This window comes from Echinicola shivajiensis (assembly GCF_018642165.1).
GTDB classification, from domain to species: Bacteria; Bacteroidota; Bacteroidia; order Cytophagales; family Cyclobacteriaceae; genus Echinicola; species Echinicola shivajiensis.
Window position 1 is genome coordinate 1 of the sequence record NZ_JAHHZM010000014.1, and the last position, 115,343, is coordinate 115,343.

The 115,343-nt window shown below is 38.7% G+C and carries 102 protein-coding genes and 1 tRNA gene (1 of these 103 running past the window's edge); 42 read left to right on the plus strand and 61 right to left on the minus strand.

The window, feature by feature from the left end:
- Window positions 1-360 precede the first annotated feature (360 nt).
- The 4 genes from KMW37_RS17585 to KMW37_RS17600 form a co-directional block, all read right to left on the minus strand.
- On the minus strand, window positions 361-1,632 hold the full coding sequence (locus KMW37_RS17585; RefSeq protein ID WP_215225971.1) for an adenylosuccinate synthase: 1,272 nt from the start codon (window positions 1,630-1,632) through the stop codon (window positions 361-363).
- Between the two features lie 126 nt (window positions 1,633-1,758).
- Window positions 1,759-2,103, minus strand: coding sequence for an STAS domain-containing protein (locus KMW37_RS17590; RefSeq protein ID WP_215225972.1), 345 nt, complete (start codon window positions 2,101-2,103; stop codon window positions 1,759-1,761).
- Window positions 2,100-2,567, minus strand: a complete 468-nt coding sequence (locus KMW37_RS17595) for a Fur family transcriptional regulator (RefSeq protein WP_186758361.1) — start codon at window positions 2,565-2,567, stop codon at window positions 2,100-2,102. Before KMW37_RS17595 ends, KMW37_RS17590 begins: the two co-directional genes overlap by 4 nt.
- A gap of 68 nt (window positions 2,568-2,635) precedes the next feature.
- On the minus strand, window positions 2,636-4,858 hold the full coding sequence (locus KMW37_RS17600; RefSeq protein WP_215225973.1) for a RelA/SpoT family protein: 2,223 nt from the start codon (window positions 4,856-4,858) through the stop codon (window positions 2,636-2,638).
- 302 nt (window positions 4,859-5,160) lie between these two features.
- On the opposite strand from KMW37_RS17600, the gene KMW37_RS17605 reads away from it, so the two are divergent.
- The 4 genes from KMW37_RS17605 to clpX all read left to right on the plus strand — a co-directional run bounded on the left by KMW37_RS17605 (window position 5,161) and on the right by clpX (window position 8,663).
- A tRNA-Leu gene (locus tag KMW37_RS17605) sits at window positions 5,161-5,242 on the plus strand.
- Window positions 5,243-5,357: 115 nt separating this feature from the next.
- Window positions 5,358-6,686 (plus strand): trigger factor, encoded by a 1,329-nt coding sequence (gene tig / locus KMW37_RS17610; protein ID WP_215225974.1) that lies wholly within the window; start codon window positions 5,358-5,360, stop codon window positions 6,684-6,686.
- A 79-nt stretch (window positions 6,687-6,765) separates the two neighbouring features.
- Complete coding sequence (locus KMW37_RS17615) at window positions 6,766-7,437, plus strand: ATP-dependent Clp protease proteolytic subunit (RefSeq protein ID WP_186758372.1); 672 nt, start codon at window positions 6,766-6,768, stop codon at window positions 7,435-7,437.
- A gap of 2 nt (window positions 7,438-7,439) precedes the next feature.
- The gene (gene clpX, locus KMW37_RS17620; protein ID WP_215225975.1) at window positions 7,440-8,663 is read left to right on the plus strand and encodes an ATP-dependent Clp protease ATP-binding subunit ClpX; all 1,224 of its coding nucleotides are present in this window, start codon (window positions 7,440-7,442) and stop codon (window positions 8,661-8,663) included.
- A 49-nt stretch (window positions 8,664-8,712) separates the two neighbouring features.
- Here the strand turns inward: clpX and lpxB are convergent, their stop codons facing one another.
- The 12 genes from lpxB to lepA all read right to left on the minus strand — a co-directional run bounded on the left by lpxB (window position 8,713) and on the right by lepA (window position 26,430).
- Window positions 8,713-9,819 (minus strand): lipid-A-disaccharide synthase, encoded by a 1,107-nt coding sequence (gene lpxB / locus KMW37_RS17625; protein WP_215225976.1) that lies wholly within the window; start codon window positions 9,817-9,819, stop codon window positions 8,713-8,715.
- A 143-nt stretch (window positions 9,820-9,962) separates the two neighbouring features.
- On the minus strand, window positions 9,963-10,382 hold the full coding sequence (locus KMW37_RS17630; protein WP_215225977.1) for a 6-pyruvoyl trahydropterin synthase family protein: 420 nt from the start codon (window positions 10,380-10,382) through the stop codon (window positions 9,963-9,965).
- Window positions 10,383-10,464: 82 nt separating this feature from the next.
- Complete coding sequence (locus KMW37_RS17635; RefSeq protein WP_215225978.1) at window positions 10,465-11,169, minus strand: hypothetical protein; 705 nt, start codon at window positions 11,167-11,169, stop codon at window positions 10,465-10,467.
- A gap of 2 nt (window positions 11,170-11,171) precedes the next feature.
- On the minus strand, window positions 11,172-14,633 hold the full coding sequence (locus KMW37_RS17640; RefSeq protein ID WP_215225979.1) for a S8 family serine peptidase: 3,462 nt from the start codon (window positions 14,631-14,633) through the stop codon (window positions 11,172-11,174).
- A 103-nt stretch (window positions 14,634-14,736) separates the two neighbouring features.
- Window positions 14,737-15,594 (minus strand): DUF4843 domain-containing protein, encoded by an 858-nt coding sequence (locus KMW37_RS17645; protein ID WP_215225980.1) that lies wholly within the window; start codon window positions 15,592-15,594, stop codon window positions 14,737-14,739.
- Between the two features lie 11 nt (window positions 15,595-15,605).
- The gene (locus KMW37_RS17650; protein WP_215225981.1) at window positions 15,606-17,069 is read right to left on the minus strand and encodes a RagB/SusD family nutrient uptake outer membrane protein; all 1,464 of its coding nucleotides are present in this window, start codon (window positions 17,067-17,069) and stop codon (window positions 15,606-15,608) included.
- 12 nt (window positions 17,070-17,081) lie between these two features.
- Window positions 17,082-20,060 carry a SusC/RagA family TonB-linked outer membrane protein gene (locus KMW37_RS17655; protein ID WP_215225982.1) on the minus strand — a complete coding sequence of 993 codons (2,979 nt, stop codon included), beginning with the start codon at window positions 20,058-20,060 and terminating at the stop codon, window positions 17,082-17,084.
- A gap of 481 nt (window positions 20,061-20,541) precedes the next feature.
- Window positions 20,542-22,452, minus strand: a complete 1,911-nt coding sequence (locus KMW37_RS17660) for an OmpA family protein (RefSeq protein ID WP_215225983.1) — start codon at window positions 22,450-22,452, stop codon at window positions 20,542-20,544.
- A gap of 4 nt (window positions 22,453-22,456) precedes the next feature.
- Window positions 22,457-23,083, minus strand: coding sequence for a 7-carboxy-7-deazaguanine synthase QueE (locus KMW37_RS17665; RefSeq protein WP_215225984.1), 627 nt, complete (start codon window positions 23,081-23,083; stop codon window positions 22,457-22,459).
- A 131-nt stretch (window positions 23,084-23,214) separates the two neighbouring features.
- Window positions 23,215-24,099 (minus strand): bifunctional 5,10-methylenetetrahydrofolate dehydrogenase/5,10-methenyltetrahydrofolate cyclohydrolase, encoded by an 885-nt coding sequence (locus tag KMW37_RS17670; RefSeq protein WP_215225985.1) that lies wholly within the window; start codon window positions 24,097-24,099, stop codon window positions 23,215-23,217.
- 75 nt (window positions 24,100-24,174) lie between these two features.
- The gene (locus tag KMW37_RS17675; protein WP_215225986.1) at window positions 24,175-24,531 is read right to left on the minus strand and encodes a four helix bundle protein; all 357 of its coding nucleotides are present in this window, start codon (window positions 24,529-24,531) and stop codon (window positions 24,175-24,177) included.
- A gap of 105 nt (window positions 24,532-24,636) precedes the next feature.
- Window positions 24,637-26,430 (minus strand): translation elongation factor 4, encoded by a 1,794-nt coding sequence (gene lepA / locus KMW37_RS17680; protein WP_215225987.1) that lies wholly within the window; start codon window positions 26,428-26,430, stop codon window positions 24,637-24,639.
- 178 nt (window positions 26,431-26,608) lie between these two features.
- Between lepA and KMW37_RS17685 the strand changes: the two genes are divergently transcribed.
- Window positions 26,609-27,142, plus strand: coding sequence for a DUF4924 family protein (locus tag KMW37_RS17685; RefSeq protein ID WP_215225988.1), 534 nt, complete (start codon window positions 26,609-26,611; stop codon window positions 27,140-27,142).
- 54 nt (window positions 27,143-27,196) lie between these two features.
- Here the strand turns inward: KMW37_RS17685 and KMW37_RS17690 are convergent, their stop codons facing one another.
- The gene (locus KMW37_RS17690; RefSeq protein WP_215225989.1) at window positions 27,197-29,125 is read right to left on the minus strand and encodes an AAA domain-containing protein; all 1,929 of its coding nucleotides are present in this window, start codon (window positions 29,123-29,125) and stop codon (window positions 27,197-27,199) included.
- A 72-nt stretch (window positions 29,126-29,197) separates the two neighbouring features.
- Here KMW37_RS17690 and KMW37_RS17695 point away from each other — a divergent pair, with 72 nt between their 5' ends.
- Both KMW37_RS17695 and KMW37_RS17700 read left to right on the plus strand, forming a co-directional pair.
- Window positions 29,198-29,803, plus strand: a complete 606-nt coding sequence (locus KMW37_RS17695; RefSeq protein ID WP_215225990.1) for an acyl carrier protein phosphodiesterase — start codon at window positions 29,198-29,200, stop codon at window positions 29,801-29,803.
- Complete coding sequence (locus KMW37_RS17700) at window positions 29,790-30,239, plus strand: hypothetical protein (protein WP_215225991.1); 450 nt, start codon at window positions 29,790-29,792, stop codon at window positions 30,237-30,239. The genes KMW37_RS17695 and KMW37_RS17700 overlap by 14 nt, the downstream gene beginning before the upstream one ends.
- A gap of 49 nt (window positions 30,240-30,288) precedes the next feature.
- Here KMW37_RS17700 and KMW37_RS17705 read toward each other — a convergent pair whose 3' ends face one another.
- The 3 genes from KMW37_RS17705 to murI form a co-directional block, all read right to left on the minus strand.
- Entirely contained in the window at window positions 30,289-31,341 is a 1,053-nt protein-coding gene (locus KMW37_RS17705) for a M42 family metallopeptidase (protein ID WP_215225992.1), read from the minus strand.
- Window positions 31,342-31,443: 102 nt separating this feature from the next.
- Window positions 31,444-33,327: an amidophosphoribosyltransferase gene (locus KMW37_RS17710; RefSeq protein WP_215225993.1), complete on the minus strand. Its 1,884-nt coding sequence runs from the start codon at window positions 33,325-33,327 to the stop codon at window positions 31,444-31,446.
- Between the two features lie 279 nt (window positions 33,328-33,606).
- Entirely contained in the window at window positions 33,607-34,413 is an 807-nt protein-coding gene (gene murI / locus KMW37_RS17715) for a glutamate racemase (RefSeq protein WP_215225994.1), read from the minus strand.
- 388 nt (window positions 34,414-34,801) lie between these two features.
- On the opposite strand from murI, the gene KMW37_RS17720 reads away from it, so the two are divergent.
- Both KMW37_RS17720 and KMW37_RS17725 read left to right on the plus strand, forming a co-directional pair.
- On the plus strand, window positions 34,802-35,131 hold the full coding sequence (locus KMW37_RS17720) for a hypothetical protein (protein ID WP_215225995.1): 330 nt from the start codon (window positions 34,802-34,804) through the stop codon (window positions 35,129-35,131).
- A 331-nt stretch (window positions 35,132-35,462) separates the two neighbouring features.
- Window positions 35,463-36,848 (plus strand): sigma-54-dependent transcriptional regulator, encoded by a 1,386-nt coding sequence (locus KMW37_RS17725; RefSeq protein WP_215225996.1) that lies wholly within the window; start codon window positions 35,463-35,465, stop codon window positions 36,846-36,848.
- A 15-nt stretch (window positions 36,849-36,863) separates the two neighbouring features.
- Here the strand turns inward: KMW37_RS17725 and KMW37_RS17730 are convergent, their stop codons facing one another.
- The 6 genes from KMW37_RS17730 to KMW37_RS17755 all read right to left on the minus strand — a co-directional run bounded on the left by KMW37_RS17730 (window position 36,864) and on the right by KMW37_RS17755 (window position 44,972).
- Window positions 36,864-39,416, minus strand: coding sequence for an ATP-binding protein (locus tag KMW37_RS17730; protein ID WP_215225997.1), 2,553 nt, complete (start codon window positions 39,414-39,416; stop codon window positions 36,864-36,866).
- A 56-nt stretch (window positions 39,417-39,472) separates the two neighbouring features.
- Window positions 39,473-40,102, minus strand: a complete 630-nt coding sequence (locus KMW37_RS17735; protein ID WP_215225998.1) for a hypothetical protein — start codon at window positions 40,100-40,102, stop codon at window positions 39,473-39,475.
- A gap of 89 nt (window positions 40,103-40,191) precedes the next feature.
- Entirely contained in the window at window positions 40,192-41,559 is a 1,368-nt protein-coding gene (locus tag KMW37_RS17740; RefSeq protein ID WP_215225999.1) for a cystathionine beta-synthase, read from the minus strand.
- A 168-nt stretch (window positions 41,560-41,727) separates the two neighbouring features.
- On the minus strand, window positions 41,728-42,651 hold the full coding sequence (locus KMW37_RS17745; protein ID WP_215226000.1) for an aspartate carbamoyltransferase catalytic subunit: 924 nt from the start codon (window positions 42,649-42,651) through the stop codon (window positions 41,728-41,730).
- Window positions 42,652-42,653: 2 nt separating this feature from the next.
- Window positions 42,654-43,205 carry a bifunctional pyr operon transcriptional regulator/uracil phosphoribosyltransferase PyrR gene (gene pyrR, locus KMW37_RS17750; protein WP_215226001.1) on the minus strand — a complete coding sequence of 184 codons (552 nt, stop codon included), beginning with the start codon at window positions 43,203-43,205 and terminating at the stop codon, window positions 42,654-42,656.
- Between the two features lie 147 nt (window positions 43,206-43,352).
- On the minus strand, window positions 43,353-44,972 hold the full coding sequence (locus tag KMW37_RS17755) for a transcriptional regulator (RefSeq protein ID WP_215226002.1): 1,620 nt from the start codon (window positions 44,970-44,972) through the stop codon (window positions 43,353-43,355).
- A gap of 102 nt (window positions 44,973-45,074) precedes the next feature.
- On the opposite strand from KMW37_RS17755, the gene polX reads away from it, so the two are divergent.
- On the plus strand, window positions 45,075-46,778 hold the full coding sequence (gene polX, locus KMW37_RS17760; RefSeq protein ID WP_215226003.1) for a DNA polymerase/3'-5' exonuclease PolX: 1,704 nt from the start codon (window positions 45,075-45,077) through the stop codon (window positions 46,776-46,778).
- Window positions 46,779-46,787: 9 nt separating this feature from the next.
- Window positions 46,788-47,078 (plus strand): hypothetical protein, encoded by a 291-nt coding sequence (locus KMW37_RS17765; RefSeq protein ID WP_215226004.1) that lies wholly within the window; start codon window positions 46,788-46,790, stop codon window positions 47,076-47,078.
- Window positions 47,079-47,133: 55 nt separating this feature from the next.
- Here the strand turns inward: KMW37_RS17765 and KMW37_RS17770 are convergent, their stop codons facing one another.
- Window positions 47,134-47,328, minus strand: a complete 195-nt coding sequence (locus KMW37_RS17770) for a cold-shock protein (protein ID WP_215226005.1) — start codon at window positions 47,326-47,328, stop codon at window positions 47,134-47,136.
- Window positions 47,329-47,419: 91 nt separating this feature from the next.
- Here KMW37_RS17770 and KMW37_RS17775 point away from each other — a divergent pair, with 91 nt between their 5' ends.
- Window positions 47,420-47,917 carry a SixA phosphatase family protein gene (locus tag KMW37_RS17775; protein ID WP_215226006.1) on the plus strand — a complete coding sequence of 166 codons (498 nt, stop codon included), beginning with the start codon at window positions 47,420-47,422 and terminating at the stop codon, window positions 47,915-47,917.
- On the opposite strand, the gene KMW37_RS17780 is transcribed toward KMW37_RS17775, so the two are convergent.
- From KMW37_RS17780 to KMW37_RS17800, 5 genes are all read right to left on the minus strand, one after another.
- On the minus strand, window positions 47,914-48,639 hold the full coding sequence (locus tag KMW37_RS17780; RefSeq protein WP_215226007.1) for an SDR family NAD(P)-dependent oxidoreductase: 726 nt from the start codon (window positions 48,637-48,639) through the stop codon (window positions 47,914-47,916). The two genes, KMW37_RS17775 and KMW37_RS17780, sit on opposite strands and share 4 nt — an antisense overlap.
- 48 nt (window positions 48,640-48,687) lie before the next feature.
- Window positions 48,688-50,088, minus strand: coding sequence for an ATP-dependent protease ATPase subunit HslU (hslU, locus tag KMW37_RS17785; RefSeq protein WP_215226008.1), 1,401 nt, complete (start codon window positions 50,086-50,088; stop codon window positions 48,688-48,690).
- Window positions 50,089-50,366: 278 nt separating this feature from the next.
- Complete coding sequence (gene lon / locus KMW37_RS17790; protein WP_215226009.1) at window positions 50,367-52,850, minus strand: endopeptidase La; 2,484 nt, start codon at window positions 52,848-52,850, stop codon at window positions 50,367-50,369.
- A 137-nt stretch (window positions 52,851-52,987) separates the two neighbouring features.
- Window positions 52,988-54,307 carry an RIP metalloprotease RseP gene (gene rseP, locus KMW37_RS17795; protein ID WP_215226010.1) on the minus strand — a complete coding sequence of 440 codons (1,320 nt, stop codon included), beginning with the start codon at window positions 54,305-54,307 and terminating at the stop codon, window positions 52,988-52,990.
- Window positions 54,308-54,313: 6 nt separating this feature from the next.
- Window positions 54,314-55,477, minus strand: coding sequence for a 1-deoxy-D-xylulose-5-phosphate reductoisomerase (locus KMW37_RS17800; RefSeq protein ID WP_215226011.1), 1,164 nt, complete (start codon window positions 55,475-55,477; stop codon window positions 54,314-54,316).
- Window positions 55,478-55,855: 378 nt separating this feature from the next.
- Between KMW37_RS17800 and KMW37_RS17805 the strand changes: the two genes are divergently transcribed.
- The 10 genes from KMW37_RS17805 to KMW37_RS17850 all read left to right on the plus strand — a co-directional run bounded on the left by KMW37_RS17805 (window position 55,856) and on the right by KMW37_RS17850 (window position 65,103).
- A complete protein-coding gene (locus tag KMW37_RS17805) occupies window positions 55,856-57,310 on the plus strand; it encodes a S1C family serine protease (RefSeq protein ID WP_215226012.1) in 1,455 nt (484 codons plus the stop codon).
- A gap of 93 nt (window positions 57,311-57,403) precedes the next feature.
- A complete protein-coding gene (locus tag KMW37_RS17810; protein ID WP_215226013.1) occupies window positions 57,404-57,817 on the plus strand; it encodes a nucleotidyltransferase substrate binding protein in 414 nt (137 codons plus the stop codon).
- A 105-nt stretch (window positions 57,818-57,922) separates the two neighbouring features.
- Complete coding sequence (locus KMW37_RS17815) at window positions 57,923-59,182, plus strand: LVIVD repeat-containing protein (RefSeq protein WP_215226014.1); 1,260 nt, start codon at window positions 57,923-57,925, stop codon at window positions 59,180-59,182.
- A 14-nt stretch (window positions 59,183-59,196) separates the two neighbouring features.
- Window positions 59,197-59,790, plus strand: coding sequence for a hypothetical protein (locus KMW37_RS17820; RefSeq protein WP_215226015.1), 594 nt, complete (start codon window positions 59,197-59,199; stop codon window positions 59,788-59,790).
- A gap of 114 nt (window positions 59,791-59,904) precedes the next feature.
- Complete coding sequence (locus tag KMW37_RS17825) at window positions 59,905-61,041, plus strand: ABC transporter substrate-binding protein (RefSeq protein ID WP_215226016.1); 1,137 nt, start codon at window positions 59,905-59,907, stop codon at window positions 61,039-61,041.
- A gap of 9 nt (window positions 61,042-61,050) precedes the next feature.
- The gene (locus KMW37_RS17830; RefSeq protein ID WP_215226017.1) at window positions 61,051-62,103 is read left to right on the plus strand and encodes an iron chelate uptake ABC transporter family permease subunit; all 1,053 of its coding nucleotides are present in this window, start codon (window positions 61,051-61,053) and stop codon (window positions 62,101-62,103) included.
- Window positions 62,103-63,101 carry an ABC transporter ATP-binding protein gene (locus KMW37_RS17835; RefSeq protein ID WP_215226018.1) on the plus strand — a complete coding sequence of 333 codons (999 nt, stop codon included), beginning with the start codon at window positions 62,103-62,105 and terminating at the stop codon, window positions 63,099-63,101. Before KMW37_RS17830 ends, KMW37_RS17835 begins: the two co-directional genes overlap by 1 nt.
- 131 nt (window positions 63,102-63,232) lie before the next feature.
- Window positions 63,233-63,670, plus strand: coding sequence for a MarR family winged helix-turn-helix transcriptional regulator (locus tag KMW37_RS17840; RefSeq protein WP_215226019.1), 438 nt, complete (start codon window positions 63,233-63,235; stop codon window positions 63,668-63,670).
- 92 nt (window positions 63,671-63,762) lie between these two features.
- Window positions 63,763-64,767 carry an NAD(P)/FAD-dependent oxidoreductase gene (locus tag KMW37_RS17845; protein WP_215226020.1) on the plus strand — a complete coding sequence of 335 codons (1,005 nt, stop codon included), beginning with the start codon at window positions 63,763-63,765 and terminating at the stop codon, window positions 64,765-64,767.
- Window positions 64,768-64,782: 15 nt separating this feature from the next.
- Window positions 64,783-65,103: a 2Fe-2S iron-sulfur cluster-binding protein gene (locus KMW37_RS17850; protein WP_215226021.1), complete on the plus strand. Its 321-nt coding sequence runs from the start codon at window positions 64,783-64,785 to the stop codon at window positions 65,101-65,103.
- A gap of 54 nt (window positions 65,104-65,157) precedes the next feature.
- On the opposite strand, the gene KMW37_RS17855 is transcribed toward KMW37_RS17850, so the two are convergent.
- Genes KMW37_RS17855 through KMW37_RS17865 form a run of 3 tightly spaced genes read right to left on the minus strand, consistent with a single transcriptional unit; the run spans window position 65,158 to window position 70,532 of the window.
- Window positions 65,158-67,065 carry a DUF389 domain-containing protein gene (locus tag KMW37_RS17855; protein ID WP_215226022.1) on the minus strand — a complete coding sequence of 636 codons (1,908 nt, stop codon included), beginning with the start codon at window positions 67,063-67,065 and terminating at the stop codon, window positions 65,158-65,160.
- An 18-nt stretch (window positions 67,066-67,083) separates the two neighbouring features.
- Window positions 67,084-69,150, minus strand: a complete 2,067-nt coding sequence (gene scpA / locus KMW37_RS17860; RefSeq protein WP_215226023.1) for a methylmalonyl-CoA mutase — start codon at window positions 69,148-69,150, stop codon at window positions 67,084-67,086.
- Window positions 69,147-70,532 carry a methylmalonyl-CoA mutase family protein gene (locus KMW37_RS17865; protein WP_215226024.1) on the minus strand — a complete coding sequence of 462 codons (1,386 nt, stop codon included), beginning with the start codon at window positions 70,530-70,532 and terminating at the stop codon, window positions 69,147-69,149. Before KMW37_RS17865 ends, scpA begins: the two co-directional genes overlap by 4 nt.
- 524 nt (window positions 70,533-71,056) lie before the next feature.
- Here KMW37_RS17865 and dnaA point away from each other — a divergent pair.
- Window positions 71,057-72,487, plus strand: a complete 1,431-nt coding sequence (dnaA, locus tag KMW37_RS17870) for a chromosomal replication initiator protein DnaA (protein WP_186758422.1) — start codon at window positions 71,057-71,059, stop codon at window positions 72,485-72,487.
- A 21-nt stretch (window positions 72,488-72,508) separates the two neighbouring features.
- Here the strand turns inward: dnaA and KMW37_RS17875 are convergent, their stop codons facing one another.
- Genes KMW37_RS17875 through KMW37_RS17885 form a run of 3 tightly spaced genes read right to left on the minus strand, consistent with a single transcriptional unit; the run spans window position 72,509 to window position 74,739 of the window.
- Window positions 72,509-73,288, minus strand: a complete 780-nt coding sequence (locus tag KMW37_RS17875; RefSeq protein ID WP_215226025.1) for a DUF3298 and DUF4163 domain-containing protein — start codon at window positions 73,286-73,288, stop codon at window positions 72,509-72,511.
- 5 nt (window positions 73,289-73,293) lie between these two features.
- Window positions 73,294-74,304, minus strand: coding sequence for a methylmalonyl Co-A mutase-associated GTPase MeaB (meaB, locus tag KMW37_RS17880; RefSeq protein WP_215226026.1), 1,011 nt, complete (start codon window positions 74,302-74,304; stop codon window positions 73,294-73,296).
- A gap of 30 nt (window positions 74,305-74,334) precedes the next feature.
- Entirely contained in the window at window positions 74,335-74,739 is a 405-nt protein-coding gene (locus KMW37_RS17885) for a hypothetical protein (RefSeq protein WP_215226027.1), read from the minus strand.
- 54 nt (window positions 74,740-74,793) lie between these two features.
- Between KMW37_RS17885 and KMW37_RS17890 the strand changes: the two genes are divergently transcribed.
- The 3 genes from KMW37_RS17890 to KMW37_RS17900 are packed head-to-tail and all read left to right on the plus strand — an operon-like array spanning window position 74,794 to window position 76,470.
- On the plus strand, window positions 74,794-75,330 hold the full coding sequence (locus tag KMW37_RS17890; RefSeq protein WP_215226028.1) for a CopD family protein: 537 nt from the start codon (window positions 74,794-74,796) through the stop codon (window positions 75,328-75,330).
- Between the two features lie 32 nt (window positions 75,331-75,362).
- Window positions 75,363-76,031, plus strand: coding sequence for an SCO family protein (locus KMW37_RS17895; protein WP_215226029.1), 669 nt, complete (start codon window positions 75,363-75,365; stop codon window positions 76,029-76,031).
- The gene (locus KMW37_RS17900) at window positions 76,015-76,470 is read left to right on the plus strand and encodes a c-type cytochrome (protein ID WP_215226030.1); all 456 of its coding nucleotides are present in this window, start codon (window positions 76,015-76,017) and stop codon (window positions 76,468-76,470) included. The genes KMW37_RS17895 and KMW37_RS17900 overlap by 17 nt, the downstream gene beginning before the upstream one ends.
- A gap of 2 nt (window positions 76,471-76,472) precedes the next feature.
- Here KMW37_RS17900 and KMW37_RS17905 read toward each other — a convergent pair whose 3' ends face one another.
- Window positions 76,473-76,913, minus strand: a complete 441-nt coding sequence (locus tag KMW37_RS17905; protein ID WP_246581555.1) for a hypothetical protein — start codon at window positions 76,911-76,913, stop codon at window positions 76,473-76,475.
- A gap of 260 nt (window positions 76,914-77,173) precedes the next feature.
- Here KMW37_RS17905 and KMW37_RS17910 point away from each other — a divergent pair, with 260 nt between their 5' ends.
- The gene (locus KMW37_RS17910) at window positions 77,174-77,995 is read left to right on the plus strand and encodes an aminotransferase class IV (protein WP_215226031.1); all 822 of its coding nucleotides are present in this window, start codon (window positions 77,174-77,176) and stop codon (window positions 77,993-77,995) included.
- A 21-nt stretch (window positions 77,996-78,016) separates the two neighbouring features.
- Here KMW37_RS17910 and KMW37_RS17915 read toward each other — a convergent pair whose 3' ends face one another.
- The 5 genes from KMW37_RS17915 to KMW37_RS17935 form a co-directional block, all read right to left on the minus strand.
- On the minus strand, window positions 78,017-78,454 hold the full coding sequence (locus KMW37_RS17915) for a hypothetical protein (protein WP_215226032.1): 438 nt from the start codon (window positions 78,452-78,454) through the stop codon (window positions 78,017-78,019).
- A gap of 15 nt (window positions 78,455-78,469) precedes the next feature.
- Window positions 78,470-79,696 carry an ABC transporter permease gene (locus KMW37_RS17920; RefSeq protein WP_215226033.1) on the minus strand — a complete coding sequence of 409 codons (1,227 nt, stop codon included), beginning with the start codon at window positions 79,694-79,696 and terminating at the stop codon, window positions 78,470-78,472.
- The gene (locus KMW37_RS17925) at window positions 79,693-80,328 is read right to left on the minus strand and encodes an ABC transporter ATP-binding protein (protein WP_215226034.1); all 636 of its coding nucleotides are present in this window, start codon (window positions 80,326-80,328) and stop codon (window positions 79,693-79,695) included. The genes KMW37_RS17920 and KMW37_RS17925 overlap by 4 nt, the downstream gene beginning before the upstream one ends.
- Window positions 80,329-80,332: 4 nt before the next feature.
- Entirely contained in the window at window positions 80,333-81,508 is a 1,176-nt protein-coding gene (locus KMW37_RS17930) for a hybrid sensor histidine kinase/response regulator (protein WP_215226035.1), read from the minus strand.
- Window positions 81,509-81,573: 65 nt separating this feature from the next.
- Entirely contained in the window at window positions 81,574-85,017 is a 3,444-nt protein-coding gene (locus KMW37_RS17935; protein WP_246581556.1) for a sensor histidine kinase, read from the minus strand.
- 125 nt (window positions 85,018-85,142) lie between these two features.
- Here KMW37_RS17935 and sucD point away from each other — a divergent pair, with 125 nt between their 5' ends.
- On the plus strand, window positions 85,143-86,024 hold the full coding sequence (gene sucD / locus KMW37_RS17940; protein ID WP_215226036.1) for a succinate--CoA ligase subunit alpha: 882 nt from the start codon (window positions 85,143-85,145) through the stop codon (window positions 86,022-86,024).
- Between the two features lie 60 nt (window positions 86,025-86,084).
- On the opposite strand, the gene KMW37_RS17945 is transcribed toward sucD, so the two are convergent.
- Window positions 86,085-86,699: a 2OG-Fe(II) oxygenase gene (locus KMW37_RS17945; RefSeq protein ID WP_215226037.1), complete on the minus strand. Its 615-nt coding sequence runs from the start codon at window positions 86,697-86,699 to the stop codon at window positions 86,085-86,087.
- Between the two features lie 116 nt (window positions 86,700-86,815).
- On the opposite strand from KMW37_RS17945, the gene KMW37_RS17950 reads away from it, so the two are divergent.
- Both KMW37_RS17950 and KMW37_RS17955 read left to right on the plus strand, forming a co-directional pair.
- Window positions 86,816-87,583, plus strand: a complete 768-nt coding sequence (locus KMW37_RS17950; protein WP_215226038.1) for a hypothetical protein — start codon at window positions 86,816-86,818, stop codon at window positions 87,581-87,583.
- An 8-nt stretch (window positions 87,584-87,591) separates the two neighbouring features.
- Window positions 87,592-88,263 carry an OmpA family protein gene (locus tag KMW37_RS17955; protein ID WP_215226039.1) on the plus strand — a complete coding sequence of 224 codons (672 nt, stop codon included), beginning with the start codon at window positions 87,592-87,594 and terminating at the stop codon, window positions 88,261-88,263.
- Between the two features lie 64 nt (window positions 88,264-88,327).
- On the opposite strand, the gene KMW37_RS17960 is transcribed toward KMW37_RS17955, so the two are convergent.
- From KMW37_RS17960 to rpsT, 8 genes are all read right to left on the minus strand, one after another.
- The gene (locus KMW37_RS17960) at window positions 88,328-88,993 is read right to left on the minus strand and encodes a hypothetical protein (RefSeq protein WP_215226040.1); all 666 of its coding nucleotides are present in this window, start codon (window positions 88,991-88,993) and stop codon (window positions 88,328-88,330) included.
- 346 nt (window positions 88,994-89,339) lie between these two features.
- Window positions 89,340-90,905 (minus strand): ribonuclease Y, encoded by a 1,566-nt coding sequence (gene rny / locus KMW37_RS17965; RefSeq protein WP_215226041.1) that lies wholly within the window; start codon window positions 90,903-90,905, stop codon window positions 89,340-89,342.
- A gap of 69 nt (window positions 90,906-90,974) precedes the next feature.
- Window positions 90,975-91,259, minus strand: a complete 285-nt coding sequence (locus KMW37_RS17970; protein WP_215226042.1) for a cell division protein ZapA — start codon at window positions 91,257-91,259, stop codon at window positions 90,975-90,977.
- 1 nt (window position 91,260) lies between these two features.
- Complete coding sequence (locus tag KMW37_RS17975) at window positions 91,261-91,545, minus strand: hypothetical protein (protein WP_215226043.1); 285 nt, start codon at window positions 91,543-91,545, stop codon at window positions 91,261-91,263.
- 4 nt (window positions 91,546-91,549) lie between these two features.
- On the minus strand, window positions 91,550-93,961 hold the full coding sequence (pheT, locus tag KMW37_RS17980; protein ID WP_215226044.1) for a phenylalanine--tRNA ligase subunit beta: 2,412 nt from the start codon (window positions 93,959-93,961) through the stop codon (window positions 91,550-91,552).
- A gap of 63 nt (window positions 93,962-94,024) precedes the next feature.
- Window positions 94,025-94,642, minus strand: coding sequence for a DUF1684 domain-containing protein (locus tag KMW37_RS17985; protein ID WP_215226045.1), 618 nt, complete (start codon window positions 94,640-94,642; stop codon window positions 94,025-94,027).
- Window positions 94,643-94,648: 6 nt separating this feature from the next.
- Window positions 94,649-95,344, minus strand: coding sequence for a RadC family protein (gene radC, locus KMW37_RS17990; RefSeq protein ID WP_215226046.1), 696 nt, complete (start codon window positions 95,342-95,344; stop codon window positions 94,649-94,651).
- A 125-nt stretch (window positions 95,345-95,469) separates the two neighbouring features.
- Entirely contained in the window at window positions 95,470-95,724 is a 255-nt protein-coding gene (gene rpsT, locus KMW37_RS17995) for a 30S ribosomal protein S20 (RefSeq protein WP_215226047.1), read from the minus strand.
- A 215-nt stretch (window positions 95,725-95,939) separates the two neighbouring features.
- Here rpsT and KMW37_RS18000 point away from each other — a divergent pair, with 215 nt between their 5' ends.
- Window positions 95,940-96,893, plus strand: a complete 954-nt coding sequence (locus KMW37_RS18000; protein WP_246581557.1) for a zinc dependent phospholipase C family protein — start codon at window positions 95,940-95,942, stop codon at window positions 96,891-96,893.
- 65 nt (window positions 96,894-96,958) lie between these two features.
- Here KMW37_RS18000 and KMW37_RS18005 read toward each other — a convergent pair whose 3' ends face one another.
- Together KMW37_RS18005 and ettA are read right to left on the minus strand one after the other, a co-directional pair.
- Window positions 96,959-98,266, minus strand: a complete 1,308-nt coding sequence (locus KMW37_RS18005; RefSeq protein WP_215226078.1) for a pyridoxal phosphate-dependent aminotransferase — start codon at window positions 98,264-98,266, stop codon at window positions 96,959-96,961.
- Between the two features lie 126 nt (window positions 98,267-98,392).
- Window positions 98,393-100,072: an energy-dependent translational throttle protein EttA gene (gene ettA / locus KMW37_RS18010; RefSeq protein ID WP_215226048.1), complete on the minus strand. Its 1,680-nt coding sequence runs from the start codon at window positions 100,070-100,072 to the stop codon at window positions 98,393-98,395.
- Window positions 100,073-100,215: 143 nt separating this feature from the next.
- Between ettA and KMW37_RS18015 the strand changes: the two genes are divergently transcribed.
- On the plus strand, window positions 100,216-101,472 hold the full coding sequence (locus tag KMW37_RS18015) for a DUF349 domain-containing protein (RefSeq protein ID WP_215226049.1): 1,257 nt from the start codon (window positions 100,216-100,218) through the stop codon (window positions 101,470-101,472).
- Between the two features lie 76 nt (window positions 101,473-101,548).
- Window positions 101,549-101,770, plus strand: a complete 222-nt coding sequence (locus tag KMW37_RS18020; protein WP_008625540.1) for a DUF2795 domain-containing protein — start codon at window positions 101,549-101,551, stop codon at window positions 101,768-101,770.
- A gap of 53 nt (window positions 101,771-101,823) precedes the next feature.
- On the opposite strand, the gene KMW37_RS18025 is transcribed toward KMW37_RS18020, so the two are convergent.
- From KMW37_RS18025 to queA, 5 genes are all read right to left on the minus strand, one after another.
- The gene (locus KMW37_RS18025) at window positions 101,824-102,552 is read right to left on the minus strand and encodes a LytR/AlgR family response regulator transcription factor (protein WP_215226050.1); all 729 of its coding nucleotides are present in this window, start codon (window positions 102,550-102,552) and stop codon (window positions 101,824-101,826) included.
- Window positions 102,545-103,576, minus strand: a complete 1,032-nt coding sequence (locus KMW37_RS18030; RefSeq protein WP_215226051.1) for a sensor histidine kinase — start codon at window positions 103,574-103,576, stop codon at window positions 102,545-102,547. Before KMW37_RS18030 ends, KMW37_RS18025 begins: the two co-directional genes overlap by 8 nt.
- Before the next feature lie 132 nt (window positions 103,577-103,708).
- On the minus strand, window positions 103,709-104,515 hold the full coding sequence (locus tag KMW37_RS18035) for a LiaF transmembrane domain-containing protein (RefSeq protein ID WP_215226052.1): 807 nt from the start codon (window positions 104,513-104,515) through the stop codon (window positions 103,709-103,711).
- A 126-nt stretch (window positions 104,516-104,641) separates the two neighbouring features.
- On the minus strand, window positions 104,642-105,322 hold the full coding sequence (locus KMW37_RS18040) for a 2-C-methyl-D-erythritol 4-phosphate cytidylyltransferase (RefSeq protein WP_215226053.1): 681 nt from the start codon (window positions 105,320-105,322) through the stop codon (window positions 104,642-104,644).
- A gap of 122 nt (window positions 105,323-105,444) precedes the next feature.
- The gene (queA, locus tag KMW37_RS18045; protein WP_215226054.1) at window positions 105,445-106,494 is read right to left on the minus strand and encodes a tRNA preQ1(34) S-adenosylmethionine ribosyltransferase-isomerase QueA; all 1,050 of its coding nucleotides are present in this window, start codon (window positions 106,492-106,494) and stop codon (window positions 105,445-105,447) included.
- 126 nt (window positions 106,495-106,620) lie between these two features.
- On the opposite strand from queA, the gene KMW37_RS18050 reads away from it, so the two are divergent.
- Window positions 106,621-107,868: an ABC transporter permease gene (locus KMW37_RS18050; RefSeq protein ID WP_215226055.1), complete on the plus strand. Its 1,248-nt coding sequence runs from the start codon at window positions 106,621-106,623 to the stop codon at window positions 107,866-107,868.
- Between the two features lie 59 nt (window positions 107,869-107,927).
- On the opposite strand, the gene recA is transcribed toward KMW37_RS18050, so the two are convergent.
- Window positions 107,928-108,956, minus strand: coding sequence for a recombinase RecA (recA, locus tag KMW37_RS18055; protein WP_215226056.1), 1,029 nt, complete (start codon window positions 108,954-108,956; stop codon window positions 107,928-107,930).
- A 243-nt stretch (window positions 108,957-109,199) separates the two neighbouring features.
- Here recA and KMW37_RS18060 point away from each other — a divergent pair, with 243 nt between their 5' ends.
- The 8 genes from KMW37_RS18060 to tsf all read left to right on the plus strand — a co-directional run.
- Window positions 109,200-109,943 (plus strand): DUF3108 domain-containing protein, encoded by a 744-nt coding sequence (locus KMW37_RS18060; protein ID WP_246581559.1) that lies wholly within the window; start codon window positions 109,200-109,202, stop codon window positions 109,941-109,943.
- A gap of 150 nt (window positions 109,944-110,093) precedes the next feature.
- Window positions 110,094-110,783, plus strand: a complete 690-nt coding sequence (locus KMW37_RS18065; protein WP_215226058.1) for a response regulator transcription factor — start codon at window positions 110,094-110,096, stop codon at window positions 110,781-110,783.
- A gap of 3 nt (window positions 110,784-110,786) precedes the next feature.
- Window positions 110,787-111,845 carry a sensor histidine kinase gene (locus KMW37_RS18070; RefSeq protein WP_215226059.1) on the plus strand — a complete coding sequence of 353 codons (1,059 nt, stop codon included), beginning with the start codon at window positions 110,787-110,789 and terminating at the stop codon, window positions 111,843-111,845.
- Between the two features lie 99 nt (window positions 111,846-111,944).
- Window positions 111,945-112,655 (plus strand): RluA family pseudouridine synthase, encoded by a 711-nt coding sequence (locus tag KMW37_RS18075; RefSeq protein ID WP_215226060.1) that lies wholly within the window; start codon window positions 111,945-111,947, stop codon window positions 112,653-112,655.
- Between the two features lie 204 nt (window positions 112,656-112,859).
- Window positions 112,860-113,303: a 50S ribosomal protein L13 gene (gene rplM / locus KMW37_RS18080; RefSeq protein ID WP_215226061.1), complete on the plus strand. Its 444-nt coding sequence runs from the start codon at window positions 112,860-112,862 to the stop codon at window positions 113,301-113,303.
- Between the two features lie 12 nt (window positions 113,304-113,315).
- Window positions 113,316-113,702, plus strand: a complete 387-nt coding sequence (gene rpsI / locus KMW37_RS18085; RefSeq protein WP_215226062.1) for a 30S ribosomal protein S9 — start codon at window positions 113,316-113,318, stop codon at window positions 113,700-113,702.
- Window positions 113,703-113,744: 42 nt separating this feature from the next.
- Complete coding sequence (gene rpsB / locus KMW37_RS18090; RefSeq protein ID WP_215226063.1) at window positions 113,745-114,509, plus strand: 30S ribosomal protein S2; 765 nt, start codon at window positions 113,745-113,747, stop codon at window positions 114,507-114,509.
- A 145-nt stretch (window positions 114,510-114,654) separates the two neighbouring features.
- Window positions 114,655-115,343, plus strand: partial view of a translation elongation factor Ts gene (gene tsf, locus KMW37_RS18095; RefSeq protein ID WP_215226064.1) — the 5' portion only. It continues 142 nt past the right edge of the window; only the first 689 of its 831 coding nucleotides appear in the window; its start codon is at window positions 114,655-114,657; its stop codon lies off the right edge, out of view.

Below are 115,343 nucleotides of genomic sequence, written 5' to 3' on the forward strand. Positions count from 1 at the left end.
CAACCTTTTTAATTGGCCGGATATACTTCCCTTCCCTCTTTTGGGTCTGCAAATTTAATGGCTTTTTCATTCTTAAAAAACATTTATTTTAAAATATTTCTTAAGCCCTGTAAACCAAAAACTTGCACAGCTAAACACCTCAAAACACCCCGGTAAACCGGCCCTGTCCGTCCAACAGGATGACAAAGGTAAGAAAGGTTTTCTCTGTGGCAAGAAGCAAGACATTTAAGTTACAAAAATTAACCAAAAACACCTGTAAACCAGCAAGAAAAATTTCACAAATACAATTAAACCAAAAAAAAGCCCCTTTAAATCAGAATCATTCAAAGGGGCCATCTTATTATTAATAATATTTCACTATTATTTCATAATGGTCTGTTCACGGTCCGGACCAACCGAAACCATTTTAATAGGCACATTAAGTTCAGCTTCTAACAAGGCTACATAGTCTTTCAACTCTTGCGGGAAACCTTCATAAGAAGTCACGTCACTCAAATCCTTATTCCAACCTTTGCAGACTTTATATACAGGTTCAACTTTCACATCATTGATTTCAAATGGCAGCTGATCAATCACTGTTCCATCTTCCAACTTATAATGAGTACAAACCTTGATCTCTTCGAATATATTCAAAACATCCGCCTTCATCATGAACAATTGAGTTACACCATTGATCATAATAGAATATTTCAAAGCAGGTAAATCTATCCACCCACATCTTCTAGGTCGTCCTGTGGTAGAACCAAATTCATTACCTTCTTTTCTCATACGGTCACCATCTTCATCAAATAGTTCAGTAGGGAATGGACCGCTACCAACACGGGTACAGTAGGCTTTGAATATTCCAAAAACTTCACCAATTCGAGAAGGAGAAACACCCAGACCTGTACAAGCTCCAGCCGTCATAGTACTACTGCTGGTGACAAATGGATAGCTACCAAAATCAATATCCAATAAAGACCCTTGGGCTCCTTCAGCCAAAACTTGCTTACCTGAAGAAAGCTCTGTATTCACTTCATATTCGCTATTGATTAGATTAAGCGTTCTGAAGAATTCAATCGCCTCAAAGAAAGCAGCCTCCAATTGTGGTAATTCTGAAATATCATAGTTATAGAAGCCTAAAGTATTCTTATGCTTTTCAACAAGCGCATTATATTTATCCTGAAAGTCTGGACTAAGAATATCCCCCACCCTCAATGCAACTCTTCCTATTTTATCTTGATAAGTTGGACCAATACCTTTTAAAGTGGATCCAATTTTCTTATCTCCTTTCGATTTTTCATAAGCAGCATCTAGCAACTTATGGGTAGGTATGATAATCGTAGCTTTTTTGGAAATAAAAAGGTTTTGCTGATACGCAATATTAAACTTTTTGAGCCCTTCAATCTCTTTTCTCAATACCACAGGATCCAAAACCACCCCATTACCAATGACATTTTTAAGGTTCTCCCTGAAAATACCGCTTGGAATCTGGTGAAGGACATGTTTAATCCCATCAAATTCCAAGGTATGACCTGCATTCGGACCTCCTTGAAACCTGGCAACCATATCGTACTTAGGTGCGAGGAAGTCAACTACTTTACCTTTGCCTTCATCCCCCCACTGTAGGCCTAAAAGAACGTCCATTTTCATTTTATATATTTAATGTCTAATTTTTGTATTTGTCAAATTCCGCGTGAAGTTTGCAATAACAAAAAAAAATAGCAACTCAATGCTACTTTTTTTATATCCAAAGCTTTAAATTTTAGTAAAAACCAATCATTTTACTTTTTCCCTGGCATCTTCCAAAGATTCGTATACGGTAAATATATTATTAAGCTTGGTGATGATCAATAATTTCTTCACATGCTCTGAAGGCGAGGCCAAAAACACTTCCCCTCCGGCATTTCTCATTTTAGTAAGCATCGTTATCAACACACCAATACCGCTAGAGCTAATATACCTCACTTCTTCTAAGTCAATTATACAACTTTTAACTCCTGCCTGTAGAGCGTCAGAAATCACCTCGACCAATTTAGGTCCTGACTCATCCCCTATTAAATCTCCTTTTATTGACAGTATTAGGTTTTGACCTTCTCTTTTAGAGTTATATGTTAATTTCATACGGCTAGCTTGTTTTCACAATCCTTCTTATTGCAATTTCCGTACAAAATTAAGGAATGATGCAGAATATTAAAATTTAAAATTTCACCCACCGTGTTTTGGATATTCTGGATTCTAGGATCACAAAACTCAACCACCTTATGACACTCAGTACAAATCAAATGATCATGCTGCTTATAACCATATGATTTCTCATATTGGGCTAAGTTTTGACCAAATTGATGCTTGGTAACCAAATCACATTCCACCAGCAAATCCAAGGTATTATACACAGTAGCCCTACTGACCCTGTAATTCTTGTTTTTCATACTGATATAAAGTGATTCTACATCAAAATGCCCGTCTCTCCCATAAATCTCCTCCAAAATCGCGTAACGCTCGGGAGTTTTCCTTAGCTTTTTGTTCTCAAGGTAGGCGGTAAATATTTTCTTTACTTCTTCAAATAGCGTTTCATTCAATGCCATTTTCTCGTGTTTTATTTTTACAAATATACACTTCTTATTTAGAAAAGATTCAAATAAGACCTGACTTATTAATCAAATCGGGTAACTTTAATCACACCAGGAACTTGGGACAGATTTGTAATCAGGTTTTCGAGATGATTGGTACTATGTACATACAGTTTAATGGAGCCCTCAAAAAGTCCACTTTCAGAGTCTACTGTTATTGACCTCATATTTACCTTAAGCTCATCAGAAATCACCCTGGTCAAATCATTAATCAAACCTACCCTATCTGTTCCCACTATTTTTAAACCAGCAAGAAAGGCAATCTCCTGCTGACTGGTCCATCGTGCCTTTATCACCCTATTGCCGTGATTGGACAATAATTCCAAAGCATTTGGACAGCTGGTCCTATGGATCTTTATCCCTTCATTCACTGTCACAAAACCAAAAACATCATCTCCAGGAATTGGATTGCAGCATTTGGCCAAAATATAATCCACCACATCCATATCCTCACCTATTAACAACTGATCATGATCCGGCCCCTTAAGGTTTTTGATTTCTTTTGTAAAGGTCGACTCATCCACCACATTTTGTAACGGGCTTTTGACTTTTTTCTTTTTCGTCTGCTTAAAATCCTTGAAACTTTTAATAGACGTAGGGTCAATAATCCCTTTCCCTACCTTAAAGTAAAACTCATTTGCAGTTTTCGTTTCAAAAAATGCCCTAAGCTGCTCTACCACTACCGAGGTGAAATCCATCTTCATCTGACGAAGCTTGCGCTGCACAATCTCCTTCCCATCCATAATAAGGGACTTCTTCTCTTCCTTCAGGGCGTCCTTAATTTTGGCTTTGGCCCTTGTAGTAATAACAGACCTCAACCAATCTTCAGAAGGCTTTTGTTTATTAGAAGTAAGGATTTCAACCTGGTCACCATTTTTTAATTTATGATTGATAGGCACTAAGCGCTGGTTAATTTTCGCGCCAATACATTTAGCCCCTACCTCCGAATGTATCTCAAAGGCAAAATCCAAAGCTGTAGCTCCAAAAGGCAATACTTTCAAGTCTCCTTTTGGGGTAAAAACAAACACCTCATCTTGAAAAAGGTTACCTCGAAAATCGTCCATAAACTCTATCGCCGATCCATCATTGGATTCCAATAGCGTCCTTACCTGTGTAATCCAGTCATCCAAACCAGCACCCCCTTTGGATGAACTCACTTCCTTCTCTTTATATTTCCAATGGGCTGCATAACCTCTCTCCGCAATATCATCCATCCTTTTGGTTCTGATCTGAACTTCCACCCATTGACCTGTATTACTCATTACAGTAGTATGAAGGGACTCATAACCATTGGCCCTAGGAGTACTTATCCAATCTCTCAACCTGTCAGGGTTAGGACGGTAAAAATCTGTTACAATGGAATAAACTTGCCAACAATCTGCTTTTTCAGATTCATCATTGGAATCAATAATGATCCTGATAGCAAACAAATCATAGACTTCCTCAAAAGGAATATTCTGTTTCTTCATCTTATTGTAGATAGAATAAACAGACTTTGGCCTTCCTTTAATATTAAAATTAAAGCCCTGCGTTTCAAGTTCTCGTTCCACTGGAGCAACAAAGCTCTTGATGAATTTATTCCTAGAAAGCCTGGTCTCTTTGATCTTTCCTACAATAAACTGATAGGTCTCTGTATCTGTATATTTTAGGTATAAATCCTCAAGCTCTGATTTGATGCTGTAAAGCCCTAAGCGATGGGCCAATGGAGCATATAGATACATGGTCTCCGAGGCTATCTTCAACTGCTTATGCCTAGGCATGCTTTGCAGGGTTCTCATATTGTTTAACCTATCTGCCAGCTTGATCAAAATCACCCTCACATCATCAGAAAGAGTCAAGAGCATTTTCCGGAAATTCTCTGCTTGCTGAGAACTTCCATACTCGAAAACACCAGAAATTTTTGTAAGTCCATCAATGATTTTGGTGACTCTGGGCCCAAACTCTCTTTCAATATCCTCTAGTTCCCATTCAGTATCTTCTACCACATCATGGAGTAATGCTGCCACAATACTGGTTGTACCCAAACCGATCTCTTCAACACAAACTAAGGCAACCTCTAGTGGATGATATATATAGGGTTCTCCAGATTTCCGCCGCATCTCTTTATGGGCTTCACTGGAAACATTAAAAGCCTTCTTAATAATTTTAGCATCTCCACTTTTCAATAAAGGCTTGGCCAACCTTAGTAGCTTTCTGTATCTCTTAAGTATTTCTTTTCTTTCGACCTCTGGATCTATGTTAATCATATTCTTATAATCGTAGTTTTAGCTGATCTGCAGCTATCAGGTTACCAACTCACCAAATTACACACTAATTTCAGTCTTTTTTCTCCAAAAGCCCAGAAGGCAAAGAAAGATTCTCGGGGGCATTTTTAGCTCAAAAATTCTTCTCATTGATTTTCAACTACTTAATATTTTACCTTGAAATTTATTTAACTTTTTTTCGACCTAACTATTGCAAGTTAGAATTTCATTATTACCTTTGCATCCACATTAGAGAAGCAAATGTAAGCAAAACCAAAAGGGTAGCACTTACATTGACTAAACAAGCGGATGTGGCGAAATTGGTAGACGCACTAGACTTAGGATCTAGCGCCGCGAGGCATGGGGGTTCGAGTCCCTCCATCCGCACTAATCAACCAGCCCTCAATCACGAACCACCAACCCAACCCCGATTCGTCGGATAGGAGAATGGCGTCGAGGTTGAGGGTTTTTAGTTTATAGCAAAATTTAATCAATTACAGCCTTGGAAATCAAACTAGACAAGCAATCTACTAATCAAGCTTCTATTAAAATTAGTTTAAATGAAGCAGATTATCAACCTAAAGTTGATGCCAAACTAAAAGACTATGCCAAGAAAGCCAATATCAAAGGTTTTCGCCCTGGTAAAGCTCCTATTGGTATGGTTAAAAAACTATACGGAACGTCTGCTTTGGTTGAAGAAATCAATGAGATACTTTCTTCATCTTTGAATAACTACATCAAAGAACAAAGCTTCAAAATTCTAGGCGAACCACTTCCAGTTGTTGAAGACGCAGATGCTATCGACTGGAACAAGCAAACTGAATTCGATTTTGAATACAAAATAGGATTTGTAGAGAATGTTGAGGTTGCTTTAGATAAATCTATCAAAGCCACAGATTATAAGCTAAAGGTTGACAAAAAGGCTGTCGATGATGCTATCGAAAACTTAAGACGTCAGTATGGTAAAATGACCAACCCTGAAGTAAGTCAGGAAAATGACTTCCTTTATGGAGACCTTAAGTCTGCCGATGGTTCTTTCGAGCAAACACTATCCCTACCGCTTTCTAAAATAGACGGAAGATCTGTGAAGAAATTCATCGGAGTGGAAAAAGGCGCTGTGATTGAATTCGATCCATCTAAAGCTATTAAATCTGATCTTGCTGAAGTATTGAACGTAAGCGAAGAAGAAGCTGCCAACATTGCTGGCACCTATACTTTCACTGTTCAAAACATCAACAGAACTGAAGATGCTGCTTTGGACCAAGAATTCTTCGACAAGGTTTTCGGCCCTGACCAAGTAAAAACTGAAGAAGAATTTGTAGCCAAGGTAGAAGAAATCCTTAGCGACAACTATAACAAAGAAACAAAGGTTTTCAACGAGGAGAAAATCAAAGAACTTCTTGTAGAGAAAGCCAATATTGAACTTCCTGAAGCGTTCCTTAAAGAGTGGTTATTAAAAGCCAATGATGGAAAAGTAACAGAAGCTGATGTGGAAAAAGAATTTCCTATCTATGCTAAACAATTAACCTGGTCGCTAATCTCTAACAAAATTGCTGAAGAGAATGAAATCAAGGCCGAGCACGAAGATGTAATTGCCAAGACCCAAGACATGGTTCGTGAGCAATTAGCTGCTTCAGGTCTAGGAGCACAGATGGAAGACAATATGGACATGTTTGTTAACAACTACCTTCAAGGTAACGAAGGGCAGAATTACATGCAGATGTTAACAGCTGTTCAAAACGACAAAGTTCTGGATCTTGTCAAGGACAAAATCACTATTAAGGAAGAAAAGATAGATGTAGATAAGTTTAAAGAGCTAATCGAAAACTAATTCCAATAATTAATCGTTAATAAAAAGTCCTTTTCTAAGGGCTTTTTTTATTTTTGTACTAATTCATAAAAAAGACGATATGATTAACAAAGAAGAATTTAGAAAATATGCCATTCACAGCCAAGGTGTGAGCGGTACTGCTTTTGATCAATATACCCAACAAATCGAAAACATGACCAGATCGGTTATTGAAGAAAGACCTACCAATTTCCGTGAAATTGACGTGTTTTCAAGATTGATCATGGACCGCATTATTTTTCTAGGCACCCAAGTTGATGACCATATTGCTAATATTATCACTGCACAGTTACTTTTCTTGGAATCTGTAGACTCCAAAAAAGACATCTTACTATACATCAACAGTCCGGGAGGATCTGTTTATGCTGGTTTGGGCATCTATGATACTATGCAGTATATCAATCCGGATGTAGGGACTATCTGTACTGGTTTGGCCGCCTCTATGGGCGCAGTATTATTGGCCGGTGGAGCAGCTAACAAAAGAGCAGCCCTACCCCATTCAAGGGTCATGATTCACCAACCGTTGGGCGGTGCTCAAGGACAGGCTTCTGATATTGAAATCACTGCCAAACAAATCTTGATTTTGAAGCAAGAACTATATGAAATTTTAGCGCATCACTCTGGTAAAGACATTGAGCAAATTGAGAAAAACTCAGATCGTGATTACTGGATGAGAGCCCCTGAAGCCAAAGAATATGGCTTGATAGATGAAGTATTGACTAGAAAAAAATAATAATGGCTCAAGTTACTTGTTCCTTTTGTGGGAGAAATAAGAAAGATGTAGACCTGATGGTTTCAGGAATTTCAGCACATATCTGTAATTTCTGTATTGATCAGGCCTTCCAAATCTTAGGTGAGGAAGAAAAGACAAAAAAGCAGGATAAAAAACCGAAGTTTAAATTAAAAAAGCCGAAGGAACTTACCCAGTACCTTAATCAATATGTAATTGGTCAAAACGAAGCCAAGAAGGTACTTTCTGTGGCTGTTTATAATCACTACAAACGGCTGCTTCAAAAAACCAGCGATGATGAAATCAAGATAGAAAAATCAAACATCATCATGGTTGGGGATACAGGAACAGGTAAAACATATTTGGCCAAAACATTGGCTAAAATTCTTGAAGTTCCTTTCTGTATTGCTGACGCTACGGTTTTGACAGAAGCAGGCTATGTAGGCGAGGATGTAGAGAGTATCCTTACCAGATTATTACAGTCTGCCGATTATAATGTTGAAGCTGCAGAAAGGGGTATCGTGTATATTGATGAGATCGATAAGATTGCCCGTAAATCTGACAATCCATCGATTACCAGGGACGTAAGCGGTGAAGGTGTTCAACAGGCTATGCTTAAATTATTGGAAGGTACCACGGTCAATGTTCCACCTCAGGGAGGCAGGAAACACCCTGATCAAAAAATGATTGCTGTCAACACTGAAAATATTCTTTTCATTTGTGGCGGTGCTTTTGATGGCATTGCAAGACATATTGCCAATAGACTCAATACACAACCATTAGGTTTCAGTAAAAAAACTGAGCAGGAGATTATTGACAGGAATAATCTTTTACAATATGTAACAGCTCCCGATCTAAAGTCTTTTGGCCTAATCCCTGAATTGATTGGTCGTCTCCCTGTGTTAACTCACTTGGACCCTCTTGATAAGGAAACACTTAAAAGCATCCTTACTGAGCCTAAAAATGCCCTTACCAAACAATACATTAAATTGATGGAAATGGAAGGCATCAGTCTTGAATTTGAAGAGAGCGGTATTGATTACATAGTTGAAAAAGCAGTAGAATATAACCTTGGAGCAAGAGGGCTTAGGTCTATCTGTGAGGCCATAATCACTGATGCCATGTATGAACTACCTTCAGAAACTGACATCAAAGAATTGATAATAAACAGAAAATATGCGCAAGAGCAATTTGACAAATCAAAGTTCAAAAAGCTTCAAGTAGCATAATCTGCTTAAACCAATCATAAGCTATAACCTGCTGACAGTTGTTGGCAGGTTATTTTTTTATACTATCCACAATCATCTTCGCAGTTTCCTTAGAAGCACTTTTCTCTCCCAACAGCTTTCTTACCAAATTATAGCCCTCAAGGATTTCTGCTTTTCGCTGAACATTACCTAAAACAGCTCTGAGTTCTTTTAGCAAAGCATTTCTATTATACTCACTCTGGATTAATTCCCTTACCACCTCCTTATCTGCTATTAAATTCACCAAAGAGATATAAGGCACTTTAATCAATTTCTTGGCAATGGCATAGCTGATGCCCGAAGTCTTATATACCACCACCTGAGGAACTCTAAACAAGGCCGTCTCTAAGGTTGCCGTTCCTGAAGTAACTATGGCTGCATTGGCATGATAAAGCAAATCATAAGTTTGGTCAAAAATCACCTTCACTCCCATTTCCCTGGCTTTTTGATAAACCGCCTCTGGAAGATTTCTAACCCCGGCTATGATAAATTGGGCGTTTGAAAATTCCGGAATAATATCCACCATAGTCTGTATCATTTTCTCCACCTCCTGTCTCCTGCTTCCAGGCAACAAGGCTATTATAGGCTTATAGCTCAACTCATTTCTTTGATGAAAAAAATCATGTGGCTTAAACTTTGCGATCTCATCCAAGAGCGGGTTGCCCACATAATTCACATCCCAATCAAATCGCTTAAAAAATTCCGGCTCAAATGGTAATATGGAATACAAATGATCTACATACTTTTTCAACTTAAAAGCACGTTTTTGGTTCCAAGCCCACACCTTCGGTGAAATATAATAATGTACAGGGATGCCTTCTTCATGACAAAACTTGGCAATTTTCATATTGAATCCGCCATAATCTACCAAAATCACAGCGTCTGGTTGAAACTCCAGTATATCTTCCTTTACCAATTTGAGGTATTTGAGCACTTTCCTGAAGCCAAATAAAACCTCAACAAATCCCATCAATGCCACTTCATCATAATGAGCCACCAAAGAAAGATGAGCTTGTTCACTATAATCTCCACCCATCCCCCTCAAATTGGCCTGAGAGTCCAGTTCCCGGATAGTAGTAATCAAGTTGGACGCATGCAAGTCGCCGGATCTTTCACCGGAAATAATATAGTATTTCATATAAAAATTGATCAAAGAAAATCCACAAATCTAATAGGCATCACTGGTTTCAATAATAAAGGAAAATGATAACTAGCTTTTGAGCCTAATCATTTAACAAAGTAATCATAGAAAAAGAAAAAGCCCTTTTAAAAGGGCTAATTTTATTCTCCGTAGTATTCCACAAAATTCCGTGGTGTTTCGTACAGTTTCAGTTTATACAATCCACCATGTGGCGTAATCTTGTCTATTGCAGGTTCCAAAATTTTCCAGAACTCCATCACCAAATTTTCACAACTGGCCATTTTTCCTGACATAAAATCAACATCCACATTGAGATTTTTGTGATCTACCTTTTCTATCACTAAAGTTCTAATTAAAGTACTCAGGGCCTTTAAGTCCACCACAAAGCCCGTTTCTTCGTCAGGCAGTCCTTTAACTGTCACTATTAAATCAAAATTATGTCCATGCCAATTAGCATTGGCACATGGTCCAAATACTTCAATATTCTTCTCCTCAGTCCATTTGGGATTCCATAATTTATGAGCTGCATTGAAGTGTTCTTTTCTAGAGACTTGTATCATGACTGGTATTACGATTTGAGACTGCAAAGATAAAAAAAAAGTAACACCCTGATATCATGAACTTGGTAATCCATTTAAAGACTTAACTTATTTCATTCATTTTGACCAAAAATTGGATAAGATGATCCTCTCTATTAAGGTTTAGCTTATTTTCTTTTAAATACTGCTTCCCTATACTTTGATCATTTGAATCTAAACTTTTCACCAAACTTCTACTATTCAGTCTTACTGACTGTGCTTTACCACTAGAATTAATCAAATAGTAAGATTCTGATGGAATAAACCTTTTGCCAGGGCTTGGTGAGTAAGAATTCTTTGGAGGTGTTTCCAACTTATTCTCAAAAACCCTCACCAAAGTATAATTTGATCCTTCTATCAGCACGTTAATAAAATCACTTTCAGTAATCCCTGAAATCTGACCAAATCCCTTTCTAAAAACCATTTTCACCATAGCTCCTTCTTGATCTCTAAGATTATCCTGTGGACGGTTCAAAACAAATGAATAAATCTGTTCTTTATCCAAGACAATCTGATTTCCATTATCGGTTACAGCTAAAATTTCCTTTTCGTAAACATTGATTTTAGTCGGTACATTTTCTTTGGTCCAGCCCTTCTCCATGGTATAACTTGCATTTGACCAATCATCAAATAGAAATGGACTTCCCTGAATTCCATCATAAGATGAAAGTCTCAAGGGAACACCGTTCATCTCGACATTGGCTATTTGACCAAAACTATTAAAGCTAATGAAACCGAGTATTAATATTAACCTCAATGAAATCTTCATGACTATTTCTTTATCACTTTGCTTCTAAGCACCAAATCCCCCATTTTGATCGTAAATAAATAAACTCCAGAGGGCTGCGACAAATGATACTCATAAAGCTCATCTTTTTGTTGTTTATAAACAGATTTTGAAGAAACTTTTCTGCCACCAATGGAATAAACTGCCAATTCGAGTTCTCCTTGATAATCGTTATTAATCCTTAAATTAACTTTCCCTGTTGTTGGATTAGGACCAATGAATATACCAAAATTGCCCAGAGAGGGCTGTTCATCCTCTAAAGCAGTAACCAATACTGGTTCAGAAAGCCTATTACAAGTTTCGTCAAAAATTGCGACCTGATACATACCATCATTATCAGCTGAATAAGATCGGTTGGTTGCCCCAGGAATTTTCACTCCGTCATAATACCACTGATAAGCAGTAGCCAAAGTCTGACTTGTCATCATATTTCCGTTTACCACAATGACTGGGATCTTCAAATCATTATTAATAATGGTAAGCGTGCTTGAAAATGACTCACTAAAACCATTATCTCCAATGGTCAAATCCACCTCATATTCACCTGTCTCTGTGAAAGTAAAAGTTGGGTTTTCCAAATCCGATTCACCCACATTTCCAAAACTCCAAGAGTAGGAACTGATACTTCCTTCGCTGAGATTTGTAAATTCAGTTGAGCCACCAACGCAATTAAATGCTGAGGTGAAATTGGCAAACAGTACATCTTCACAATTTTGGGCCAACCAATTTGCGGCATTATTCACATCAGCTCCTAAGCCTAAATTGATGATGGCATCACCAGAAAGGTCGACTCCATTAATGTTCAAATACTCAAAACAGTACTTCTTGTAAACATCGTGCACAAAGACTCCTTTTTGTGAAGCAAATATGCTTGCCTCATTATTACTGCTAGATTCTACGGTGAAATTTTCAAGCAAATCAAATTGCTTGTTTGGAGATAAATCAAGAAGAGCACCCTGCCCTAGGATCAAGTTGTTGGCTGTAAGGCCTGTAACATTTCCCAAAATCAAACTTCCATCATGAATATTTATATCATTGATTGAATTAGAACTACCATTATAAACCAAATCTCCAGATTGAATTTCGAGAGAATTAATATTGCCATTATTGTTTGTTAATGATCCATTTTGACCTTCAAAAACAAAATCACCTTCAAAAGTAAAACTGGCATTATTCGCAATACTTATGGTTTCATGAAATTCCAATACATCTATACTTCCTTTTAAAACAGCATCTTGCTCTAAAAACAAGCTGTTCAATTCCAAATTTTCGGACTCTACCAAAAGTTCTCCGCCCACAATCTCCAATCTATCCAATAGCTCCGCATTCGTTAGATTCCATTTACCCGAAGTGATTCTTATAACCAAGTCATCAAAAACAACACTGGCAAATTCCATGAACTTATCTTGTTCGTCAGCGGTATTAAAAATCACTTCACCATTGCTAATCGTTGTCAGCTGATTACTTACCCTAAAGCCTCCTCCAACAGTCAAGTTGAAGGTATTCATGTCCAATGCAACTACACCCTCACCAAATATATTTACGCTAAAGACTGATGAGTTTTCTGATAGATTTACCTGAGCTGTCTGAGCTGATGATAGTTCAAAAAGAACCCTTGAATTCGCATCAGGAATTTTGTTTGCCGGGGCTCCCCCTTGAGTTTCTGACCAATTTGAAGCATCGCTCCAGCCCCCTGTTTCTCCTCCAATCCAATACAAAGTCTCATCAGCACCATCAATGGTTCCAGCCTTTAACACCAAAGAGAACTCTTGAGCATCATTGGCCAGTTCGCCTTTGTGGCTAATTCTTACTGTATACTTTTTGGGAGTCGGTGAGGTAATGATCACCTGTTCAACGTTGTCCCTAAAATTATCAGCAGTATTTATGGCTTTACTATTGGCTCCTTTGCTTGGATCCAGCGTCCAAGGAAAATATTCCTGGCCAGACTCATCTATAATTCGCATATCCAAGTCATTCACCAAGTTCAAGTTTGTTGGGTTCAAAACAGTAGGACTTGGACTTCCTGATGGATCGGTCCACGCAATAGTGGCTTTTATTGGGGTAATCCCATCTGACACAATCTCATATTCAAAAACTTCCCCTTCTTCCAATATAAGTTCTCGAATCAAGTCTGAAGATCCATTTTCATTAATGATCATTTCTGCCGCAGCCTTAGCATTCAAAATACCCCAACCATAAACATAATCAGGCCCCTCATAAAGTCCTCCATCAAGTGCTGTATTAATGGCCAAAGCTTTTAGTGTTGCTGCCCGCATATACTCCCCACTATTTCTTTGGGCATATAATTGCTGCAATAATAACAGTGAACCGGCAACATTGGGTGAAGCCATGGAAGTGCCATTCAAAGTAGTGTATGCATCACTTCCAGTATCTGAAATTGCTGTACTAAAAACACCTACACCTACACCTACCAAATCAGGTTTGATCCTCCCATCATCAGTTGGTCCCCAACTTGAAAAATCGCTTATCGCCAAGGAAGATCTATCATTATATTCTTCAAAGGGAGAAACAGCCCCTACGGTAATTACATTTTTTGCTACCCCTTCTGGACCTATGGTATCATCTGGACCATCAGGGTCCCTGCTACCATCACCTCTATCTGTCCTATCATTTCCTGCCGCCCAGACCATGGTATAATAGGGTTTTGAAAAAGCTAAATCATCCAAGGATTTACTTTTTGTGGTATATAAACCAAACCTGTAGTCCTTATTAGGATCAACAGAAGGGTTTCCTGCCCATTTCCAAGTTCCACTTTGATCTCGATACCAGCCCAAAACAATCCCGTAGGAATGGTTTGAAACCAAATGTCCATCTGGCTTTGTCTCACCATCATAAGCATTGGTACCCATTTTAGAAATATCCCCCTCCCAGTTAAAGGCCCAACCATTTGATTCGTAAGCCATACCTTTTGCGTTGGGATTCAAGCCTCGAGCCAAAAGTGTTCCAGTCACGTGTGTAGCGTGATTACTGATCACCTCACTTGACCCATCGACTTGCCTTACTCTACCACCGAATTCAGCATGATCAGCTTTAGGCCTGGTTTGGTCGTAAACACCTATCATTAGCCCCTTACCTGTTAAGCTTAATCCCAGTTCACCTTCGGGCTGAAGGGCATCTGTTTGGGTGGTTTCTGCAGCCCTAACATTATACGTAATATAATAAACGGGAGCCCCCTTTTCATCAAAATATCGTAGTTCTCCTATTTTCCCTTCTTCCAAAAACAGCTTCACAGGAACTCCTTTTGAAGCCGCCATTACCTTAAGAGCATCATTGCCCATTAGGTATTGCTTATAATTAGAATTGAAGTTCTCCTGAATCTCCTTTCTCACGCGCTCAATTTTTTGGGGACTATCAGAAGAGCCCTGTCCCCACACACTGGTGAGGACAAAAATCAAAAAGCCACTTATCAGTATTAATTTTCTCATATATAATCCACTTATGCCCAGTAGTTAACTTTACCAAGTTATAAAAAGTTTGGAATAAAAAAGGGAGACCTAACATCTCCCTTTAAAAAATCACTAACTAAAATTATTCTTTTGTAAGTACTACAGTACCTCCATCACCATAGGTATTTGACCATACGATCCGAATAGTTTTGCTATCAGGATCCGAGACACCATTGATTGTAAATGGATCACTGTATTGATCTGCATTGCTCGCATCACCTGTAATCACATTACAATTATCACTTATCCTACCTTTGGGTGCAGTATCATTATAACCATTTGGATATAATCCAAAGGTCATATCACTTAATTGATAAACACCAGTTCCTATTTTAGAAATATCAATTGTATTTCCAAAAGAATAGTTATTTAAGGTTTGGTTTGCTCCACCATTACTATCTCCATAAATCAGTGTTTCCCAAAACACCGAATAAGTCCCCTCCAATTTAGAAGCGCAAACCATTCTCATTTTATAGGTCAACTCTCCATAATTAGCACTTATTTTTGCACCACTGGCATCTGTAATTTTCAATACCAAATCTGGGGTTTCATCCAGTCCAATATTACCAATCAATACTTCCACCATTAATGTCCCCGATACCTCGCCGGCTGGGATGGTCACGGTATTGGAAGGCAAATTGTAATGGACACTTTGAATAGCCGTAGAACTAGGGTCCACTGCTACTTCTATAGTAAGATCACTAGTAGCAGGCGCTCCCACCAAATTGACTTGGATCATGCCCATATCAGTCTGAGTGTCATTACCATCTTCCTTCTCAAAGTTCTCTGTATAACCATTAGGTAGGTTAGCTGCATTAAACTCAATTTCTGAACCATTCCATGTAGTCTCTAAACCTGGATCATCGAAACAGGATGTTGCCACAAAGGATACTAGAGCTACTAATAAGTATATATATTTTGATTTATGCTGTCTCATCATTTCTCCTTTGTTTAGTTATACTGTGGATTATTTTCCAACAATTCATTCAGAATGATTTCATCCTGAGGAATAGGGGATAAAATTCTATAATCGGTATAAGGAACAGGTTCGAAACTTCCAGATTTGGTAATTGTCATACCATTTCTTTTCAAATCAAACCATCTATGCCCTTCAGTTGCAAATTCCACTCTATTTTCATGCATGATAAGCTCCATCAAAGCCGTTCCGCTGGCTGCGGTATTGCCCAACCCTCTTTTGCTTCTCAATGCATTAAGATCTGCTCTGGCACCAACTTCATTGGAAGTTTTATATCTAGCTTCGGCCCGGATCAAATACAATTCAGAGGCCCGCATAATTGGAAGGTTTTCAAGAAAATCCCCCTTATGTCCTAACCACTTGTTGGATCGGTAAAAGGTGCCTGCAGTACCCTCTCTCACTGTAGCTGCCCAAGTGTCCAACCGGACATCTCCTGCTTCATAGGAAGCAAGCAAATCATCAGACACAGTCAGAATAAACTGAGCACCCGTGTATACATTGGAGAGAAGTGAACACATTGAATTATTCAAGCCATCAGTACTCAACCAATCCTGAGATCGAATTTCAACTTCAAATAAAGATTCAGGATTAGGTGCAGTAGAAAAGCCAGCGACATAATCTTCTGCCTCCATTAGACCACTACCATTGTTGGTCAAACCAAAACTCACCATGGCATTTGAAGCCATAGTTTCAGCCTCTGAATAATTGGCCATATAGAGATAAACCCTAGCCAATAATGCTTGCGCTGCTCCCTTTGAAGCCCTATAGACCCCAGTAGTTCCCAAACTTGCACTCGGCAATAAATCAATGGCGTCATTCAAATCCGAAACTATCTGAGCATACACTTCATCATTAGTGGACCTGGCCCTGAAATCAGCAGATGACAAACCCAAAGTGGGCGTGGTTCTTAAAATCACACTTAAATCAAAACCATTTACTTCTTGTCCTGGCTCATAACCATAAACCCTGGCCAAATCAAAGTAATTTAGGGCCCTGATAAAATAAGCTTCCCCTTTTACTCTGTTCCTTAAATTATCATCTCCCTCGACATCATCTATCCCTGCAATAATAATATTGGCATCATTGATGGAAGCATATACTCCGGGGTTATTATCAGAAGCATCATCGATTTCTGTGAACTCCCACAAGTTTATATGCTTACGATCTGCATTTGCTTCCTCTCCAATATATCTACCCGTATTGGCTATAACTTTTAAATTGTCTGCCAATACATCAGGGGCCACAAGCATAACCTGACCGTAATAATCAAATCCCCTAGTTCTTCCATACATGGAATATGCCAGTGATTGATAGCCTTCCACATCTGCCAATGCAGTATCGGGTGTTAAGCTTTGGCGAGGCTCTGTATCCAATAAATCTGAACATGCCCCCATTGCTAAAGCTGAACCAACAAATAGTATTTTTATAATGTTTTTCATTTTGCCTTAGTCTTAGAATGTTAGATTGATTCCCGCGGAAAATTGCTTAGAATTTGGATAAGCACCATAGGTGCTGGATCCCACACTTAGTACTTCAGGATCAATACCATTAAACTTGGTGAAAGTTGCTAGATTGATTCCCTGAGCATAAATCCTTGCCCTCTTCATTCCTATTTTATTGGCAATGGCCACAGGTAATGAGTAATTCAGGGTTACTTGCTTTAACCTGATATATCCGCCATCATTGACCAACCTGGTCGATTGAGTCCCAATGCTTGAAGTACCAGGTTCTTGGCCTCCTTCATATGGCTTAGGAGTCTTGGTAATATCCCCCGGTTCCTTCCAATAATCCAACTGAGAAACTACCTGATTATCAGGACTTGCTCCCGCGTAGGCTATATTATATAAATCCTGGTTGAAAACTTTGTTTCCAAATTGGTATTGGAAAAAGACCTCCAAGGATACAGGACCATAACTGAATGAATTGGATAAACCACCATAGCTGTTTGGCAAGGCACTTCCAATATACCTTAATGAAGATTCACCCGCTATATAGGTATATTCCCCATTTTCATCCTCATACATGACCCTACCATTAGCTGGGTTAACTCCCAAAAACTCATTGGAATATATGAAGCTAATCGGTTTTCCAACTATATAATCGTTACCAATTCTATCCAATCCGTCATACAGCTCCATCAATTCATTCTCCAAGAAGGTAATATTGAAAGCAGTATTCCACTGGAAGTCCCCCGAAACAATATTTACAGTTTGTAGATCGATATCAATTCCTTGATTTCTCACTTTCCCTGTATTTCTAGTAATTGTTCTAAAGCCGGCATCAATAGGAAGAGGAGTATCCAAAAGCAATGCATTTGAATTCTTTCTCCAAAAATCTACTGTACCAATTAACCTTCCATTGAACAAGGTCCAGTCCAAACCTATATTAAATGTTTCCGCTTCTTCCCAAGTCAATAAATCATTGCCTAATTGCGACACTCTTAAAGCTGCATTTCCTAAATATTGCCCTGCACTTCCTACCAAAGTCCTTGAAGCAAAATTGGAAATTTCAGAATTACCAGTAACACCATAGGATGCCCTCATCCTTAAATTATCTATCCAGTCCATGTCCTGGAGGAATTCCTCTGAGGAAATTCTCCATCCAGCAGAAAATGCATAGAATGTACCCCATTTATATTCTGAACCGAAACGGGAATTACCGTCCCTTCTAACAATTACTTCGGCATTGTATCGGTCATCGTAATCATACTTCGCTTGACCAAAAATACCCGCTCGCTTATATTCAGTATAGTTACCGTTAACGTCATAAGGAGTAGCGGCATTTTGCAAGTACCTTAAAGTTGGGTTTGCAAATCCTCTACCAGTTGCTGCGCTCAACTCATCCTGAGCCCCCTTATATTCAAAACCTAGGATCCCTGAAATATTATGAACATCCTCGAAAGACTTATTGAAATTGAAGTTATGGTTGGTATTGAAGTTATTATACCTTCTGTCCGTGTATGTTGCAGACCCTCCATAGGATGAGAAAGCAGGAATAGTAGAAGGCCTGTTGTTTTCATCACGATTATCAGTAAAATCAATACCAGCATATGATGTAAAGCTTAACCATGGCGTAAACTGATAATTCAATGATAAATTAGACACTGACTGTACAGTAGTGGCCCTCCTCAATTCTTCATAAACACCTTGGACGATATTGTAACCAAATAAGTGATCTGATGGGTACATAGCAAATCCACCATCTTCATCATAGATAGGAACATTTGGTCTCGCTGAGTATCCTGCCACAAAGGGTCCATTCACAAAATTACCTCTGTCTATAGTCCCATTGGTTCTCTGATAAGCTAGAGACAAATTAGCCGTTACAGTAAACTTATCATTTGGACGGTGGGTCAGGTTCAACCTACCTGTTCCTCGCTTATAATCCGATTGAACAATTTGTCCTTCTTGGGACGTATAAGAGCCAGAAAGATAAAAAGTGGTTTTTTCATCACCTCCGGTAATAGAAAGATCATATATGCTCAATCTTGCATTATCTCTGTAAAGTTCATCCACCCAGTCAATGGACTCAAGATCTGGGTCTTCAGGATTTCCATAAATAGCCGCTGCATCATTAGGGTTTAATCCTGCATTGATATAAGCAGCTCTTTTGATGGTTGCAAGCTCAGTGGCATTCATCATATCGTATAAGCCCAAGGGCTGCACTATACCTTCTTGTACAGAAAGGGATATATCCGTTTTTCCCTCACGACCTCTTTTAGTAGTGATCAGTACTACCCCATTTGCAGCTTGGGCCCCATAAATGGCAGCTGCGGCAGCATCTTTCAATACTTCAATGGATTCAATATCATTAGGGTTAATCGCTGCAAGACCATTTTGGTCACCCTGAGTAGAAACACTTCCTGGAGTTAGCTGCACTCCATCCACGATGTAAAGAGGAGAATTACCAGCATTAATGGATCCTGTCCCTCTTACCCTTACATTCAAAGTTCCTCCTGGCTGCCCGCTTCCAGAGGTTACCTGCACACCAGCGATTCTTCCCTGCATGGCACGATCAAATGACTGCATTGGAAGGTTCGCGAAAACTTCGCCTTTTACCGAAGCTATGGCCCCTGTAATCTCTCTTTTGGATTGATCACCATATGAGGTAATCACAAACTCAGACAAAGTTTGTACATCGGGTTCCAATTCAACATTAATTATTGATTTGTTCCCAATTGGAACTTCAATCCCCTTCATCCCCACGAAACTAAAAATAAGAACTGAGCTACCTGTAGGTACATTAATGGAATACTCTCCATCAAGGTCTGTAGCTACTCCTACTGTAGTCCCTTTAACGAGAACCGTAGCCCCTGGAATGACCTCTCCATCTGAAGCGGAGGACACTACCCCAGTGACAGTACGGCTTTGACCGTACACCATGGCACAGGCCATTAGGAATACCAGTCCTAGCAGTAAAATTTTCTTCATGATAAATAATTTTATTTTGGTTTAACATCTATAAGATAGTCTATTATCCTCTAATAATCCAATATCAAATCCCAATTTCAATTAGCTATAATAATTGATGATTTCATGACAGATTACTAATATCATTATTTACGAAATTTTATTCCGAAAGGATTACACAAACCAAAACATATCTCATTATCAAAAAAACCAATCCTATTACTTCAAAAAACATTAATACCAAATAATATTTCAACCACAAATATCAACTAAACACCATTTAGAACATTATTAATATCAAAGTGTAATAAATTGACCACGCTATTATTAAGGTAGCCGATATATACCTTTACGAACTTACACCTTAGAAGAAACAAGAGTTAACACATTGAAATACAATAAATTAATGCGAAAAAATTAAATAAATCATAAAAATAAAAGGTTAAAAAACGACAATAAAACGACTCAATATAGAAACCAACGAAATTTTTTTTCCGGAAAATTAATTTATAACTATTTCAATTCTTCTATTTTTTGCCCGATTAGACTGATTTGAATTGGGCACTAGAGGTTTTTTATCTCCCCAGCCCATTACATCCAATCTGGATGCTGGAATTCCATTTTCTATCAAGTAAGCCTCCACACTTTTGGCTCTGCGCATGCTTAAGTCTTGATTATAACTTTCTTCTCCAATATTATCAGTATGACCCTCGATAACAATATTCACTTGATCATTTTCCAAAAGGAATTTCTTAAGCCTTAATAAAGAGCTTTTAGATTCAGGCCTTAATTCAGATTTATCAAAATCAAAAAACACATTTTCAAATAGAAACTGTTCACCTTTGGCTACTGGCTTAAGGCCAATTTCCATATTTTTTATATCCTTCAAGCTATCTTTTTCAACGTTATAAATCTTCGGCAAAAAACCTTTCTTTTCAACATACAGTCCAGAAAAAGCCTTGTCAGGGTATATCATCATGAATTTCCCTGAATCTCCACTTGACCTAAACTCATAAAGGGTACTATCATTTTCCAGATTCACTAAAGCCAAGGAAGCCACTATAGGCTTGCCTGTCTTTTCGTTCATCACCTTTCCTCCTGTAACTATTAATCTTTCGCCTAAATCTATTTCCTTTGGAAAGTTAAAACGGTATAAATACGATCTATCCAAAACACCATTCCTAATAGAGTTTTCAGTGTAATAAGCATAATCTCTTTGGGCTGTAATGAACAAAGCCAATTGATCCCTTTGATCATTTATAGGATAACCTAGATTATCAGGGATTTCAAAATCTCCTTTATTGATCTTACTGCTAAACAGGTCCATTCCTCCAAAGCCCAAATGCCCATCCGATGCAAAAAACAACAGCTCATTATTGAAATATAGGAATGGAGACACCTCATCAAACTTAGTATTCACCACTTCCCCCACATTGACTGGCACAGACCAAAGTCCATCTTTTGTCCTCATAGAATAATAAATATCATTCCCTCCAAATCCACCTCTTCTATTGGATGAAAAGAAAAGAATGCTGCCATCTGCTGATAATGATGGCTGCGAATCCCAGTACCTGGAATTCACCTTCTCTCCCATATTTTTTGGTTTCTGCCATTGGCCATCTACCCTGTAGGCAATATATAAATCACAAGAACCATAGGAATCCGGTGCATCACAGCTGGTATAAATCAATATATTCCCATCAGCGGAAATGGTACAAGTCCCCTCATTGTACATTGTATTAATGTTTCTCCCCAAAGCCTCAGGACTGGACCAGCTCATCCCATCCCAAGAAGAGGTAAAGATGTCCTCGTGATCTGTTCGGGCGACACCATCTCTTTTGGTGAATAAGATCTGTTTGCTATCTGCTGTTAAAACGGGGAAATATTGTTGATGAAACTCATTGAGAGGAACAGGTAGCTTTTCTTTATCAATTTCCTTGGCCTTTTTCATCTCTTCCTTGATAAAGGCAAGTTGTTCCTCCATTTCTTTATAGGCATAAGAAGTCTTTAGACTACTGGAGAAATATTGCTGCGATTCTTCGAACTTTTGAATAGCTTGGTTAAAGTCCCCAGACTTCAAATAAATATTGGTGATCAACCAAGCAAAATTGGCCTTATGTTCAATATTCCCTTCACTTTTAATATCTCCGTTTATAGACACCTGAAGTGCTTCAGAATAATCCCCTCTATTTAGTAATAACTGAGACCATTTTTTATAGGCCTCTAAAAAGTGGTCATTTCTTTTTACCGCTAACTCAAATTTTTCAATAGCCTGATCATATCTTCTCCTCAAAGTCAAGTCTTCCCCCTCTTGGTAAAGCTTAATGGCTCTCCTATCATCAACGGAATACTCTTGCCCGTAAAGATTAAAACTGATAAATATAAAAAAGAGGACTATTTGGGTTGTTCGCATTTATTTATGGTATATCCATAAATTTATGAGTTTGGAGCGAAATATTCCAATCTGGATGACTTTTTACGTAATTAATTATTTCGTTGGTATACTTTTTGGACTTGCTCCATTCAGGCTGAAGGAGTTTTTTGCAGTTTTTTGACACCTTGGCAGCATGTTTTTCTGCAAAATCAAAATCACTCTTATGAAAAACAATCACTTTGAGCTCATTTGCCCGTTCAAAAATACTCTCGTGGGGCTCCTTGAATTTCTTGGGTGAAAAACATACCCAATCAAAATCACCAGAAAATGGATGTGTTCCACTGGTTTCAATATTGGTAGTAAAACCCTTCTCTTTTAACAAAGAGGTAAGAGGGTTTAAATCATACATCAAAGGCTCCCCTCCTGTAATCACCACCAATCTCCCTGGATGCTCCAATGCTCCTTGTACAATTTCTTCAACAGAAAGTATTGGCCACTTTCCTGCTTCCCATGATTCTTTAACATCACACCAAACACAACCTACATCACAGCCCCCCAAACGAATAAAATAGGCAGGATGGCCCGTAAAAGTCCCCTCACCTTGAATGGTGTAAAACGCCTCCATTACCGGAAGCTTCAATCCTTTTTCCACTAACACTTTCTCTTCCATAATAATTTTTGATTGAGCGGGTAATTGAACCGCTAATTATTTAGGTCTTTGCCCTTTTATATAAAAAAGCAGGCTTCATGACTGGAAGGTTCCTCCCAATTACAAAGCCTGCCATAAATAGCATAAATTAATTAAGAATAAACCTTTCTTTCAGCTGACTGTAATGTATTATACAATAATGAAGCAATGGTCATCGGACCAACACCTCCTGGAACGGGAGTAATTGCTGAAACTTTATCAGCAACCTCATCAAACTTAACATCGCCAATCAAACGGAAACCGCTTTTCTTGCTAGCATCTTCAATTCTATGAATCCCCACATCCACTACTACAGCTCCTTCTTTGACCATATCTGCTGTTACAAACTCAGGCTTGCCAATTGCCACAATAAGGATATCTGCTGTTTTGGTAATCTCCTTTAAGTTTTGCGTTCTACTGTGAGTAAGGGTAACGGTACAGTTTCCTGGATTTCCATTTCTGGCCATCAAGATGCTCATTGGAGAGCCTACTATATGGCTTCTACCAATAACCACACAGTGTTTACCGGAAGTTTCCACATTATATCTCTTAAGTAATTCCACAATTCCATAAGGCGTTGCAGCAACATATGTTGGCCAGTTCAAAGCCATTCTGCCAACGTTTGCTGGAGTAAATCCATCCACATCTTTTTCAGGCTTGATCTTAGCAGTTACTTTCTCCACGGAGATATGATCTGGCAATGGAAGCTGAACAATCAACCCATCGATAGCGGGGTTCTCATTGATATCTTCTACTGTCTTCAATAGCTCCTCCTCAGAGACACTATCCTCTAGCCTTACCAATGTGGAATCAAACCCCACAAACTCACAAGCTTTTACTTTGGCACCTACATAAGTCTGACTGGCTCCATCATTACCCACCAAGATAGCAGCCAAATGAGGGATTTTACCTCCTTCTTTTTTGATTTCCTTAACTCGGTCAGCAATTTCATTTTTAATTTCTGCTGATGTTTTTTTACCGTCTATTATTGTAGGCATAATTTATTTTTTAAGTGAGAAGGTCGAAGTGGGAAGTACGAAGTTTTATAAAAAGCTTCTTGTCCCTCTCTTCACCTATTTACTATTATTAAGCTTAACTTTCTTAATTGAAGCTACCATTATTGACAATATTTCATTGCCTTCTTGATGTAATACTTCAATATCTTTTGACAAGTCAGGCTTTATCTCTTTTAATATTTCCAGGAAGTAAAGACTTTCGTCAGCCTCTTCCTCAACTATTTTTAATTTATTTAGAAAATCAGCTGTTGATTTAGCCCTTTGGGATGCTCTATAATTAGCACCTACCGAGCTGGAACATCTTATCAACTGATTAACATAAGCATTATACTCTCTGGATTTGGGAAGTTTGGAACAAAAGAACCATGTTTTCACAGCATATTCCTTTGTTCTTTGAATCAGGTTATTTTTCATAGTAAAAAGTAATTCAGTGTTAAAACAATAATGATCGTTTAGAAAATTAATAAATTAATTTAACTGAATACTTCCTACTTCAAACCTCCCTCTTCGTATTTTCTTTTAATCTAATTTCAATACTGCCATAAATGCTTCTTGAGGCACTTCCACATTACCTACCTGCCTCATACGCTTCTTACCTTTCTTCTGCTTTTCAAGTAGTTTACGCTTACGGGAAATATCACCACCATAACACTTGGCCAATACGTTTTTACGCATGGCTTTTACAGTTTCCCTAGCAATAATCTTCGTACCAATTGCAGCTTGAATAGCAATTTCAAACATTTGACGTGGCACTAATTCCTTCAATTTCTCACAAAGTCGCTTACCCCACTCGTAAGCCTTGTCCCTGTGTACTACAGCAGACAAAGCATCCACTACCTCACCATTCAACATCACATCCAAACGAACCATGTTGGATGGTTTATTATCTCTTAGTTCATAATCCAAAGAAGCATAGCCCCTGGAAATGGTCTTAAGCTTATCGAAGAAATCAAATACAATTTCAGCAAGTGGCATATCAAAAGACAACTCTACCCTATCTGCAGTAAGGTAAACCTGGTTTTTGATTTGCCCCCTTTTTTCCATACATAACTGGATTACCGGACCAACATAATCTGACTTTGTAATAATGGATGCATGTACGAATGGTTCCTCAATTTGCTTGAAAAGATTTGGATCAGGCATATCAGATGGTGCATTGATCAGTTTGTATTCTCCGTTATTCATCAAAGCTTTGAACTGAACTGAAGGCACCGTAGTGATAACCGTCATATCAAACTCCCGCTCCAATCGCTCCTGAATAATCTCCATATGAAGCATCCCCAAGAACCCGCAACGGAAGCCAAAGCCCAATGCAGCCGAGGTCTCTGGTTCCCATACCAAAGAAGCATCATTCAGCTGAAGTTTTTCCATGGAAGCTCTCAACTCCTCAAACTCAGTAGTATCAACAGGGTAAATCCCAGCAAATACCATAGGCTTCACATTTTCGAACCCTTGGATAGCTTTGGTACAAGGTCTTTTTATATGGGTAATGGTATCCCCCACCTTTACTTCTTTAGCTACCTTGATACCAGAAATCAAATAACCTACATTACCAGCACTTATCGTGTCCTGCGGCTTTTGTTGTATACCTAAAATACCGATTTCATCAGCATCATATTCTTTTCCGGTATTGACAAACTTAATTTTGTCACCTTTCTTGATGGTTCCATTGAACACTCGGAAAAGAACCTCAACTCCACGGAAAGGGTTATATACTGAGTCAAAAATCATGGCCTGCAATGGCTCATCCACGTCTCCTTTAGGAGCAGGTACTTTTTCGACTACTGCATTCAATATATCTTCTATACCCAAGCCTTCTTTTCCAGACGCATGAATAATATCCTCCTTCTCACATCCAATCAAATCGATCACCTCATCGGCCACAACCTCTGGGTCTGCACCTGGAAGGTCTATTTTATTCAATACAGGAATGATCTCAAGATCATGTTCCATCGCCAAATAAAGATTGGAAATTGTTTGGGCTTCCACACCTTGCGAGGCATCCACAATCAATAATGCACCTTCACAGGCAGCAATTGAACGAGAAACCTCGTATGAGAAATCCACGTGACCTGGTGTATCAATCAGGTTCAGGGTAAACTCCTCTCCCTTGTAATTATATTTCATCTGGATGGCATGAGACTTAATGGTAATCCCCCTCTCACGCTCAAGATCCATATTATCCAATAATTGATTTTGCATCTCCCTTTCAGTCACCGTATTGGTAAACTGTAGCAGACGATCCGCCAATGTACTCTTCCCATGATCAATATGGGCTATGATACAGAAATTTCTTATTTTTTGCATATCCATTCTGAGGGCAAAAATAGTAAATAGTTAGTGTTTTAACAGTATAGCCTTGACATATTTATCATTAAGTACCTTAATACCTGACATTCCCATACCTCCTTTGGACTTTCTATTCTCATTTTGGACTTGTTGAACCTTTTTAAGCTCCTTATCTTTGCAGCTCCAATATCATAATCGAATCATGAAACAGCTGGCGGAAAAGAAAAAAGAGAAAAACATAGGTGAGTATATTGTCTATATGTACCAAATGGAAGACCTGATAAGGTCATTCCAGTTCAACATGGACGAAATCCGCCAATATGTTATTTCCCACTATCCAGTATCAGAAGAGGAAAAAGCTGAAATTACAGATTGGTTCCGCCATTTGTTACGGGAAATGCAGAATGAAAAAATCCAGGAAACCGGCCATCTTTCTGCTACTCAAAAAGAGGTCGACCGCTTGGCTAATATCCATTGGAGCCTACTCAAGAATGACCAAGAATACTTTAAAATCTACAATGAAGCCAAGCCCCATATAATCGAAGCTATCATGGCTGCAGATGGACAGGATTTAGGTCATGAAATCCAAATTTGTATAAACGGGGTTTACGGACTCCTGTTATGCCGCCTCACTGGTAAAAAACTAAGCCCAGAACAGGAAAGATCCGCACAGGCTTTTGGAAGCGTCTTGAGTTATCTTAATCTTGCTTATATGGAAGAAAAGAAAGATCAATAACAAAAAATCTTTCAAAGTTAATAAAGCCTGAACATCAGTTGACGTTCAGGCTTTTTAAAATTCCATCACTTCGTAAATGCTCTTGTAAAAACCATTTTCTGTCACAAAATCCAAATACTGCTGATAAAATGGATGGGCACTCAAAGTAGCACTATCTCCCACAACGATCAACTTCCGCTTGGCTCGGGTCAGCGCCACATTCATTCTTCTAGTATCAGCGAGGAAGCCAATTTCACCTTGTTCATTGGACCGTACCAAACTGATCAAAACAATATCCCTTTCCTGGCCTTGAAAACCATCGATAGTCCCTATGCTAATATTATCTCTTAATTCCCTTAATTGGTCAAACCCTTCTCCTTCCTCCAATAATTCGGCAAGCTTCTTAACCTGGGCTTTATAGGGAGAAATAATCCCAAAAGTATAGGTACTGGTTTTAAAAATATCTATCCCTAGCCTTTCAATTATTTTTTCTAACAAACCTAGAGAAAATCTACCCTCTTCTGTATTGAGTTTACTCAAGGAATCTTTCTCTAAGTGTTCATTAAAGCCGCTTCCTGCAGTATCTATAAACTCAATAACCGGCTCTTCCTCAGCCAAACGGTGGCTCAATGTATTTTCGGCAGCCTGCAATGCTTCATGATAAAAGTACTTGCTTGAAAATTTCATGATCATTTCAGGCATTCTGTACTGGAGATTTAGCATTGAACTGGCCTCAACCTGTCTTTTGATCACCTTTTCAAATAAGGTTTCACTTAAGCCTTCTTGACTGGCTTGATAAGATTTGATTGTTGGAGGAAGTTGACAGTGATCTCCTGCCATAATAATCTTCTCAGCTTTCATTACAGGTATCCAAGTGGCAGGCTCCAACCCTTGACCTGCTTCATCGATAAAAGCTACGGGAAATTTCATCCCCTTTAGTACTGGATTATTCGCACCTACCAAGGTAGTTGCAATCACTTGGCTTTGCTGAAAAACATCAAATAATATATAATCTTCTAAATGGGAAGCCGCATCCTTGGCCTTACTTGCCTCTGCCATTAAACGCTTTCTCTGCTCACGTTCAGCATGTCCAAAATTCCGTTTGTACTTCCTGCCCATTCTTCTATACTCCTCCACTGCTTTCCGCAATTTTTTGAGGTCTTTGTAACTATTATGCGCAGCAATCTTAGCATCCAAGGTCTGTTCTAAAATCTGATCGTCCACTCTTGCTGGATGCCCAATTCTCAGTGTGGACACGCCATTAAACGTTAATTTCTCAACCAAAAGATCTACAGCTGCATTGCTTGGGGCGCAAACCAATACCTGTGAGCTCTCTTTTAAAACCTCCTTGATGGCAGCCACAATAGTAGTAGTCTTTCCTGTACCTGGAGGACCATGAATTATTGCCACATCTTGGGCACTTAAAACCTTTCCTACCGCAGCATTCTGACTGTCATTTAAGGTTTCAATATTCTCAAGACTTATGTCATTATTAAAAGCAGCTTGGTTTTCGCCTAATAGGACCTCCCTCAATTGGCCCAACCTTCCACTCTCTGCTTTTATGACACTATTCATAGCAAAGTCCATTTCCCGGTAACTGGCCTCGTCAAAATGAAGGTCTACTCCCAACTTACCGTCATGGAGCCAATCTGGCCATTCATTGCCCATAAGCGTAATGGTCATGGTATTCTTACGGACAAAATTCACAACACCATTGGCTCTAAGGGCTTTCCCCTCTGAGAAATTGGAAAATAAAGAAATGGATTTACCCGACTGGAAACTATGGGACCGGCCACTTTCTGCTCTCTCCACTTCCAATATCAACCTTTCGCCCATACCAACTTTAGTTTTGATCACTTGCACGGGATACCAGCAGATACCTTCCTTTTTCTTATCCGCAAGCGAAGCACTAAGTGTTTTTAAGCGGTATTGCTCCAAATCCTCTGCCCACTCTTTTTTTAAAAGTTGTAAAGTAAATTTTAATTCTTCCTGTATTTTCGACATCAATGGTTATTTTTAATAATCAAAGCTAATGTATTTGATAATGTTGAGAACCATTTAACCCTTTTTTCTGCCTTGAATTTTTTAGCGCACGCATATCTTTCATTTGACCATCCAAAGGTGCTTTTAGGTAACTTTATTGGAGACTTTGTCCGTGGCAATTTAGAGGAACAATTCGAACCTAGGATAGTAGCGGGAATCAAACTTCATAGAGAAATTGATAATTTCACTGATAGCCACCCTATCGTAAAAGAGGCTCAGGAATTATTAAAACCGCATTACAAAAGATACTCCCTAGTCATTACCGATGTTTACTTTGATTATTTCCTTAGCAAATACTGGGAAGATTACGACAACAGAAGTATTGAAGAATTTGCGGACAATGTTTATAAGACTATAAAAAAAAACGATTATTTACTACCGCAAAGCTTCATGTATCTATTTCATTATATGAAAAAAGACAATTGGCTGGTGGCTTATGGCACTATTGAAGGAATGAAAGCTTCCTTAACGGGTATTTCCAAACACACGAAATTTGACTCTAAAATGGAAACCGCACACCTATTTTTAAAAGAAAACGAAGCAAAGCTTAAGACTTATTTTGATGCTTTCTTTCCTGATTTGGTTAAATTTGCCAAAGGAAAACTAGAAGAGCTATTAAAAGATTATGATTCAATGTAAACCAAAAAGAGCTACTTATATTTCACTAACAGCCATAGTGATTATCCTTATTTCTGGGCTCAGCTATATTCTCAATGACTTTAGCACTTCCAGGTCCTATGGGTTATTTTTCTACTTGATCAGTGCCGCATTGCTTACGGTGGTTATTTTATTGATCCTCGTAAAAATGATGGCAGGCTATCGTTTTATAAGTGCAGGAAAGAGCGAAATTGAAGTGCGATTACCTTTAAAAGGATTTAAAAAAACTTATAATCTTAGCCAAATACTAGCCTGGCAAGAAGAAATTGTCATTACCAATAAAAAAGAATTCCGACAGTTGACCATTGCTTTTGAAGATAAAACCTCAATTAGCCTTAGCAATCACGAACACACTTCTTATCAGGAACTCTATAAATATCTTATGAAAAAGATTCCTAAGAAAAAGGTAAAATCCTAAAAAAAGCCTTCTGATTTAATCTCAGAAGGCTTTTTTGTTACAGGCATTTTTAATGTTGCCAATCATATTTATCAAGGTTTTCCAAGCAAGCATTGAGCAATTCTATACTTGCGGCAATATCATCCTTATTGGCCATCTCAATCACCTGATGTAAATGCCTTGTCGGAATAGATATAGCTCCAGCTATAGCTCCCTGCTTGCCCATCCGTTGCACACCTGCAGTATCAGTACCTCCAGCTGTTAATATTTCAGGCTGCCATTTAATATTTTTCTCAGACGCGGTTTTCTTCATAAAGTCCACCATTCTATAATCACAGATGGTCATGGCATCCATTACTTTTATCGCAGTTCCTTTTCCGAGTTCAGTGATTTTTTCATGAGGGGAAGCTCCTGGGACATCATAGGCAATGGTTGTATCTAGAGCAATTCCAAAATCCGGATCAACGCCATGCGCAGCTACATTTGCCCCTCTTAATCCTACTTCTTCCTGAACGGTAAATGTTGCATAAACATCATAAGGGGGATTTTTGATGGACTTCAAAGCTTCTAATAAAATAAATACCGCTACCCTATTATCAATTGACTTACAGTTAACGCAGTTTCCCATCTCCACCAATTCTCTATCCCTGGTTACTGGATCTCCAATTGAAACGTACTGCTCCACTTCCTCCTTGCTCATTCCAAGATCAATAAAGTAATCGGTTGTTTTAGGCAACTTATTCCTTTCCTCAGGCGTCATCACATGTATAGGCTTACTTCCCATCACGCCTACCAAATCCTTTCCCCCATGAACGATCACACGTTGCGCGGTCAAGGTTTTCGGATCAAAACCACCCAAAGTATGGAACCTTAGAAAACCACTGTCATCTATATGGGTTACGATGAAGCCAATCTCATCCATATGGGCAGCCACCATGACCTTCTTCCCTTCCGGATTATTGACACCTTTTTTTACAGCAATCACATTTCCCAAATTATCCACTTTAACTTCGTCAACCAGTGGAGTCACTTGTTCAATTACCAAATCCCTTATTCTTTTTTCGAAGCCGGGTGCACCGGCGATTTCGCAAACTTGCTTTAAAAGTCCTGTATTTATACTCATGTTGCTATTATGATTAATATGAGAAACTTAGGTTTTCTGGCCATAAAGCCAAAAAAGGCCATCAGTTAAAATGGCCTTTTCTAAAATTCAATCATGTATTTCTTAATATGCTCTTACGGCTTTTCCTTCCATAAAGTTAACAAAGGATTTGTTTACCACTCGCATACCTCCTGCAGTAGGGAAATTACCAGTAAAATACCAATCACCAAGGTGCTCAGGGCAAGACTTGTTCAGGTTTTCTACGGTCTGATAAATCACTTTAACTTCAGCTTTGATCTGATCTGCAGTAATAATATCAGCGATCTTATCTGATATTTCTTGAGGAGTAAATTGATTATAAACTTCCTTCACAAAATTCTCTCCTGCATTCGGATGGGCGATACATTTTTCATAAACCTCATCCAAAATATATTGCTGTCCTGTTTCCTCCAACAATTTCAAAGCCGCTCTAAAGGCAATGAACTCCTTCATCTTTGACATGTCGATGCCGTAACAATCAGGAAATCTAATTTGCGGAGCTGAAGAGACTACTATAATTCGCTTAGGGTTTAACTTATCCAAAGTGGTCAAAATGCTCTTTTCCAGAGTCGTACCGCGAACAATACTGTCATCCAATACTACAATCGTATCCACTTCTGGTCTGATCACCTCATAAGTAGTATCATAGACATTGGCCACCATCACATCCCTGTCATTATCATTAGTAATAAAGGTTCTTAGTTTCACATCCTTATTGACCAACTTTTCCACTCTAGGGCGGAAATTGAGCAGCTCCTCCACATCACCCAAATGGGGCTTACCATCTAGTAGAATCTCTCTTCTTTTAACACTCAAATAATCTTCCAAGCCTTCAATTAGGCCTAAAAAGGCTGTTTCAGCAGTATTAGGAATATAGGAAAATACCGTGTTTTTCAGATCAAAATCTATGGTTTTTAAAATTTGGGGGATGAGGGCCCTGCCTAGCTGCTTACGCTCTCTGTAAATGTCTGGATCTGTACCTCTGGAAAAATATATTCTTTCGAAACTACACGATTTCTTTTCTAAAGCTGGAATGATCTCATGTTCACCATAAGAACCATCTTTGTTTACGATCAAGGCATTACCAGGCTGGATTTCCTTGATGGCATTATAATCGATATTGAAAGCTGATTTGATAGCAGGCTTCTCTGAAGCAATCACCACTATTTCATCATCAGCGTAATAGTATGCAGGTCTGATTCCTGAAGGATCTCTTACCACGAAGCTGGCACCGTTTCCGATGATCCCTGCCATCGCATAGCCACCATCAAAGTCCCTACATGATCTTCTTAATATTCTGGCTACATCCAACTCTCTTTCGATCACCTCAGTGATTTCATTATTGGAGTACTCTTCCTTATACTTATTAAAAATCCTTTGATTTTCTTCATCCACAAAGTGGCCGATTTTCTCCATGACCGTCACAGTATCTGTTTTTTCCTTAGGGTGCTGCCCTAATTCAACCAGCTTACCGAACAATTCCTCCACATTGGTCATATTGAAGTTCCCTGCCATGACCAAATTTCTACTCCTCCAATTATTCTGCCTTAGAAATGGATGACAGGTTTCTATACTATTTTCACCGTGTGTACCATACCTAAGGTGACCTAACCACACTTCTCCGGAAAAAGCAACATTGTCTTTTATCCACTGTGCATCCTTTAGGCCTTCTTCACCTCCAAGCTTCTTCGCCTTTTTATATTTCTTAGATACTTTGGCGAAAATGGAGTTAACTGCTTGCGGGTCAATTGACCGATACCTACTAATGTATCGGGTTCCTGGTTTGCTGTTGATCTTGATATTCGCAATACCTGCACCATCTTGCCCCCTGTTGATCTGCTTTTGCATAAGGACATAAAGTCGGTTTGCAGCATACAAGGGAGTTCCGTACTTATCAATATAATATTGAAGAGGTTTGCGGAGCCTGATCATGGCAATCCCGCATTCGTGTTTGATTTGATCGCTCATCGAGTATTAGCAAGTAATATTTTAAGAAGCAAAGTTACATCTTTTTTATAACTTTCCCCCACATTAATATGGGCTTTGATAACCTTATTCTGAAAAGAAAAATTCATTTTTTCAAAATATTAATAAGTAATAAAAAATTCAGGTGAACAATATTTCGCAATAAAGCCAAATAACCACAGCATTATTTCCCCAAGTCTAACTATACCTAGTTATAATTACTTAAAAAACCTCCATTATAAAACCCGACAAATCACAGATATAATTCAGTTCCAAAAACAATCATTCCCAAAGAGGATATTTTTCCAAATTTACTTCCTTGCCAAAAAAAAGTTTGGTGGTATTCTCAAATGATGGAGTATAGTCAGAAACCAAAAATCTGTCTTTTTGTTTTTCTCCTTTATTTAATAGCCCAAGTGATTCTAAAGAAGTATATGTGGCTTGGGCAACCATTTCTGAACTATCAATCACCTCCACTTTGCCATTATAAATACTTTCTATTTGGGATTTAATCAAAGGATAATGAGTACAACCTAAAATCAAAGCATCCACATCTTTTAACTCAGCCTCTTCCAAATAGTTCCGAACGATCACCTGACTGATCTGATTATTATGAAAGCCCTCCTCAATCATAGGCGCCAATAATGGAGTGGCCAAGGAAGAAAATTGCACACCTTTATTGAGGGCCTCTATCTTCTGTCTATAAACACCTGAATTTACCGTTTGCTTGGTACCGATCAATCCCACTTTTTTACCTTCATGATGTAAGGACACATAATCAACAACAGGCTCAATCACATCAAAAACTTTTGCCCTCGAAGCCACATAAGCCTTCACCAACTCAAATGCTGCAGTAGATGCTGAATTGCAAGCAATTAAGATTGCTTTACACCTCGCTTTCAGCAATACATCAGCAATTTTCACAGAATAAGCCTGTATAGAAGCAGTGCTTTTATCTCCGTATGGTAAATGAGCTGTATCCCCAAAATAAATCAGCTGCTCATTGGGCATAATGTTCTTTACTGCTCTAGCCACTGTCAAGCCACCAATTCCACTATCAAAAATTCCAATTGGAGAGGATGAGTCCATAATTAATCGATCAGGTTTAATTGCCAAATATAGTCATTCGCTGTGCAAAAAATAAGCCCTCAAGTGCACGTACTTGAGGGCATTTTGCAAGCAAAGAGTTAATAATATATTATTTAGCTCAAATATAATTATTTAAGACAATTGTAAAAAATATTATCCCCTTCCATAAATTTTTTCATTGCAGCAAAAAAACTCAAAGCATACTCTACATATTGTAGAAGATTCTCCACATGAGCAATTCCACAACATGTTATACAATTACAAATAAGTTACTTTTATACCATTTTTTGCCATTGGTCTGATATTAGCCTTCCAAAAATTATCGTAAACATCACCTAAATCAGTATTAAGTACGCTTGACCGAAACAAACCCTAACGAGTACCTGAAATGAAAACTTTAAGAATACTTATAATTCCATTATTCCTGTTTATCCTTGAAGGATGTACCAAGCCTACAAAACTTCACCCTTCAAATGATACTATTGCTTTCACAAATTCAGATTTGACACTGAAATTAGAGCCAATTTCAACAAATGAAATCCCAGTATTATTGGCAAAAAATATAGAAGCAGATTTAATCTTTTCAAACTTAAAATTAGTAGAAGCAAACATGCTTAAACTAAGCAGCAAAGTTTACTACGATCTAAAATTTGTTGACGAAGAGCAATTTGCCATAATCGCTACCTTCGACGAACAAGGAAACATCATAAGCAACTAACACATAAACACTTACAGAAAACTCACCGTAATTAACACAAGGAAAAACGTATATAAAACACGATTTAACCACTTTAAAACACATTTTAAACCATTGGTAATAAAACACTTAGGAAACCCGTAAAAATCTTCCATTATTATTGATAATGGCAAATATTTTATGGTTACTTTTGCAAGAACCCCTAATCACAACACCCTACAAATCAAGTAGTAACAGACCATTTAAACCCTAAAAAAAGGGACTAGGGATTAATTATTAATAAATAATCATTGAGTCCGAGCTTTATGGCATAGTTTCGGCTTGTACCTGATTACTGATATAAAAGAAACCTATGGCTAAAGAAAAAATACTTCTCATTGAAGATGATTTAACCTATTCCAAAATCATAAAAAACTTCTTGGAGAAGCATCAGTTTACGGTTCATACCACTACTAGGATAAAAGATGCTTCCTCTGACATGGAAAAGGAAGATTATGACCTGGTTATCACTGACTACAGACTTCCTGATGGTACGGGAATGGAAGTTTTGGAGAATATTATTCATTCAGAAAAGGACACAAAAGTTATTCTAATCACCAATTATTCTGATATCCGCACAGCAGTAAAATCCATGAAACTGGGCGCTTTTGAGTACATCACCAAACCAGTTAATCCTGACGAGTTACTTTCAACAGTTCAAGAAGCCCTTAAGGCTGCCCCAAAAAACCAAACTGTCAAAGAAAGTCCCACTCCTAGTCCTTCAACTGCAAAAAGCACCACACAAAAACAAGCCACCAATACCCAATATGTGGTTGGAAAAAGCCCCGAAGCCCTACAGCTAGAACAATATATTTCACTAGTAGCTCCCACAGAGATGAGCGTAATGGTATTGGGAGAAAGCGGTACTGGTAAAGAATTTATTTCTAAAAGAATACATGAAAAATCATCCAGAAAAGATGGCCCCTTTGTAGCTATTGACTGTGGATCACTGTCTAAAGAACTTGCAGGGAGTGAACTATTTGGACATGTGAAAGGATCCTTTACAGGTGCCTTGGACAATAAAACTGGCCATTTCGAAACAGCCAATGGAGGTACCATATTCCTAGATGAAATCGGGAACTTAAGCTATGAAGTTCAGATAAAGCTCCTCAGAGCTATTCAGGAGCGAAAAATCAAAAAAATTGGTAGCACCAAAGATATCCCAATAGATGTAAGGATAATAGTTGCAACCAATGAAGACCTTTCCCAAGCTTCAAAAACTGGAGAATTCAGAGAAGACTTATACCACAGACTTAATGAGTTCAGCCTAAAATCAACCCCATTGAGAGAAAGAACTGAAGATTTGTTTCATTATGCAGACATCTTTCTTGACGAAGCAAATGAGGACTTGGGCAGGAACATTGAAGGCTTCTCACCTGAAGTAATCACAATATTCCAAAACTACAGCTGGCCTGGAAACCTAAGAGAGCTTAAAAACATCATCAAAAGAGCTGTGTTATTAACACCAGAAGGTAAAATCCAGAAAGAAGCATTACCCGTTGACCTTTTGGTACCTGAAAGCTCTAGCAGGCAAACCAGCGAAACAAAAGATCTAAAGTCTTCATTTGAAACGCAGGAGAAAGCCATGATTATTAAGACCTTAAGTGAGGTTAAATACAACAAATCAAGAGCTGCTAAGATCCTGAATATTGATAGAAAGACACTTTATAATAAAATAGAAAAATACGGAATTGATTAAATCTTCGTTGAATTATCAATCAATCTTACTCATAAGTTGATATTCTTTAAGTATTCTATCTATGACTTGAAGAGTATCAACTTTTATTTTTTCAATCATTTCATGCGCTTTTGAATGGTCCCCCTCTTTAAGATCATGTTCTAATCCCCTAGCCAAGGTAGCTGTCTTTATCTTCAGCTGCCCTAATCGGCTTCCCAGCTTATGCGCTACTTCCAACACTTCAGACCAATTATTAGCCTCGCCAAACATATTCAGATCCACCAGGTCATTGCTGGTACTTATACAAAAATCCGTCAATACTTCTTTCAGCATTTCTTCATCATCCATACAGAATTTTCTCAAATCAGAAGTATCATAGCTTGAATCCTCGGAAACACTAGGTTCAGAGGAAGATTTGTCCCCCCCCTTTGCCAGTGGTACAATCTCTAAATTTAGGATTTCGCCTATTTTATTCAACAAATCCTCCTCTTTAAAAGGTTTCAACACGATGGCGTCAAAGCCCACATTTGAGATTTCATCCTTCTCTTTGGCAAACACATTGGCGGTCATCGCAATAGCAGGAATATCCTTGTACTTTTTATTTTCCCTAAGCAATCTTAAAACATCATAACCACTGACTTCTGGCATTTGAATATCGATCAAAAAGACATCATAATCCTCATCAATGACACCATCTCTAATCTTTGTTCCACCCTGCATGGCTTTCACGGTCGCACCATTACTTTCCAATAACAATTTGGCAAATTTAAGCCCTACGGAATCATCATCGACCAGTAAAATATTAAGCTGACTGATATCAAAGGAAGTCTCATTATCAGCAGCATTTTTCACTTCTGCTTCAACTAATTTAGACGGTATCTTCAAATGAATAGAAGTTCCTTCTCCTACTTCACTAGTAAGTTCCATTTCTCCTTTTTGCAGTTCCAACATACGTTTCACTATGGTCAAGCCTAAACCTGTACCACCATATCTTCGGTTAATAGAACCATCCCCCTGATTGAACTCCTTGAAGATATTCTCTTTGAACTCCTCAGTCATACCTATACCCGTATCTTCCACTTTCATGCACAGAAAGCCTTTCTTTTCGAAATCAATACTAACTTCCACTTTGCCATGCTCGGTAAACTTAAGGGCATTACTGATCAGATTATTTAAAATCTGACTGACTCTCAATTCATCCCCCACTATCCATTTATCCTTTGGCAAATTCACATTCCACTTAAAATCAATTTGTTTTTCATTGGCTTTCAACTCAAAACTGTTTTTAATAGAATTGAAAAGTTTATGGGGATCAAATGGTGATTTCTCTATGGAAATCTTACCCGCTTCCAACTTAGAAAGGTCAAGAATATCATTAACTATACCTGATAAGGTTTCGGCAGCAAAACCCACCATATTCACATAATCCTCCTGGTCAGGGCTCATTGCTGTCTTTTTAATGGCAGCATTATATCCTTGGATGGTGTGAAGAGGATTCCTTATTTCATGGCTCATATTGGCCAAAAAGTTCTGCTTGGCCTTGGCCAGCTTATCGGATCTTTCCTTAGCCACCTCTAAGTCTTCCCGATAACTTTCGTCTTTTCTGATCTCTGTTAGTATACTATATATGAATGCTGAAGTCCCTAGCACCCCGACTAATATCAATACTCCTAAAAGAATGGATACATCAAAGGCCAGTTCATATAAGGAATCATTTTTCTGTTGGCTTTCTTTAATAGCATCCTCCTGAAGATTGGAAATAAGGGATTGTATTTCCTCGATCAGCTCTTTATTTTTCAAGGTAAGCTCCCCTTCCAAATTGGCCAGACTGGACCTTAAATGCTGCTCTTGATAGTTGATATCCAACAAAAAACGTTTAACGGCATATAAAATAGAATCGGTTGTATTGTTTCCCTCAAAATCTACTGAATCATCCTCTCCGGCTTGTGGCCGAAACTGCTGAAACATACTTCGAAGATTTTCTATTTCCTCAGAAGATATCAAACTCCCATTTCCAGAATCAGCAGCGCTTTTCTTGCTACTATTAAGATCAAATTCTACAGGTTTGGTCCTTCTGATTTTATGGTCAAATCGGATACGTCCCAAACTTTGCAATCTATTGATCTCTTCCTGCCGCTTTATTTTTGTTTCCAGGCTTTTCAAGGCCTGCTGACTGAAATTTCTATTAATCAGGTTTTTCTTTACATCTTTCAGGCCATTGTATACCACTACCAGTTCATTGATATTAAAGTTGATCTTTTTAAGGTGATTCAATTCAGCACTATCATTAGCACTTTTCTCCAGGTACTCTAACCTCCCCTCAATAAGATCAAGATAGGTTTCTGTCACTGTGGAATCACCCTGTGCTTTAAAATCTCCCTTTACCTTGTCCAGTTGGTACACATCTGCCAGCAAGGCATTCAGCTGTTGCACCCTGTCATTAGGCTCTGACAGGTTTTGGGCTGTATTCAATAACTTATCAATACTAAAGTAGGTAATAGCACAAACACTTAATACCAAAAAAATGGCCAACAAAAAGCCCAACACTACTTTTTTTCTGGCTTTATGGGTAGTTTCTTTCCTCTTCACAATTCTCTGATTTTCAACAAATTTCGCAACAAATTTGACACTACCAAAATCGTGCCTTATTGTTGATGCAGCGCCTCTTGAGTAACTTCCTCAAAAGCACAATAAGCGACATAAAAAGATACAGGAATGGTAATAAATAGGCCTACAATTAAAAACAATCCAATTGCATTGATAACAATAAAAATAAGTACAAGTGTGAAAAACTTCCACCAATTCACCGTTACCAGCTTCCTGCTATACTCTAATGAGTCCCAAAAGTCCAAACCGGCAAAAATATGAAGGAGTATGGCAAACATATAAGCCACCATAAGATAAACTCCTGGAACAACAAAAATTATCAATCCGATAGAAACCAAAACTTGGCCTATCAGCCAGATCAAAATGATGGGAATATAGTATTGAAAGCCCTTAAAAAAATCTGGATAAATGATTTCCTCACCCGACTTCATCTTATTTGCAGCCAAATAGAACCCTGAAAAAAGAGGTCCCGAAAGAAAAACACTGTACAGTATTGCATACTCTTTTAGATATAAAACGAAAAGCAATTGCAACGACAATATAAAACCTGTAAAACCTATTGAAAACAGCGGCTTCATGGTAAATAGCTCCCAACCTTTTTGGAACACTTGTTTTACATCAAAATCATAACCGGTCTCGATCAGGTGGTTTAAACTGTTTTTATCCATTTTTTCATTTAAAATAAAATACACGGCAAATTACCGTGTATTTTTTATTTTATCGAATCTTAATTCAAGTAAAAGGGAGCGAATTAAAACTATTTAGTAATCGCCCCTAAAATATCATGCTTGGTAATGATATGAATCTGATGTAAATCATCCCTTACCAGCACTGCTTTATCCTTATCTACCATCGAAGAAAGCACATCCAAAGTACTGTCCATGGCTACAAACTTCATGGATTCTTCCATCACCTCCTCCACATTCGCATCCTTCAACTCTGGTTTTACAATAATTTTACTTAGCAATTTATTATCGGTTATACTTCCTATCACCTGTCCATTATCCATTACAGGAATTTGGGAAACACTTTTCTCATTCATTACCTCTATGGCATTTTTGACTTTCTCTCCTTTCCTTGCCACGACCAATTCATAATTACCATTTCTCCCTGCGATAATATCCCTAGCAGTCCCAAAGGTAATATCTTCCAAAAAGCCATGATTACGCATCCAGTCATCATTATATACTTTTCCAAGGTATCTCGTTCCATGATCAGGCAGAATGATGACCATCACATCGTTTTCCTTTAAGTTGTCTTTGGCATACTCAAGAGCCCCATGAACTGCCGATCCACATGACCAACCAACAAACAGCCCCTCTTCTTTAGACAACCTTCTGGTCATAATAGCCGCATCCTTATCGGTTACTTTCACGAAATGGTCAATTACAGAGAAATCCACATTTTCCGGAATGATATCTTCCCCTATACCTTCTGTTAAATAGGGGTAAATTTCATTTTCGTCAAACTGTCCGGTCTCCTTATATTTTTTAAAGACAGACCCATAAGTATCAATTCCTATAGAAACCATATCAGGATTTTGCTCTTTCAAATACTTCGCAGTCCCGCTCATAGTACCACCAGTACCTACACCAGCAGCAAAGTGAGTAACTCTCCCTTCAGTCTGCTCCCATATTTCCGGCCCTGTAGTTTCATAGTGCGCTTTCCAGTTGGAGAGATTATCATATTGATTAGGATAAAAAGAATTAGGGATATCCGCATTTAATTTTTTAGCGACTGAGTAATATGACCTTGGGTCATTTGGCGAAACATTGGTAGGGCAAACGATTACCTCAGCCCCCATGGCCTTAAGTACATCAATTTTCTCTTTGGACTGTTTGTCAGCCATAGTAAAAATACATTTGTATCCTTTTGCAATAGCAGCCAAAGCAAGCCCCATACCTGTATTTCCGCTAGTTCCCTCGATAATAGTTCCTCCTGGCTTCAATATCCCTTCTTTCTCAGCATCCTCCACCATTTTTATGGCCATTCGATCTTTAACGGAGTTACCTGGGTTAAAATATTCCACCTTCACCAATACCTGGCCTTTTATTCCGCTGTTCAGTTTGTTCAGCTTTACTAAAGGAGTATTGCCTATGGTCTCTATAATGGAATTATATATCATGACTAATAGATTATTTTTACAGCAATTTACAAATATTTCCCACTTCTGCGAAGTGAACTTTACACCTACTTAATTAAACAAAAACGGTCAAAAAATCCTTCCCTAGTAAACAAAAAAAGGAACAGCCTGCCATTGCCGACTGTTCCTTTTGTCTATCTTTTATATGTCTTATTTAACGCCTGCCAGAAGATAAAGCACTGCCATCCTAATAGCTACACCATTTTCCACTTGGTTAAGGATAATCGAATGCTCACTATCTGCCACATCTGAATTTAATTCGACCCCTCTGTTGATAGGTCCTGGGTGCATAATGACGATTTCCTTATCCAGTTGATCCAACAATTTCTTGTCAACACCATAATATAGCGAATACTCCCGCAAAGAAGGGAAATATTTAATTTGCTGCCTTTCTAATTGGATCCTCAAAACATTGGCTACATCGCACCATTGTAGGGCTTTCTTCACATCATATTCCACCTTCACACCCAGACTGCTGATATACATAGGCAAAAGAGTAACGGGGCCACAAACCATCACCTCAGCACCCAATTTCTGAAGGCAAAATATATTTGAAAGTGCCACCCTAGAATGCAGCACATCCCCGATTATGGCTACTTTTTTCCCTGCTACATCACCTAGTTTTTCCCTTATCGAAAATGCATCAAGCAAGGCTTGGGTAGGATGTTCATGAGTTCCATCTCCTGCATTCACAATATTGGCATTAATATTCTGGGAAAGGAAATGAGGAGCACCTGGGCTACTATGCCTCATCACAACCATATCCACTTTCATGGACAGGATATTGTTCACCGTATCGATGAGGGTTTCTCCTTTTTTAACAGAGCTATTACTTGATGAGAAGTTAATTACATCAGCTGAAAGCCGCTTTTCTGCCAATTCAAAGGATAAACGCGTCCTAGTCGAATTTTCAAAGAATACATTGGCAATGGTAATATCCCTTAGGGAAGGCACCTTTTTAATAGGGCGATTGATAACATCCTTAAAATTATCAGCAGTTTCGAAAATTAACTGGATATCTTCTGCTGTCAGTCCTTTGATACCCAATAAATGTTTGGTACTTAGCTGTTGCATTATTAGCTTTTAACTTCTTTTTCCGTGATCCAAATCGCATCTTGGGCAAAACCTTGGGAAGCCCACTCTACACTTACATATTGACTTTCTAGGGTATTTACCTTTCTACCACAGTAGTCAGGCATTATGGGATAATCTCTGGTATATTTCCTATCAATCAACACCATTAATTCCACCTTCTTAGGCCGGCCAAAAGCAATCATTGCATCCATGGCTGCCCTGACAGAACGCCCTTTAAAAAGGACATCATCCACCAACACTACCTTCTTGTTTTCAATCAAAAAATTAATTTTAGTCTCGTTTGCCTTCAAGGGAATATCTCTCCTCCTAAAGTCATCTCGGTGAAAGGTGGCATCCAGGTACCCTGAAGGGACTTCTACTCCACTGATTTCTTTTAGCCTCTTGACTATTTTATCCAATACCAAGGTTCCTCTGGGCTGAAGCCCCAAAAGTACCGTATTTTCAAAATCATCATGATTTTCAATCAACTGATGACAAAACCGATCCAAGGTAATGGCTATTTGCTTTTGGTCTAAGACGAGTCTTTTTTGCATAGCTGTGATTTGAGCACAAATATAAAAATAAATTACTTTCAGCCTTTGAATAAACTGATTATAAAACATGAATCTAAGCCCGATTTCATATCAGGCTGAATAGAAACACTTTTCATTCCCTGCTCCATCTCATTTTAGTATCCCCTATTATTCCATTTCTGGCATTATTGATGCCAAAACCTTAATTTTTGACATAAAGAAAATTTCCCGATTGTTTTCTTTACCCTCTTGGTCCAAAAAGCGGATTTTTTGCTTGCCTGTCAACAAAAAGTAATCCTCATACCACCAAAACAGTGATAAGCTCTCATCCAGGGTATCTCGGATTCGCTCATTATCATCCATCAGCTCCAATTCAAACTCCACATTTTGATAAACTACTTCTCCATCTTCCAATAAACTTAGTCTGAGTTTGTCTTCATCTAAATACATATAAAACAGGTTATGACCATCATAACTCACTTCCCCAAATTTACCAGGGCTTACTCTCGTTTCATCGTCAAGACTTAGTGAATTATCCCAAATCATCCTTCCCTGCTCATCCAAAAGCACAAATTGGGCAGCCATAAATTTGTATTCATTATTAATGGTTCGATTAGGGTAACCAGAATAATACCATGGGTACGCTCCGGAGGATAAAACCCTGTTTCGCATCCCCATGGGAGCATAACGATAAAAATCACCCGAATACATTAAATCCCTTGGAGAATACCTCCCTGAACTGGTGAGGTAGTAATCGTTATAAATCAAATAATTACCTTGGTCTGTAATAACCTCTCTAGTTACCAAACTATTGGGAATGGTGATTTTCTTTTCTTTTTCAATGGCTTTCTCCAAGGATTTCTCCCTTCGTTCTTGTTGATTTTCCGGCAGGTAATTGTAGAATTTTTCAAAATCCTCCAGGTTGTAATATTGGTTTTCATACTCCCCAAACTCATTGATCCTTGCCATATAAAGCCCTATATTCGGTTCCCTTTTTCGCTCTCCATAAGGACCGATCAACACCTGTTTATAATCCAAAATGGGAGTGAGCACCCCTTCTACAATTTCCATATCTGGCTTTTCGTTGGGCTCTACTTTTACCTCCCTAAGCTTATCTCCTTCCAAATTAAATGTCATCAAAGAAAGAGACCGTTTTTTATACCTGTCCCTTTTGCTCACCAAAACATCAAAGACCCTTAGTTCAGGATCTTTCCTTAACTGTAGTATACTGGCTTCGTTTTGATAAACCCCCTGTATAGTAATGACATCTTCACTATTGGTATCAAAAACCTGGATGGCCGGCCTATAATCCATCATGCCCATTAAAATGGCCTTCTCTTCCATCACCAGGAACTCCTGCAACTCCATGTCCAGCACATTTTCCAATGTCACAGAAGTCATAACCTGGTCTTCAAGGCTTACTGTATAGATAATCCTGTCTCCAGAAAAGGACTCTCCCTCTTGAAACAACAAATACAAATGTTCATCGTCTAGATCAAAGCCCAGAAGGTTATAAAAGTCTTCTACAGGAAATTCGTAAACCGGGGAGGTATTCAACTGCCGATCTGTGGTAAAGTATTGTAACTTTTGGCGGGAGTTCAAGCCTCTTTCTGCTTTGGCTCTAAAGGCAATGGTCCCATCACCTGTAGGCATCACAATATAATCATAATCATCCCATTCTGTTGGCACCTCCGTTCTCTGCACAAATTGGACTTGTGCCATCCCCTCCGTTCGAACAAAGAATATCAATAAAAATAATAACAGTACTTTATTTGTTTCTAAGCGCATATTTATAACTTGATTATTCCTTAAGATAAGGCATATGATTTTATTTTAAAACAATTATTCCGGACATTTGTACCATTCAAAATCCGAAAACAACAGATCGCTTTGGACAATAAAAAAATCACCAAAATACTGAAACTAACTTCCCAGTTAATGGAGCTCCATGAAGTAAACGCTTTCAAAATCCGAAGCTATACTTCAGCGATTTACTCTATAGACCAGGGGAATATTAGCCTGGAAAACCTCACAAAAGAAGAGCTGCAAAAAATCAATGGCATTGGTAAAAGCATTGCTGAAGTAATTGTACAACTTCAGGAAACGGGCACCCATAAATACCTTGATGAGCTTTTAGCGGAAACACCTAAAGGACTTTTGGAGGTATTGGAAATAAAAGGTCTTGGTCCCAAAAAGATCAAAGTTCTCTGGAAAGAGCTTAACATCACCTCTGTACATGAACTTCTTGAAGCCTGCCAAGCAGGAGAAGTGGCCAAAATAAAAGGCTTTGGTGCTAAAACACAGGAAAGCATCATTCAATCTCTGGAATTCATCGCTTCCAATAAGGGGAAATGGCACTATGCTGATGTGGAGTCCGATGTAGAAACACTTCAGAGCGAATTCGAACAGCTTTTTGGAAAAGACAATATTGCCATTACAGGTGAATACGCAAGAAAATCTGAAATTATAGAAAAGGCAGAATGGATCATTTGCACAGATAACCGAAATACAGTCTTTCAAAAGATAAACGCAATAGATTCTTTAGAGCAATGCAAAAAAAATTCCAGCCCCTTTACTTGGAGAGGAAAGCTCAAGGAAAAAGAACTAGAAATCACCATCTTTGCGACTGAGCAAAGCTCATTCGTAAAGGAGCAGTTATTGCGAACGCCAAGCAATGCCCATCTAATGGCACCTGTAGATGCCGAGCAAAGACTGGGCAGTTTTTTCAAATCCAAGACTTTTAGTTCACAGCAAGAAGCTTATAAAGAGGCGGGGTTTGCCTATATTTTGCCTGAATTGAGAGAAGGGCAATTTGAAATAGAGCTGGCCAAGGCAAATAAGCTTCCGACCTTATTGGAGGAAACTGACTTGAAAGGAATCCTCCATAATCACTCTACCTACAGTGACGGTAAACATAGTCTTAGAGAAATGGCCGAATACTGCAAAGAACTTGGCTACGAATACCTAGGTATCTCTGACCATAGTAGAACGGCTTCTTATGCAGGAGGACTTTCCATTGAGCAGGTGGAAGAGCAACAAAAAGAAATTAAAAAGCTCAATGAGGAATTGGCACCCTTTAAAATTTTCAGTGGCATAGAAAGTGACATCCTTCTAGATGGAAGTTTAGATTATCCTGACGACATACTTGCTTCCTTTGATTTTATCGTATCCTCCATTCATAGTAGTTTGAATATGAATCGAAAAAAGGCTACTGACAGATTGATAAAAGCCATAGAAAACCCATACACTACCATTTTGGGTCACCCAACGGGAAGGCTTTTGCTCAGAAGGGAAGGCTATCCTATAGACCATAAAGCCATCATAGATGCCTGTGCAGAAAATCAAGTGGTCATTGAGATAAATGCCAATCCATGGAGGTTAGACTTGGATTGGAGGTGGGTTCATTATGCATTGGAGCAGGGAGTCAAACTCTCTATCAATCCTGATGCTCACGAAAAGGCAGGCTATGCGCATATGAAATATGGTGTATTGGTAGGTAGAAAAGGAGGGTTGAGTAAAGAAATGACCTTTAACGCACTGAGTTTAGAAGAAATCGATCGTTATTTCAAAGAAAGAAAATCAAAAATCAAATAAGGCTCCACAATGAATTTAACCAATAAAGACCCTAAGCAATTATTGCAAAGGTCTTTTACCATAGGCATAGTAGGGATTGCCCTCTGCTTTATTCCCTTAATCAACAATGTCATATCCTTCGCTGATCCTGAGAAAATATTCTTTCTAAATGGTTTTGGCTTAGGGGCACAATTTATGGCTTTGAGTTTGGCCATATTGGTAATCCGAAAAAGAAAATTACCACAAGAAATTCTCGATAAATCAAAAAGAATGATCATAGTTTTGGCTGTTTCCATCCTATTCTTTTTTCTTAACACATAAAAAAAAGCGCATTTTTGATGCGCTTTTCTTTTTGCAAAAAATGGCTTAAAAAACACTATTCTTCTTTTTTCACATTAATAGCATTCAATCCTTTTTTTCCTTCTTTGACATCAAAAGACACTTTGTCATTTTGCTCGACTTTGTCCACAAGCCCAGTTGCGTGAACAAAGACATCATTTTGGGTTTCATCGTCTATGATGAAACCAAACCCCTTTGCTTCATTGTAAAATTTGACAGTTCCGGTAAGCATAATAAATAAAATTGTTAGTGGTTAAAAACGAATTATTAAAGTAAAAATATTCATTCAAAAAACAAATATGTTTTTTTAGTATCTTATGATTATGAAAAAATTAGTAATATACCGTCACGCCAAATCTTCTTGGGCGGAACCTTTTTTGGAGGACCATCAAAGGCCCCTAGCAGAACGAGGTTTGAGGGATGCTCCTAGAATGGCGCAAAGATTAAAAAAGAAAAATATCCAGCCAGATTATATACTTTCTTCTGATGCTGAAAGGGCCAAAACAACAGCTCTGATAACTGCTGAAAACTTAGAATATTCACCTGACAAGATCAATTTTACTGGGGAGCTGTACCATGCTTCCTCTAGTCATATTTTAAAAACCATTAGGCATATTCCAAATAGTAAAAATATCGCTTTTGTTTTTGGACATAATCCTGGCCTCAATGATTTGGTTGAACGACTGGGAGGGGAAATTGACAATCTCCCTACTTGCGGACAGTTTGGTTTTATCTTTGAAACAGATTCTTGGGAAAAAATAAGTCCCAGCAATGCTAAAGTTTGGTTCTTTGATTTCCCCAAAAACCAAACTGGAAATTAAAATTTCCTAACATCATGAATTACCCCATTGAACTTATCAGTATGCTCAATTAGGTAAACCACTTTTTTGGCAACCTGTTCGGGCGAACTCAGTTCATTATTGGACTTAAAGGACTTAAAAGTTTCCAGCCCACTAAAATCCTCCAATTTTGCCGACCTAATATCCTCTTGCATGGGCGTGTCAACAATCCCCGGAGCCAATGCAAAATACCTTATCCCATACCCCTTTAATTCACTCTCGACTTGGGCAACGCTGGAAATACGATTCAATGCTGACTTTGAACTGCTATAACCTGACCAACCGTCTATATCCTTTACTGCAGCTCCTGAAGAAATATTCACTACCAACTTTTCAACTTTTCGCTTAGCATATTTCCTGACAAACTCATTAATCAATATCGCAGGAGCCACTACATTAATTGCATGGATCTTGGCTATACCTTCAGCTTCTAGCTTTCCCAAAGGAGCGATCTCTCCTATCCAACCGGCATTATTTATCAAAACAATCTTATCAAAATCACCGTCAGGGAAAATATCAGACAGGGATTTAATCAATGCCAAAGTATTGCCCAAATCCAATTGCAAATGAACAAACCTTTCTCTAACTTCCATGGCAGACCTAGCTATTCCTACAACCCTATTCTCCTCGTCTTCCAGCAAAGTATCTAAAAGAGCCTTTCCCAAACCTTTACTACAGCCAGTTAAAATATACAGATTCTTCATACTGATTTTCTTTAACAAAGAAGGAGGCCAATGCGCCTCCTTCTTGAATTATAGTATATACTGGGATAGGTCTCTGTTTTGAACCAATGAACTCAGCCTTTCATCCACCATATCCTTGGTGATCATTATTCGTGAATTAGCCTGAATAGTATCCGGCACCTCAAATAGAAAATCATTCAACAAATGACTCATCACTGTATGCAGCCTTCTTGCTCCAATATTTTCTACTTCTTCATTGATCTTAAAAGCAATCCTGGCAATTTCCTCTATCGCCTCATCTGTGTATTCCAGTACTACCTCTTCTGCTCCAAACAAAGCCTGATATTGCTTGGTCAAAGCATTTTTTGGTTCTTTAAGAATTCTCGTAAAATCTTCTTGACTAAGACTATCCAACTCTACACGAATAGGGAATCTGCCCTGCAACTCAGGGATCAAATCTGAAGGTTTGCTCACATGGAACGCTCCAGCTGCGATAAACAACACATGGTCCGTATGAACGAGACCATACTTCGTATTCACAGAACTTCCTTCTACGATTGGGAGTAAATCTCTTTGAACACCTTCTCGGCTTACATCGGGTCCTCCACCATTTTTTCCACTTTTTGAAGCAATTTTATCTACCTCATCTATAAAAATGATTCCATTATTTTCAGCTAGGAAAATGGCCTCCTCTTTTACTTCATCAAAATCAATCAACTTAGAAGTTTCCTCTTCCATTAATATTTTACGCGCTTCGGAAATGGTTACCTTTCTCTTTTTGGTCTTTTTAGGCATCATCCCACTGATCATATCCTGTAAGCCTGCCATGCTTGCATCATCCATCATGCCATTCCCAATCATCCCTACACCCACTGGTGAAGATTGTTTCACATTGATTTCGATCTTCCTTTCTTCAAGCTCTCCATTTTTTAACTTCTCACGGAAACGCTCTCGGGTCTTTTCGTTCAATTCCTGCTCGGAAGCCTTTTCAGGATCAAAATCACCATTACTGATAGATCTCGAAGTACTGAAACCCGCTGTCTTCACCGGCGGGATAAGAATATCCAGTAAAATATCCTCTACATTCTCCGCTGCCTTTTCCTTTACCTCCTCATTTTTGTTTTCCTTCACCAAATTGATTGCTTGTTCTACCAAGTCTCTTACCATGCTCTCCACATCACGGCCAACATACCCCACTTCAGTGAATTTTGAAGCCTCCACCTTGGTAAAAGGTGCATTGGCCACACTTGCTAGCCTTCTCGCTATTTCAGTTTTACCCACACCTGTAGACCCAATCATCAAGATATTATTGGGAACAATATCTTTCTGCAAATCACTTTTAACCATCATTCGCCTGATCCTATTTCTAAGGGCAATGGCCACATTTCTTTTTGCATCCCTTTGTCCAATTATATATTTATCCAATTCATGGACAATTTGCTTTGGGGTCAAATTATTAATTTCTTTCATATTTTCTGTATATCAAGAAACCAGACAAAGCTGATTCCAATTTTTATCCTTTTTGATTTGCCGTACTAACACATAAAACATACCGACAAAACTTTAGTTCAAATTAAAAATGCTTTCACCCAATATATACTCAAGCATTTTTCACCATTCCTAATTGAACGTAAATCATTTAATATTAGTGGACCTAAGGAGGTCAAAATCAAATGAACAACCAATGACCTTTGCTCAAAAAATAACCGGCAGCAATTCGATTGCTGCCGGTCATGGTACTATATTTCTTAAGCCTCAACAGATTTTGAGGCTTCCTCGAAGGAAAATTTCAAAGGCTCATCCACCTTGGTATTCAACAGGGAAATCCTAAGGACCTCGTCTACATTATCCACAAAATGGAAATTCACTCCTTTTATGTATTGATCGTCGATTTCTTCGATATCCTTTTGGTTTCTTTTACAAAGAATAATTTCCTTGATTCCCGCCCTTTTGGCAGCAAGGATCTTTTCTTTTATTCCTCCTACTGGCATCACCTTACCTCTAAGAGTGATTTCTCCAGTCATTGCCAGCTTGGCCTTAACCTTTCTTTGAGTATAGACAGAAGCCAGGGCAGTCAACATGGTAATACCAGCTGAAGGGCCATCCTTTGGTACCGCGCCCGCAGGCACGTGAATATGAAGATCATAATTATCAAAAACCCTATTATCGATCCCATACTTCTCAGCTTTTGACTTCAGATAGGAGATAGCAGTCATGGCTGATTCTTTCATTACATCTCCCAACTGTCCAGAAAGGGTAAGCTTTCCTTTTCCCTTGCTCAAAGACGATTCAATAAATAAAATCTCACCGCCCACTGATGTCCAGGCAAGCCCGGTAACCACGCCTGCTACACTATTATCTTGGTACATTTCCTTATCAAAAATTTCACCTCCCAAGATTTTCCGAACCATATCTGGGCTGATCTTTTTCTGATAATCCTCTTCCATGGCAATCGACTTGGCAACATTTCTAATTACCGTACCGATCTGCCTTTCCAGACTCCTCACCCCTGATTCACGGGTATAATCTTCTATAATCTTTACGATGGCAGCTTTATCAAAATTGATATCCTTTGCCTTTAATCCATGTTCTTTTCTTTGCTTCGGAACTAAGTGCTTTTTAGCAATCTCCACTTTTTCCTCCATAGTATAGCCCGTCACTTCGATAATTTCCATCCTATCTCTCAAAGCCGGCTGGATACTCTCAAGTGAATTGGCTGTAGCAATGAATAACACCTTAGACAAATCGTAATCCACTTCAAGGTAATTGTCCACAAAAGCACTGTTCTGCTCAGGGTCCAACACCTCAAGGAAAGCAGAAGAAGGATCTCCCCTAAAGTCTGAGCTTAGCTTATCAATTTCATCCAAAACATATACAGGATTAGAAGTTTTCACCTTCTTCATGTTTTGAATAATCTTACCCGGCATAGCGCCTACATAAGTTTTCCTATGTCCCCTGATCTCTGCTTCATCATGCAGTCCACCAAGTGACATACGAACATACTTTCTGCCCAAGGCCTTGGCGATTGATTTACCTAACGAAGTTTTACCTACACCAGGAGGGCCGTAAAGGCACAATATCGGACCTTTCAGATCTTTCTTAAGTTTCAATACGGCCAGATATTCTATAATTCTTTCTTTGACCTTATCCAGACCATGATGGTCCTTATCCAAGATTTCCTTGGCCCTTTTAAGGTCAAAATTGTCTTCCGTGAATTCATTCCAAGGCAGTTCCACCATTACCTCCGCATAATTCAAAGCAATAGGATACTCAGCAGCGGAAGGATTAATCCGTAACACCTTATCCAATTCCTTTTCAAAGTGCTTGGCTACCTCTTCAGGCCATTTCTTCAATTTACCCTTTAAACGAAGTTCCTCCACTTCCTTTTCCGGCCCTTCTTCTCCAAGCTCCGTTTGAAGCACCTTCATTTGCTGACGCAAGAAATAATCCCTTTGCTGTTGGTCAATATCCGTATGGACTTTTTTGTGAATCTCACTCTTCAACTCCAGCATCTGGATATCCTTCATCATGAACTCCAAAAGCAAGGTAGCCCTATCCAACCCATCATTGATTTCAAGCAATTTTTGCTTGGACTCTACAGGTGCATTAATGTTTGAGGACAAGAAATGAGTCAAAAAAGCAGTATTATCGATATTATCCAATGCAACTTGGGCTTCTCTAGGAATATCAGGATTCAATTGCAAAATCTTAACAGCCGCTTCCTTCAAGGACTCTTCCAAAGCTTGGATTTCCTTATTGCCTTCAGGAAAGTTCTCTGACAAGTAATCTACCTTTGCCTGAAAATAAGGATCCTCAGAAACCTGCTCCTTGATTTTGAACCTTTTCTTTCCTTGAATGATAATAGTCGTGTTTCCATCGGGAAGCACGATCATCTTCACTATCTTAGCAATGGTACCTACTTGATAAATATCATCCCAGGAAGGGTCGTCATTATTAGGATTGATCTGGGCACATACCCCGATCATCTTATCTCCCTTCTGGGCCTTTTTAACCAATTTGATAGACCTTTCCCTACCAACAGTTATTGGTATAACCACTCCAGGGAAAAGCACAGTATTTCTTACGGAAAGAATAGGAATCTCTTCTGCATAATCCTCATTTTGCGACTGATCATCGTCCTCATCATCAGTGATCAACTGGATCAGATCTCCCTCACCTGCAAAATCTCCTACGATCAATGATTGAAATAATGGACTATTGTTTTTATTCATATAGAGAATGACTGTTATTTTGTCATATTTAAATTTAAAATAAAAGAAGAACCTTTAAATTCAAAGGTTCTTCTACTAAACTCAATGGATATGCCAATGTTTTAAATGGTACAAAATGGCAGTATCTATTTCATTCCTTAACCTCCGGTGAACAATTTCAATATATCATTACCAATCGCGAACACCATCAAGGCTAGTAGCAAAACCATACCTACTTTCTGAGCATTCTCTAGGAATTTTTCTGAAGGGCTCCTACCTGAAACCATCTCATATAGCAAGAATACAACATGGCCACCATCCAAAGCAGGAATAGGCAGTAAATTCATAAAGGCCAGAATCATGGAAATCAATCCTGTGATACTCCAAAACTTCACCCAGTCCCATTGACTGCCATATATCTTGGCCATTCCGATAGGTCCACTAACATTTTTAGTTGAAACCTCTCCGGTGAACATTTTCCCTAATGCTTTTGCATTCACGATCACAACACTAAATGCTTTCTCCGTTCCTTTCCCTATAGATTCATTGAAGGTGAAATCTTTTCTTACCGGCTGGATAAGTGGATTGACCAAAACACCAATGGTGCCATCATCATAAACCTCCATGCTCCCAGATTTTGCCTGGCCGTCTCTTTCAAAGGACAGTTCAATCGTCTTACCTGCATTTTCCTCCAACACACGCTGAAAGTCTGAAAAGTACCTTATTTTTTGATCATTAACAGCTAATACCTTATCTCCATCTTTCAATCCCAAACTAGCTGCACGCTTACCTTTGGTGGCTTCCTTAATGGTAAAAGGCACCCCAATGTCTATGAAATTAGAAAGACTTTCTTTATTGGAGAAAGAGTTGATGAAACCTCTCGGTATTTCAATTTTCAGGATTTCACCATCCCTATCAACAGTGTAATACCCGTTTTCACTTAAAAGCACATCACCACTGGACAGATCAGCCAAACTTTCATAAGTATGACCATTTACATCAAGCACCTTATCTCCATCTTGAAATCCTATCTGTTGCCCTATATCATAAGCAACAATACCATGCTCTATAATCTGGTCCCTTGAAAAATAAGTTTCGCCTCGGTTATAAACTAGGGCAATAAAAATAATGATACCGGTAATTACATTGACAATAATACCTCCCAGCATCACGATCAATCGCTGCCAGGCTGGTTTAGCCCTAAATTCCCAAGGCTGAGGCTCAGAACTCAACTGTTCTGTATCCATGGATTCATCCACCATGCCTGAAATCTTCACAAAACCGCCCAGGGGAATCGCCCCTAGGGAATACTCAGTCTCTCCATATTTAAAGCTTACTATCTTTGGCGGAAAACCAATAGAAAACTTCTCCACTCTCATCCCAAACAGCTTTGCTGCAAGCATATGACCTCCTTCATGCAGGCCCACCAAAATTGACAGTCCTAGCAGGAGTTGGCCCACCATTATTAAAGTATCCATGTTTTATTATTTATTCTTAATTATTTCTTCCGTTATTATTCTTGCCTTTTTGTCAGTCTCTATAAAGTCTTCCAAAGCAGGCTTGGACACAAAGTCCACCCGGTCAATTGTTTCAGCGATTACATCTGACATTTCCAAGAACCCCACTTCGTCCCTCAAAAATGCGGCCACAGCAATTTCGTTGGCAGCATTTAATACACATGGAGTATTCCCCCCTTTTTCAAGTGCATCAAAGGCCAGCTGTAAATTCCTAAAGGTCTTCAAATCTGGCGCCTCAAAATCCAGCGAAGCATACTGACTAAAGTCAAATCTTGGAAAATCCGATTCGAACCTATCCGGATAACTCAATGCAAATTGAATAGGAATACGCATATCTGGCAGTCCAAGTTGTGCTTTCATACTCCCATCCCTAAACTGGACTAAGGAGTGAATGATAGATTGTGGATGTACGACCACCTCAATTTGCTCAGCACTGACGCCAAACAGCCACTTCGCCTCAATCACCTCCAATCCCTTATTCATCAGAGAAGCGGAATCTATTGTGATCTTTGCCCCCATATCCCAGTTGGGATGTTTCAATGCCTGCTCTTTGGTAACATTGGCCAGATAGGCACTATCCTTCCCCCTAAAAGGGCCTCCCGAAGCTGTCAAAATAAGCTTTTCAATGGGATTGTGGAACTCACCGACTAAACACTGGAAAATAGCTGAATGTTCTGAATCCACAGGATAAATATTCACTGCTTTTTCCTGGGCTATTTTAGTTATCAACTCCCCAGCGACCACCAGAGTTTCCTTATTGGCAAGCGCTATCTGCTTCCCTGCATTGATCGCACTGATGGTTGGCAACAAACCAGAATATCCTACCAAAGCAGTAAGGACAATATCAATGCTGTCCATTTCCACCACTTGAGCCAATGCTGCTTCACCAGCATATACCTTTATAAAATGCGGATCCAATGCCGCTTTTAATTTCAGATAATGGTCCTCATTGGCAATTACAACTGCATTGGGCATAAAAGCCAAAGATTGCTCAATGAGTAAATCAACATTATTTTGGGCGGTTAAAACCTCGACCTCAAATCTATCCTCATGCTTCGCAATAACCTCCAAGGTCTGCTTTCCTATACTTCCTGTTGACCCCAAAAGGGCCACTCTTTTCTTATTTGACATTGATGTCTAATTTCTCTTTAAGGAGACTTTTTGTCTCTTTGGCAATTCTAAAGGCTTCTCAATAAGCTGACAAATTTACAAGCTTCAAAGACTTTTCCTTTGTTTTTTGCCACTTTTTCACCCTTAGGCAATTTGGCATTTACTTAGCCATATTTTTATTGGACAAATTGGTGATGCGTTCAGCATCGGATATCCATTTGCCCATGCATATGTCCTGTTCTTAACATATACGAGTTTTAGTTAATAATCAGTACAAAGAAAATTCTAAACATTGATAATTAGACAGAAACTCAGCCTATAGAAATATTAAAAAATGTTAAAGAGTTTATCTTAAATTTAAAAAGACCGTTTATTCAATGATTCAAAAATAATAGTCTCATGCAAAAAAATTTAAAAACTATTGCTATTGCTTTTTCTGCAGGCATTTTGGGTGCATGGTCTCATCAGGAGTTTTTAATGGACGATGCAAATGCAGATTCAAATGAATTTACAAGAAAAGAAAACATATCTCATCAAGTAAACTACACAGAAGAAAGTCCCAGAAGAGCAAGTGCTGCCCTGAATGTACCCATATCTTTCGTGGAAGCTTCCGAAAAAAGCACAGAATCGGTGGTGTTCATCAAGAATTTCTCGGGTTCGGACTACCGCCGCTACAGTATGTTTGACTTTTTCTTTGGCCCCCAGGGAAGCCAAGCTCCCAGTGTAAGCACCGGGTCTGGGGTTATTTTCTCAGAGGACGGTTATATCATCACCAATAATCACGTAGTAGAAAATGCAGAAACCTTAGAAGTGGTGCATCATAAAAAAACCTATCAAGCCAAACTTATAGGTACGGACCTGAATACAGATATTGCTGTTCTGAAAATTGAAGCAAAGGGATTACCCGCCATAAAAAAGGGCAGTAGTAAAGACCTCAAAATCGGGGAATGGGTAATTGCAGTAGGCAACCCTTTTAACCTTACTTCCACCGTTACTGCAGGAATTGTATCTGCAAAGGAAAGGCAAATCAATATCCTAGGTGGTGACTTCCCTTTGGAATCATTTATACAGACTGATGCTGCCATTAACCCTGGCAACTCTGGCGGAGCCCTAGTGAATATCAAGGGAGAACTGGTAGGTATCAATACCGCTATCCTCTCAAGAACAGGATCCTATACCGGCTATGGATTTGCTGTGCCGGCAGATATTGCCTCTAAAATAGCCAATGATTTGATTAAATACGGAGAAGTCCAAAAAGCAATCCCAGGTATTGAAGCGGTGGAAATCACCCCTGAACTTGCTGAGGACATGAATCTGGAGTCCTTAGACGGTGTAGTGGTGAGCCATATCATTCGAAATGGAGCTGCCGAAAAATCAGGATTACAAGTCAATGACGTCATTACGGGAATTGACGGAACAAAAATAACTGGAAAAGGCAGCTTTGAGGAAGTGCTCTCTTATTACTACCCAGGAGACAAAATCAACATTTCCTATTTCAGAGACAAAAAACCAAAGACAGCGCAGCTTACACTTGAAAATCTTGAAGGAAGCACGGGCATTATAAAAAGGGCCTTCTATTCCTCAGCTCTTTTAGGAGCTAGGCTGGAGGCAGTAAATACTGTTGAGAAGGACAAAATGCAAATAGAATATGGCATAAAAATCACCTCACTCACCAGAGGCTATCTAAATGAACTGGGCTTAGGAAATGGATTTATTCTTACAAAGATAAATGGCGAGCCAGCTAAGGATCCCGAGGAAATAGGCCAATTCTTGGAGGAATATAGCGGAAGATTGGTCATCGAAGGATTGACCCCAAGAGGTAGGGCTTTCAGACAATCTTATAGTGTCCGTTAGACCATTATTTAGAGCAAAATTAAATTATGAGCACCGATTATTTTTCGGTGCTTTTTTGCTGGAATTTTGTATTTTTAGAAAAATGACAACAATATGAAGACCCAGCCAATAACCTGTGAAAAGTGCTTTGAGGACTTTTCAATCTCACTTAGAGAATTGCAAGAAGTAATCGAGGAAATTAATACCAGAGGTATTAATCCCAAATCAGAACAACATCTTCATCGTTCCTTTGAACTCACGCATGAACTTGCTCTAAATACGATGACAGAATTTTTCAGGGACCAAGGTAGGCCTCCCTATTCTGGATCAAGGGATGTAACTTTGGATGCTTTTAATGAGGAATTAATTGATGATGGCAAAGGCTGGCTCGACATGATCATTCAAAGAATCAAAGCTACTGATTTGTATACCGAGAACACAAATGACACCCTCACCCAAAACATCCTAAAAAACTACATCCATCTATTTGAAAATTTTGAAAACCATATGAAGAACATCCTCTTTTAAAACACCTTCATTATTTTTTCAAAATTTTTATTCAAAAAACTGTAGCACTTCTGTTAGATTCTGCGTCTATAGGTTAAAAGCATTTTTAACTAAAAAAAATTGGCTATGAATCGATCCTTACTAGCTCATCGCTTTTTACCCGACTGGCTCTTGATACTAACAGTAGTGCTATGTTTTTCTGCCTGCCAAGACCAAGTAGAAAGCACCTACACTTATGAAACAACATACCCTGTCTCTATCAAGACGAGCACTTTTCGAGAGATGAGTGTTGGACAAACTGAACCGCGAACCATCAATAAAACAGGTAAGATTTATATTTTTGGTGATTATCTATTTATCAGCGAACCTGACGAGGGAATACACGTCATAGATAATACTGATCCATCAGCCCCCAAGAACCTTGTCTTTATTGAAATCCCCGGCACTGCTGACTTGGCCATAAACGATAATATTTTATATGCCGACAGTTATATTGACCTCTTATCATTCGATGTCAGCAATCCATTCAAAATAAAACTTTTGGACAGGGAAGAAGATGTTTTTAGAAATCATTATAGCGCCGTTGAAACTGGAGAATTCACCATTTGGAAAGATACAGTACTGACTTCAGAGCGACCCTTTAGGCCTTGGGAAGGCCCTTTCTTTTTTGAATCGGACATGCTTGCATTTGCCAATGGTGATGGGGGGAATTTCGGCCAAGGCGGCTCTATGGCCAGATTTACTTTAGCCAAAGGTCATTTGTATGCTGTCGATGAGCAGGACTTGAGATTATTTGATATTAGCCAAAAAGAAAATCCTGAATTTGTAAAACAAATAGGTTTAGGATGGGGAATCGAAACAATTTACCCATTCAAGGACAAACTATTTATTGGCTCCACCACGGGTATGCACATTTATGACATATCCTCTCCTGCTTCCCCAGAACAATTATCAGTATATTCCCACTTGACCAGTTGCGATCCAGTTGTAGCAAATGATGATTACGCTTTTGTCACTTTAAGGAGTGGGAATTTCTGTCAACAGGGAGTGGACCTTCTAGAAGTGCTGGACATTTCTGATCCCTCTCAGCCTAATTTATTGAAATCATACCCCATGGAAAACCCTCATGGACTTGGATTATCCGGTGAAAACCTTTTTGTCTGTGAAGGGCAATTCGGTTTAAAAAGCTTTAAGGTAAATGACGTCATGAAAATTGACGAGAACCAAATGGAGCACCTGAAAAACCTTAACGCTATTGATCTAATCCCTGGCCCAAAGTCCCTTATCGTCATCGGAAACAATGTGATTTGCCAATATGACTACAGTACACCAAGCAAACTAATCAAACTAAGCTGCATGGAAATCGAAAAACAGGAATTGTACTAAACTATATGGCATACATGAATAAAACATTTAGTTGGATTGTTTTAGCTCTGGTGATAATTCTTTTTTCAAGAGGAAGTGTCTTGGCTCAGACGCTTCCTTTCACCAATCATACGGAAATAGGCATCTTACAAAACAATCAATCCGTGGGTCCTCATACATCCTTCACTCTTCAAACCTTCAATGGAGTAAAGGCCAATAATTGGTTAAGCATAGGCTTCACTACTGGGCTAGACAATTATAACCAAACCATCATCATTCCTTTTGCTTTAGGAGCTAGGGCCATACTACCATCCGAGGGAAAAATTTCATTTTTGGCAGGCTTGGATACTGGAGTAGGGTCTGTACCATTTGAAAAAGACAGTCGAACCAGTTGGACAGAAGGCGGATTCTTGCTTAACCCAATCGTCGGTATGCTAATAAAAACCAAAGGCAAAGGTCAATTTAGTTTAAGTTTAGGATATAAAAGACAGGTCATTTCCAAGTCAGAAGGCACTTTGGATCCTGGAAACACAAATGGGGCCAATGGGCTTCCTCCAGGTTACCGCTCCATCTTTAGAGAAACATTCATCTATAATCGGGCATCTATTCGATTGGGAGTATTTTTCTGATAAGTTGGTAGATAAAAACCCTAGATGTATTTTTGATTTCAGTTTTCTAAGGCCAAACGCCTTATTTAATATTTAATCAATAATCATTAATAATTTAAAGGGTTCCAATACGTGATGAGAATAATTTCACCCTTAATTTTTATCCTATTACTTGTTTTTGCCTGTTCACCAAAAAAAAGTAAAATTCAAGCAGCTTCCTTAGAAGAAATTAAACTGGACTATGCCGTAGGTTTTAAGATTTACCAAGGCGAAGGGTTCAAGCTGATCAAGGTTCAAAACGGCTTCCCCGGCGAGCATAAACCATTCAGTTACTTGGTCAAAGATGCAGAAGACATCCAATTCCCCAAGGGCCAATACGATGCTATCATCGATCCCAATGTTCAAAAAATCACACTTACTTCAACGACCCAAATTCCTCATTTGGACAGACTGGGCATAAGCGATAAACTCATTGCGTTTCCCAATCTTGATTTAATTTCTTCAAAAGAAATCAGACAGCAGATCACAGATGGCAAAGTAGAAGAATTGGGCGGTGGTGCAAAATTCAATATTGAAAAGATTTTGGATATCAATCCAGATTTAGTAATCATATCCACCTTAGGAGACAACCTCAAAGATCTGCAATTACTCAACAAGGCCCATATCCCCAATGTTATAAATGGTGACTATCTGGAGCAACATCCTCTTGGTAGGGCTGAATGGATAAAGTTCACCGGAGCCCTTACTGGCAAGTTGGAAAAAGCCACTGAATTATATAATGAAGTAAAAAACAATTACGAAAGCCTCCGCGAAAGCATTGTGAATGCCGACCTTGACTCCTTACCTAGCGTATTAAGTGGCAATATGTACAAGGACATTTGGTATGCACCCGCAGGAAATAATTGGGGAGCTATTTTCCTTGAGGATGCCGGCAGTGACTATATATTCGATGAAGACATCAATTCAGGAAGCCTTCAACTCAGTTATGAATATGTATTGGACAAAGGCATGAATGCAGATGTCTGGATCAGTACTGGGGAATTTACCAATCTCGAAAACATGAAAAACGCTGACCAACGTTACACCCAGTTCCGTTCTTTTCAGAAAGGTCAGGTATATACATTTTCTCTCACCCGCGGAGCTACAGGTGGGTTGGAGTACTTTGAACTTGGATACTCAAGGCCTGACATTATTTTAAAGGATTTGATAAAAATCTTCCACCCTGAGCAATTACCGGACTACAAACCTTATTTTTACCAAAAATTAAACTAGCCTTCAAGCTTGCAATCTGCAAAAAAACATACCAGTCTGTTACTTTTCTCTGGATCAACTCTGGTCCTTTGTCTATTTCTAATCAATATAGCAGTTGGTTCTGTTTATATTCCATTCGGAGAATTATTAGGGGGACTTTTCGGTAGCCCAATGACTAAACCAAGTTGGAGCACTATACTCTTTGATTATAGAGTCCCAAAAGCCCTAACAGCCATCATTGTAGGCATTTCGCTATCTCTTAGTGGTCTACAAATGCAAACTTTTTTTCGAAATCCATTGGCAGGCCCATATGTTTTAGGCATTAGTTCCGGCGCAGGCTTAGGAGTCGCCATCTTAATTTTGGGAGGCAGCGCCTTCGGTTGGAGCCTGGCCAGTAATGCAGGAAATTATCTCACTTGGGGCATTTGGGGGATTATTATTTCTGGAAGCTTAGGGGCAATTGCGATACTGTTGTTAATGAGCCTGACAGCTTGGAAAATTAAGGACAGTATGACCTTGCTCATCATTGGGCTGATGTTTGGTAGTGCCTCTGGAGCCATAGTAAGTGTCCTGTCCTATTTTGGAAATGCAGAAGACCTAAAACTCTTCACCATTTGGTCCATGGGAAGTCTTGGAGGAATAAGTGGAAGCCAACTATATATATTATGTTTGGTTTGTCTATTAGGAATCATTCCTGCTTTAATCATGGTAAAATCTTACAATGCCATGCTTATGGGGGAAAGGTATGCTACAAGTATGGGTGTAAATATTAAGGCACTGAGATGGACCATGATCATCAGTACTGGACTATTAGCAGGAAGCGCCACTGCTTTCTGTGGCCCTATTGCATTTATTGGAATTGCCGTTCCTCATTTGGCAAGGATGGTTTTTAGAACAGGTGATCACAAAATATTATTTCCTGCATCTGCTTTGATAGGAGCCGCCTTTTTACTGGCCAGTGATGCCATTAGTCAATTACCAGGATCCGCTGAAACCTTACCAATTAACGTGATTACTTCACTTTTTGGGGCCCCTTTGGTTATTTGGTTAATTTTGAAGAGAAACTTTAGCAATGAATTTTAATGAAAGCTGAACCCACCATATTGGAAGGAAAACAAGTCAGCATTGGTTATGCAAAAAGAAAAAGCACCAATGTTCTTGCAGAATCCTTGTCCTTTCAGCTGAAAAAAGGAAAGCTCACATGTCTACTTGGACCAAATGGGGTGGGTAAATCCACCCTGATCAAGACCATCATGGGGCAAATCCCCTGCCTCAGTGGTCAAATTCTCTTCTTGAACAAGGACATCCATGAGCATCCAGCCAAATCACTGGCCCAAAATATCAGCGTAGTGCTTACGGACAGAATCATGGGAGGAAACCTTACAGTCCAACAATTGGTAAGCTTAGGCCGGACTCCTTTCACTAATTGGCTCGGTAAACTTACCCCTGAAGACAATAGAATCATCCTTGAGGCCCTACAAGCAACCAAAACCTATTACCTTAAGGACCAGTTCATTTCTGAAATCAGTGATGGACAATTACAAAAGGTGATGATTGCCCGAGCCCTTGCCCAAGACGGAAACCTTATTATTCTGGATGAGCCTACTGCCCACTTGGATTTGGTGAACCGCTATGAAATCATGCATTTATTGAGGGACATCACCCAGCAGCAAAAAAAATCCATTTTAATCGTCACCCATGATCTTGACATTGCCATAGAAACTGCTGATGAATTATGGATTATGCAGTGCGGCTCTCCCCTGCTATGCGGGAGCCCTGAAGACTTGATCATATCTGGAGACATCAACCAATTGCTAACAAACGGGCAATTACTGTTTGATCTGGAATTAGGAAAAATCAGGCCTAAACATGCCTCAGATTATCCCCAAATCAAGGGAGCAAAGCACATCAGGCAATGGTTAAAGCTAGCACTACAAAAAAACAACATCAAATTGCCAGATGATCTGGAGGTACAGATCAATGAAAATCCTTTGACCATTACAGTTTCCAAGGGCCAATCAAAACAGACCTCCACTGACATCCACACAACATTGGAAATGATCAGAGCGCTAATTTTTTAACCTCGAAAAACACTCCAAAATGCTTAAAAAACGCGGGTAAAAAAAAATTAAACCATAAACCCTATCTTTTTTATAGGGTTTTGTTTTTCCTAAAACATTTTTCCATTATATTTGTCATACTAATAATTGCGATGACAAAAGAACAATTTAGTCAATATTCATTTTTGTTGGACAGAACTGCCAGACGGGTAAAACAATATGCCCAGCAAAAATTTAAAAATGGTGATTTTGATGTCACGGTAGACCAATGGCTCATACTCAAGAGACTTGCGGATCATGAATCCTTAAGTCAAACAGAATTGGCCGGTTTGGTTTTTAAGGATCAACCAACACTAACCCGAATAATTGACATCCTTTGCAAAAAAGGATACACCGAAAGGCGCCCTAATCCTGCCGACAGAAGGAGCTTTCAGATCCTTCTTACAAAAGAAGGGCAGGAGAAAGTGGAGGAGCTCAAGCCAAAAATCTCTGTCATCAGAGAAAAGGCTTGGGAAAAATTGAATGAGAAGGACTTTGAAGAATTCAAAAGAATCCTCAACACAATCTACACTAATTTAGAACAGTTTTAAATAACTCATGGAATTGGCCGATTTCCTCCTTATATTTGCACGAAAATTGGACAATTCACCTTGCTAGCAGCAAGTAAATATTAAATCATACCATGATAACAACTGACATTTGCATCATCGGAGCCGGACCAGTAGGATTATTCACCGTATTTGAAGCAGGCTTGCTAAAAATGCGTTGTCACCTGGTCGACGCATTGCCTCAGGTGGGTGGACAGCTCTCAGAGATATATCCACAAAAACCTATTTATGATATTCCTGGCTACCCTGAAGTAAAAGCCCAGGAATTGGTAGACAATCTGATGAAACAGATTGCACCTTTTAACCCTACCTTTTCACTTGGAGAAAGAGTGGATCATTTGACAAAGCAAGATGATGGTTCTTTTGTTTTGACTACTAGTGACAAAACAAAAATCCACGCTCAGGTCATTGTAATTGCAGGTGGTCTTGGATGCTTCGAGCCTAGAAAACCAGTTTTGGAAAACCTTGAAAGCTTTGAAGGCAAGGGCATCACTTATATGGTGAAAGATCCAGAGCAATTCAGAAATAAAAAAGTCATTTTAGCGGGTGGTGGTGATTCAGCCCTTGACTGGACTATTTTCCTTGCTGACGTTGCAGAAAAAGTAACATTGGTTCACAGAAATGAGACTTTTAGAGGAGCTCCAGATTCAGCCGCGAAGGTATTTGACCTTGCCAACAATGGTAAAATTGACTTGATCCTAAGCTCTAATTTGACCAAAATTTCTGGCAACGGACACCTCCAAAGTGTTACCATGAAAAACAAGGCAAAAGAAGAGATTGTAGTGGATACTGATTATTTGATTCCATTGTTCGGATTGAGTCCTAAACTAGGACCAATTGCAGACTGGGGATTGAACATCGACAAAAATGCCATTGAAGTAGATACCACAGACTATTCTACCAATGTGGAAAGAATCTATGCTGTCGGTGACATCAACACCTATGAGAACAAGCTTAAATTGATCCTTTGTGGCTTCCACGAAGCTGCATTGATGTGCCACAGTGCCTTCAAATTTGTTTACCCTGATCAAAAATTAAGCTTTAAATACACTACCGTTAATGGTGTTAATGCATTTTAATTATATTTTTGCGTTATGGTAACATTTGAAGTAGAAGATCACGACGGAAACCGTCAAACAATTGAAGCCCCTGGAGATATGGGCCTAAGCCTGATGGAAGTCCTGAAGGCATCTGAATACCCAGTTTTGGCTACCTGTGGAGGTATGGCACTTTGTGCAACTTGTCACGTGGAAGTTTTGGACGGTAAAGACGGGTTGGGAGATGCTACTGACGTAGAACTTGACCAGCTGGAAACCCTACCTGAACTATTCCCAACAAGTCGTTTGGCCTGCCAAATCAGAATAAGCGATGCACTTGAGGGAGCAATCTTCAAACTTAGAGGAGAAGAAAACTAGAATTTCCTGTGTAATACAATGATAGGAAGGTTGGTAATTTGTTTTGCCAACCTTCTATATTTTCAGGCCCACGGTGACTTCAAGAATCACCTCTTCACCTATCATTTCTTCAATTTCCTTTTTAATCTCCTTAAAATCTTCTTCAGACAAATCCCTATCGGAAACAGCCTTGATTGAAATAATGATGGGACTCAAACTCCTGACCTCCACATTCCGCAAAGTGATTCCTCCTTTTACCTGATACCCGCTCAATTCTTTAAGCAATCTATTTTCTCTTACCAAGTTGCTAAAACCAAAGGTCAAAGGAGCGCTTACACAAAACACCAAGACCAATGACCACACAAGCCCCTTTTTTGCGAGATGAAAAGGGCTAAACCCCAAGAGTAAAAAAGTGAAAGCGGCTGACAAAACCATGCCCGCCAAGTTGGTCACCAAAAGCAGTAAGGAACCAGAAAACACAACCCAATCAGCCCAGCCTAATCCAATCCCTGATACGGCCATGGGCGGCACCAAGGCAACGGCAATGGCCACACCTGCCAATGTTTTCGCTATTTCCTTTTTGGAATGAGCATAGGCTCCGGCAGCGCCTGAAGCCGCTGCAACTCCAAGATCCAATAGATTAGGTCGAATCCTTGCAGTAATTTCTCCATTCAGGGCATTTAAAGGAGTCAGCCATGTCAAGATCACCGCAAAGAGATAGCCCAACAACAGACCTAGCCCAAGGGTCTTAAGGCTATTAAAAACCAACTTCCTGTCCTGCCTCAGCACCCCCATACTTAATGATATAATCGGAGACATCAAAGGAGCTAGAACCATGGCCCCTATAATAACCGGGGAGGAATTAGCAAACAAACCAAAAGTCGCAATAATAGTCGATAAAACCATTAGCACTAAAAAAGTAGACTTAGGCCTAGAGTTCTCCCTTAAGAGACTAAATAAATCTTTAAATTCCTCTGTGGTCGCATGATAAATGTATGGCAATGGCCCTCTCAACAGTTCATCCCTAAGTTCTCCTCTGGGAAGCACTTGGGTCTTGTAAACTTCCCTGTTATTGGCCTCCACCTCTGTATCCAGAAATCTCCCTGGAACGATTTTTAAGGCCTTTGACATTATCTGTAATTCTACCTCATGAACACTCTGCTGCTTACCATCAATGTTCATATTGATAGATTCCTCGCTCTTTACTATCAATTTTGAAGTCCTGATATGTGCAGTAAATGGGGGCAGGGAAGTTTGCACTTTCCTACTCAACAATCCATTTATCCCAAAACTTATCAAGCCAATAATGCTTTGTGGTGCCAATATCAATGCATGCAACATGCCATCATTAACAAAGCTATCCTCTAATATCCTCCTTGAAAGCAAGTTACTTTTCCCATGGGGCATCATAACCATTCCCAGCGCAGCGGTGCTAATCTCTTCTTGATTCTGATCTAATTGTTTGTTTTCCTCACTTCCCTTTGGGATCAAAAGTGTATAAGGATGCAGTTTTACCCTTTTAAAAAGTCCAAAAAAACTTTTTAATCTTCCAGAAAATTGCTTCAGCCAAGTACTTTCCGCTTGCCCGTACATTAGCCCCATGGAATCCCCAAGAGTCACAGAATCAAATACAATTTGACCATTGGCTGTAAATAAATCAAAAGGCTTAATTTTTTCAGAACTCAACATATGAGCAAGGGATTTATCAAGGCTTTTCCCTACTCCAAATCCTTGGCGTGCATATATCATTTCTGGATGGGGCAAAAATCCAATGCCCCAATTCTGCCCTTCCGCTTTGGGCAGAAATACCTTCAACTGCTCATCCGACAAATAACACAATACAAAATCCCCTTCACTTAAATCCAATTCCTCCAACTGGCTAAAAGGGACTGCAATTTTAAGGGTACCTGATAATTGAGGCAGTATATTTTCTTCTACCTCTTTAATATATTCATCTGCAAACAATAAGGTAATGCCCTTCATTTTCTTAACTTAAAAACATCAAATCCCCATCAACTGATTAAGTATTTTTATAGCAGCAGCTGGCAGTACTGTACCAGGCCCAAAAACATCCATCACTCCTGCATTTGTTAAAAAATCATAGTCTTTTTTGGGAATTACACCACCTACTACAACGGCAATATCTTCCCTCCCAAGATTCTTCAATGCACTAATTAAAGCAGGTACCAAAACTTTATGCCCTCCGGCCAAGGATGAAACCCCAACCAGGTGAACATCATTTTCTGCAGCCTGCCTTGCTACCTCTTCTGGCGTTTCAAATAAAGGTCCTATATCTACATCAAAACCAATATCAGCAAAGCCCGTCCCGATTATCTTAGCTCCCCTATCATGCCCGTCTTGTCCCATTTTGGCAATTAATATTCTTGGTCTTCTGCCTTCTATTCTTTCAAATTCATCTGTTAAGGATTGAGCCTCCTTAAACAGATTATCCTGTGCTGCTTCCCTTGAATACACGCCTGAAAGCGTTTTGCTCTCTGCCTTATGTCTTCCAAATGCTTTTTCCATTGCCATTGATATCTCACCTAATGTAGCTCTTTTTCGGGCCGCTATAATTGCCAGTTCTAATAAATTCCCCGTCCCATTATTTGCAGCTTCAGTAATATCACCCAAAGCATCTTTTACTTCTTCAGAATTCCTTTCTGACTTCAAAGCATTCAAGCGGGTCAATTGTTTCTTTATCACCTCCGCATTGTCCACCTCCAATATGTCAAAATTCTCCTCCAGTCCAGATTTAAACCTATTGACACCAACTATAGCTTCAGTTCCGCTGTCAATCCTTGCCTGTTTTCTAGTAGCTGCTTCCTCTATTCTCATTTTGGGAATACCGGACTGCAGTGCCTCAGCCATCCCCCCCACTTTTTCAACTTCCTGAATATGCTCCCAAGCCTTTTCAACCAATTCTTCCGTGAGTTGCTCCAAATACCAACTTCCTCCTAAAGGGTCCACCACCCGTGTTAGTCCCATCTCCTCTTTTAATATGAGTTGAGTATTCCTGGCAATCCTTGCTGAGAACTCCGAAGGCAGGGAAATGGCCTCATCAAAAGCATTGGTATGCAGTGATTGCGTTTGTCCCAATATGGCCGACATTGCTTCGATAGTCGTTCTAGCGACATTATTCATGGGATCCTGTTCTGTCAATGACCAACCAGAGGTTTGACAATGGGCGCGTAACATAAGGGACTTTGGATTCTTAGGATTAAACTCCTTCATTAATTTAGCCCATAACAGCCTCCCTGCTCTCAACTTGGCAATCTCTCTATAATGATCCATCCCTATGCCCCAAAAAAAAGACAACCTAGGAGCAAATTCATCGATCTTCAAACCTTTGGATAGACCAGTCCTGACATACTCCAAGCCATCTGCTAAAGTATAGGCCAGTTCCAAATCAGCAGTGGCACCGGCCTCATGCATATGATACCCAGAGATAGAAATAGAATTAAATTGGGGCATATGTTTGGCAGTATATTCAAAGATATCTGCCACAATTTTCATGGAAGGCTTAGGAGGATAGATATAAGTGTTCCTCACCATGAATTCTTTCAATATATCATTCTGAATAGTCCCTTTTAGCTTTTCTGACTTTACACCCTGCTCTTCTGCAGCCACAATATAGAAAGCCATGATAGGAATAACCGCTCCATTCATGGTCATTGAAACGGACATTTTATCCAAAGGAATTTGATCAAACAAGCGCTTCATATCCAGCACAGAATCAACTGCTACTCCCGCCATGCCCACATCCCCCTGTACTCTAGGATGATCAGAATCGTAACCTCTATGCGTAGCCAAATCAAATGCAACCGATAAGCCCTTCTGTCCTGCGGCTAGGTTTTGTCTGTAAAATTCATTGGAAGCTTCCGCTGTCGAAAAGCCAGCATATTGCCGGATCGTCCAAGATCTTGTAAAATACATGGTGCTGTATGGTCCCTTCAAAAAAGGAGGAATACCTGAGACATATCCTGAATGAGCAGGCATTTCGGATATATTCCCAGACTTTGAAGACTGGTTAGAAAGTTCCTTTTTCAAGCGGCGGAAATCAAGTTTCATTTGAGATTAAAATTAAGTTGATCAAATAAAACACTTTTTGGAATGCTCCTTAATTGTAATTCTGCCTCACCCCTTTGCTCCCAATTATCAGATACCACATTCAAACTCTGATCCTCATAAGCATTTACTCCAACCATCAATTGACTCTTACTCTTCAATGCTTCCACTTGTAAATTTCTGGTCAACTTGATTTCTTTTTGCATCAGCCCTGATTTGAAACATGCCAACCAGCCTCCTTTTCCCTCTAGCTCGATCAGCTTATCTCTTACCATATCAAATATCCTGTCCATTAAAAAATTCAAATAAAAAGCTCCTGAACTTGAATCCTTTCTAAAAGAAATATGAGATTCCAATTTCAACAAATTGGAAATATTGGCTGCTTGTTGCTTAGAGGAAACATCTGGAAAAGCTTGTGACAAATCATTCTTACTCACAAACAATATGTCACTATTTCCATTTACCGCCATTAAACTTTCAACAGTACTACGAACCAAATTGCCATATTTATCTTTGTGCGATTTTGTCCATAAAGAGGTATACGAAAAGATTATTAATTTCATTTCGTCATAACCATTATCAAATAAACCAGCCACCTGATCAACCAATATCCTAGTAAGTTTTAACTTGGCTATATTCAAAAAATAGTCTCCTCCCAAACCTACCTTGACTGTTAAGTTTTCGAAAACTCCCTTCATATCACGCCCCTTGCAAGAGAGCTCTTTAAGGACTTCTGACAACCTTAACATACTGTAAGTCAATTGCTGAACAGTATTGGCTCCGCTATCCAAATAAGTACCCATATCCACGCAAATCCCCCTAAAATGAGGATATTCTTTAGTCAGTTGATGGATTTTTTCTATCTGCTCCTTTAGCGACTGGTTTTCAAGCCCATCATCAAGCACTTGACTAATGGGGTCCCATAAAAAACCTCCTTTAATTTTTCCCTTTGCTTGGTCATTTGCCCAGTCCAGAAAAGACTTTAAAACAGCTATTCCATTCCCTTTTGGAGCCAACCAAAGGCTAAGATATTCGGGACTGAGCCCATACAGTTTTTGTTTTATGTCTCCCTCTCCTGACCATTGTAAAACCAGTCCATCAATACCCAAAGCAAGTGTCTGTAAGAGATCATCATTATTTTCTTGATCGAGATCAAAACTACTGACATTCTCCCAGGCATCATTGATATTTTTGGGTAGGCTTTCCCAAAAACGGTATTTCTCTGCATCCTCTGCCAAAGTAAATAATGAAGGAACAGAAATACCCTCTATCTTGTCAAAGGTAAAAAAGTCATTCTCTGACTTAAGTCCTGTTTCCTTTAAGGCCTTGGCTATCCATTCATTTTTATCTGAATAAGAAAATCCATAAAAAGATAGGTCTATCATATCTGGGTCTATTAGGTATCATGAGACATTACCATCTATACATTACTTCCAAAAACCAGAAATCATTTGACATATAGAACATTTCGAAATGTCTTTTCATTAAAAATAAGATTTTGTACTTAAAATACCAGCTTAAATAAAGGACTTATCTAGTATCGTTTACTTAAAATTTATTTGTTCTTATTCCATTATTTTTTTTGTATATTCCAAATTGGAAGCCGCCAGCTATACTTACTTTTCAGAAAGAAAAGACTGATTCATTCACCCACCTATATTGGTGGTCACTAATACGATGATTGCAGCTAAAATATTTTAGCCTTCCACATAATATCCCTTTATTTTCAAAGGGTAATTTTATTATATTCATAAAACAAAAAAACAACAATAACCAACATGACCTTAATACTAAACAGCAGTTAAGTCAAGCAAATTTTGATTTTTAATTTAGATATATTTTCCCCAAATTTGTTGCCCTTCTAGGGTGAAGTGGAGCATCTTTAATTCTTTCTTGTAACCAATTTTAAATGAGTTCAGAGGCAAAAGCAGTATGGGACGAGTGTTTGCGTGTCATTGAAGACCACGTAAATGACCAAAGTTTTTCCACCTGGTTTAAACCGATAAACCCGGTGAGATTGGACAGTTCAATACTTACCATCCAAGTACCTAGCCAATTTTTTTACGAATGGCTTGAGGACAACTATGTCCAAGTGTTAAAATTAGCCATAAAGAATGTTCTTGGTCCAAATGGAAAACTTGAGTATGCTGTGGTTGTGGATAGAGGAAATTCCCAAAACCAGCCTTATGTAGTCAGCTATCCTCAGGGAAATATCAGCCCTAACAAAAAGAAAGCAGCTGAAAAACTGGAAAAAGAGCAAAGCAGAAGTCCTTTTGATATGAAGTCTTTGGACAGCAATGCACTCTTACAATCCAACCTTAACCCCAATTACAGCTTTAACTCTTATATAGAGGGAGACTGTAACCGTTTGGCAAGGTCAGCAGGCTATGCAGTAGCTACCAAACCCGGAGTAACTTCCTTTAACCCCTTGATGATTTATGGGGGTGTAGGTTTGGGAAAAACCCACTTGATCCAAGCAATTGGAAATGAAATAAAAAATGGCCCAGAAGAAAAATTTGTACTGTATGTATCCTCCGAAAAGTTTGTAAATCAATTCATGGATTCCATCAAAGATGGAAATATGAAGAGTTTTACCAATTTCTATATGCAGGTGGATGTGCTGATTATTGATGATATTCAATTTTTGGCAGGAAAGGACAGAACCCAAGAAATGTTCTTCCACATCTTCAATCACCTTCACCAAAACAAGAAGCAAATCATTATGACTTCCGACTGTCCTCCTAAGGATCTAAAAGGTTTGGAAGAAAGGTTGTTATCCAGGTTTAAATGGGGGTTGACAGCAGATTTGCATATGCCTGACTTTGAAACCAGGGTAGCCATTATCAAAAGAAAAATGCAAACAGAGGGAATTTACATTCCTGATGATGTAATTGAATATTTAGCCTATACAGTAGACACCAATATTCGCGAGCTTGAGGGAGTATTGATTTCATTGATCGCCCATGCTTCCCTAAACAGGGTAGAAATAGATCTTGGTTTGGCCAAGACCATCATGAAGAATATTGTCAAAGACATTGAAACGGAAGTAGGGATAGATTTTATCCAAAAAACTGTTTCTGATTATTACGGAATAAAACTGGATGACTTAAAGGCAAAAACCAGAAAAAAGGAAATTGTTGTTGCGAGGCAAGTGGCCATGTATTTCTCCAAGGAGTTTACCAATCATTCGTTGAAATCCATAGGTTACCATTTTGGAGGAAGAGATCATAGTACGGTTATTCACGCTGTACAAACAGTCAACGACCTCATTGAGACCGATACCGCGTTTAAGAATGCCATCAATGAGCAAAGGAAAAAATTCAAAATGAGATCATATTAAAAAAGGGGCTGTGCCCCTTTTTTATTGCTTAACCACACCATTTAAAGTCGCTAAAGGAAACCTTAATTCAGTCTGTCCCATCGAGTATGGGGTGATTTCATAGGTATTATAAAGTAATACAAATTCCTCACCTTCATACCCCATGGCCGCAGGTAGAAAAAATTTTCCTTTCTCTAAGAAAAACCTGCCATCTTCCTCAAGACTTATTCCCTCTTTCACCTCATGGTATTCTCTAAAAGCCTGCTTGGCCAACTCCATCAATTTCTCTTCATCCAAAACAATATCTTCATTTTTCAGCAAGGACTTCTTTTCCACATCAAAATTCATATATTGACTCACATAATTAGGGTGAGCTCCTCCAGTGTATGCACTATTTAAAAATTTAATAGAAATCAAATCACTGTCAATCAATGTTACCATAGCTTCGGTTTCGGAATACCAAGACTGGCTGGACTCTGGAAAGTCCTTTTTAAAAGAACTATACTCATCTAAAACATCATCTGCCAACTCATTCAATGAAGGTAAACCACCTTCTTTCTCTCCCCACTGTAAATACATCTTCAATTGCTCTAGAACATGGATATTCAGCAATACACTCAGCGTATCCTCTCCACCACTGAACAGTGGATAACTCATTTTCACTTCCGCGCAAAACTCCCCACCACCAGGGCAAGTTGATTTCTTAAATTCTTCAATTTCATAGGATATTGGGTCCTCAGTAATTTCCTGCTTTGAAGAATTACAGGCCATCAAAATAAGCCCTATTAACAGGCAAGGCCATTGAACAGTTTTTAATCTCATTTTTTCTAGTCGCTATTTTTTGGTTTAAAAAAATCATTCACCAAATTTCTTGCCATAGATTGCGGTGAAAAATCCCCTTCCTTGATAGAAGGTAAAATGCTCCATATTTTGTCCTTTACATCCTTGTTTTGATAGAATCGAGCTTCTAATATTTGCTGTACATAGGCATAAAACCAATATTCTCGCTGATGAATACGATTTTCATTAAAATAGCCTGAGGCTTTCATTTTTTCTTCAAAGTCCCCAATCAGCTGCCATATTTCCTCCAATCCACGCTTATTCTTTGAAGAACAAAGCAGTACTTTCGGCATCCATCCATCTTCCCTTACACCCAAAAGCTGACTGGCATTTTGCAAAGCCAGTTTAGTTTCTTCCGCTTTGGACTCTTGCTCTCCATCCACTTTTGTCAGAACTATCGCATCAGCCATTTCCATTATCCCTCGCTTGATCCCCTGTAGCTCATCTCCAGAATCAGGCTGTACCAAAAGTAAAAAGAAATCAACCATTTCATTCACGATAAATTCAGACTGCCCCACCCCTACTGTTTCCACCAAAACCACATCATAACCTGCTGCTTCACAAAGCAAAATACTCTCCCTAGTCCTCGCCCCTACACCACCTAAGCTTTGTGCATTTGGCGAAGGTCTGATAAACACATTCGGTTCTTTTGAAAGTAATTCCATTCTGGTTTTGTCTCCCAAAATACTTCCCTTTGATTTCTGGCTGCTTGGGTCAATGGTCAGCACGGCTAATCTCTTGCCCTTCTTAACAAGTAATTGTCCAAAATGCTCTATAAACGTACTTTTCCCTACCCCTCCAGCGCCAGTAACTCCTATTCTAATAGAATTACCAGTGTATTTCATCACCCTATCTAGCAACTGATCGCCAAGTAGCTGATCTTCTTCAAGCTTACTTTCCAATAAGGTAATGGCCCTGCTTAGAATTATGGCATTATTTGCAAGCAAACCCTGCTCGTATTCTGATAATTTCAATCTTTTTCGATCGGAAATTGACATAAAAAGTATGGTTACTTTCTGGAAATAAATTTAATGAAATGGATACTTGACAAAACCTTCCTCCCCCATTGCCCTTTTCTCAAACTTCCCTAGACAATAGCTGTTATACTCAGTTTTAAAATAAGGCTCAGCTCCCTCCACTTTCTGAGGATATTCCCCTTTTTCGGAAAAGAAATAAACCTGGGTATTGCCATATTTTGTATGCGGCATCATTTTACCGTATTTCTCCATTTCCTGCCATAACGTATCGGACACTGTCACAATATACACTCTTTTGATAGGCCCAGTATTATTAGGATTTCTGAATTTACTGACCTCATTAAAATCCATCTTTAGATCCTTTATACTAGGTTGCATAAAAGTATCAGCCATAATCCAGGATAAGACTCCAATTACTATAAGTCCTATTAAATAAAACAGTTGTTTAGTTTTCATTATAATCTAAGGTTCTTCACTCTTAAAACATTAATTTAGGGGAAAAATTTGAATATGGGTTTTGAATATATCAAAGCACTGCATATTATCTTTATTGTCACATGGTTTGCAGGCTTATTCTACATTGTCAGATTGTTTATATATCAAGTTGAAACCCTTGAGAGGCCTGTAGAAGAACAAAAGTTTCTAAGACCACAATTGGACCTGATGGCCAAAAGACTTTGGCTAGGGATTACATGGCCATCTGCCATTTTGACCCTTATTTTTGGATTTTGGACCCTTTATTACCGATGGGGCTATTTAGAATTGGGGTTTATGCAGGCCAAGCTTGCATTCGTCTTTTTCCTTTATGTTTACCATTTTATTTGCCATAGAATTTATTCAGACCTTCAACAAGGCAAAGCGAAGTGGACGTCTACCCAATTAAGAATCTGGAATGAGGTAGCCACCGTCATCCTCTTTGCTATTGTCTTTCTGATAGTATTGAAAAGTCTGTTGAATATGCTTTGGGGAATAATAGGATTGCTGCTGTTAAGTATCCTCCTTATGTTAGGCATCAAGCTTTACAAAAAGTCCCGTGAAAGGAACTAATCAATATTTTGAATTGTAGATTATACAAAAAAATGCTCAGACACAATCTCACCATACTAGCCTTTCTTGCTTCTATATTTTTAATTTGGAACTGCACATCAAAAACCGATAAAAAAGAACAGTTACCGATTCTAGGCCACAAATACACTGAAGAAAAGACCATTGATGGAAATACTGTCACCGACACTGTCTATCATGAAATCGCCCCTTTCTCATTTACAGACCAAGAAGGGAACATCATTACCAAAGAAGATGTAAAAGGTAAAGTCTATGTAGCTGATTTTTTCTTCACTTCATGCCCGACCATTTGCCCGATAATGAAATCCCAAATGCTAAGGGTCTATGAAAAATTCAAGGATAATCCCGACTTCAAAATCCTTAGCCACTCTATTGACCCTACTTATGATACTGTAGAAGTACTAAAGGATTATGCCGAAAGATTGGGCATTAAGGATGCAAGTACTTGGCACTTTCTCACAGGTGACCAAGAAAAGATCTTTGAAATTGGCCAAACCAGCTATTTGGCTACAGCTATGGAAGACAAAAATGAACCTGGAGGGTTTCTTCACAGTGGAGCTTTTATTTTAATTGACCAAGAGGGGCATATTAGGGGAGTATATGATGGTACCAAAGAGGACCAGGTAAATAAATTAATGAAGGATATTCCAAAAATTCTGAACAATAATGAAAAAGGGGCTTAAGCTGTTTTCTATCGGATTTTGCTTATCCATATCCATTTGGGGATGCCAAGGAAATAAAAACACCGAACAGGATCATTTTTCTCTCAACAGCATTGAAGACCTAAAAACCCGACAATATGCCATCGAGGGGCAGGTATTATATGAAAACTATTGTGCCAATTGCCACCAAACTGATGGCACTGGGCTAGGGCAGCTGATTCCTCCTCTTAAAGACGCGGACTACTTGAAAGAAGATGTAGGAAGAGCAATAAGAATCATCAAGCATGGTATCAAAGGTGAGATAATTGTAAATGGCAAAGATTACAATAAAGAAATGCCTGCTAATCCCGGCTTAACCAATCTGGAAATTGCAGAAATTGCTACTTATATCTATGCTGCCTTTGCTAACCAAGATAAAATTATTGAAGTGAAAGAGGTCAGAACTTATTTGGAGGAGTAGCTTTACTCCTCTATTTTTTTAGCCTCTTCCAATGCTTTTTTAATATCCTCATTCACCTCTGAAACCATCTCCTTTTGCCCATTTAAATAACTAATTGCCTCCTCTTCCTCCATCTCACTTAGATCAGCTTTAAATTGCCTCATCCAAACAAACATCCCGTCATAAGCCTTCTCTAAATTACTTGCTGCTTTTTTTATTTTTTCTGCCTTACCGATATTATTCACACTGTCTTCAAGAAGATATTGTTTAGCCAAGTCAAGTAAACGTTTCTCTTCAGACTTAAGCTCTCCCATTTTTGGCATAACTTCATCATGAATCTTAATTACTTCATCCTTTAAAGCTTCCTGTTCTGACACTCCCCCACAAGACACCATAAACGCCAAACAAATAATTCCTAGGGCTATACTTTTAGTCATTTTCATATCTAAATTTATTTTTCTCAAATTTCCCCAATTCAAAAGTCAGAATGAAATAAATCTCCAATTAAATCATTCGCTTTTCCAAGAGTAAATCTATCGTTAAATAAGATGTCTAATTTATAGCAATCCATCATCCAAAAAGTTATTTTTAGACCATATTATACCTCTCTGGCATTGACATGCTCTATTATATGTTAACCAGAAAATACAGAATAACAGAACCTAGAAATAACCCTCTTATACTTACTGTTTTAGCATTAAAAACTATCCAATAAATCATTACTATGAAACCGTTTTGCTTTGCTGTAGATCAAATAATTAATAGTGAAAAGGCGAGTATGCATCCAATGGACATTGGCTTGATCCGTGGTTATGCTGTATTTGATTTTTTCAGGACCGTAAACTACAGCCCCATATTCCTTGAAGATTACCTTAATAGGTTCATCAGCTCAGCCCAAAAAACACATTTGAGCTTAAACTTAAATCCCCAACAATTGGAAGATGTTATTTTGGAGCTCATCAAAAAAAACGATCTAAGATCAGGGGGGATAAGAATGGTATTGTCTGGTGGAGTTTCAGATAATCATTTCTCTCCAGATAAAGGAAGTTTATTTATTTTCTGTGAAGACTTGATTTTTCCTTCCCAAGAAAAATACAACAAAGGAGTCAATCTATTGACAGTAGATTACATTAGACCTATTCCCGAGATCAAAACCACGAATTACGCACTTCCGGTTTACCTCAGTGCTGATTGGAAATCAAAAGATGCAGAAGATGTCTTGTACCATTATAATGGTATTGTATCAGAAAGCTCCAGAAGTAATATTTTCATAGTAAAAGAAGGAATAATCAGTACGCCAAAGGAAAATATTTTGTTGGGGATCACGAGAAAGAGAATCTTGGAAGTTGAAAAAGGTATTCAGATACGTGATATTTCATTAAAAGAAGTTTTGGAGGCGGATGAGGTATTTATGAGCAGCACCACAAAAAGGATTTTACCAGTTACCCAAATTGATGGCAAAAACATTGGTAATGGAGCTCCAGGAGAAATCACAAAAAGTATATTCGAGAAATTAGTATCATTAGAAAAAGAAATCGCCCTCTAGGAAGGCGATTTCTTTTTTATTTTATAATACCAGCTCAGCATCTGTTAAAATGTACATGAGTTTTTCTGGATCCTTTTTATTCAGTTTTAAGGTACCTTTAACCTTTACTCTCTTTGAGGTATATTCAATAGGTGTACTTAGCATCACCTCCATAACCGTTTCAGGTCCTCCAGAGCCACAGAAAAAACACTCAGCAAGCGGTAATGATGACAATATGATATGTTCCGGCTTAAACATCCCTTCAAACGGAATTATATAACCCTCTGCAGAAACTTCTTTTCCTTCAAGGGATTTTATCTTATCGCTAAAAACCGGCAGATATAACTCTCCATATTCATCATTTCCTATCTCGTAAGTTACCTCTGATAGGTCCTTCCAAACACTTTTTTCTGATTGGGCATGACCAAGCCCCAAAAGCCCCATCATCATTACCACTAACAAACTTAACTTTAATCTCATTTTTATTCTTTTCAATTATTTGGTCAACTGTTTTGCAATATCTGTCTTGTAGGCACCCAAAGCAGGAATAATGGAAGCTAAAATTCCAACCACAACGGCATAGACCACAATCCATGCCTCTGCCTTAAGAAATATCCAAGCAGAAATACTACTTAGTGCGCCTTGTTCCTGACCCATAACCAAAACTGATAGAAAAAGGTGCCCCATTAGTATTCCTACCAAAGCTCCCAAGCCAGTCAATATGATTCCCTCCAAAATGATATGAACAAATAATTGTCCTTTAGATGCACCTATAGTACGCATTACAGCTAGATCGTACCTACGTTCCTTTAAGGAATTATACAATGCAATAAATATACCTAAACCAGCTATGAAAATAATAACAAATGCAAGGCCCTTGATTAACTTAATACCTACTCCCAATAGTTCAAACAGTCTTGAAATCTCAAATGTTGGGGAAGCGGCCTGCAATGAGCTTCTACTATTGATGAATCTGGGCAATTGCACAGCCGCCATAGGGCTTCTGTACTGAACCAAAAGGGTAGTAATTTCTCTATCATCTTCTGTTTCTGGAAACCCTCTCGTGGCAACAGCCGCTTCCATTTTATCATGATCGTGTTCCTCTTCTTCATCATGGGTAAACCAAACAGATTCCAAACTAGTTAGAATTAGCTTGTCCACCACCTTGCTTGAAGGTGCCAACACCCCGGTAACCACATAATCATGATGATCGTGCTCATGACTGCTACTACCTATACCATGAGACCCCATAAAAGCATCTCCAACTTTAAGGCTTAGTTTCTCTGCAACGGTGCTTCCCAACACTACTTCAAAAGGTTTTTCCCATGCCCCCCCAGAAGCAAAAGACACCTCATATAGGTCTAAGTAATCATGATTGGTTCCAACTATTCGGAATCCCTCGTAATTATCCCCTAAGCCCATTGGAATAGCTTTCTTGATCAATCTGTTTCTGGAAACACCCTTGGCCTCTTTCAAATCTATATTGCCAGTGGGAAAGTCAATATGATATACACTTGAAAGGATAAGCTGCAATGGACTTCCCTTTGCTCCTATCACCAAATCCACGCCTTTTGCATCCCTGCTCATCTGATTCTCGAATTGGTCCTGAATAAGAATCAAGACAGTTATGATCGCTAATCCCAATGCCAAGAGCAAAATATTCAACCCCGTATTCATGGGCTTTGCGATCAAATATTTCCAACTTAATCGAATCATGTTCATAACTGACCTCCCATGATAATTTGGTTAGCCACATGCTCCTTTACCCTTTGGTCATGGGTTACTATGATCAGGGCCGAGCCCATTTTATGTGCCTGTTCTTTCAGCATTTTAACTACCATGGCTGCATTACTGTCATCCAAGCTTGCTGTAGGTTCATCGGCCAAAATCACCTTCGGATTATTAACCAAGGCCCTGGCTATAGAAACTCTTTGTGCTTCTCCTTCACTCAGTGCATTAACCTTGGATTTTTTCTTATGCCCAATCCCCAGGTCTTGAAGGATTTTGTCAATGTTTTTTTGCTTTGTTTTCCCCGAAAAAAACTGGGCCAGCTCCAAGTTCTCCTCCACGGTCAAAGGGCCAAGGATATGGGGTTTCTGGAAAACCATCCCAATATTTGCACCTCGAAACTTATCTAACTTTGCTCCTTTTAATTGATAAATATCGGTTTGGTCTATCTTGACCACCCCTTGCTGAGGTCTTAGTAAGCCCCCAAGAATATTCAAAAGAGTGGTTTTTCCACTTCCTGATTTCCCCAACACCAACAATTCATCATGTCCCCTCAGGACAATTTCCGGTATTTGGATTTGTTGAGCTCCCTTATAACTAAATGAAATATCCTGAGCTAAAATCATATTATTACCCAATAGGAATTTTCACTACAAATCTAGACCCCTTACCTGCTTCACTTTCCACTATAATATCACCTTTCAACACATCTACACATTTTTTCACAATTGAAAGCCCCAGTCCAGACCCCTCAGTAATCCCTACATTCTTGGCCCTGAAAAATCTATCAAACAATTGAGGTTGCTCCTTTGCAGGAATACCAATACCATCATCTATAATTTCAGCCAACATGATGCCATCATTCACAGAAACTATAAAGTCTACCTTTCCTTTCTCTTTGGAATATTTCACTGCATTGGAAAGCAAGTTTTCAAAAACCTGATAAAGCAATTCCGTATCAGACTTAATGGTCTTTGGCACATTGCTAAATGAAGTACTGATCGTAACTTCATTATCATTATTTGCCTTTACTACATCCAACACTTCATTGAAAAATGCCGCGGTAAAAAAGCGGGAAGGTTTATAATCAATTTTATTGGCATCTGCTTTTCCAAAGAATAGTACAGATGTCAGTAAACTGTTCAAACTTCTTACGGAATTCTCGATTTTTCTGGAATGTTTCACCAGTTTTTGCTTCATGGGATGGTCTTTTTCCGCATAAATCTGCAACAACTGGGCAGAACTCAGAATGGAAGTCAGCGGAGTTTTAAAACCATGTGATACGTTTTGGACTATCCTGGATTTTAACTCCCCAATCTCACGTTCCTTTTCAAGCGCCTTTTTGAGCTCTTTGTTCGCTTCATTTAAGTCCGCTGTACGCTTCCTAACTTTTTCTTCCAACTCATTATTGAGCTTTTGAAGTTCTTTTTCCTTTTTATCCTTAAAAATAGCCAACTCAATCATCATATTGAGTTCCCTGATATTAAAAGGTTTTATAACGTAAGCACTTGGGTTGGTACCAGCAATCTTGTGCAAAGTTTCTTCATCCGAACTTGCAGTAAGGTACACCACAGGTATATCATACTTCTCATTGATGATTTCCGTGGTTTTTATCCCATCAAGCTCTCCCCCAAGGTTGATATCCATCATCACAAGGCTTACATCATTTTCCCCAAGCACATCCAAGGCTTCCTCACCTGTAGCAGCTATACCAATTATTTCATGGTGGTTCTTTTCCAGCGCCTTTTTAAGTAGAAGTGCTGAAACATTATCATCCTCTACTATTAATATTTTAAGTGCTAGCATAGATTTTCGTTTGTTTCAAAAAAGCAGTTGAATAGGTCAATTTTCCACAATATTAACAATATATATTAATTGATTGGCAATTTCACCCTAACAGTAGTCCCTTCTTTTTGGACACTTTCAATTTCAATGGTTCCTCCTAAAATCTCAATTAGATTTTTTGTGATCGATAATCCCAATCCTGTTCCCTCAAATTTCCTGTCATAACCTCCGCTTTCCTGCTCAAATGGAGTATAAATGTTTTTTATAAATTCTTCACTCATACCGATCCCCATATCCTTTACGCATAGACATATGTGTCCATTTGATCTTTTTACATTTATCTGAATCAAGCCTTCATTGGAATATTTGATGGCATTGCCCACGATATTATTCACAATCATTTCAAAATAGCGTTTATCAACTTTTGCATTAAGGGGCTTGGTTTCAAACTTCGCAGTCAGCAATAAATTTTTCTTTATGGCAAGTGTTTTTAGAGGTAACAGAATTTTGGACAGGAAATCATTGACATTGGTTTCTTCATAAACCACCTCCATCTTATTGGCTTCAATTTTGGACATATCCAAAATACTGTTGATGGTATTCAACAACCGTTCTCCACTTTCCATAATGATCTCCAATTGTCCTACCAAAGCCTGATTTTGTTGATTCTGAATAATGATATTTTCAGTACTTCCAAGTATCCCATTTAAAGGTGTTCTAATTTCATGGCTCATACTTGAAAGGAAATTGGTTTTTATACGATTGGCTTCCTCTGCTTTTTCTTTCGCCTTCTTTAATCCTTTTTCATATATTTTCTTATCCGTAACATCTCTAAACACGAGTAAGATCACCTCTTTATCCTCATTCTTTGGATTTACGCGAGTCACAAAAAGCTCGATGGACTTTATTCCACTATGAAAAGGAATATCAACTTCAAAACTTCCACCCTCTCCATCTGTCTTTTTGAGAATTCGGACGATTTGTCTTTTATTTTTATAAAAATACCTCTTGTCCTTAAAAAGCTCCTTGACATAATATGTTTTTTTAGCATTCTCAGGTTTTATGCCTGCCATGGAAATTATCGAGGGATTCAGTGCCAATACCGTTCCATCAGTATGTGTCAACACCAATCCATCCTGAGAACTCTCCCAAACATTTCTAAACTGGTCCTCCGCCGTCTTAATCACTAAATTTTTCTCATCGATGCTTTTCTTAAGCATCCCCTGCTCTTTAAATTGGTTGACGATCATATTCAGTCCAAAACCAATCATAAGAAAGAAAAACATCAGTAGGCCAATAAACCAGAATTGTAGATAGACTGGCTTCACTACAGAAAAACTATCTGAATAGGCCAATTCAGACTCAAACTGCCCCCCTAAACTTGCCTTGAGCACCAATTGATAATCGCCCGGAGGAAGATTATTAAATTGGATTTCGCTAGTTCGTGGATTAATGGAGGTTTGCCAATCCTCATGTAGGCCCAAAAGTTGATAGCTTACCGTAAAATTATCCAGCTCCAAAAAGCTGATAGCACTGAATTCAATGGAAACATTGTTCAAGTTGTATGGAATTTTACTGATGTTCACCTTTTCATCTGTGGTACCCAAAATCTTGATTTCACCTATCGATACCAGAGGCTTTGCTACAAAATCCTCATCCTCTTGAGCCATAAATATCGAAAGACCATTTTGGGTTCCAATCATGACCTGCCCATCATCTCCCATGATCAATGCACCTCTATTTATTTCATTCCCCGAAAGTCCATTTTGGGCATCAAAAAATCGAATTGTTTCTCCATTCAAAAGAGCAACTCCTTGATCAGTTCCTACCCAAAGCCCCCCTCTATTATCCTTTAATATGGCATAAACAGGCCTGGTGATTTTTTGATTATTGATGGTATAATCCTTAATTTCTCCATCCCGAAAAACCTTGAGCCCCTCTGGTGTCCCCAACAACATTTCATCCTTAAAATAATTCCAATCATACCCATTGAACATCAAGAAATCCACTCCTTGTATAATTTGTTGGTCATCATATAGTGACCCCACAGTCATAAGGATAAATCGTCCATCCTTATCAATATCAATCTTCCTTAAGCCAAGAGGTTCTTTTCCCAAAAGATCCCTAAAAAATGAATTTGAAATCTCATTCTTAAACAAATCATCACCCTTTGCATGAATACTCGATTTGTATATTTTCCATCCTGCTACTATATATAAGTCCTCACCTTTGGGCAAAATATTAACTACAATACTACCTCCCGGGGATTTATAAAATACCGCCTCTTTTGCTTCTGGATCAAACCTGCCCACACCTCTAACCGAGGAGGCAATCCAAATAACTCCCCTTTTATCCTTATGAAAACTTGTCACTCTATTTTTGGGTTCTCCAAGATCTCCATCACCCTTGGATTCATATAGCAATTCATCATTTTTCCAATATTGAATGCCATTATTAAACCCAAACAGAAACTCATCTTCACCTAGCTTTTCAATAGCAGAAACCTCATGTTCCATTAATCCATCCAACAGTCCAAAATTTTGAAACCTCAAATTCGGTAGATTAACTATTCCCCTAAGCGTGCCTATCCAAATAATATTTTCTCTATCAACCAAGGCCGTATTGATGTAATAAGCCTTCAATGCATCAAAAGAGGTGATTTCCAATACCCCTTCATTCTTTGGGCTATATTTAAAAAGCTGGGAAGAATAAAAAAAGTATACCTGGCCGTGTTTCACCTGTAACCCAAATTTCTTTTGAGGGGCATAATGAACCTTTGAAAAACCTTGATATATAATTTCCCGAGGTTCAAATGGATTTTCACCTCTTGCTAAAAAATCCTCGCCTAAAAAATAGTATTGCTTATCGTCCTTATTATAAGCCATCTGGGCAATGCATCCCGGAAGCAACCTATTGCTGTGTTGAATCATTAAAAGCTCTCCATTTTCCAAATGAAATGCTTCATTTCTAAAATACAAAATGAAACTTTCATCCTTATACCGGAAAACAGACCGCAAATCTCCCCTTGCAGCACTTTCGAAATAATAATAATCCCAACTGGAATCTGAAACGTTAACCACCCCTAAAAAATCTTCCTTGTATATAAAAAGCTTTTTATTGGCCTTTGCTCCGTGTATTTCAAGTTTTATATATTCAACCCCATGGCCATCCGAAACCTCTTCTGGCAAATTGAATAAGTGCCATTGACCATTTTCCAAATAATATACTTTGGGAATCCCACTGCTATTATAAACCCAAACTAGGCCTTCATCATCTACCCTTATACCCAAATTATTACCAAGACTTTCTTTTACCTTTTGGGGCAAGGAATAAGTATTTATCCCATCGGAATAGAAAACTCCCCTAGCAGTAGTAAACCACATCCTTCCTTCAAAATCCTGGGCCACTCCATATATATTCTCGGTGGGTAATACCAAGCTCTTTATTTGCTTGTTAACCTGAAAAGATTGGGAAAATGCCACGCCACACACCAGTGACATCAATAGAATTAGGAATTTCTTTTTCATCATAGCCGATAACTAAATTAGAAAAAGAATCCATTCGATTAAATTAAATTTGACATTGTTTCCCCATTTCTTTTTGTACTAGGTCTTAATCTTATATTTTTGTATTCGAACTTTAAAAATAGCATCACATGAGTGTTTTAGTAAATAAAGATTCTAAGGTAATCGTGCAAGGCTTCACTGGATCGGAAGGTTCATTCCATGCGCAACAAATGATAGAGTATGGCACTAACCTAGTAGGTGGTGTCACTCCAGGAAAAGGAGGAAATACACACTTAGGTAAGCCAGTCTTCAATTCGGTAGCAGAAGCAGTAAATAAAACTGGTGCAGATACTTCCATTATTTTCGTTCCACCGGCTTTTGCAGCGGACGCGATCATGGAAGCAGCTGATGCAGGTATTAAAGTAATCATCGCTATTACTGAGGGGATCCCTGTTAAAGATATGATGGTTGCTAAGCCATATATCAAGGAAAGAGGAGCTACTTTGATTGGCCCTAATTGCCCAGGTGTGATCACTCCGGGAGAAGCAAAAGTAGGTATCATGCCTGGCTTTGTTTTCAAACAAGGCCGTGTTGGAATCGTATCAAAATCAGGAACCCTTACCTATGAAGCTGCTGACCAGATTGCAAAAGCAGGTTTAGGTGTTTCTACAGCAATTGGTATTGGTGGCGACCCTATCATTGGGACTTCTACTAAAGACGCTGTGAAATTGTTAATGGAAGATCCTGAGACAGATGCTATCGTAATGATTGGAGAAATCGGTGGTAATTATGAAGCGGAAGCGGCGAAATGGATCAAAGCTGATGGCAACAAAAAACCTGTTGTAGGATTTATTGCAGGACAGACGGCACCTCCAGGTAGAAGAATGGGACATGCTGGTGCTATTATCGGCGGAGCCGATGACACTGCAGCTGCCAAGATGAGAATCATGAGAGAAAATGGCATTAATGTAGCCGAATCTCCAGCTGAAATTGGTGAAGTAATGGCCCAAGCATTGAATGTAAAGGCTTAATCAATAGATAAGAATAATAAAAAAGGCGCAGAGGTTGACACTTTTGCGCCTTTTTTATTATCAATATTCTATATCCCTAAGCCATCCGGTAATGCTTACTCGCTGCTTATTAGTTGTCAAAACCTCATGAGGGATTTCTCCGCTCATAAATACCACTAACTTTCCTCCTTCTGGATAGACATCCATGATTTCTTCATTTCCTTCTTCAAGGGGAAGATACATTCTCAAGGCTCCGCCATCTTCTTCAGACCATGAATCGTTCAAATAGAGTATCGCCGTAACAACCCTATATTTCACGTTCTGAAACTGATCCAAATGCCTAAGGTAAAAAGAACCTGGAGGATACATTGAAAAATGGGCCTCAAATGAACGGAGCCCTAGAAAACACCTTTGATTTATCTCCCTACGTAAAGCTTCCATTTTATCCCAGTAAATTTCCTGTAATTCGGTTAAGTTCAAAGGGTCCAACCAAAAGACTTTGTCACTTCTAATTTCGGGTTGAATCCTAAAAGCATCACCCTTGCCTATTCCCGCATGTCTAAATTGACCATGTACCAATATTTCCTGCTGTTCATGCAACAATTCCTTTCTAAATTCGTCAGAAATAAAATTCTCGGCTATATACCAGCCTTTATCATAAAGTCCATTTACAATGGCCTCATACAGGTTTTCCATACTTGATGTTTTTTGCCAGCAAAAGTACATCAATAATTTTCCAGAAAACCATAATTTTGTACTGAAATAATTTATAAAGATTCACTCAGATAAAATATTCATCAAGCACAGCTAAAATGTTCCTAAAATCAGACGACATAAAAAGACTCGAAATAGATTTTAATTCAGGGGTAGTCCCCCCTCCTTTCAGTCACGTATTTAAATTAAAGCTTGGCTTTGAAAAAGACTTTATTAATACCCAATTCAATATCCAGTATACCGACCGGGATGAACTTTCAGAAGAAGAAATTATTGCTGAGGGATTTAACCTGGATGATGATTATGATTTCATTGGTGAAGTGGCTCCCATTTGGGAACAGCCCTTCAAGGAATTATACACCAAAACCAAATGGTCAAATAAAAAAGAGTTGGATGAAAATGGAGGGGTAAAGATCTTCGCTAAAGATATCCACGGCAAGATTGCCAGAAGTATCCCCACCAGTCAAGACGAGTGGCATATGCTAGCTCAGGAATTTATTCAGGCCATTTTTGAAATCACCAAAAAAGAAGCCCCCCTGACTATCCGCTATAGAACGGTCACCAAAGAAACCAGCACCGATTATACACTTACGGTTAAATTCTCTGTGAGGAAAGTAATCGTTGAAATAAACGGTAAAATCAAGGAAATGGACTGGGAAGATAGTCGAGAATTGCTTTCCAATATCTATCTGCCAGACTACGATTATGAGATTGCCTCGGAGTCCGTCCCCAAGAAAAGAGGCGAATATATTGACTGTGGAGATGGACTTTGGCACAAATTTGGCAAAGGTGTAAGCAACCTTGACGATTCCTTTGATGCAATATCATTAATCCAAAAGGGCTTTGAAAATTTAAACCAACTATAAATTTTATTATGAAAACTTTTAAATCAGTACTAGGAATTATTTTGAGTTCTGCCATTTTATTCAGCTGTGCAGACTGGAGTAACACTGGTAAAGGGGCTGCCATTGGTGGTGGCGCTGGTGGCGCAATTGGTGGACTAATTGGTTCAAAAAAAGGTAATACTGCTGCAGGTGCCGTAATTGGTGCCGCTGTTGGAGGAGCTGCAGGAGCCGCTATTGGTAAATATATGGATAAGCAGGCCAAAGAAATGGAAGCCATTGAGGATGCAGAAGTAGAAAGAGTTGGAGAAGGCATCCAGCTTACATTTGACTCTGGAATCCTATTTGGATTTGACTCTTACCAACTTACCCCGAGCGCACAGGAAAATGTCATGAAATTGGCCAAAATTTTAAGTGAATATCCTGACACCAACATCATGATCAACGGTCATACAGACAGTAAGGGTAGTGATCAGTACAACCAAGAGCTTTCTGAAAAAAGAGCAAGTTCTGTAGCTAATTATCTAAAGATGCAAGGTGTCACTAACTTTAGATTAACAACAGTAGGTCACGGTGAGAGTATGCCCATAGCAACAAATGACACCGATGCAGGTAGGGCACAAAATAGAAGAGTAGAGGTAGCTATTACAGCCACGGATGAATTAGTTGAAAAAGCGGAGAATGGTGAACTGGATAAAATTTAACCAGTTCTCACTGATAACTTTTTCAAAATAAATAAGGCGGCTAAAAATTTAGCCGCCTTTCCTTTTATCGTCCCACTCTAGATTGCATCTCTGGAATGATTCCTTCAAATTTTCGCAAGATCCTATCCCACTCCCTGAAGGCCTCATCGGTTTTCACTGAAGCACCATTTGCATTGGTATATTCACTTACCAATTTAACCTTGTATTCTAAAGGATTAGTACTACCCAGTTTTACAATACATCTTGATCTAACCATTGAACCATTGAAATTCTGAGCTACCCAAGCTGTCCTTAAATATCCTGTTTCCCTATCCGTGGTTTCAATTACATCAAAATAGGAAGTAATTATCCTTGACAACAACTTCCATGTTTCCAATTCATCGCCACTTGGCTTAAGACTAATGTCCACATTAGCAATATCAGAACTAGAAGATGCGGTATATGCCTCATCTACTGCCATCCTAATATATTCACTCTTTTCCGGTTTAGGTTGGTTCTTTTGATCACAAAACGATCTTTCTTCAATCACAAAGCCCACTTTTTCAACTCTTACATTTACGCAGGTTCCTTTCTCAATTTTCAACTCAACACTCCCTGCTCCTGCAAGTTGCCCATCTACATAAATATTAGCGTCCTGCTCGGAAGCTGATATTTTGATTTTCTTGTCAAAGGCATGAGAGGTAGCCATTGACAACACTAACAATGAAAGAATAGTAAATAATTTTTTCATGAGAATTACAATCTTTTAATTAATTATCCAAAAACATAACTACGCCAACAAAACATTTGTCAAACCACGTAGCTTAAAACCAACTGCAATAATACGTAAACAAACAGTAGTGAACAATACTCAAAAAGTGGTATTTTAAACAAATTCCCCCGAAATTAAAACCAAATATCAATCAGGATCTAAAAAGTAAATAAAACCTTACAACTATTAAAAAACACCAAATTAAAACTCAAAAAAATAATGCAAAAGGTACGGCGTAAAGCATAAAAAAACACGGTTGCTTTATTCAAGGATATACACTTAAATAAAAACAACCGTGCAATAGTTCTATTCGGAGCTGTACTTTTTACTTAGCGTAATTTACAGCTCTCATTTCTCTGATTACAGTGACCTTGATTTGTCCAGGATACTGCATTTCTTTTTCAATCTTTTGGGAAATATCAAAAGAAAGTTTACCTGCTGTATTATCATCTACATTCTCCGCATCCACCATTACTCTCAACTCACGCCCTGCTTGCATGGCAAAACATTTATTGACACCGTCAAAGCTCAATGCCAAATCTTCGAGATCTTTAAGACGCTTGATATAGCTATCCATGATTTCTCTTCTGGCCCCAGGTCTAGAACCTGAAATGGCATCAGAAGCCTGGATGATTGGAGATATCATTGAAGTCATTTCAATCTCATCGTGGTGAGCTCCTATGGCATTACACACTTCTGGATGCTCCTTGTACTTTTTGGCCAACTCCATACCCAAAATAGCATGAGGTAATTCCGCCTCTTCAGGGTACACTTTACCAATATCATGAAGCAAACCTGCTCTCTTGGCTAACTTAGCATTAAGCCCCATTTCAGCAGCCATGGTCGCACAAAGCTTCGCCACTTCTCTAGAGTGTTGCAATAGGTTTTGGCCATAAGAAGAACGGAACCTCATTCTTCCAACCATTCTGATCAATTCAGGATGTAATCCATGAACACCTAAATCAATACAAGTTCTTTCACCAATCTCTACAATCTCCTCTTCAATGTTCTTCTCGGTCTTGGCAACTACCTCCTCAATTCTGGCTGGGTGGATTCTTCCATCCTGAACCAATCGGTGAAGTGAAAGCCTAGCTATTTCTCTTCTTACAGGATCAAAACCTGAAATAATGATCGCCTCAGGTGTATCATCCACAACAATCTCTACCCCAGTAGCTGATTCCAATGCTCGGATATTACGTCCTTCCCTACCAATGATCTTACCTTTAATATCATCACTTTCGATATTAAATATAGACACACAGTTTTCTATGGCATGCTCAGTGGCAGTACGCTGAATAGTGTCCAAAACAATCTTTTTAGCCTGCTTTGTAGCACTTAATTTGGCCTGATCCAGGATATCCTTGATATGCGAGGAAGCTTTGGTGTGCGCTTCATCTTTCAGCATGACCACCAGTTGATCCCTTGCTTCTTCCTTGGTCAATAAAGCTACTTTCTCAAGATCAGCAATTCGCTGATTGGTTACCCTGTCTAGCTCTTCCTTCTTGACTTGTACTGAATGTAACTGGGCATTTAGGTTTTCCTTTTTACTATCAAGCTCTGCTTCTTTACGCTTGATCTGCTCCATTTCCTTGGAAAGGATTTGCTCTCTTTGCTTCAGCTTGCCTTCATTGGTAATAAGGATGTTTTTCTTCTTATTTACCTCTTCTTCAAATTCAGATTTCAGTTTAAGGTATTTCTCCTTAGCCTCTAATATCTTATCCTTTTTAATGGATTCTGCAGTTAATTCGGCCTCTCTAACAAGGCTTTTGGCCTTGTCTTGAGCTTCTTCTTCTAACTTTTGATTGTTTTTCTTTAAAAAGATCCCAACCAAAGTTGCTCCAAGAATAAGGCCGACTATGCCCGCTACGATAATGTATAGTGATTCTCCCATAGGTTTTTTAGGTTAATAAAAGACCTACCGGCATGGATAACTAATCCAGAAAAGTGGGTGAATAAATAATTATAAGATGGATTTTAATTGGTTATTGATACTCGACAAAGTCTCTGAAATCTGCTCACTGTCTTCTGAACTTACCTCATTCGCTTCCATGGCCTCGACCATACAATCAAAAGCGACCATGGCCAACAGATCCTGTCTATCATCCAATCCAAATTCTTCTCTATATCTCTTTAATTTATCATTAATCAATTTACCAGCCCGCCTGATTTTCGCCTCATCCTCTGCTTTCACTTTCATAGGGTATTCCCTATCGCCTATTTTTATTCTGATCGAAAGCGTATCCATATTATTCAGACAGGTAAGTAATTATCTTATCGATTTCTTTAATATAATTATTGATTCTATTTCTCAATTCTGCAGAAGCTATATTTTCTACCGGTATGTTGTTTACAATTTTACTAATTTTAATTTGATTTTTAAAATGTTCCAAAGCAGCCTCCTTTTCGCCAACTTCCGCTTTCAATCCTCCCAATTCTTCCCTTAAAGATTGGTTTTCCAGCTCCAGCTGTTCGATTTTTTTTGCGACCCTATTGGCCAGTTGACGCAAATTTTGGAGTTCCTCGTGGATCATTTTATCATTTTCTAATCAATGCTCCAATCTCTTTTTCAAAAGACTTCATCAGCCTGTTCATGGACTGGTCAATGATTTTATCTGTCAATGTTTTGGTATTATCCTGAAGATAAAAACTTAAAGCATAGGCCTTCTTGCCTGCCTCTATCTTATCCCCTTGGTACACATCAAATACGCCAATATGCTTTAGCAATTTACCTCCTGACTTTTCAGCCACCTTTCTCACTTCATCAAAGGAAATCTCCTTATCGATCACCAAAGAAAGGTCCCTTCTCACTTCAGGGAATTTGGATATTTCACTGTACTTTTTCAAACCCGCGGCCTTTTTTACTAAGATATCCCATCTGAGTTCAGCGTACAACACTTCCTGCTTGACATCTGACAATTTGGTGATTTTTGACGATAGAAGTCCTACTTTTCCTATTTCTTTTTGACCCAAGCTTAGTTTCAGAGCATAATCAAATGGCGCCTCATGGATAATTTCCACGTCAGGCATTTTCACATTTAATTTATCCAATAATCTCTCCACAACAGTATAAAGATCAGGAAAACTTACAGACTTGGATGGTTCTAACCAGCTTTCGGCAGCTTTGTCACCAGTTAAAAATAATGAAAGATGCTTTTCCTCTCTATACCCCTCTTCTTCTTTGAAATAAGTAGACCCAAATTCAAAGAACTTCAAATCCTTTTGCCTCCTGTTGATATTATGGGCCAATACCTCTAAACCTGTAAACAGTAAGGTTTGCCTCATCACACCAAGGTCTTCACTAAGTTTATTGTAGATTTCTACATTTTCCTCAATTTTCAGGAAGCCTGATTTCTCAGCATAAACAGGCTTGGTCAGGGAATTGGTCATGATCTCATGGAAGCCCATGCCTGAAAGCAACTCAGAAGTTCTGTACTGGAGTTTATTAGAGTCCTTCGCAGGGTGTTCTGCTAAGAAACCTGCCTGATAGGTGTCAGACAACAACACATTCTCGAAACCATAAATCCTAAGGACTTCTTCAATGATATCCGCTTCTCGGGTCACATCAACCCTATAAGGCTTTACAATGGCTTTGAATCCAACCTCTGTTTTCTCAGTCACCTTGATCTCAAGACTTTCCAAAATCTCATCCACAGTCCCCTGTGGAATATGCTTACCGATCAAGCGATCAATATGAGCATACTTTACATCGATTTCAAAATCAGCAATTGGCTCAGGGTACAAGTCCACAATTTCAGAGCTCACTTCTCCACCAGCAATTTCTTTAATCAAAATAGCTGCTCGCTTCAAAGCAAATACAGGCATATTAGGATCAGTTCCTCTTTCAAAACGGAAAGAAGCATCCGTTTTCAAACCATGTACCTGACTTCCTTTCCTAATAACATCTGGAGAAAAATAAGCACTTTCCAAGAAAATTGAAGTAGTCTCTTCAGATACACCAGAACCCTTTCCTCCAAAAACACCAGCGATACATAAGCCATGATTTTCATCGCAAATCATCAATTCCTCTCCTGTCAACTTTCTTTCTTTCTCGTCAAGCGTGACAAAAGCAGTATCCTTGGGAAGTTTTTTTACAATGATCTTGTCATTGGCTACCTGATCCAAGTCAAAAGCATGTAAAGGCTGTCCCAAATCATGCAATATGAAATTGGTAATATCCACCACGTTATTGATAGGCTCCAAACCTAATGCTTTTAGGTAATTTTGAAGCCACTCAGGAGAAGGGCCCACCTTGATATTTGAAATGGTCAAACCGGCATAACGAGGACAGTCTTTGGCATCTTCTACCTCCACAGCAACTGGACGGGAAGTATTGTCCACCTTGAAATCCTCTACCGAAGGAAGGACCAAATCATTTTTCAACAAAGCTTTTAGATCCCTGGCCACACCAATATGAGAAGCTGCATCGGCACGATTTGGTGTCAATCCAATTTCCAGTACATCGGTGCTATCAAGGTTAAAATATTCACTTGCAGGGGTTCCATTGGGAAGTTCTGTGTTCAATACCATGATCCCATCATGACTCTTCCCCAGTCCCAATTCATCCTCTGCACAAATCATCCCTTGAGATACTTCTCCACGAATCTTTGCTTTTTTTATAGTGAATGCTTCTCCCCCTTCAGGATAAAGCTCAGCCCCAACGGTAGCCACAACTACTTTTTGTCCTTCAGCTACATTCGGTGCTCCACAAACAATAGGAACCACTTCGTTTCCTATATCTACTGTAGTTACACGAAGTCTATCCGCATTGGCATGTGGCACGCAGGTCAACACTTCACCAATAACTACTCCCCTTAAGCCTCCAGGAATGGACTCAAAAGCCTCCACACCCTCGACTTCCAGGCCGGATTGGGTCAGTAATTCCGAAATTTTTTCGGTAGGTTCATCAAAGGGTATAAAATCTTTTAATCTATTTATAGCAACTTTCATGTATTCAATCTGATTTTCTCGAATTAAGGAGCAAATTTAAGATAATTGCCAATGGCAAAAAGCTTATTCTTTGTAATTTTTCTCTCCCGCCTCAATTGGGATGTTTAAAATATTTTCTTTTGGAGGAATAGGACAAGCAAAATCAGGGTTATAGGCACAATATGGATTATAGGCAAGGTTAAAATCAATGGTAATTGAATTCATTCCATCCTGCCTTAAGTTTAAATATCTCCCACCACCATAGGTGGATTCACCACTGGTCGCATCTGCAAAGGTCAGAAAAAAGTTCTTCCCATCTACCTCCTTTTTTGACTGCAACAATAAAAGACGCTGAGTACTGCCATTGAGTTCAAATTCGGCTACTGAATGCTTCACATACATCTCCTTGGAACCATCTGACATGGCTATTTCTAAAGTCTGCTTGTTTTGCAAGGGAACCAACCTTGCCCTTACTTTGTAATTTTCATCTATCGGAAAACAGTCCAAGGAATCTAACTTTGATTTCTGCTCATCACTGAGGGGTGACTCTGCATTAAATTTCAAATACTTGAACTGCCTTTCTCTCTCTTGGCTAATTCTCTCTTGATAGACCTTTTCACTATCTCCTCCTGCAAACATATAAACTACTGTAACTAAAGCTACTAAGCCTACCAATGCTAGGAACAACTGTTTTTGTTTCATTTTATTTTAGATCATTGCTTCATCCGCAAAGCTAAAATAGCCAACATCTGTGAAAATCACATGATCAATTACAGGTAACTCTAAATTCCTACCCAAATCAACCAACTTATGTGTTAATTGCTCATCAGCCCTGGATGGCTTCTTGTTGCCAGAAGGATGGTTATGAACTAGAATAATTGCTGCTGCTTTATTTTCCAAAGCATATTTAAAAATAAGCTTCGGGTCTGCAACTGTACCACTTGTTCCTCCCTGACTGATCATTTGTTTTTTTATCACATAATTGGCCCTATTCAGAAGAATTATATAAAAATACTCCACGGATTCATCCATGAGTACTGGCCTCATGAGTTCATACACCTCATTGGATGAGCTTATCCTTGCCCTTTTAGGGGGATCAGAAATTTTCCTTCTCCTTCCTAGCTCCAGTGCACTCACAATAGTAATCGCTTTGGCCACTCCTATCCCCTTGAACTTTTGCAGATCTTTCACACTCAGTCTGGCCAAATCAGCAAGATTAAAATTTGCACTGGACAAAATATTCCTTGAAAGATCAATTGCACTAAGGGATTTTGTACCCGAACCAATCAAAATAGCTATCAGCTCCGCATCAGACAATGCCGATTTTCCTTTTAACAAAAGCTTTTCTCTCGGCCTATCCTCTTCTGCCAAAGAGGATATTTTAATTGATTGATAAGGTTCCATAGAAAAAATATTAAACGGTAAAAAATAACAGCCAACTGACTTTCGTTTAAAATATCAAAAATCAAGCAATAAAAAAAGCTCCGCCGAAAAGGGCGAAGCTTTTAAAAATCTTTATACAATTTTGCTTAAGCAATAGCGTTAACAAATTTAGTCAAGCTAGATTTCTTGTTGGCAGCGTTGTTTTTATGAATGATATTCTTCTTAGCAAGCTTATCAATCATAGAAGAAACTTTCTTTAATAGCTCTTGCGCCTCAGCTTTATCAGTAGTATGTTTCAACTTCTTGATAAATGTTCTGGTCGTTTTAGCCTGATATCTGTTTCTCAAACGCTTGGCTTCGTTTGCACGAATTCTTTTTAGAGCTGATTTGTGATTTGCCATATCTTATTTTTACTTAAATTTCTTTTTTTCTACTCTTCCCTTAAATAGGAGTGCAAAGTTAACTGATTTATTTATAATCCCAAAACGAATAAGAAACTATACATCAGAAAGTTTGATAAATAATTATACTTAACTACTTCGTTATACTCCTAATTACTTGCAAAGGTAAGTAATTTCATCTTCGATTATTTTATTTTTTTTGACTAAATTTCAACATGAAGCGTTTATTATTTTTTTGCGCATTGTTTTTAATTGATTTTCAAAGCTTTGGATACTGGGGATTTTATGCCCATAAAAAAATCAATCGGCTTGCTGTTTTTTCATTACCCTACGAAATGCTGGGCTTCTACAAGGAAAACATCCACTACATCACGGAAAATGCTGTAAATCCCGATAAGAGGAGATATGCTGTAGAAGGAGAAGCCGAAAAACATTATATCGATGCCGATATTTATGGTGACAGCGCAATCTACAAACTACCTAGGTATTGGAAACAAGCAGTTGAACAAATTGGAGAGGATAGCCTCAGAAAATATGGGATTGCCCCTTGGAATGTGCATTGGGTAAAACAAAGCCTAACGGAGGCTTTCAAGGAGAAGAATGCGGAAGCCATCCTTAGACTTTCTGCGGATTTAGGTCATTATATTGGAGACATTAATGTGCCACTACATACCACAGAAAACTATAATGGCCAACTGACCGACCAATACGGCATTCACGGATTCTGGGAAAGTAGGATACCAGAACTTCTCGCAGAAGATTTTGATCTATTTGTAGGCAAGGCCTACTATATTGAAAACACGCAACTGGCAGCTTGGCAAGCAGCAACTTATGCCCACGCTGCTTTGGACAGTGTACTGACATTTGAAAAAACACTTAGCCAAAAGTTCAAAAACGATAAAAAATATAGTTTTGAAGAACGTGGCTCCATTAACACCAGGGTTTATTCCAAAGAGTTCACCATGACCTACAACAATTTATTGGCCGGGCAAGTTGAACGCCAAATGAAAAGATCAATCATATTGGTGGCCAGCTTTTGGTTTACAGCATGGGTGGATGCAGGCCAACCTGATCTCTCCTCTCTCCTAAATCAAAAAATCCCTTTCGAAGAGTTAAACCAACCACTCCACAATCCTAAAACCAACATAGAAAGAAAGCATGAACACTAAAAAAGAAGCAGCTTCCTGAAAAACCAGAAAGCTGCTCATATATCATATTCAATTTGATTTCTAACTCAAGCTGACTTAAGATAAAAGCGAATGCTGTTTGCAATTCTTGTAAAGGTATCCCTGAATTTATCTTCATTTTCCTCTAACAAGGTCACTCTGAACCCTCGTAAATTAGAGCAAAATGAACTCACAGGAACAACACAAATACCTTCTGAAGCCAATAAGTTATAAACGAAACGTTTATCATTTGGCATATCATCTTCTTTCAGCCATTGATCCAGATATCCTTTCACCCTCTCATCTTCTACAGGCAGATACTGTTTTTCATTGAGCATCTTCTCATCAAAAACAATGGTATTATAGAATGCCCCCTTGGTTTTATTAAACTTAATTCCAGGAACACCTGACAATACCTCTTCCATTATCCTACTTCGCTTACCAATCCTTTCATTGGCTTCTTTACGGTAAGGAGCATATTCAGGATGGCTCATCACTTTTGGAATGGCCAACTGAGGTAGCATGGTCGAACACACCTCGATCATCTTTGCATTTTCCAAGGTATTGCATAGCTTATTGAACTCTACAGAAGCATCCTTATTATAGAATTCCATCCATCCACACCTTGAGCCTGGCCAAGGAAATTCCTTACTGATACCTTTTAGTGAAATCCCCGGAAGATCCCCAATTACCTCTGACAAGGAAATAGCTTCAAACCCATTATAGGTAATATTCTGATAAATCTCATCAGCTATCAAAAGCAAATTAAATTCCCTAGCTATTTCCACAAACTGCTCCAAGACCTCTCTTGGATAAACCATCCCGGTCGGATTATCAGGATTGATAATCAGTAATCCTACGATATTCGGATTATACTTGACTTTATTATATAGATCATCCATATCCGGATACCAATTATTGTCCGGATCCAACTTATAAGTAATCGGAAGAGTATTGGCATGGGCTGCTTCAGCAGAACTATGGGTAGAATAGGCAGGAGACGGGCCAATTATCCTTGCCGTAGGAATCAAAAACTGATAGAGTTTTGCTATCGCATCTCCCAATCCATTGAAAAACAGAATATCCTCTGCAGAAATCTTCACACCTTCACGCTGATTATTCAAGCCGGCCAAAAACTCACGCGTTTTCAACATCCCCTTAGAATCAGCATAGCCGTAAGTCTTGTCATCACTGACCAAGTCCTGTACGATCTCCTTCATCCAAGCAGGAATAGTGTTGCTTTTCTGTATAGGATCTCCAATATTTTCCCAGGTAATTTCATGCCCTAGGCTTTCAATCACCTTTGCCTTTTTAACTATACCCCTGATCTCATAATTCAACTCATCAGCTCCTGGGGCAAGCAGTATTTGTCTGATCATAGCAATACCAATAATGCATTTTCAAATTTCCGCCAAAGGTAGGGAAAATTAACTCCCTAACCTTGATTCACCACTAATATAATTTGGTGATTTTCCCTTAGCGCAAACTATTAAATACTTGGCTTATTTTATTTTTCTGTACTTAATCCTTTTAGGCGTTACATCGCCTAGTCTCTTCTTCTTGTTTTCCTCATAATCGGTAAAATTCCCTTCAAACCAATAAACCTGGGAATCACCTTCAAAGGCCAAAATATGCGTACAAATCCTATCCAAAAACCACCTATCGTGAGAAATCACTACCGCACAACCACCAAAATTCTCTAAAGCCTCCTCTAAAGACCTTAGGGTATTTACATCCAAATCATTGGTAGGCTCATCGAGCAATAATAGGTTTCCATTTTCCTTTAAGGTCAAGGCCAAATGCACTCGGTTTCTTTCACCTCCAGACAGTACACCCACCTTCTTCTCTTGATCCGAACCTGAAAAATTGAACTTACTTACATAAGCTCGAGCATTCATTTCCCTATTACCCAGTTTAATGTTTTCATTGCCTTCAGATATGGTCTGATAAACAGTCTTTTGAGGATCCAAGGTATCATGCTCCTGATCTACATAAGCAAGCTGAACGGTTTCCCCTACTTCGAAACTTCCATTATCAGGCTGTTCATTGCCTGTAATTAATTTAAACAAAGTCGACTTACCAGCTCCGTTTGGACCGATTACCCCTACAATTCCACCTTGCGGAAGCGCAAACTCCAAGTCTTCAAACAACAATTTATCACCAAAGGATTTAGACACACCATTCACTTCAATCACTTTGGAACCTAATCTTGGCCCTGGTGGAATATAAAGTTCTAACTTGGCCTCCCTCTCTTTAGCTTCTTCTCCAACAAGTTTCTCATATGCGTTCAGACGTGCCTTACCTTTAGCCTGTTTAGCCTTTGGAGTCATCCTAATCCAATCAAGTTCTCTTTCAAGCGTTTTCTGACGCTTTGACTCTGTCTTTTCTTCCTGCTTTAATCTCTTTTGCTTTTGATCCAACCAACTGCTATAATTCCCTTTCCAAGGTATACCCTCTCCTCTATCAAGTTCCAAAATCCAACCAGCAACATTATCCAAGAAGTACCTATCGTGCGTTACCGCTATAACAGTACCTTTATATTGCTTAAGATGCTGCTCTAGCCAAAGTACCGACTCAGCATCTAAGTGGTTGGTAGGCTCATCTAGCAATAGCACATCTGGTTCCTGTAACAATAGTCTGCAAAGTGCTACCCTTCTTTTCTCACCTCCAGATAAGTTTTTCACAATCGCATCACTAGGAGGAAGTCTTAAAGCATCCATGGCCTTATCCAACATCACATCAAGCTCCCATGCATTAGCTGCATCCAGCTTTTCTTGCACCTCACCTTGACGTTCAATTAATTTATTCATTGCATCTGGATCCTCCATCAATGCCGGATCCATGAATTTTTCATTAATCTCTTCGAACTCCTTCAACAAACCTACAGTTTCAGCCACTGCTTCTTCAACAACCTCTTTAACCGTCTTATCAGGATCTAACTGTGGTTCTTGCTCCAACATCCCCACAGAATAGCCTGGAGACCAGACTACTTCCCCTAAAAACTCTTTATCCATTCCTGCGATGATTCTCAGCAAGGAGCTCTTCCCTGAGCCATTCAGGCCTAGCACTCCAATCTTAGCACCGTAAAAAAACGATAAATAAATATCTTTCAACACTTTCTTCTGAGGAGGGTAAATTTTTGACACCCCCGCCATTGAAAATATAATTTTCTCGTCACTCATATTTTTTTGAATTACCTTATGGTTTATATTTATGGAATAACAAATATGGCAAATAATCGCCTTTCTTAGGATAAATGCATCTTAATTAATTAATTTGCAGAAAACAAGAATTAGCCTACTTACCACCAACCTATTGAATCGAGATGGAGCATCCATACGGATACATTAAAGACAGCAAAGTTTATCTAAAGGGTTTTTTGAATCAGGAGGACAGAGTGATCGGTGAAGTCAAAGAAAGTGAAGCTTCCACCATCAAATATTTTGAAGACCGCTTTGCCCTCGCTGAAAAGAAGGTCGCTGATCTCAAAAAGGATATAGAAGAGAACCAAAACAAGGGTTCATTTCTAATGAAACTTATCCATTTGAGAGAGGCCCTGATGAATTATGATGCCCTTGGAGATTTTGTCCCCCTAATTGATGAACTAAATCAATTAGAAGAGTACCTCAATGAAATCATCCATGCCAACAGAGAGAGAAATCTTGAGATCAAGAAAGAACTCATCAAGGAAGCTGAAGCCATAAAAGACAGCACTGATTGGAAGGAGACCTCTGAAAAATTCAAAGACTTAAAATTACGCTGGATAAAAACAGGACCTGTTGACCCTGAATTAAAAGAGGAAATAGAAAACGCTTTTCAAAGCTGCGCAGATATATTTTTCGACAACAGGAAAAATTATTTCGAGGGACTAGCCCTGCAGGCAGATGAAAATATCAAAGTTTACGAAGCACTGGTAGTTCAAGCAAGGGAAGCCTTTGCCATGCATGATGCCAAACAAGCCTTTGAAATCAGTAAGAAAATCCAAAAACAATGGAAAGAGTCCGGAAAGGTACCAGCAGAAAGAAGGCAGCCTTTATGGGATGAGTTTTCAAAGTTGAACAACAGGATTTTCAGCCGCTTCAAAAGAACAATGCAAAGCGACAGAGCGCCGAGACTGAGGCCATTTGAAGTGATCAAGAAAATCGAAAAGCTTGCTGAAGAAATGAGCAACCTCTCTCAGGGAGATTCTACTCCGGAAAAAATTTCCAAAGCCAAAAGATTACAGGCAGATTGGAAAACTCTTCCTCCGAAAAAGCCAAGAGAGGCACAACAATATTCACGTTTATTCGTCTTCTTTACTGATGTGGTTTTTGAAAAATCTTTTCTTAACAAACTTGCAAGATCTAAGTATGACAACTTCCATGATCTGAGTGAAAGAGAAAAGAGTCAAATAAAAATTAATATCATTAAAGACTTAATTGGACGTGACGAGAAGGAATTGAATACCGTGAAAGAAAACGCAGAAAAATTCCATTCGCATGAAAGTGACTTTGAGACAATGCTGTACAGAAAACTCGGCGCTTACAAAAGAAAACTAGATGTTAAAAACCATATCTTAAAAGAACTTTCAAACAAAAGTTAAGTAAAGGTTTTAAAACTTAAAAGATTTTATATTTTTGCACCCCGCACTGGGCGGAAAAACTAAAAATGTTGACACTATGTATTGGACTTTAGAACTTGCGTCTTATCTGGAAGATGCTCCGTGGCCAGCAACAAAAGATGAATTAATCGATTATGCTATTCGTTCTGGAGCTCCCCTTGAAGTAGTTGAGAACCTTCAAGAGCTTGAAGATGATGGCGAGCCGTATGAAAACATTGAGGAGATATGGCCTGATTATCCAACAAAGGATGACTTCTTCTTCAATGAAGATGAATATTAAAAAGAGCCCCTTTTAAAAGGGCTCTTTTTGTTCTTTTTGATAGCCTATAGCCTTCATATACCCAATACTTTCTTCAATCTAAGCATCCCATTTTTACTAACGGGAACGAAATTGCCATCCCTTAATTTTAGTATTTGGCTATCTTTTTCATAAGTCTCAATTTTAGAGATCTCTGATACCTTCACGATGTAAGAACGATGAACCCTGACGAATAATTTTGGGTCAAGGGCTTCTTCAAAATATTTCAAAGTTTTGTTTTTCATGTATTTCTTCCCTGCATAATAAATATTCACATAATCATCATTAGCCTCAAGATAGCCCACATCCCCTACTGGTATCACCAAAATCTCTCCTTTATCTTTGACCACAATCCTACGAGCAAATCCTCCCATTAAATCTTTCACTTGCAAATTATCCAAATACCCCTGATTACCCATGACAAGAAACTTTTGGATTGATTGTGCGAACCTATCCTTCGAAAAAGGCTTTAAGAGATAATCAAGCGCATGCGCATCAAAAGCCTTCATCGCAAATTCATCATAAGCCGTGGTAAACACAACTGCGGGTGGTTGGTCCAACAGTTCCAACATTTCAAAACCATTGATCTTTGGCATTTGAACATCTAAAAAGATGATATCAGGTTCATGTAGCTGAATAGCTTTTAGTCCATGAAAACCATCCGAACATATCTCCATCACCTGAAAATCAGGAAAATCTTCAAGATACTCCTCCAGCAGCTGTGCTGCCAAAGGTTCATCGTCTATAATTACCGTCTTAATCATTATATAGAGGAATTCTCAATTTTACATGAAACATATTATTGGACTTAACAAAACTCAAAAGGTCATTCCGTCCAAAAAACAGATAAAGCCTGCGCTTTACGGACTCTAGTCCAAATCCAGTACCCTCCTCACTTACAGATCCCGGATCAAATGGATTTGAAATATTCACCTCCAGATAACTCTTAACCTTCTCAATTTTCAAACTGATAACCACATTTTCAACCAACCCATAAAGTCCATGTTTTACTGCATTTTCCAATAAAGGCTGCAAAAGCAATGGGGGCAACTTAAGCGCCAAACTGTTTTCATCTACTTTAAAGTTAACATCCAATCTGTGACCAAACCGTACTTTTTCAATTTCCAAAAAAAGCTTTAATGTTTCCGTCTCATCCTCAACACTTACCCATTCCTTCTCATCCTTCTTGATGGTCCCCCGCAAAAAAGAAGAAAGCTGCAAAATCATTTCCCTTGCCTTATCTGGCTGTCTTTTAACCAAAGCATTAATAGAATTAAGACTATTGAATAGAAAATGGGGCTGTAATTGTTGCCTCAAATGAAATAGTTCTGCCTCTTTGGCCATCTTTGTGATCATCTCTTCTCGCTTTCTCACTTCCAACTGATCTTCCAATTTCCCATTGACAATTAGAACCAGAACATACCCCATAAAAGCCAATAGCACCAAAGCCCCCCTTACCATCATAGACTGCTTAATAAACAACGAATCATCTATCATAAAGGGCAAAACAAACCTTCCGGTAATAACCACCAATATGGCCATCATCAGGGGCAATAAAAATGCTAACCACAAATTTTCTTGTTGAGGTTTATAAAATCTAAATACATTCTCCAACAATAAAAATCCCACAAACAACAAGACTGTATATACACCACTATCAATCAACGCCTTAGAAACCCCTTCTCCATAATAATGAAGTAAAAATGTGCCTCCCCCTAAAAAAAGCAGAAAAAGAGGCAACAGCTTTAACCAGCCATACTGTGAGGAAACCAACATTTTACCAATCATTTTATCTTCTGGTTTTATAAAGATCCATACATGCTTTTCATTCTATAAGTGAAGCCAACAATTTAACCCGAATTAAGCAATAGAAGATCTATGGCGTAATTCGGGTTAAATTAAGATTTTCCAGATTGATTCTTAGAATGACTTGATCTCAAGTCCTCCAAAAACAACAGTTCCGGTAATGGTGAGTACCTTACCAGACTCTTCTGTCCCTTTAGGATACATTCGCTTATCCTCCACGCCAGCAAATATATTACTTACTCCCATTCTCAACTCCCAGTGTGGTGGCACTAATAACTTCACTCCTCCAAAGGCAACTTCAATATTTAAAACTGCATTTTCTGCCAAATCTGCCTGGGTAAGATCAATCTCCGTTCCTCCAAAAATCGCAGAAATCTTACCTCCCTTAAAGTTTTTGGACTGCACACGCTTCTGTATTCCACAAAACAATGCTTGTGAATTCAACATGTCAAGATCATCAGATTGGAAACCACTTGGACCTGATCCAAAATTATAATCCTTATCTGACATAACGGTTTCACCTGTACCTTTTCCTTTGCCCTGTAACCCTTCCTTGTTGATCGGACCAAAATTCGAAAAGTCATTAAACCTTGATTGCTTTTTGGTAACCATTAAAAATAGGCCAAGCAAAATCAGCACTACAGGAACTATAAAAGCCCCCAATCCTACAGGGAAGAAATGAAATTCATTTTTCAGAAGAAAAAAGCCACCGAACAGCAACATAAAAGCGCCCAAACCACTTCTAAAATTATGTTTGGCCATGATGACTAATCCGATAGCTATAAATATCATAGGCCAGGAAAAAATCCAATCTGGAATCCCAATACCTAATTTTCTTACTAACAGAATTAATCCAACAGAAATTACAATTAAACCGGTAGTGAACCTACCTCCATCAGCATTTCCTACTCTTCTTGACATAGCTTTATTTTTTAGTCCTAATACTAATAATTAAATAAAACTACCAAAGTCTATATTCAAATGGGAACACAAATAGGTCATCACCTGAAATTTCTCGGTGAACAGTCCCTTTTCATCGGTAAAGGATTAACCCTTTTTTTTCTGGATCAAATAATTCGCATAATCCATATCTTCTGGAGTGGTAATCTTGATATTCTCCAAATTACCTGCCACCAGACTTACTTGCCAGCCTTGATGTTCATAGACGGTTGCATCATCCGTGAAGTGGCGCAGCTCAGTCACATCAAAAGCCTTCTTTATTTTGGCCAGGTCAAAAGTTTGCGGAGTCTGAACCAATCTAAAGTACTCTCTTTCCTGAAAAAAAGACTGGTTACTGTCCGTCAATTTCCTAATGGAGTCTTTTAAGGGTACCACCGCTATTCCACTTCCGTTCTTGGCAGCTTCCTGAAATGAATTCCTGATTACTACTTCATCAACAAATGGTCTTACCCCGTCATGAATAGCCACCAAACCTGCTGCCCAATCTATACTTCCCAGTCCATTTTTAACAGATTGAAATCGGGATTTTCCACCCGCAACCAAATCATGTGGGATTTTAAAATCAAACTTTTCACACAATTCTTTCCAAAAGGAAAAATCTCCTTCCGGTATCACTAGAACCAACTTCATTTCTGGATCAAAGTCAAAAAAAACCTTCAAAGTATGCATCAGGACAGGTCTTCCTCCTATTTCCAAATACTGCTTTGGAATAGGAGCACCCATTCTGGCGCCTTTTCCCCCTGCTACTATAATGGCCGCTTTTTTCATATATCGATTCATTAAATTTCCGCAAAAGTAGGGAAATTGAATTTCTTATGATCTAGAAATAAATTATCTTTGTTTTACCAAAATGGCAATAAAAAAGGCTCCGAATGGAGCCTTTATATTTTTTAGATGATCAACATGGCGTCCCCGTAGGAGAAGAACCTGTATTTTTCTTTAACTGCTTCTTGGTAAGCCTTCATGATCAAGTCATAACCTCCAAAAGCTGCCGTGGTCATCAACAATGTTGATTCAGGCATATGGAAGTTGGTTATCAAAGCGTTGGCAATTTTGAAATCATAAGGAGGAATGATGAACTTATCTGTCCATCCGCTAGACGCCTTTAGCCTATTATTGGCAGTAACTGAAGACTCTATAGTCTTTAGCGAAGTAGTTCCTACTGCAACTACCCTTTTCTTAGCATCCAAGGCATTGTTCACCAACTCAACAGTCTGCTCTGGAATATCATAATTCTCAGAATCCATTTTATGTTTGGTCAAATCTTCCACGTCCACTTGACGGAAAGTTCCTAAACCAATATGTAAAGTGATAGGACTTACATCAACACCTTTGATTTCCAGACGCTTTAACAAATGAGGAGTAAAGTGCAAACCAGCTGTTGGTGCTGCTACCGCCCCTACGTGTTCAGCATAAATTGTCTGATATCTTTCTCTATCCTCCTCTTCTACTTTTCTTTCAATAAAGTCTTTGAGTATAGGCGTTTCTCCTAATGCATCGATGGTCTTATAAAACTCTTCATCAGTTCCATCAAATAAGAACCGGATAGTCCTTCCTCTGGAAGTAGTATTATCTATAACCTCTGCTACCAAATCACTGTCTCCAAAGTAAAGCTTGTTGCCCACTCTGATTTTACGGGCAGGATCCACCAAGACATCCCAAAGCCTCAACTCCTGGTTTAATTCTCTAAGCAAGAATACCTCAATTTTGGCTCCGGTCTTCTCTTTATTACCATAAAGACGGGCAGGGAACACCTTGGTATTATTAGTAACAAAGACATCGCCTTCGTCAAAATATTCAATGATGTCCTTGAAAATCCTGTGCTCAATTTCACCGGTGTCCTTGTGGACCACCATTAAACGGGATTCATCCCTGTTTTCTGTTGGATATAAAGAAATAAGCTTTTTAGGAACTTCGAATTTGAAATCTGATAATTTCATATATAATTTTAAGAAATACGATGAATATTTTGATTTTACGATACGGTCGTAAAAACCGCAAAGTTATAAAGAATTATAGCTAAATCTACTTATATTGACAAATAGTTTTTAAACAAAATTTATCCAGTGATAGTTTTCCGACTTATTTGGGAGAGTTTCAGGTTTGCCATTCAGGCACTAAAATCAAACTTAACCCGCACTGTACTGTCCCTACTGGGAGTTACAATAGGTATTTTTTCCATCATTGCAGTTTTCACCTTAGTAGATTCCCTAGAAAAAAACATCAAGTCAAGTTTTTCATTTTTGGGAACCAATGTATTAAGAGTAGACCGATTTCCATTTGCCGCAGGAGGTGGGGAATATCCTTGGTGGAAATATTTCCGCAGACCACCAGGCAATTATTCTGAATTTGTATTTCTAAAAGAAAGACTTAAAAATGTCGATGCCATTACTATTTCAGCCTCGTCCAATACCACTATCAAAAGAAAAAGCAGCTCCTTCCAAGGAGCTAACCTCCAAGGAGTAGTTTACGAACATCAAAATGTATATGATATCCCAGTTGTTGAAGGACGTTATTTTACAGAAATGGAAATTACCGCTGCAAGAAATGTAACTGTCATTGGAGCAAAGATCGTCGAAGCACTTTTTCAAGGTCAAAACATCATAGGACAAGAAATAAAAATCAAGGGGAAAAAATTCACTGTCATAGGCATCTTAGAGGAAGAGGGAGAAGGCTTATTTGATCTTCCATCAAAAGACGATGCCTGCCTCATCCCTTATGGGGCTTTTGGCAAGATGTTCTATTTAGGACGCTGGGGAGTCGAACCGACAATCGCTGCCAAGGGCCTTGAAAGCGACAGAGACCTTGTATCACTTGAAAACGAAATGACTGGCTTACTAAGAGCAAAGCGAGGCCTAAAACCCATTGAAGAAAACAGTTTCGCTTTGAATAAATCAGAGTTCATTCAAAACGCTATAGGGGCAATATTTGATGTTATCAGTATAGCCGGAGCGGTTATTGGCGGATTTTCTATCTTGGTTGGCGGATTTGGAATTGCCAACATCATGTTTGTATCGGTAAGAGAGAGAACCAACATTATAGGGATCCAAAAATCATTGGGGGCAAAAAATTATTTCATCCTTTTGCAGTTTTTGTTTGAAGCCACCTTCTTGAGCCTGTTTGGGGGAATTGCAGGATTAGCCTTGGTATTTGGAATCACCTTTGTTCCACTTGGATCTTTGGAAGTTTTTCTTTCCGCAAAAAACATCATTTTGGGACTTGGACTTTCTTCAACTATAGGTATGCTTTCGGGAGCCATACCTGCTGCACTAGCAGCAAGAATGGATCCTGTCGAAGCCATCAGAACAAATTAAGCACAAAAAAAAGGAAGCCGAGACTTCCTTTTTTTAATATTATCTGATGTAGTCAAAAATCAACTTTCTGCTATTTCTTCTTCAACAGCGCCATTCAAACCTGCTTTGTTTTTAATCTTAATCTCTAACTCTTCCATTAACTCAGGATTGTCTAGAATCAATTTCTTAACAGCATCCCTTCCTTGACCTAGTTTATTACCCTCGTAGGAAAACCAAGAACCAGCTTTTTTGATAATGTCAAACTCAACACCCAAGTCAATAATCTCTCCTACTTTTGAAATTCCTTGACCATACATGATATCAAATTCAACCACTTTAAATGGAGGTGCAACTTTATTTTTCACCACCTTAACTTTGGTTCTATTACCAAGTATATTATCAGCACTTTCCTTGATCTGGCCAATTCTTCTAATATCCAACCTTACAGAAGCATAGAATTTAAGGGCGTTACCACCAGTAGTGGTTTCTGGGCTTCCAAACATCACCCCTATTTTATCCCTCAACTGGTTAATGAATATACAAGCACAACCCGTTTTGTTGATAGCTCCTGTAAGCTTTCGCAAAGCCTGTGACATCAATCTAGCTTGAAGTCCCATTTTGCTATCCCCCATTTCACCTTCAAGCTCACCTTTTGGCACCAAAGCGGCAACGGAGTCTATCACGATAATATCAATGGCTCCAGAACGGATCAAGTGCTCAGCAATCTCAAGTGCCTGCTCTCCATTATCTGGCTGGGAAATCAATAAGTTTTCTGTATCAATACCGAGCTTCTCTGCATAGATTTTATCAAAGGCATGCTCCGCATCAATAAACGCAGCCAAACCTCCTTGCTTTTGTGCCTCAGCAATACAATGCATGGTCAAAGTAGTCTTACCTGAGGATTCAGGGCCATACACTTCTATAATTCTGCCTTTCGGCACCCCTCCTATACCCAAGGCCATATCCAAGCCCAACGAACCTGTAGAAATCGCGGGAATATCAACGACCGTATTGTCACTCAGCTTCATGACAGTACCTTTACCGTAGGTTTTTTCTAATTTGTCAATCGTAAGCTGAAGTGCTTTTAGTTTTTCAGTATTTTCACTCATATATCAAAAGGTAGAAACTTGGTGTATAATTAATACGTGAAAGTAATCATTCGTTACTTTAATATCAACTTTCCAAACAACCATTGTTTTCAAATGACGTTTTTATAAATTAGAAAATTGCATAAATTTGATCCATATGAAATTGGTATAACTTTTGAACTTCACCGCATGCACAAGTAATAAGCACGGAATATGCCCTTAAATCCCAAATTATTTTTAATCTTTTTTTATTTGGCTATTACCATGGCTTCTTCAGCTCTTGGGCAAAATGGCGATTCAAAACCTTATATGGCTGGAGAGGAATTGACCTTCAAAGTCAAATATTTATTTTTCAATGCTGCGGAAGCAAAAATGATCATTGATAAAAACATACATCAGATCCAGGATCGACCTAGTTACAAAATTGATGTTTATGGAAAAACGCTCAGTATTTTCAGCATTTTCAAAGTTAAAGATAACTGGGGAACTTATATGGACACCACTAAAAACATCCCCTACCGATCCTACCGACACATTGAAGAGGGCGGGTACCGTAAACACGAGGTAGTCGATTTAGACCATGAAAACGAAAAAGCTACCACCAATTTATATGACCGAGAAAACAGAAGAATAGTTAAGACTTTAGAACATGATATTGCCCCAGAAATCCAAGATATTGTTAGCGGATTCTATTATTTGAGGCATTTGGAACTTGATAAATTCAAAGAAGGAGACACAATTAGCATCAAGGGATTCTTTGATGAAAAAACTTATAACCTAAAATTAATATATAAAGGCAAAGACAAAGTTTCCACCAAAATTGGAGACTTCAACACCTTTGTCATCTCCCCTATTATGCCAAGTAATAAATTATTCAGTGGCAAAAACCCCATAAAAATCTGGATTACTAATGATAAAAACAGAATACCGGTAAAAATTGAAGCAGATTTGGTGGTTGGAGCACTTAACATGGAGGTAACATCCATAAAAGGCTTGCGTAACAAATAGATCATCATGACGTAACATTAAATTAATATTCAGTCATTTTCACAGAACATTATATTGACTAAAACGGCATTTTTACTGATTCATGTTATTTCTTTTCATAGTTTTTCTAAATTAGCACTGTTTTTAAGCAATTTTAACTGGCAAAGTCAAATGAGTGACAAACCAAAAATCAAGGTTCTGGTAGTAGATGATGAACCAGATATTATTGAAATCTTAACCTACAATTTAGAAAAAGAAGGCTACGATGTCAAATCAGCCAACGACGGTATCAAAGCCGTCGAAACAGCCTCTAAATTCAAACCTGATGTAATCTTATTGGACATCATGATGCCCAACCAGGATGGTGTAGAAACATGTAGGCAAATCCGAGACATGGAGGAGCTAAAAAACACCTTCATCATCTTCTTAACCGCCCGCTCTGAAGAATACTCCGAAGTAGCAGCATTTGATGTTGGTGCTGATGACTATATCACGAAGCCAATCAAACCAAGGGCATTGGTCAGCAGGATTGCTGCACTCTTTAGAAGAGAGTCAAAGAAAGAGCAAGATGTATCACAAATCCGCATCAAGGACCTGACTATTGACAGAAGCAGCTTTACCATTGATCAAGCAGGCAAAACCATCACCCTTCCAAAAAAGGAATTCGAGCTATTGTATTTCTTGGCTAAAAACCCTAATATGGTGTTTAGCAGGGACGAATTATTACAAAACATCTGGGGATCTGACGTTTTTGTCCTTGCCCGAACAGTAGATGTGCACATAAGAAAAGTTCGCGAAAAAATAGGAGACAATTATATCACAACCGTAAAAGGCGTAGGATATAAGTTCGACAACAATTAAAATATGCTTACCACTTCCAGAGGGATTGCCCTCGTACTGGCATTTGCTATTTCAGTCTTTACAGTCGCATTTCTATCCTTAATGGATGATGCGACTTTATTATTACTGACTGTTGCTTGGGCATTAACTATGTCCATCTCTTACCTATTAATGAATGTCACTTTAGAGTTTTTAATTTTTAAGGAGATAAGCAATATTTATTCGGCTCTTGAAAAAATCCAAAAAAAAGACCTCTCAGGAATTGCCCAAAAACCAAAGAAGAGCTCTATCTCTCCATTAAGAAAAATAAACAATACCATCAATTCTTATGCAATAGCAAAGAACAAAGAAATTGAGACCTTACAACGTAATGAGGCGTTTAGAAGGGAATTTATTGCTGACATTTCTCATGAATTAAAGACCCCGATTTTTGCAGCCCAGGGCTACGTACATACCTTACTTGACGGAGCCGTTGAAGACGTCAAAGTAAGGGACAAATTTTTAAAAAGGGCAGCAAAAAGCCTTAACGCCCTAGACCACCTAGTTCAAGACCTACTTACACTAAGTCATATGGAAAGCGGCGTAGTGAAATTTAATTTCGAAAAATTTGATATGGTCAGCCTCATTGATGAGGTCATGGAAGAGCTTGAACACAAAGCAGAAAAAAGACATATAAACTTAAGGTTCTTATACAATCACAATAAGTCCTATATCATCAAAGCTGACCAGGACAAAATCTATCGTGTCTGTCAAAACCTCCTATCCAATGCCATCAAATACAATAAAGAAGGTGGAGAAGCAATAGTTTCCCTTAAAACATCCAAAAACAACCTAACGGTCGATATTCAGGACAATGGCCTGGGGATACCCGCTGAAGATATCAAAAGGATATTTGAGAGATTTTACCGTGTGGATAAAAGCCGCTCAAGAGAAATGGGAGGTACCGGTCTTGGCCTGGCCATAGTAAAACATATCCTAGAGGGGCACAAAAGCAAAATATCGGTTTCTTCAACAGTGGGAAAAGGCTCCAACTTCAGCTTTTCACTTCCACTGGAAAAAAAGAAAAAAGAGGACAAACATTAATCCTTCAATTTCACCACATAATATTTGGCTCAGCATTTTTTACCTATCCATTTTTTACCTAATTTTGCACATTGATTTGGAAGGTGTAAGCCAGGCTGTATGAAAAAAGTAGATTTTAATGATCTTATTCTGTTTCAAAACGAGGACTATATAGTCATCAATAAGCCTCCATACTTATCGACCTTAGACGATAGGCATGAAAGACAAAACATTCTCCATTTGGCCAAGAGTCACACTCCAGATGCCCAGGTGTGTCACAGATTGGACAAGGAAACTTCAGGATGTTTGGTAATTGCAAAGAACCCGGAGGCGTATAGAAATATCGCCATCCAATTTGAAAACAGAAAAGTAGACAAAATCTACCATGCAGTAGTGGATGGAATCCATGAGTATAAAGATGAACTTGTGGACAGAAACCTGATCGCAACCAATAAGGGGATAGCCAAGATCAGTATCAAAGGAAAACCAGCCACCACCTACTTCAATACGTTGAAGACCTTTTATGCCCATTCTTTAATAGAGTGTAAACCCATAACAGGTCGACTTCATCAAATCAGAATTCATTTATCTTATTTGAATTCGCCGATTTGTGGAGACGTGATGTATGGAGGAAAGCCATTATACCTATCAGATCTGAAAAGAAAATTCAACCTTAAAAAAGGCACTGAAGAACTTCCAATTATGCAGCGGGTTTCACTGCATGCCTATTCAATAGCCTTCAAGGGACTGGACGGAGAAGCAATCAACATCACCGCCCCTTACCCTAAAGACTATTCGGTATTGATGAAACAATTGGAAAAGACCAGCTAGATTCAAAAAGATCAAAACTGGGATTTCCCAAGCATTAATTACCGTGGACACTTCCAGGGATTTATGCTATATAATTAGCTATCCTTGTGAAAATTAGGCAGTAAACCTCAAGATATTTTGCATATGTATGGAAATCCTTCTATCTTTGTGTCCCTTTTTTAGGGTGAAATGTATTTAACAAGCTAATAATTAAACGTTTACACAGTGGATACTTTAAGCTATAAGACCGTATCAGCAAACAGTGCGACCGTACAGAAGAACTGGGTAATAGTGGATGCCCAATCTATGGTACTAGGTAGATTTGCAAGTGAGGTAGCGAAAATTCTAAGGGGAAAGAACAAGCCTAGCTATACTCCTCATGCAGACTGCGGAGACAATGTAATTGTCATCAATGCAGACAAAATCAGGTTAACCGGAAAAAAATGGGACGAGAAAGTTTATGTTCGTCACACAGGTTTCCCAGGTGGTCAAAGAATCTCTACTCCTAAACTTTTGAAGGAGAAGTCTTCTGCTATCCTTATTGAGAAAGCAGTAAAAGGTATGCTTCCTAAAAACAGACTAGGAAGTAAGTTGTATACCAATCTTTATGTGTACGAAGGTGCTGAGCACCCTCATGAAGCACAACAACCAAAAGAAATTAAATTATAATTTGATCATTCCATGGAAGTTATCAATACAATCGGTAGAAGAAAAACATCTGTTGCAAGGATCTATATGAAGCCGGGCAAAGGTGAAATCACTGTAAATAACAGAAGCCTAGAATCTTATTTCCCGTTTGACCTGCACCAGATTGTAGTTAAGCAACCTCTTACTTTAGTTAATGAGGGTGAAGCTTACGATATCAAAATCAATGTAGACGGTGGAGGAATCAAAGGACAAGCTGAAGCAGCCAGAATGGCCATTTCAAGAGCCCTTTGTGAATTCAATGAAGAGCACAGACCTGCATTGAAGAAAGAAGGATTCCTTACTCGTGACCCAAGAATGGTTGAACGTAAGAAGCCAGGACGTAGAAAAGCTAGAAGAAGATTCCAGTTCTCTAAACGTTAATCTGGACCATACTCAGATATTATATAAAACATACATATTTAAATGGCTAAAATCGAATATAAAGACTTACTGGATGCTGGTGTTCACTTCGGACACTTAACAAGAAAGTGGGATCCTAGAATGGCGCCGTACATCTTCATGGAGAAGAACGGTATCCACATCATTGATCTAAACAAAACGCTCGTTTGCCTTGAAGAAGCATCCAACGCAATCAAGCAAATCGTACGCTCCGGCAAAAAAGTGATGTTCGTAGCGACTAAGAAGCAAGCTAAGGACTTAGTAGCTGAAGAAGCTGCAAGATTGAAAATGCCTTTCGTTACGGAAAGATGGTTAGGTGGTATGATGACCAACTTCGCTACTATCCGTAAGTCATTGAAGAAAATGTCTTCTATTGACAAATTGATGAAAGAAGAGTCTTACACAAGCCTAGCAAAGAGAGAGCGCTTGATGATTACAAGACAGCGTGAGAAATTGGAAAATGTATTGGGAGGTATTGCTGACCTAACTCGTCTTCCAGCTGCGCTTTTCGTGATCGATATCAAAAGAGAACACATCGCAATTGCCGAAGCTAAAAAGCTTGGTATCCCTGTATTCGCATTGGTAGATACAAACTCTAACCCTGGTGAAGTGGACTTCCCAATCCCAGCCAATGACGATGCATTTAAATCCATTTCACTTTTGGTGAAAGCCGTTGGTTCAGCTATCGAAGAAGGTCTTTCTGAGAGAAAGAAAGATAAAGAAGAGGCTAAACTCTCTGAGGAAGAAGAAGCAAAAAAAGCTGCTGACGCTGCCGAAACCAAAGAGTAATCCACTATGATTTAATAATAACAGAAAATTGAACATACGGTAAATTACCTATGTTCAATTTTTTTGTTATTACCCATTCATTTCAGTCTCTGAAATGAAATATTCAATTAAAAGTCATCATTATCATAATTAAAAATATCTAACAATGGCTATTACTGCACAAGAGGTAAACAAACTAAGACAAATGACTGGTGCCGGTATGATGGACTGTAAAAAGGCCCTTACCGAAGCTGAAGGAGATTTTGAAAAAGCGGTTGATATTTTAAGAAAAAAAGGACAAAAAGTATCTGCATCCCGTGCAGACCGCGAAACTAAAGAAGGTGTAGTAGTTACTAGTGTAAGTGCTGACAAGTCTCAAGGTGTCCTTATCACTCTTACTTGTGAAACTGACTTCGTAGCTAAAAATGAAGAGTTCGTAGCATTTGCTAACGCTATCCTTGACCTAGCTGTTGAAAAAGGAGCTTCTAGCAAAGACGAAATTCTTGCTTTGCCATACGAGAACATCACTGTAGGTGAGAAAATCATCGAAATGACTGGTAAAATCGGTGAGAAAATCGAAATCAGTAACTTCGTGGTAGTAAAAGGTGAAGCTGTTGTTCCTTATATCCACTCTAACGGTAAATTGGGTGTACTAGTAGCACTTAACAACGTAGGTGGTGCTGACGTTGAAGAAGCTGGAAAAGACGTAGCTATGCAAATTGCAGCTATGAACCCAGTAGCTGTTGACAAGGATGGAGTAGATGCTTCTTTAGTAGAAAGAGAAATTGCCGTTGGTAAAGAGCAAGCTCTTGCTGAAGGTAAGCCTGAAGCTATGATTGAAAAAATCGCTATGGG

What these genes read in the sequence shown, in the direction of transcription:
- KMW37_RS17985 (WP_215226045.1), bottom strand. Translation starts at nt 94,642, where the DNA reads ATGAAACAAAAACAGTTGTTCCTAGCATTGGTAGGCTTAGTAGCTTTA.
- KMW37_RS17670 (WP_215225985.1), bottom strand. Translation starts at nt 24,099, where the DNA reads ATGCCTACAATAATAGACGGTAAAAAAACATCAGCAGAAATTAAAAAT.
- KMW37_RS17840 (WP_215226019.1), top strand. Translation starts at nt 63,233, where the DNA reads ATGACAAAAGAACAATTTAGTCAATATTCATTTTTGTTGGACAGAACT.
- KMW37_RS17825 (WP_215226016.1), top strand. Translation starts at nt 59,905, where the DNA reads ATGAGAATAATTTCACCCTTAATTTTTATCCTATTACTTGTTTTTGCC.
- KMW37_RS18065 (WP_215226058.1), top strand. Translation starts at nt 110,094, where the DNA reads ATGAGTGACAAACCAAAAATCAAGGTTCTGGTAGTAGATGATGAACCA.
- pheT (WP_215226044.1), bottom strand. Translation starts at nt 93,961, where the DNA reads ATGAAAGTTGCTATAAATAGATTAAAAGATTTTATACCCTTTGATGAA.
- KMW37_RS17925 (WP_215226034.1), bottom strand. Translation starts at nt 80,328, where the DNA reads ATGATTTTAGCTCAGGATATTTCATTTAGTTATAAGGGAGCTCAACAA.
- dnaA (WP_186758422.1), top strand. Translation starts at nt 71,057, where the DNA reads ATGAGTTCAGAGGCAAAAGCAGTATGGGACGAGTGTTTGCGTGTCATT.
- KMW37_RS17640 (WP_215225979.1), bottom strand. Translation starts at nt 14,633, where the DNA reads ATGAGAAAATTAATACTGATAAGTGGCTTTTTGATTTTTGTCCTCACC.
- KMW37_RS17720 (WP_215225995.1), top strand. Translation starts at nt 34,802, where the DNA reads ATGAAAACTTTAAGAATACTTATAATTCCATTATTCCTGTTTATCCTT.
- KMW37_RS17935 (WP_246581556.1), bottom strand. Translation starts at nt 85,017, where the DNA reads ATGATGAAAAAGAAATTCCTAATTCTATTGATGTCACTGGTGTGTGGC.
- KMW37_RS17700 (WP_215225991.1), top strand. Translation starts at nt 29,790, where the DNA reads ATGATTCAATGTAAACCAAAAAGAGCTACTTATATTTCACTAACAGCC.
- murI (WP_215225994.1), bottom strand. Translation starts at nt 34,413, where the DNA reads ATGGACTCATCCTCTCCAATTGGAATTTTTGATAGTGGAATTGGTGGC.
- KMW37_RS17635 (WP_215225978.1), bottom strand. Translation starts at nt 11,169, where the DNA reads ATGAAGATTTCATTGAGGTTAATATTAATACTCGGTTTCATTAGCTTT.
- KMW37_RS18060 (WP_246581559.1), top strand. Translation starts at nt 109,200, where the DNA reads ATGGCTTCTTCAGCTCTTGGGCAAAATGGCGATTCAAAACCTTATATG.
- KMW37_RS17725 (WP_215225996.1), top strand. Translation starts at nt 35,463, where the DNA reads ATGGCTAAAGAAAAAATACTTCTCATTGAAGATGATTTAACCTATTCC.
- KMW37_RS18000 (WP_246581557.1), top strand. Translation starts at nt 95,940, where the DNA reads ATGAAGCGTTTATTATTTTTTTGCGCATTGTTTTTAATTGATTTTCAA.
- rpsB (WP_215226063.1), top strand. Translation starts at nt 113,745, where the DNA reads ATGGCTAAAATCGAATATAAAGACTTACTGGATGCTGGTGTTCACTTC.
- meaB (WP_215226026.1), bottom strand. Translation starts at nt 74,304, where the DNA reads ATGTCAATTTCCGATCGAAAAAGATTGAAATTATCAGAATACGAGCAG.
- KMW37_RS17835 (WP_215226018.1), top strand. Translation starts at nt 62,103, where the DNA reads ATGAAAGCTGAACCCACCATATTGGAAGGAAAACAAGTCAGCATTGGT.
- KMW37_RS17685 (WP_215225988.1), top strand. Translation starts at nt 26,609, where the DNA reads ATGAAACAGCTGGCGGAAAAGAAAAAAGAGAAAAACATAGGTGAGTAT.
- KMW37_RS17950 (WP_215226038.1), top strand. Translation starts at nt 86,816, where the DNA reads ATGTTCCTAAAATCAGACGACATAAAAAGACTCGAAATAGATTTTAAT.
- KMW37_RS17675 (WP_215225986.1), bottom strand. Translation starts at nt 24,531, where the DNA reads ATGAAAAATAACCTGATTCAAAGAACAAAGGAATATGCTGTGAAAACA.
- KMW37_RS17915 (WP_215226032.1), bottom strand. Translation starts at nt 78,454, where the DNA reads ATGAGATTAAAGTTAAGTTTGTTAGTGGTAATGATGATGGGGCTTTTG.
- KMW37_RS18075 (WP_215226060.1), top strand. Translation starts at nt 111,945, where the DNA reads ATGAAAAAAGTAGATTTTAATGATCTTATTCTGTTTCAAAACGAGGAC.
- KMW37_RS17900 (WP_215226030.1), top strand. Translation starts at nt 76,015, where the DNA reads ATGAAAAAGGGGCTTAAGCTGTTTTCTATCGGATTTTGCTTATCCATA.
- rpsT (WP_215226047.1), bottom strand. Translation starts at nt 95,724, where the DNA reads ATGGCAAATCACAAATCAGCTCTAAAAAGAATTCGTGCAAACGAAGCC.
- KMW37_RS17945 (WP_215226037.1), bottom strand. Translation starts at nt 86,699, where the DNA reads ATGGAAAACCTGTATGAGGCCATTGTAAATGGACTTTATGATAAAGGC.
- KMW37_RS17810 (WP_215226013.1), top strand. Translation starts at nt 57,404, where the DNA reads ATGAAGACCCAGCCAATAACCTGTGAAAAGTGCTTTGAGGACTTTTCA.
- KMW37_RS17735 (WP_215225998.1), bottom strand. Translation starts at nt 40,102, where the DNA reads ATGGATAAAAACAGTTTAAACCACCTGATCGAGACCGGTTATGATTTT.
- KMW37_RS17665 (WP_215225984.1), bottom strand. Translation starts at nt 23,083, where the DNA reads ATGGAAGAGAAAGTGTTAGTGGAAAAAGGATTGAAGCTTCCGGTAATG.
- recA (WP_215226056.1), bottom strand. Translation starts at nt 108,956, where the DNA reads ATGAGTGAAAATACTGAAAAACTAAAAGCACTTCAGCTTACGATTGAC.
- rpsI (WP_215226062.1), top strand. Translation starts at nt 113,316, where the DNA reads ATGGAAGTTATCAATACAATCGGTAGAAGAAAAACATCTGTTGCAAGG.
- KMW37_RS17970 (WP_215226042.1), bottom strand. Translation starts at nt 91,259, where the DNA reads ATGGATACGCTTTCGATCAGAATAAAAATAGGCGATAGGGAATACCCT.
- sucD (WP_215226036.1), top strand. Translation starts at nt 85,143, where the DNA reads ATGAGTGTTTTAGTAAATAAAGATTCTAAGGTAATCGTGCAAGGCTTC.
- pyrR (WP_215226001.1), bottom strand. Translation starts at nt 43,205, where the DNA reads ATGCAAAAAAGACTCGTCTTAGACCAAAAGCAAATAGCCATTACCTTG.
- KMW37_RS17850 (WP_215226021.1), top strand. Translation starts at nt 64,783, where the DNA reads ATGGTAACATTTGAAGTAGAAGATCACGACGGAAACCGTCAAACAATT.
- KMW37_RS17770 (WP_215226005.1), bottom strand. Translation starts at nt 47,328, where the DNA reads ATGCTTACCGGAACTGTCAAATTTTACAATGAAGCAAAGGGGTTTGGT.
- KMW37_RS17865 (WP_215226024.1), bottom strand. Translation starts at nt 70,532, where the DNA reads ATGATAGACCTATCTTTTTATGGATTTTCTTATTCAGATAAAAATGAA.
- KMW37_RS17805 (WP_215226012.1), top strand. Translation starts at nt 55,856, where the DNA reads ATGCAAAAAAATTTAAAAACTATTGCTATTGCTTTTTCTGCAGGCATT.
- KMW37_RS17615 (WP_186758372.1), top strand. Translation starts at nt 6,766, where the DNA reads ATGATTAACAAAGAAGAATTTAGAAAATATGCCATTCACAGCCAAGGT.
- KMW37_RS17910 (WP_215226031.1), top strand. Translation starts at nt 77,174, where the DNA reads ATGAAACCGTTTTGCTTTGCTGTAGATCAAATAATTAATAGTGAAAAG.
- KMW37_RS17600 (WP_215225973.1), bottom strand. Translation starts at nt 4,858, where the DNA reads ATGATTAACATAGATCCAGAGGTCGAAAGAAAAGAAATACTTAAGAGA.
- KMW37_RS17975 (WP_215226043.1), bottom strand. Translation starts at nt 91,545, where the DNA reads ATGATCCACGAGGAACTCCAAAATTTGCGTCAACTGGCCAATAGGGTC.
- KMW37_RS18025 (WP_215226050.1), bottom strand. Translation starts at nt 102,552, where the DNA reads ATGATTAAGACGGTAATTATAGACGATGAACCTTTGGCAGCACAGCTG.
- KMW37_RS17875 (WP_215226025.1), bottom strand. Translation starts at nt 73,288, where the DNA reads ATGAGATTAAAAACTGTTCAATGGCCTTGCCTGTTAATAGGGCTTATT.
- KMW37_RS17660 (WP_215225983.1), bottom strand. Translation starts at nt 22,452, where the DNA reads ATGCGAACAACCCAAATAGTCCTCTTTTTTATATTTATCAGTTTTAAT.
- KMW37_RS17645 (WP_215225980.1), bottom strand. Translation starts at nt 15,594, where the DNA reads ATGATGAGACAGCATAAATCAAAATATATATACTTATTAGTAGCTCTA.
- KMW37_RS17855 (WP_215226022.1), bottom strand. Translation starts at nt 67,065, where the DNA reads ATGAAGGGCATTACCTTATTGTTTGCAGATGAATATATTAAAGAGGTA.
- KMW37_RS17745 (WP_215226000.1), bottom strand. Translation starts at nt 42,651, where the DNA reads ATGCAACAGCTAAGTACCAAACATTTATTGGGTATCAAAGGACTGACA.
- KMW37_RS17885 (WP_215226027.1), bottom strand. Translation starts at nt 74,739, where the DNA reads ATGAAAACTAAACAACTGTTTTATTTAATAGGACTTATAGTAATTGGA.
- queA (WP_215226054.1), bottom strand. Translation starts at nt 106,494, where the DNA reads ATGAAATTATCAGATTTCAAATTCGAAGTTCCTAAAAAGCTTATTTCT.
- KMW37_RS17920 (WP_215226033.1), bottom strand. Translation starts at nt 79,696, where the DNA reads ATGAACATGATTCGATTAAGTTGGAAATATTTGATCGCAAAGCCCATG.
- KMW37_RS18020 (WP_008625540.1), top strand. Translation starts at nt 101,549, where the DNA reads ATGTATTGGACTTTAGAACTTGCGTCTTATCTGGAAGATGCTCCGTGG.
- scpA (WP_215226023.1), bottom strand. Translation starts at nt 69,150, where the DNA reads ATGAAACTTGATTTCCGCCGCTTGAAAAAGGAACTTTCTAACCAGTCT.
- clpX (WP_215225975.1), top strand. Translation starts at nt 7,440, where the DNA reads ATGGCTCAAGTTACTTGTTCCTTTTGTGGGAGAAATAAGAAAGATGTA.
- KMW37_RS18030 (WP_215226051.1), bottom strand. Translation starts at nt 103,576, where the DNA reads ATGATTGGTAAAATGTTGGTTTCCTCACAGTATGGCTGGTTAAAGCTG.
- KMW37_RS17955 (WP_215226039.1), top strand. Translation starts at nt 87,592, where the DNA reads ATGAAAACTTTTAAATCAGTACTAGGAATTATTTTGAGTTCTGCCATT.
- lon (WP_215226009.1), bottom strand. Translation starts at nt 52,850, where the DNA reads ATGAATAAAAACAATAGTCCATTATTTCAATCATTGATCGTAGGAGAT.
- KMW37_RS17820 (WP_215226015.1), top strand. Translation starts at nt 59,197, where the DNA reads ATGAATAAAACATTTAGTTGGATTGTTTTAGCTCTGGTGATAATTCTT.
- KMW37_RS17590 (WP_215225972.1), bottom strand. Translation starts at nt 2,103, where the DNA reads ATGAAATTAACATATAACTCTAAAAGAGAAGGTCAAAACCTAATACTG.
- lpxB (WP_215225976.1), bottom strand. Translation starts at nt 9,819, where the DNA reads ATGAAATACTATATTATTTCCGGTGAAAGATCCGGCGACTTGCATGCG.
- KMW37_RS17815 (WP_215226014.1), top strand. Translation starts at nt 57,923, where the DNA reads ATGAATCGATCCTTACTAGCTCATCGCTTTTTACCCGACTGGCTCTTG.
- KMW37_RS17690 (WP_215225989.1), bottom strand. Translation starts at nt 29,125, where the DNA reads ATGTCGAAAATACAGGAAGAATTAAAATTTACTTTACAACTTTTAAAA.
- KMW37_RS18070 (WP_215226059.1), top strand. Translation starts at nt 110,787, where the DNA reads ATGCTTACCACTTCCAGAGGGATTGCCCTCGTACTGGCATTTGCTATT.
- ettA (WP_215226048.1), bottom strand. Translation starts at nt 100,072, where the DNA reads ATGAGTGACGAGAAAATTATATTTTCAATGGCGGGGGTGTCAAAAATT.
- KMW37_RS18040 (WP_215226053.1), bottom strand. Translation starts at nt 105,322, where the DNA reads ATGAAAAAAGCGGCCATTATAGTAGCAGGGGGAAAAGGCGCCAGAATG.
- rseP (WP_215226010.1), bottom strand. Translation starts at nt 54,307, where the DNA reads ATGGATACTTTAATAATGGTGGGCCAACTCCTGCTAGGACTGTCAATT.
- KMW37_RS17845 (WP_215226020.1), top strand. Translation starts at nt 63,763, where the DNA reads ATGATAACAACTGACATTTGCATCATCGGAGCCGGACCAGTAGGATTA.
- radC (WP_215226046.1), bottom strand. Translation starts at nt 95,344, where the DNA reads ATGGAACCTTATCAATCAATTAAAATATCCTCTTTGGCAGAAGAGGAT.
- KMW37_RS17775 (WP_215226006.1), top strand. Translation starts at nt 47,420, where the DNA reads ATGAAAAAATTAGTAATATACCGTCACGCCAAATCTTCTTGGGCGGAA.
- KMW37_RS17895 (WP_215226029.1), top strand. Translation starts at nt 75,363, where the DNA reads ATGCTCAGACACAATCTCACCATACTAGCCTTTCTTGCTTCTATATTT.
- KMW37_RS17650 (WP_215225981.1), bottom strand. Translation starts at nt 17,069, where the DNA reads ATGAAAAACATTATAAAAATACTATTTGTTGGTTCAGCTTTAGCAATG.
- rny (WP_215226041.1), bottom strand. Translation starts at nt 90,905, where the DNA reads ATGGGAGAATCACTATACATTATCGTAGCGGGCATAGTCGGCCTTATT.
- KMW37_RS17890 (WP_215226028.1), top strand. Translation starts at nt 74,794, where the DNA reads ATGGGTTTTGAATATATCAAAGCACTGCATATTATCTTTATTGTCACA.
- lepA (WP_215225987.1), bottom strand. Translation starts at nt 26,430, where the DNA reads ATGGATATGCAAAAAATAAGAAATTTCTGTATCATAGCCCATATTGAT.
- KMW37_RS17930 (WP_215226035.1), bottom strand. Translation starts at nt 81,508, where the DNA reads ATGCTAGCACTTAAAATATTAATAGTAGAGGATGATAATGTTTCAGCA.
- KMW37_RS17655 (WP_215225982.1), bottom strand. Translation starts at nt 20,060, where the DNA reads ATGAAGAAAATTTTACTGCTAGGACTGGTATTCCTAATGGCCTGTGCC.
- KMW37_RS17705 (WP_215225992.1), bottom strand. Translation starts at nt 31,341, where the DNA reads ATGAGTATAAATACAGGACTTTTAAAGCAAGTTTGCGAAATCGCCGGT.
- KMW37_RS17765 (WP_215226004.1), top strand. Translation starts at nt 46,788, where the DNA reads ATGAATTTAACCAATAAAGACCCTAAGCAATTATTGCAAAGGTCTTTT.
- KMW37_RS18035 (WP_215226052.1), bottom strand. Translation starts at nt 104,515, where the DNA reads ATGTCAAGAAGAGTAGGAAATGCTGATGGAGGTAGGTTCACTACCGGT.
- KMW37_RS17780 (WP_215226007.1), bottom strand. Translation starts at nt 48,639, where the DNA reads ATGAAGAATCTGTATATTTTAACTGGCTGTAGTAAAGGTTTGGGAAAG.
- KMW37_RS17630 (WP_215225977.1), bottom strand. Translation starts at nt 10,382, where the DNA reads ATGATACAAGTCTCTAGAAAAGAACACTTCAATGCAGCTCATAAATTA.
- hslU (WP_215226008.1), bottom strand. Translation starts at nt 50,088, where the DNA reads ATGAAAGAAATTAATAATTTGACCCCAAAGCAAATTGTCCATGAATTG.
- KMW37_RS17585 (WP_215225971.1), bottom strand. Translation starts at nt 1,632, where the DNA reads ATGAAAATGGACGTTCTTTTAGGCCTACAGTGGGGGGATGAAGGCAAA.
- KMW37_RS17595 (WP_186758361.1), bottom strand. Translation starts at nt 2,567, where the DNA reads ATGGCATTGAATGAAACGCTATTTGAAGAAGTAAAGAAAATATTTACC.
- KMW37_RS17755 (WP_215226002.1), bottom strand. Translation starts at nt 44,972, where the DNA reads ATGCGCTTAGAAACAAATAAAGTACTGTTATTATTTTTATTGATATTC.
- KMW37_RS18015 (WP_215226049.1), top strand. Translation starts at nt 100,216, where the DNA reads ATGGAGCATCCATACGGATACATTAAAGACAGCAAAGTTTATCTAAAG.
- KMW37_RS17800 (WP_215226011.1), bottom strand. Translation starts at nt 55,477, where the DNA reads ATGTCAAATAAGAAAAGAGTGGCCCTTTTGGGGTCAACAGGAAGTATA.
- KMW37_RS17740 (WP_215225999.1), bottom strand. Translation starts at nt 41,559, where the DNA reads ATGATATATAATTCCATTATAGAGACCATAGGCAATACTCCTTTAGTA.
- KMW37_RS17710 (WP_215225993.1), bottom strand. Translation starts at nt 33,327, where the DNA reads ATGAGCGATCAAATCAAACACGAATGCGGGATTGCCATGATCAGGCTC.
- KMW37_RS17960 (WP_215226040.1), bottom strand. Translation starts at nt 88,993, where the DNA reads ATGAAAAAATTATTTACTATTCTTTCATTGTTAGTGTTGTCAATGGCT.